Origin of the sequence: Flavobacterium sp. 28YEA47A, from assembly GCF_041262125.1 — a bacterium.
Taxonomy (GTDB): domain Bacteria; phylum Bacteroidota; class Bacteroidia; order Flavobacteriales; family Flavobacteriaceae; genus Flavobacterium.
In genome coordinates this window covers 57,672-173,014 of sequence record NZ_JBGCCI010000009.1, presented here as the reverse complement: position 1 = coordinate 173,014, position 115,343 = coordinate 57,672, and the positions used below count along the sequence as shown (strand labels likewise).

116 protein-coding genes and 1 tRNA gene (2 of these 117 cut by a window edge) are annotated in these 115,343 nt (G+C 35.2%); 75 read left to right on the top strand and 42 right to left on the bottom strand.

The genetic code is table 11. From position 1 onward, the window contains the following. The 4 genes in view from ABH942_RS14050 to ABH942_RS14035 are tightly spaced (at most 43 nt apart) and all read left to right on the top strand, a layout consistent with a single transcriptional unit that may run on beyond the window. On the top strand, nucleotides 1-310 hold the 3' portion of the coding sequence (locus ABH942_RS14050) for a M15 family metallopeptidase (protein ID WP_370033016.1). Its footprint begins 167 nt before the window's first position; the window shows 310 of its 477 coding nt (coding positions 168-477); the start codon falls outside the window, past its left edge; its stop codon occupies nucleotides 308-310. Nucleotides 311-318: 8 nt separating this feature from the next. Further along, on the top strand, nucleotides 319-786 hold the full coding sequence (locus ABH942_RS14045) for a hypothetical protein (RefSeq protein WP_370033014.1): 468 nt from the start codon (nucleotides 319-321) through the stop codon (nucleotides 784-786). A gap of 5 nt (nucleotides 787-791) precedes the next feature. Continuing rightward, the gene (locus ABH942_RS14040) at nucleotides 792-1,112 is read left to right on the top strand and encodes a hypothetical protein (RefSeq protein WP_370033012.1); all 321 of its coding nucleotides are present in this window, start codon (nucleotides 792-794) and stop codon (nucleotides 1,110-1,112) included. Nucleotides 1,113-1,155: 43 nt separating this feature from the next. Then, complete coding sequence (locus ABH942_RS14035; RefSeq protein WP_370033010.1) at nucleotides 1,156-2,193, top strand: patatin-like phospholipase family protein; 1,038 nt, start codon at nucleotides 1,156-1,158, stop codon at nucleotides 2,191-2,193. A gap of 64 nt (nucleotides 2,194-2,257) precedes the next feature. On the opposite strand, the gene ABH942_RS14030 is transcribed toward ABH942_RS14035, so the two are convergent. Further along, entirely contained in the window at nucleotides 2,258-2,518 is a 261-nt protein-coding gene (locus ABH942_RS14030; protein WP_370033008.1) for a hypothetical protein, read from the bottom strand. A 343-nt stretch (nucleotides 2,519-2,861) separates the two neighbouring features. Here ABH942_RS14030 and ABH942_RS14025 point away from each other — a divergent pair, with 343 nt between their 5' ends. From ABH942_RS14025 to ABH942_RS14010, 4 genes are all read left to right on the top strand, one after another. Further along, nucleotides 2,862-3,269: a hypothetical protein gene (locus ABH942_RS14025; protein WP_370033006.1), complete on the top strand. Its 408-nt coding sequence runs from the start codon at nucleotides 2,862-2,864 to the stop codon at nucleotides 3,267-3,269. An 11-nt stretch (nucleotides 3,270-3,280) separates the two neighbouring features. Beyond that, a complete protein-coding gene (gene rnpA / locus ABH942_RS14020) occupies nucleotides 3,281-3,673 on the top strand; it encodes a ribonuclease P protein component (protein ID WP_370033005.1) in 393 nt (130 codons plus the stop codon). Between the two features lie 165 nt (nucleotides 3,674-3,838). Further along, nucleotides 3,839-5,476 (top strand): S41 family peptidase, encoded by a 1,638-nt coding sequence (locus ABH942_RS14015; protein WP_370033003.1) that lies wholly within the window; start codon nucleotides 3,839-3,841, stop codon nucleotides 5,474-5,476. Beyond that, complete coding sequence (locus ABH942_RS14010) at nucleotides 5,476-6,294, top strand: OmpA family protein (RefSeq protein WP_370033001.1); 819 nt, start codon at nucleotides 5,476-5,478, stop codon at nucleotides 6,292-6,294. Before ABH942_RS14015 ends, ABH942_RS14010 begins: the two co-directional genes overlap by 1 nt. Here the strand turns inward: ABH942_RS14010 and ABH942_RS14005 are convergent. The 4 genes from ABH942_RS14005 to pgk all read right to left on the bottom strand — a co-directional run bounded on the left by ABH942_RS14005 (nucleotide 6,291) and on the right by pgk (nucleotide 10,971). Next, the gene (locus tag ABH942_RS14005) at nucleotides 6,291-6,737 is read right to left on the bottom strand and encodes a GNAT family N-acetyltransferase (RefSeq protein WP_370032999.1); all 447 of its coding nucleotides are present in this window, start codon (nucleotides 6,735-6,737) and stop codon (nucleotides 6,291-6,293) included. The two genes, ABH942_RS14010 and ABH942_RS14005, sit on opposite strands and share 4 nt — an antisense overlap. A 10-nt stretch (nucleotides 6,738-6,747) precedes the next feature. Continuing rightward, the gene (locus ABH942_RS14000) at nucleotides 6,748-7,719 is read right to left on the bottom strand and encodes a DUF4837 family protein (protein WP_370032997.1); all 972 of its coding nucleotides are present in this window, start codon (nucleotides 7,717-7,719) and stop codon (nucleotides 6,748-6,750) included. Nucleotides 7,720-7,761: 42 nt separating this feature from the next. Then, nucleotides 7,762-9,681, bottom strand: coding sequence for a LysM peptidoglycan-binding domain-containing protein (locus ABH942_RS13995; RefSeq protein WP_370032995.1), 1,920 nt, complete (start codon nucleotides 9,679-9,681; stop codon nucleotides 7,762-7,764). 102 nt (nucleotides 9,682-9,783) lie between these two features. Then, nucleotides 9,784-10,971, bottom strand: coding sequence for a phosphoglycerate kinase (gene pgk / locus ABH942_RS13990; protein ID WP_370032993.1), 1,188 nt, complete (start codon nucleotides 10,969-10,971; stop codon nucleotides 9,784-9,786). 256 nt (nucleotides 10,972-11,227) lie between these two features. Here pgk and ABH942_RS13985 point away from each other — a divergent pair, with 256 nt between their 5' ends. From ABH942_RS13985 to ABH942_RS13975, 3 genes are all read left to right on the top strand, one after another. Beyond that, nucleotides 11,228-11,998 carry a hypothetical protein gene (locus ABH942_RS13985; protein ID WP_370032991.1) on the top strand — a complete coding sequence of 257 codons (771 nt, stop codon included), beginning with the start codon at nucleotides 11,228-11,230 and terminating at the stop codon, nucleotides 11,996-11,998. A gap of 66 nt (nucleotides 11,999-12,064) precedes the next feature. Next, nucleotides 12,065-13,213, top strand: coding sequence for an ATP-binding protein (locus tag ABH942_RS13980; RefSeq protein WP_370032989.1), 1,149 nt, complete (start codon nucleotides 12,065-12,067; stop codon nucleotides 13,211-13,213). Nucleotides 13,214-13,218: 5 nt separating this feature from the next. Beyond that, entirely contained in the window at nucleotides 13,219-13,602 is a 384-nt protein-coding gene (locus tag ABH942_RS13975; protein ID WP_370032987.1) for a DoxX family protein, read from the top strand. A gap of 1 nt (nucleotide 13,603) precedes the next feature. Here the strand turns inward: ABH942_RS13975 and ABH942_RS13970 are convergent, their stop codons facing one another. From ABH942_RS13970 to ABH942_RS13940, 7 genes are all read right to left on the bottom strand, one after another. After that, entirely contained in the window at nucleotides 13,604-15,871 is a 2,268-nt protein-coding gene (locus tag ABH942_RS13970; protein ID WP_370032985.1) for a helix-turn-helix domain-containing protein, read from the bottom strand. 91 nt (nucleotides 15,872-15,962) lie between these two features. After that, on the bottom strand, nucleotides 15,963-16,541 hold the full coding sequence (locus ABH942_RS13965; RefSeq protein WP_370032983.1) for an OmpH family outer membrane protein: 579 nt from the start codon (nucleotides 16,539-16,541) through the stop codon (nucleotides 15,963-15,965). A gap of 232 nt (nucleotides 16,542-16,773) precedes the next feature. Further along, nucleotides 16,774-17,628: a methyltransferase domain-containing protein gene (locus ABH942_RS13960; RefSeq protein ID WP_370032981.1), complete on the bottom strand. Its 855-nt coding sequence runs from the start codon at nucleotides 17,626-17,628 to the stop codon at nucleotides 16,774-16,776. Next, a complete protein-coding gene (locus ABH942_RS13955; RefSeq protein ID WP_370032979.1) occupies nucleotides 17,625-18,140 on the bottom strand; it encodes a hypothetical protein in 516 nt (171 codons plus the stop codon). Before ABH942_RS13955 ends, ABH942_RS13960 begins: the two co-directional genes overlap by 4 nt. A 10-nt stretch (nucleotides 18,141-18,150) precedes the next feature. Continuing rightward, nucleotides 18,151-20,022, bottom strand: coding sequence for a tRNA uridine-5-carboxymethylaminomethyl(34) synthesis enzyme MnmG (mnmG, locus tag ABH942_RS13950; RefSeq protein WP_370032977.1), 1,872 nt, complete (start codon nucleotides 20,020-20,022; stop codon nucleotides 18,151-18,153). 98 nt (nucleotides 20,023-20,120) lie between these two features. Then, a complete protein-coding gene (gene ybeY / locus ABH942_RS13945; protein WP_370032975.1) occupies nucleotides 20,121-20,540 on the bottom strand; it encodes an rRNA maturation RNase YbeY in 420 nt (139 codons plus the stop codon). Continuing rightward, complete coding sequence (locus tag ABH942_RS13940) at nucleotides 20,533-23,862, bottom strand: hypothetical protein (protein WP_370032973.1); 3,330 nt, start codon at nucleotides 23,860-23,862, stop codon at nucleotides 20,533-20,535. The genes ybeY and ABH942_RS13940 overlap by 8 nt, the downstream gene beginning before the upstream one ends. A 207-nt stretch (nucleotides 23,863-24,069) precedes the next feature. On the opposite strand from ABH942_RS13940, the gene gltX reads away from it, so the two are divergent. After that, on the top strand, nucleotides 24,070-25,584 hold the full coding sequence (gene gltX / locus ABH942_RS13935) for a glutamate--tRNA ligase (RefSeq protein ID WP_370032971.1): 1,515 nt from the start codon (nucleotides 24,070-24,072) through the stop codon (nucleotides 25,582-25,584). A gap of 70 nt (nucleotides 25,585-25,654) precedes the next feature. After that, nucleotides 25,655-26,641 carry an SPFH domain-containing protein gene (locus ABH942_RS13930; RefSeq protein WP_370032969.1) on the top strand — a complete coding sequence of 329 codons (987 nt, stop codon included), beginning with the start codon at nucleotides 25,655-25,657 and terminating at the stop codon, nucleotides 26,639-26,641. A gap of 44 nt (nucleotides 26,642-26,685) precedes the next feature. On the opposite strand, the gene ABH942_RS13925 is transcribed toward ABH942_RS13930, so the two are convergent. The 4 genes from ABH942_RS13925 to ABH942_RS13910 form a co-directional block, all read right to left on the bottom strand. Further along, the gene (locus ABH942_RS13925; RefSeq protein ID WP_370032968.1) at nucleotides 26,686-26,934 is read right to left on the bottom strand and encodes a DUF6327 family protein; all 249 of its coding nucleotides are present in this window, start codon (nucleotides 26,932-26,934) and stop codon (nucleotides 26,686-26,688) included. A 4-nt stretch (nucleotides 26,935-26,938) separates the two neighbouring features. After that, complete coding sequence (locus ABH942_RS13920; protein ID WP_370032966.1) at nucleotides 26,939-27,292, bottom strand: competence protein; 354 nt, start codon at nucleotides 27,290-27,292, stop codon at nucleotides 26,939-26,941. Between the two features lie 11 nt (nucleotides 27,293-27,303). Next, nucleotides 27,304-27,630 (bottom strand): YtxH domain-containing protein, encoded by a 327-nt coding sequence (locus ABH942_RS13915; RefSeq protein ID WP_370032964.1) that lies wholly within the window; start codon nucleotides 27,628-27,630, stop codon nucleotides 27,304-27,306. A 297-nt stretch (nucleotides 27,631-27,927) separates the two neighbouring features. Then, nucleotides 27,928-30,021 (bottom strand): glutamine--tRNA ligase/YqeY domain fusion protein, encoded by a 2,094-nt coding sequence (locus ABH942_RS13910; protein WP_370032962.1) that lies wholly within the window; start codon nucleotides 30,019-30,021, stop codon nucleotides 27,928-27,930. Nucleotides 30,022-30,148: 127 nt separating this feature from the next. Between ABH942_RS13910 and folB the strand changes: the two genes are divergently transcribed. Beyond that, on the top strand, nucleotides 30,149-30,508 hold the full coding sequence (folB, locus tag ABH942_RS13905; protein ID WP_370032960.1) for a dihydroneopterin aldolase: 360 nt from the start codon (nucleotides 30,149-30,151) through the stop codon (nucleotides 30,506-30,508). Between the two features lies 1 nt (nucleotide 30,509). Here folB and ABH942_RS13900 read toward each other — a convergent pair whose 3' ends face one another. Continuing rightward, complete coding sequence (locus ABH942_RS13900; RefSeq protein WP_370032958.1) at nucleotides 30,510-32,450, bottom strand: LTA synthase family protein; 1,941 nt, start codon at nucleotides 32,448-32,450, stop codon at nucleotides 30,510-30,512. Nucleotides 32,451-32,583: 133 nt separating this feature from the next. Here ABH942_RS13900 and ABH942_RS13895 point away from each other — a divergent pair. Continuing rightward, nucleotides 32,584-32,657 (top strand) — tRNA-Cys (locus ABH942_RS13895). 60 nt (nucleotides 32,658-32,717) lie between these two features. Here ABH942_RS13895 and ABH942_RS13890 read toward each other — a convergent pair. The 3 genes from ABH942_RS13890 to rnr all read right to left on the bottom strand — a co-directional run bounded on the left by ABH942_RS13890 (nucleotide 32,718) and on the right by rnr (nucleotide 36,412). Next, entirely contained in the window at nucleotides 32,718-33,401 is a 684-nt protein-coding gene (locus tag ABH942_RS13890) for a LysE family translocator (RefSeq protein ID WP_370032956.1), read from the bottom strand. A 115-nt stretch (nucleotides 33,402-33,516) separates the two neighbouring features. Continuing rightward, nucleotides 33,517-34,197, bottom strand: coding sequence for a head GIN domain-containing protein (locus ABH942_RS13885; RefSeq protein ID WP_370032954.1), 681 nt, complete (start codon nucleotides 34,195-34,197; stop codon nucleotides 33,517-33,519). Nucleotides 34,198-34,225: 28 nt separating this feature from the next. Beyond that, nucleotides 34,226-36,412, bottom strand: a complete 2,187-nt coding sequence (rnr, locus tag ABH942_RS13880; RefSeq protein ID WP_370032952.1) for a ribonuclease R — start codon at nucleotides 36,410-36,412, stop codon at nucleotides 34,226-34,228. A 139-nt stretch (nucleotides 36,413-36,551) separates the two neighbouring features. Here rnr and ABH942_RS13875 point away from each other — a divergent pair, with 139 nt between their 5' ends. From ABH942_RS13875 to ABH942_RS13860, 4 genes are all read left to right on the top strand, one after another. Then, on the top strand, nucleotides 36,552-36,791 hold the full coding sequence (locus ABH942_RS13875; RefSeq protein ID WP_370032950.1) for a putative signal transducing protein: 240 nt from the start codon (nucleotides 36,552-36,554) through the stop codon (nucleotides 36,789-36,791). A 637-nt stretch (nucleotides 36,792-37,428) separates the two neighbouring features. After that, nucleotides 37,429-37,860 (top strand): ribose 5-phosphate isomerase B, encoded by a 432-nt coding sequence (gene rpiB, locus ABH942_RS13870; RefSeq protein ID WP_139998870.1) that lies wholly within the window; start codon nucleotides 37,429-37,431, stop codon nucleotides 37,858-37,860. Between the two features lie 101 nt (nucleotides 37,861-37,961). Further along, on the top strand, nucleotides 37,962-40,115 hold the full coding sequence (locus tag ABH942_RS13865) for a Tex family protein (protein WP_370032948.1): 2,154 nt from the start codon (nucleotides 37,962-37,964) through the stop codon (nucleotides 40,113-40,115). Between the two features lie 112 nt (nucleotides 40,116-40,227). Beyond that, nucleotides 40,228-40,542: a helix-turn-helix domain-containing protein gene (locus tag ABH942_RS13860; protein ID WP_370032946.1), complete on the top strand. Its 315-nt coding sequence runs from the start codon at nucleotides 40,228-40,230 to the stop codon at nucleotides 40,540-40,542. 36 nt (nucleotides 40,543-40,578) lie between these two features. Here the strand turns inward: ABH942_RS13860 and ABH942_RS13855 are convergent, their stop codons facing one another. Together ABH942_RS13855 and ABH942_RS13850 are read right to left on the bottom strand one after the other, a co-directional pair. Then, nucleotides 40,579-40,953 carry a MauE/DoxX family redox-associated membrane protein gene (locus ABH942_RS13855; protein WP_370032944.1) on the bottom strand — a complete coding sequence of 125 codons (375 nt, stop codon included), beginning with the start codon at nucleotides 40,951-40,953 and terminating at the stop codon, nucleotides 40,579-40,581. Nucleotides 40,954-41,125: 172 nt separating this feature from the next. Further along, a complete protein-coding gene (locus ABH942_RS13850; RefSeq protein WP_056067112.1) occupies nucleotides 41,126-41,305 on the bottom strand; it encodes a twin-arginine translocase TatA/TatE family subunit in 180 nt (59 codons plus the stop codon). 235 nt (nucleotides 41,306-41,540) lie between these two features. Here ABH942_RS13850 and ABH942_RS13845 point away from each other — a divergent pair, with 235 nt between their 5' ends. The 16 genes from ABH942_RS13845 (at nucleotide 41,541) to ABH942_RS13770 (ending at nucleotide 59,299) form a co-directional block, all read left to right on the top strand. Then, nucleotides 41,541-42,410, top strand: a complete 870-nt coding sequence (locus ABH942_RS13845) for a M23 family metallopeptidase (RefSeq protein ID WP_370032941.1) — start codon at nucleotides 41,541-41,543, stop codon at nucleotides 42,408-42,410. Between the two features lie 50 nt (nucleotides 42,411-42,460). Then, entirely contained in the window at nucleotides 42,461-43,942 is a 1,482-nt protein-coding gene (locus tag ABH942_RS13840) for a GH3 auxin-responsive promoter family protein (RefSeq protein WP_370032939.1), read from the top strand. 1 nt (nucleotide 43,943) lies between these two features. Continuing rightward, nucleotides 43,944-44,822 (top strand): carboxypeptidase-like regulatory domain-containing protein, encoded by an 879-nt coding sequence (locus ABH942_RS13835; RefSeq protein WP_370032937.1) that lies wholly within the window; start codon nucleotides 43,944-43,946, stop codon nucleotides 44,820-44,822. Nucleotides 44,823-44,885: 63 nt separating this feature from the next. Then, nucleotides 44,886-46,583: a hypothetical protein gene (locus ABH942_RS13830; protein WP_370032935.1), complete on the top strand. Its 1,698-nt coding sequence runs from the start codon at nucleotides 44,886-44,888 to the stop codon at nucleotides 46,581-46,583. A 2-nt stretch (nucleotides 46,584-46,585) separates the two neighbouring features. Beyond that, complete coding sequence (locus ABH942_RS13825) at nucleotides 46,586-47,572, top strand: hypothetical protein (RefSeq protein WP_370032934.1); 987 nt, start codon at nucleotides 46,586-46,588, stop codon at nucleotides 47,570-47,572. A 219-nt stretch (nucleotides 47,573-47,791) separates the two neighbouring features. After that, complete coding sequence (locus ABH942_RS13820) at nucleotides 47,792-48,328, top strand: hypothetical protein (RefSeq protein ID WP_370032932.1); 537 nt, start codon at nucleotides 47,792-47,794, stop codon at nucleotides 48,326-48,328. Nucleotides 48,329-48,423: 95 nt separating this feature from the next. After that, nucleotides 48,424-49,680 (top strand): flippase, encoded by a 1,257-nt coding sequence (locus ABH942_RS13815; RefSeq protein WP_370032930.1) that lies wholly within the window; start codon nucleotides 48,424-48,426, stop codon nucleotides 49,678-49,680. 2 nt (nucleotides 49,681-49,682) lie between these two features. Then, nucleotides 49,683-50,774 (top strand): glycosyltransferase family 2 protein, encoded by a 1,092-nt coding sequence (locus ABH942_RS13810; RefSeq protein WP_370032928.1) that lies wholly within the window; start codon nucleotides 49,683-49,685, stop codon nucleotides 50,772-50,774. 409 nt (nucleotides 50,775-51,183) lie between these two features. Then, nucleotides 51,184-52,128: an O-antigen ligase family protein gene (locus tag ABH942_RS13805; RefSeq protein WP_370032926.1), complete on the top strand. Its 945-nt coding sequence runs from the start codon at nucleotides 51,184-51,186 to the stop codon at nucleotides 52,126-52,128. Next, nucleotides 52,121-52,933: a glycosyltransferase gene (locus tag ABH942_RS13800; RefSeq protein ID WP_370032924.1), complete on the top strand. Its 813-nt coding sequence runs from the start codon at nucleotides 52,121-52,123 to the stop codon at nucleotides 52,931-52,933. Before ABH942_RS13805 ends, ABH942_RS13800 begins: the two co-directional genes overlap by 8 nt. Then, nucleotides 52,917-53,639 (top strand): class I SAM-dependent methyltransferase, encoded by a 723-nt coding sequence (locus tag ABH942_RS13795; RefSeq protein ID WP_370032922.1) that lies wholly within the window; start codon nucleotides 52,917-52,919, stop codon nucleotides 53,637-53,639. Before ABH942_RS13800 ends, ABH942_RS13795 begins: the two co-directional genes overlap by 17 nt. A gap of 34 nt (nucleotides 53,640-53,673) precedes the next feature. Next, nucleotides 53,674-54,861: an O-antigen ligase family protein gene (locus ABH942_RS13790; protein ID WP_370032920.1), complete on the top strand. Its 1,188-nt coding sequence runs from the start codon at nucleotides 53,674-53,676 to the stop codon at nucleotides 54,859-54,861. Beyond that, nucleotides 54,858-55,982 carry a glycosyltransferase gene (locus ABH942_RS13785; protein ID WP_370032918.1) on the top strand — a complete coding sequence of 375 codons (1,125 nt, stop codon included), beginning with the start codon at nucleotides 54,858-54,860 and terminating at the stop codon, nucleotides 55,980-55,982. Before ABH942_RS13790 ends, ABH942_RS13785 begins: the two co-directional genes overlap by 4 nt. Nucleotides 55,983-56,183: 201 nt before the next feature. Next, nucleotides 56,184-57,167, top strand: a complete 984-nt coding sequence (locus ABH942_RS13780) for a UDP-glucuronic acid decarboxylase family protein (RefSeq protein ID WP_370032916.1) — start codon at nucleotides 56,184-56,186, stop codon at nucleotides 57,165-57,167. Then, nucleotides 57,168-58,520 (top strand): exopolysaccharide biosynthesis polyprenyl glycosylphosphotransferase, encoded by a 1,353-nt coding sequence (locus tag ABH942_RS13775; protein WP_370032914.1) that lies wholly within the window; start codon nucleotides 57,168-57,170, stop codon nucleotides 58,518-58,520. A 2-nt stretch (nucleotides 58,521-58,522) separates the two neighbouring features. Next, nucleotides 58,523-59,299 carry a glycosyltransferase family 2 protein gene (locus tag ABH942_RS13770; RefSeq protein ID WP_370032912.1) on the top strand — a complete coding sequence of 259 codons (777 nt, stop codon included), beginning with the start codon at nucleotides 58,523-58,525 and terminating at the stop codon, nucleotides 59,297-59,299. On the opposite strand, the gene ABH942_RS13765 is transcribed toward ABH942_RS13770, so the two are convergent. Then, entirely contained in the window at nucleotides 59,285-60,601 is a 1,317-nt protein-coding gene (locus ABH942_RS13765) for a phenylacetate--CoA ligase family protein (RefSeq protein WP_370032910.1), read from the bottom strand. The genes ABH942_RS13770 and ABH942_RS13765 overlap by 15 nt on opposite strands. Nucleotides 60,602-60,691: 90 nt before the next feature. Here ABH942_RS13765 and purD point away from each other — a divergent pair, with 90 nt between their 5' ends. Then, nucleotides 60,692-61,963 (top strand): phosphoribosylamine--glycine ligase, encoded by a 1,272-nt coding sequence (gene purD, locus ABH942_RS13760; RefSeq protein ID WP_370032908.1) that lies wholly within the window; start codon nucleotides 60,692-60,694, stop codon nucleotides 61,961-61,963. 55 nt (nucleotides 61,964-62,018) lie between these two features. Here the strand turns inward: purD and ABH942_RS13755 are convergent, their stop codons facing one another. Continuing rightward, nucleotides 62,019-62,249, bottom strand: a complete 231-nt coding sequence (locus tag ABH942_RS13755; RefSeq protein WP_370032906.1) for a uracil phosphoribosyltransferase — start codon at nucleotides 62,247-62,249, stop codon at nucleotides 62,019-62,021. Nucleotides 62,250-62,364: 115 nt separating this feature from the next. Between ABH942_RS13755 and ABH942_RS13750 the strand changes: the two genes are divergently transcribed. Further along, the gene (locus ABH942_RS13750; RefSeq protein WP_370032904.1) at nucleotides 62,365-63,294 is read left to right on the top strand and encodes a DUF6427 family protein; all 930 of its coding nucleotides are present in this window, start codon (nucleotides 62,365-62,367) and stop codon (nucleotides 63,292-63,294) included. Here ABH942_RS13750 and upp read toward each other — a convergent pair. Beyond that, on the bottom strand, nucleotides 63,289-63,942 hold the full coding sequence (gene upp, locus ABH942_RS13745) for a uracil phosphoribosyltransferase (RefSeq protein WP_370032902.1): 654 nt from the start codon (nucleotides 63,940-63,942) through the stop codon (nucleotides 63,289-63,291). The genes ABH942_RS13750 and upp overlap by 6 nt on opposite strands. Nucleotides 63,943-64,150: 208 nt before the next feature. Here upp and ABH942_RS13740 point away from each other — a divergent pair, with 208 nt between their 5' ends. Genes ABH942_RS13740 through ABH942_RS13730 form a run of 3 tightly spaced genes read left to right on the top strand, consistent with a single transcriptional unit; the run spans nucleotide 64,151 to nucleotide 66,062 of the window. After that, nucleotides 64,151-64,756 (top strand): DUF4254 domain-containing protein, encoded by a 606-nt coding sequence (locus ABH942_RS13740; RefSeq protein ID WP_370032900.1) that lies wholly within the window; start codon nucleotides 64,151-64,153, stop codon nucleotides 64,754-64,756. A gap of 6 nt (nucleotides 64,757-64,762) precedes the next feature. After that, on the top strand, nucleotides 64,763-64,966 hold the full coding sequence (locus tag ABH942_RS13735; protein WP_370032898.1) for a hypothetical protein: 204 nt from the start codon (nucleotides 64,763-64,765) through the stop codon (nucleotides 64,964-64,966). 55 nt (nucleotides 64,967-65,021) lie between these two features. Further along, nucleotides 65,022-66,062, top strand: a complete 1,041-nt coding sequence (locus ABH942_RS13730) for a glycosyltransferase family 9 protein (protein WP_370032896.1) — start codon at nucleotides 65,022-65,024, stop codon at nucleotides 66,060-66,062. 15 nt (nucleotides 66,063-66,077) lie between these two features. Here ABH942_RS13730 and ABH942_RS13725 read toward each other — a convergent pair whose 3' ends face one another. Beyond that, nucleotides 66,078-66,977: a DUF4349 domain-containing protein gene (locus ABH942_RS13725; protein WP_370032894.1), complete on the bottom strand. Its 900-nt coding sequence runs from the start codon at nucleotides 66,975-66,977 to the stop codon at nucleotides 66,078-66,080. A gap of 149 nt (nucleotides 66,978-67,126) precedes the next feature. Continuing rightward, nucleotides 67,127-68,179, bottom strand: coding sequence for a 2Fe-2S iron-sulfur cluster-binding protein (locus ABH942_RS13720; RefSeq protein ID WP_370032892.1), 1,053 nt, complete (start codon nucleotides 68,177-68,179; stop codon nucleotides 67,127-67,129). Nucleotides 68,180-68,303: 124 nt separating this feature from the next. On the opposite strand from ABH942_RS13720, the gene ABH942_RS13715 reads away from it, so the two are divergent. The 16 genes from ABH942_RS13715 (at nucleotide 68,304) to ABH942_RS13640 (ending at nucleotide 82,249) form a co-directional block, all read left to right on the top strand. Further along, a complete protein-coding gene (locus ABH942_RS13715; RefSeq protein ID WP_139998947.1) occupies nucleotides 68,304-68,639 on the top strand; it encodes a PadR family transcriptional regulator in 336 nt (111 codons plus the stop codon). 1 nt (nucleotide 68,640) lies between these two features. Continuing rightward, a complete protein-coding gene (locus tag ABH942_RS13710) occupies nucleotides 68,641-69,315 on the top strand; it encodes a hypothetical protein (RefSeq protein WP_370032890.1) in 675 nt (224 codons plus the stop codon). A gap of 43 nt (nucleotides 69,316-69,358) precedes the next feature. Further along, nucleotides 69,359-70,057, top strand: coding sequence for a hypothetical protein (locus tag ABH942_RS13705; RefSeq protein WP_370032888.1), 699 nt, complete (start codon nucleotides 69,359-69,361; stop codon nucleotides 70,055-70,057). A 54-nt stretch (nucleotides 70,058-70,111) separates the two neighbouring features. Beyond that, the gene (locus ABH942_RS13700; protein ID WP_370032886.1) at nucleotides 70,112-71,584 is read left to right on the top strand and encodes a DUF5687 family protein; all 1,473 of its coding nucleotides are present in this window, start codon (nucleotides 70,112-70,114) and stop codon (nucleotides 71,582-71,584) included. Between the two features lie 34 nt (nucleotides 71,585-71,618). Next, entirely contained in the window at nucleotides 71,619-72,314 is a 696-nt protein-coding gene (locus ABH942_RS13695) for an ABC transporter ATP-binding protein (RefSeq protein WP_370032884.1), read from the top strand. 284 nt (nucleotides 72,315-72,598) lie between these two features. After that, nucleotides 72,599-75,160, top strand: coding sequence for a gliding motility protein (locus ABH942_RS13690; RefSeq protein ID WP_370032882.1), 2,562 nt, complete (start codon nucleotides 72,599-72,601; stop codon nucleotides 75,158-75,160). 3 nt (nucleotides 75,161-75,163) lie between these two features. Further along, complete coding sequence (locus ABH942_RS13685) at nucleotides 75,164-75,574, top strand: polymer-forming cytoskeletal protein (RefSeq protein ID WP_056067197.1); 411 nt, start codon at nucleotides 75,164-75,166, stop codon at nucleotides 75,572-75,574. Beyond that, nucleotides 75,540-75,767 carry an AtpZ/AtpI family protein gene (locus tag ABH942_RS13680; protein WP_370032880.1) on the top strand — a complete coding sequence of 76 codons (228 nt, stop codon included), beginning with the start codon at nucleotides 75,540-75,542 and terminating at the stop codon, nucleotides 75,765-75,767. Before ABH942_RS13685 ends, ABH942_RS13680 begins: the two co-directional genes overlap by 35 nt. Further along, the gene (locus ABH942_RS13675; RefSeq protein ID WP_370032878.1) at nucleotides 75,767-76,150 is read left to right on the top strand and encodes a hypothetical protein; all 384 of its coding nucleotides are present in this window, start codon (nucleotides 75,767-75,769) and stop codon (nucleotides 76,148-76,150) included. Before ABH942_RS13680 ends, ABH942_RS13675 begins: the two co-directional genes overlap by 1 nt. Before the next feature lie 134 nt (nucleotides 76,151-76,284). Next, nucleotides 76,285-77,430 carry a F0F1 ATP synthase subunit A gene (atpB, locus tag ABH942_RS13670; RefSeq protein WP_370032877.1) on the top strand — a complete coding sequence of 382 codons (1,146 nt, stop codon included), beginning with the start codon at nucleotides 76,285-76,287 and terminating at the stop codon, nucleotides 77,428-77,430. A 40-nt stretch (nucleotides 77,431-77,470) separates the two neighbouring features. Further along, nucleotides 77,471-77,671: an ATP synthase F0 subunit C gene (atpE, locus tag ABH942_RS13665; RefSeq protein WP_044401428.1), complete on the top strand. Its 201-nt coding sequence runs from the start codon at nucleotides 77,471-77,473 to the stop codon at nucleotides 77,669-77,671. An 86-nt stretch (nucleotides 77,672-77,757) separates the two neighbouring features. Beyond that, nucleotides 77,758-78,249 (top strand): F0F1 ATP synthase subunit B, encoded by a 492-nt coding sequence (locus ABH942_RS13660; RefSeq protein ID WP_370032875.1) that lies wholly within the window; start codon nucleotides 77,758-77,760, stop codon nucleotides 78,247-78,249. 1 nt (nucleotide 78,250) lies between these two features. After that, entirely contained in the window at nucleotides 78,251-78,784 is a 534-nt protein-coding gene (atpH, locus tag ABH942_RS13655) for an ATP synthase F1 subunit delta (RefSeq protein ID WP_370032873.1), read from the top strand. A 37-nt stretch (nucleotides 78,785-78,821) separates the two neighbouring features. Further along, nucleotides 78,822-80,399, top strand: a complete 1,578-nt coding sequence (atpA, locus tag ABH942_RS13650; protein ID WP_370032871.1) for a F0F1 ATP synthase subunit alpha — start codon at nucleotides 78,822-78,824, stop codon at nucleotides 80,397-80,399. Between the two features lie 103 nt (nucleotides 80,400-80,502). Further along, nucleotides 80,503-81,360: an ATP synthase F1 subunit gamma gene (gene atpG / locus ABH942_RS13645; RefSeq protein ID WP_370032869.1), complete on the top strand. Its 858-nt coding sequence runs from the start codon at nucleotides 80,503-80,505 to the stop codon at nucleotides 81,358-81,360. Nucleotides 81,361-81,436: 76 nt separating this feature from the next. After that, entirely contained in the window at nucleotides 81,437-82,249 is an 813-nt protein-coding gene (locus ABH942_RS13640; protein WP_370032867.1) for a T9SS type A sorting domain-containing protein, read from the top strand. 71 nt (nucleotides 82,250-82,320) lie between these two features. Here the strand turns inward: ABH942_RS13640 and ABH942_RS13635 are convergent, their stop codons facing one another. After that, on the bottom strand, nucleotides 82,321-84,399 hold the full coding sequence (locus ABH942_RS13635) for a prolyl oligopeptidase family serine peptidase (RefSeq protein WP_370032865.1): 2,079 nt from the start codon (nucleotides 84,397-84,399) through the stop codon (nucleotides 82,321-82,323). Between the two features lie 167 nt (nucleotides 84,400-84,566). Here ABH942_RS13635 and ABH942_RS13630 point away from each other — a divergent pair, with 167 nt between their 5' ends. From ABH942_RS13630 to ABH942_RS13605, 6 genes are read left to right on the top strand one after another with little or no spacing between them, the layout of a single operon-like run. Beyond that, a complete protein-coding gene (locus tag ABH942_RS13630) occupies nucleotides 84,567-86,030 on the top strand; it encodes a lipopolysaccharide biosynthesis protein (RefSeq protein ID WP_370032863.1) in 1,464 nt (487 codons plus the stop codon). 26 nt (nucleotides 86,031-86,056) lie between these two features. Next, the gene (dut, locus tag ABH942_RS13625; RefSeq protein WP_370032861.1) at nucleotides 86,057-86,491 is read left to right on the top strand and encodes a dUTP diphosphatase; all 435 of its coding nucleotides are present in this window, start codon (nucleotides 86,057-86,059) and stop codon (nucleotides 86,489-86,491) included. 52 nt (nucleotides 86,492-86,543) lie between these two features. Next, entirely contained in the window at nucleotides 86,544-87,554 is a 1,011-nt protein-coding gene (locus ABH942_RS13620) for a sugar phosphate nucleotidyltransferase (RefSeq protein WP_370032859.1), read from the top strand. 19 nt (nucleotides 87,555-87,573) lie between these two features. Beyond that, the gene (locus ABH942_RS13615; RefSeq protein ID WP_370032858.1) at nucleotides 87,574-88,926 is read left to right on the top strand and encodes a tetratricopeptide repeat protein; all 1,353 of its coding nucleotides are present in this window, start codon (nucleotides 87,574-87,576) and stop codon (nucleotides 88,924-88,926) included. Beyond that, nucleotides 88,926-89,696 (top strand): DUF4292 domain-containing protein, encoded by a 771-nt coding sequence (locus ABH942_RS13610; RefSeq protein WP_370032856.1) that lies wholly within the window; start codon nucleotides 88,926-88,928, stop codon nucleotides 89,694-89,696. Before ABH942_RS13615 ends, ABH942_RS13610 begins: the two co-directional genes overlap by 1 nt. A gap of 23 nt (nucleotides 89,697-89,719) precedes the next feature. Beyond that, nucleotides 89,720-90,976, top strand: a complete 1,257-nt coding sequence (locus tag ABH942_RS13605) for a murein hydrolase activator EnvC (RefSeq protein ID WP_370032854.1) — start codon at nucleotides 89,720-89,722, stop codon at nucleotides 90,974-90,976. A 31-nt stretch (nucleotides 90,977-91,007) separates the two neighbouring features. On the opposite strand, the gene ABH942_RS13600 is transcribed toward ABH942_RS13605, so the two are convergent. Both ABH942_RS13600 and ABH942_RS13595 read right to left on the bottom strand, forming a co-directional pair. Then, entirely contained in the window at nucleotides 91,008-91,520 is a 513-nt protein-coding gene (locus ABH942_RS13600; RefSeq protein WP_370032852.1) for an acyl-CoA thioesterase, read from the bottom strand. Between the two features lie 107 nt (nucleotides 91,521-91,627). Next, the gene (locus ABH942_RS13595; RefSeq protein WP_370032850.1) at nucleotides 91,628-92,563 is read right to left on the bottom strand and encodes an SPOR domain-containing protein; all 936 of its coding nucleotides are present in this window, start codon (nucleotides 92,561-92,563) and stop codon (nucleotides 91,628-91,630) included. A 103-nt stretch (nucleotides 92,564-92,666) separates the two neighbouring features. Here ABH942_RS13595 and dprA point away from each other — a divergent pair, with 103 nt between their 5' ends. Next, nucleotides 92,667-93,767, top strand: a complete 1,101-nt coding sequence (gene dprA / locus ABH942_RS13590) for a DNA-processing protein DprA (protein ID WP_370032848.1) — start codon at nucleotides 92,667-92,669, stop codon at nucleotides 93,765-93,767. 32 nt (nucleotides 93,768-93,799) lie between these two features. Here the strand turns inward: dprA and trpS are convergent, their stop codons facing one another. After that, on the bottom strand, nucleotides 93,800-94,774 hold the full coding sequence (trpS, locus tag ABH942_RS13585) for a tryptophan--tRNA ligase (protein WP_370032847.1): 975 nt from the start codon (nucleotides 94,772-94,774) through the stop codon (nucleotides 93,800-93,802). A 124-nt stretch (nucleotides 94,775-94,898) separates the two neighbouring features. Between trpS and ABH942_RS13580 the strand changes: the two genes are divergently transcribed. Beyond that, entirely contained in the window at nucleotides 94,899-95,657 is a 759-nt protein-coding gene (locus tag ABH942_RS13580; RefSeq protein ID WP_370032845.1) for a lysophospholipid acyltransferase family protein, read from the top strand. A gap of 67 nt (nucleotides 95,658-95,724) precedes the next feature. Here the strand turns inward: ABH942_RS13580 and ABH942_RS13575 are convergent, their stop codons facing one another. From ABH942_RS13575 to recA, 4 genes are all read right to left on the bottom strand, one after another. Continuing rightward, nucleotides 95,725-97,437: a hypothetical protein gene (locus ABH942_RS13575; RefSeq protein WP_370032843.1), complete on the bottom strand. Its 1,713-nt coding sequence runs from the start codon at nucleotides 97,435-97,437 to the stop codon at nucleotides 95,725-95,727. Then, a complete protein-coding gene (locus tag ABH942_RS13570) occupies nucleotides 97,434-97,979 on the bottom strand; it encodes an RNA polymerase sigma factor (RefSeq protein WP_139999002.1) in 546 nt (181 codons plus the stop codon). Before ABH942_RS13570 ends, ABH942_RS13575 begins: the two co-directional genes overlap by 4 nt. 23 nt (nucleotides 97,980-98,002) lie before the next feature. Continuing rightward, on the bottom strand, nucleotides 98,003-98,431 hold the full coding sequence (locus ABH942_RS13565) for a hypothetical protein (RefSeq protein WP_370032841.1): 429 nt from the start codon (nucleotides 98,429-98,431) through the stop codon (nucleotides 98,003-98,005). Nucleotides 98,432-98,528: 97 nt separating this feature from the next. After that, entirely contained in the window at nucleotides 98,529-99,533 is a 1,005-nt protein-coding gene (gene recA / locus ABH942_RS13560; protein ID WP_139999006.1) for a recombinase RecA, read from the bottom strand. Nucleotides 99,534-99,683: 150 nt separating this feature from the next. On the opposite strand from recA, the gene ABH942_RS13555 reads away from it, so the two are divergent. Genes ABH942_RS13555 through ABH942_RS13545 form a run of 3 tightly spaced genes read left to right on the top strand, consistent with a single transcriptional unit; the run spans nucleotide 99,684 to nucleotide 102,116 of the window. After that, nucleotides 99,684-100,418 carry a lysophospholipid acyltransferase family protein gene (locus ABH942_RS13555; protein WP_370032839.1) on the top strand — a complete coding sequence of 245 codons (735 nt, stop codon included), beginning with the start codon at nucleotides 99,684-99,686 and terminating at the stop codon, nucleotides 100,416-100,418. A gap of 3 nt (nucleotides 100,419-100,421) precedes the next feature. After that, nucleotides 100,422-101,417, top strand: a complete 996-nt coding sequence (locus ABH942_RS13550) for an acyl-ACP desaturase (protein ID WP_370032837.1) — start codon at nucleotides 100,422-100,424, stop codon at nucleotides 101,415-101,417. Between the two features lie 48 nt (nucleotides 101,418-101,465). Then, complete coding sequence (locus ABH942_RS13545) at nucleotides 101,466-102,116, top strand: HD domain-containing protein (protein ID WP_370032835.1); 651 nt, start codon at nucleotides 101,466-101,468, stop codon at nucleotides 102,114-102,116. A 39-nt stretch (nucleotides 102,117-102,155) separates the two neighbouring features. Here the strand turns inward: ABH942_RS13545 and ABH942_RS13540 are convergent, their stop codons facing one another. Further along, nucleotides 102,156-102,674, bottom strand: coding sequence for a hypothetical protein (locus ABH942_RS13540; protein WP_370032833.1), 519 nt, complete (start codon nucleotides 102,672-102,674; stop codon nucleotides 102,156-102,158). Between the two features lie 48 nt (nucleotides 102,675-102,722). Then, the gene (locus tag ABH942_RS13535; RefSeq protein WP_370032831.1) at nucleotides 102,723-104,273 is read right to left on the bottom strand and encodes a hypothetical protein; all 1,551 of its coding nucleotides are present in this window, start codon (nucleotides 104,271-104,273) and stop codon (nucleotides 102,723-102,725) included. A 249-nt stretch (nucleotides 104,274-104,522) separates the two neighbouring features. On the opposite strand from ABH942_RS13535, the gene ABH942_RS13530 reads away from it, so the two are divergent. Further along, nucleotides 104,523-104,720 (top strand): helix-turn-helix domain-containing protein, encoded by a 198-nt coding sequence (locus ABH942_RS13530; protein ID WP_370032829.1) that lies wholly within the window; start codon nucleotides 104,523-104,525, stop codon nucleotides 104,718-104,720. Between the two features lie 33 nt (nucleotides 104,721-104,753). Here ABH942_RS13530 and ABH942_RS13525 read toward each other — a convergent pair whose 3' ends face one another. The 5 genes from ABH942_RS13525 to ABH942_RS13505 are packed head-to-tail and all read right to left on the bottom strand — an operon-like array spanning nucleotide 104,754 to nucleotide 109,583. Next, nucleotides 104,754-105,536, bottom strand: coding sequence for an enoyl-CoA hydratase/isomerase family protein (locus ABH942_RS13525; RefSeq protein WP_370032827.1), 783 nt, complete (start codon nucleotides 105,534-105,536; stop codon nucleotides 104,754-104,756). Between the two features lie 41 nt (nucleotides 105,537-105,577). After that, complete coding sequence (locus ABH942_RS13520) at nucleotides 105,578-106,993, bottom strand: PAS domain-containing sensor histidine kinase (protein WP_370033077.1); 1,416 nt, start codon at nucleotides 106,991-106,993, stop codon at nucleotides 105,578-105,580. A 56-nt stretch (nucleotides 106,994-107,049) separates the two neighbouring features. Continuing rightward, nucleotides 107,050-107,607, bottom strand: a complete 558-nt coding sequence (locus ABH942_RS13515) for a CopD family protein (protein ID WP_370032826.1) — start codon at nucleotides 107,605-107,607, stop codon at nucleotides 107,050-107,052. Between the two features lie 25 nt (nucleotides 107,608-107,632). Next, entirely contained in the window at nucleotides 107,633-108,670 is a 1,038-nt protein-coding gene (hemH, locus tag ABH942_RS13510) for a ferrochelatase (protein WP_370032824.1), read from the bottom strand. Nucleotides 108,671-108,710: 40 nt separating this feature from the next. Further along, nucleotides 108,711-109,583, bottom strand: a complete 873-nt coding sequence (locus tag ABH942_RS13505) for a helix-turn-helix transcriptional regulator (protein WP_370032822.1) — start codon at nucleotides 109,581-109,583, stop codon at nucleotides 108,711-108,713. Nucleotides 109,584-109,844: 261 nt separating this feature from the next. Between ABH942_RS13505 and hemA the strand changes: the two genes are divergently transcribed. The 7 genes from hemA to hemB form a co-directional block, all read left to right on the top strand. After that, nucleotides 109,845-111,101, top strand: a complete 1,257-nt coding sequence (hemA, locus tag ABH942_RS13500; RefSeq protein ID WP_370032820.1) for a glutamyl-tRNA reductase — start codon at nucleotides 109,845-109,847, stop codon at nucleotides 111,099-111,101. Continuing rightward, complete coding sequence (gene hemC / locus ABH942_RS13495) at nucleotides 111,098-112,015, top strand: hydroxymethylbilane synthase (protein WP_370032818.1); 918 nt, start codon at nucleotides 111,098-111,100, stop codon at nucleotides 112,013-112,015. Before hemA ends, hemC begins: the two co-directional genes overlap by 4 nt. A gap of 12 nt (nucleotides 112,016-112,027) precedes the next feature. Next, nucleotides 112,028-112,702: a uroporphyrinogen-III synthase gene (locus ABH942_RS13490; RefSeq protein ID WP_370032816.1), complete on the top strand. Its 675-nt coding sequence runs from the start codon at nucleotides 112,028-112,030 to the stop codon at nucleotides 112,700-112,702. 74 nt (nucleotides 112,703-112,776) lie between these two features. Continuing rightward, a complete protein-coding gene (gene hemE / locus ABH942_RS13485; RefSeq protein ID WP_370032814.1) occupies nucleotides 112,777-113,799 on the top strand; it encodes a uroporphyrinogen decarboxylase in 1,023 nt (340 codons plus the stop codon). A 90-nt stretch (nucleotides 113,800-113,889) separates the two neighbouring features. Then, the gene (locus tag ABH942_RS13480) at nucleotides 113,890-114,264 is read left to right on the top strand and encodes a hypothetical protein (protein WP_139999031.1); all 375 of its coding nucleotides are present in this window, start codon (nucleotides 113,890-113,892) and stop codon (nucleotides 114,262-114,264) included. Between the two features lie 5 nt (nucleotides 114,265-114,269). Continuing rightward, nucleotides 114,270-115,172 carry an oxygen-dependent coproporphyrinogen oxidase gene (gene hemF, locus ABH942_RS13475; protein ID WP_370032812.1) on the top strand — a complete coding sequence of 301 codons (903 nt, stop codon included), beginning with the start codon at nucleotides 114,270-114,272 and terminating at the stop codon, nucleotides 115,170-115,172. Between the two features lie 58 nt (nucleotides 115,173-115,230). After that, a protein-coding gene (gene hemB / locus ABH942_RS13470) for a porphobilinogen synthase (protein WP_370032810.1) crosses the window boundary here: on the top strand, nucleotides 115,231-115,343 show its 5' end (the start). The gene runs 880 nt beyond the window's last position; 113 of the gene's 993 nt are visible here — the first part of the coding sequence; its start codon is at nucleotides 115,231-115,233; its stop codon lies off the right edge, out of view.

Here is a 115,343-nt window from a genome sequence, read left to right as displayed (position 1 = left end):
AAGAACAAAAGCCGGGAAAAAAGTCACGAATGCCAAAGCGGGCCAATCCATACATAATTATGGTTTTGCTGTTGACATTTGTCTGATAATTGATGGAAAAGACGCTTCCTGGGATACTAAAAAAGACTGGGACAATGACAAAGTTGCTGACTGGTACGAATGTGTGAAAATTTTCGCCAAACACGGCTGGGAATGGGGCGGCAATTGGAAAACATTTAAAGATATGCCCCACTTTGAAAAAAGAAATCTGAGCTGGAGATCATTGTCAAAGCTTAAAAAAGACAAAAACGGATATGTAATTTTAAAATAAAAACAGCTATGAAAACAATCAGAAAAAAAATGATGCTCTTCTTTTTCCTGTCATTTGCAGTAGTCTCGTGCGAATCGACAAGAACGGCAGTTTTTGATCAGTATTCTTATCAGAAAACGACCGAATTGAAAGTAGAAGCGTCAAAATTAATGGACAAGGCTACAACGCCTTACGCAAAAAACCAACAAGAAACAGAAGCCTTCTTTCTTCAGGTTGAAAAGCTTATCGAATACGAAAAAAACAAGCCCGACAATGAAATCACCTTTACCATGTGGAAACTCCTGACAGACGAAGAGAAAAACCTATTAGCAGGGTTCTTCAAGCGATGGAAAGAAAAAGATTCGTTATCACCTGTTTTCCTTCAGGAATCAAAAAAACAGATAATGGAAGCTATGGATATGCTAATCCAATATGAAATCAAAAAAGACAAGACATCAAAAGACGGTCTTTTAGGCCTTATCAACAGCAATAAATAGAAATCATGGATATCGAAAAATTATTAAAAGAGCTGAAACAGCAACTGGTTACGCTCTTAGGCGATAAATACAAAGAATTCAAGCCGGAAATCCAAAAAGACATTACTGCTTTTCTGGAAAGCTCAAAGGAAAAATTAGAGCGCTGGACTTTGCTTCTGGCATCGTCCTCATTGACAGAAGAAGAATTTTCATGGCTGTTGAAAAGCCAACAGGATCTTATCGCCCTAAAAGCACTGCAAGGAGCAGGTTTATCCAAAATAAGAATTAATAATATCAAAAACACGATCATACAAACTGTTATCAAAACAGTTATACTAAGCATCTAAATAAAAATAAAAATGAGCACCCAAATCTCAAATCATAAAAGCCATGTCAAAAAAAATCAAAATCTTAAGCCTGGATGGAGGCGGAATCCGAGGGATCATAACCTGCGTCATTTTAAAGTATATTGAAGAACAGCTTCAGAAATTAGACAATCCGAATGCAAAAATCGGTGATTATTTCGATCTCATTGCAGGAACCAGCACTGGAGGAATACTTGCGGCTATCCTGCTCTATCCTGATAGCGATAAAAAAGCAAAATATTCAGTAGAAACTGCCTTAGACCTCTATGCCAAACACGGTGAAAGTATTTTCAACGTATCATTTTGGCAACAACTCATCAATCCGTTCGGACTGTTTAATGAGCGGATTTCACAAAAAGCCTTAGAAAGACAGCTTGAAAATGTATTTGGCAATCTTGAAATCAAAGATTTTACAAAACCTTGCCTGATTACATCCTATGACATTTTTCACAGAAAAGCAAAATTTTTCACAAGCCATGAAGCGGGTTCCGATTTAGAGAACTTTTACGCCAAAGACATCTGCAGGGCTACATCTGCAGCACCTACCTATTTTGAGCCAGCAAGGATAAAATCGCTTTACGGACAGGAATTTACACTCATTGATGGTGGTGTATACGCCAACAATCCCGCTTTATGTGCTTATGCAGAAGCCCGAAAAATTGAATTTTCGAAAGTACTGGGCCAACCCGAAAAAAAAGATTTTCCAAAAATCAGCGACATGATTATTGTGTCTATTGGAACAGGTCAGGTATTAAAGCCCTATACCTTCCGCCAGTTTGAAAATGCCGGAAAAGTAAAATGGATTCAGCCACTTATCGACATCCTGCTTTCTTCAGACGTAGAAACGACGGACTATCATTTAAAAAAAATGTATGAAACCTTAGGCACAAGGAACAGGCAAAACTACCATCGGTTAATGCCTTCCCTAAAAAATGCTTCGCCAGAAATGGATGATGTTTCGTCAAAAAACATTTACGAGCTGATACAAGCCGGTCTGAGCTATATTGACCAAAACCGGAAGGAATTAAATGAGATTGCCAAAAAGCTGATTAAAAACAGCTAAACAAAAAAACCTTTGGATGACTCCAAAGGTTTTTAGTTAAATAGTTGGTCGGTTAGGATTTATACTATTCTTGTTTTTTTGCAGTTTTTGCTGCAGGAGCTGCTGGTTGGGCAGCTTCGGTTGTTTTAGTTGTGGCTGTTTCGGCTTTTTTTGCAACGTTAACTTCTTGTTTCGATTCTGTTACTTTAGGAGCTTCAGCTTTCTTTTCGGCTTCGACGGAAGATGCTGCATTTTTCACAACTTCTTTTGTGGCTTTCTTAGGCGTTTCCTGTGCAAATGCTAAAACTCCGGTAAGCATTATTGCGCTTAAAATTAATTTTTTCATAGTAGTTTTTTGTGGTTATAGTGGTTTTCGTGATTTTCATTATATAAGACAATTTCAATGCCATCTTGACGAAATATTTTTATTCCTTGCAGAAATCGGAAAACACAAAACACTATTAAACAGTCACTTACAGTTCTTTTTTAATTGTTTTTTAAAAACTTAAACCGTTCTATTTTCATACTGATTAATTCTAAAAAATGTAGATTTTTGGGGATTATGTAGAAATTTTATGTTAAAATCTTGTGGAAAGAGATGAGTCTCGTTTCTTTTCAATCCGAAGAATCCATCTGAAATAATACAATTCAAATATATTTGTAACTTTACCACCCATATAAATTTCAAGATGAAAGCATTAAAAATATTGGCTGTGCTGTTTTTTATAGTAGTAGGAACACAACAGACTTTTGCCCAGAAATACAGATTTAAGACTTCCAGCTACAGCGTAATGGAAAAAAATGCAAAAGGCCAATGGGGAAAATGGTCGGACTTTAAAGATACCAACCTCATCATTGTTTTGGATGGGGATAAAAATCGTATTGTAATAAACTCAGCACAGACACAGCTGTATAATATTGATGTTTACGGAAAAACCATTGAAAACGAAACAGATAAGACTGTAACTTTTAATTGCATCGACAACAGTGGTGACCGTTGTGTTATTGAAATAATTACCCGAAAAAACCAAGGCAATCGTATTCAGTTTTATATCAATTACCCTGATTTAAAAATCGTCTATAATATTTATCCGTAAGACTGAGGAGAATGAATACCTATCCCAAATCGGAAAAATTAAAAAGCAGGACTACGATTGATGAAATGTTTCGTGAAGGCAAATCGGTTTCAAAATTTCCGTTGCGGCTTGTGTATAAAAAACAGGCTCTCGAAGAAGATCAAAAATTAAAAATCGGAGTTTCGGTTTCAAAAAAATACTTCAAGAAAGCGGTTGACCGAAATTATTTCAAAAGAGTACTTCGTGAAACCTATCGTCTGAACAAGAATCTGTTGCTGGATTCAATGGACGAATCCTATGCTTTCATGCTTTTATACCAAACAAAAGAAAGACTATCCTACGAAGAAATAAACCGGAAAACCATACAGCTGTTTAAAAAATTCCATCTTCAGGTAAAACCAGAGATTGAAAAAAATAACGATTAATACATTTCGATACTAAAAAAGCAGCGATTCCCGTTACTAGCCTATATTCAATGCCATTTGGTTTATTTTGATGGAGATGAAATGTTTAGCCATTTATTATTATTTTAGTGGTCTTGTTTTCCCTAATCTGGAAAAAACGAAGAAGAAAAAGAAAAACTTAAAGTTATGTATGCATTTTTAAAAAAGAAATATATCATTCCGGTCGTAGCTGGAGGCCTTTTGTATGTTGGAGCGAGTTTCAGAAATGATTTCTTTGAAATTGCAAAACAGATTGAAATTTTTACGACCATGTTCAAAACCGTGAACATGAATTATGTAGATGAAACCAATCCTGGTGAGCTGATGGATAAGGCTATCAAGAATATGCTTATGGAACTGGACCCGTATACGGTTTATTTCAACGAACAGGATGTTGTAAAATTCAAGATCAATAACACTGGCGAATATACCGGAATCGGAGCGTTGATTACAAGAAAAGAAGGAAAATTGATTATCAAAGAACCTTACAAAAACTATCCTGCTGATAAGGCTGGCCTAAAAGCCGGTGATGAAATTATCCAGATTGGTGATGTAAGTCTATCTGATTTTAAAGACGATGCTTCGCAACTCCTGAAAGGAAGCAAAAATGCCAAGATTGACATAAAATACCTCCGTCAGGGCAAAACAAACAATACAGTGTTAACCTTAGAAGAAGTAGACCTGAAAGCGGTTCCATTTTTCTCAAAAATAGACGACAAAACCGGCTATATTGTTCTTTCTCAATTTAATGCCAAGGCGTCGCAAGAAACCAAACAAGCATTGGAAAAGTTGAAAGCAGATGGTGCGCAAAAAATAATACTGGATTTGAGAGGAAATCCAGGTGGATTATTGGGCGAGGCAGTCAATATCTGCAACCTGTTTGTGCCAAGCGGTGAGACAATCGTAACTACAAAATCGCATATCGAAAAACACAATAATACTTACAGAACATCGAGAACTCCTGTTGATACTGAAATCCCTTTGGTAATTTTAGTGGATGGAAAAAGCGCATCGGCATCAGAAATTGTAGCGGGTGCATTGCAAGATCTGGACAGAGCCGTAATCGTTGGTGCAAGAAGTTTTGGAAAAGGTTTAGTACAAAGACCTATCGATTTGACTTATGGAACTCAGGTAAAAGTAACTATTTCACGTTATTACACGCCATCGGGAAGATGTATCCAGGCTTTAGACTATGCACACAAGGATAAAGACGGAAAAGCGATACGTACTGATGAAAAAAATTACACCGCATTTAAAACCCGTAAAGGAAGAACCGTATATGACGGAGGTGGAATCCAACCTGATGTAGAATTGTCTGAAACAAAACTAAGCGCTATTACGGAAGCATTGGTTAAAAATGATGGTATTTTTAATTATGTAACGCGATACTATTATAAAAATCCAGCTCTGGGTGACAAAATCCCAACAATTACAGATGCGGATTATACCGATTTTAAAAAATTCCTGAAAGATCAGAAATTTGCTTTTGATACGGAAACCGAACAATCGATGAAAAGAACGCTTGAGGCAGCCAAAAAAGAAAAAATAGATGATGACATCAAGGCAGAAGTCCAACAACTGCTTACGGCCCTGCAAAAAAGCGACGAGACGCAATTGAACAAGCATCAGGCGGAAATAAAAGAACTTATTTTGGATGAAATCATCAAAAGATATCAGTACAAAGAAGGCTTGTATCAATATTACACCAAAAATAATTCTGAAATCAAAAAGGCCACTGCCTTGCTAAATAATTCGGCAGAATACAACAAAATACTACTCAAATAATGCTTCGCATCCTTAAACTTCTCCCCCTGTTTATTTTTGGATTTGTCTCTGCACAAGAAGAGGTAGTCCATTCTGTTTATTTCGATACGAATAAATACAATCTGACGGAAAATCAAGTAGACGATGTTCTCAAATTCATACGGTCTACAGATTCTGTCAGGATTGAATCCATAAGCATTTATGGGTATTGCGATGACCGGGGCAAAGACGAATACAATTTCAAGCTTTCTAACAATCGTGCCAATGCTATTAAAGAAAAGTTGGTTGAAAACGGTGTCAGAAGCAAGATTATCGTTACGATTGAAGGAAGAGGAAGGGTATTGATTGAAGACGATATTGATAATATTTCTGAAGTACGTTCAAAAAACCGACGTGTAGACGTAGTGATGAACTTCAAAGAAATTCCAATCGAAAAGCTTGAAATTCCTGGTGTTTACAGCGAAATTCATAAAAATCACGTTGTTGGCGACCGTATTTATCTGGAGAAATTGTTGTTCGAAAAAGGAAGCAGCAAGCTCACGATGAAATCAAAAAATGAACTGGACAGAATGGCGCGCCAACTCCTGAAATACAAAAACCTGGAATTTGAAATTCAGGGGCATGTCTGTTGTACGCCGCCTTTTCACAAAGAAGCCATAGATAAACACACCAAAAAGCGGAAACTTTCTGTGAATAGAGCCGAAGCCGTATACAAATATTTGGTTTTCAAAAAAGTGCCAAAAACCCGAATGACATTTAAGGGTTACGGAAATACCCAACCGCTTGGTAAAGGCTCTGATTTGGATCGCCGGGTAGAATTGGTTATAACCAAAGTTTAAGACCTTTTCATTTCTATGTGAGGAATCCCGTCTTCAAGATATTCTTCGCTTGTTTGGGAAAATCCATGGTTTTCGTAAAATTTTTTGAGATAGAGTTGTGCTGAAATTGTAATTCTATCATCGCCAAAATCACTCTTAATTGCCTTAATCGCCTCACGGATAAGATCATGTCCCCATTTTCTATCACGATACTTTTCTTTGACGATAACTCTTCCAATTGAGGATTCGTCAAAATAATCACCCGCTTTGAAAAGTCTGCAATAGGCTACTGTTTCGCCTTCAAATTCACCAATTAAATGAATTGCCTTTCTATCTTTTCCATCGATATCCTGATATACGCAGTTTTGCTCCACTATAAAGACCTCGCTGCGCAATTCCAGTAAATTATACAGTTCGTCAAGAGAAAGCGCCTTAAAAGGCTTTATTTTCCAAATTAGAGACATCCGGTTCTTTTTATAAAAATGAAATACTTTTAATTATCGACTCCAATTCGTGTATCAAATCTCTTTGCGGAGTTGATGGAGCATAGCAAAATCCTTCAATAACCAGAATTCTGTTGTTTTTAGGATCAATAATGCTGTAATTGATAAAAGGCCCGGACATCGTATCGTTTCTCAGTTCCCAATTTCCTTTGGTTTGATAGGCTTTTAGGCCTCCTATGGTTGTATTCAACAAATAGGGCGAATAGGAATCTTCCGTTACCATTTGTGAGTTTTCGGTCGTGCCGTGGATATAAAGTCCTCCAATAGAATCGCGTGCCCTAACAATGCTGTTAATTGCCTCGTCGCTTTTTCTTATGGAATGCAAAGGCACCTGGTATATCAAAATGCTAGAGTTTCCACTTTGGATTTCTTTTTTCAGCCATAGAAACTTTTCTTTCTCCAATACAGCCTTATAGGTTTTTGGAACCTCAAGCGAAATATTAAATTTATTCTTGAATTTCTTGCCATCCATTAGCGCCTTTTGGGTCTCTTTTTGGGTTACCTCAATTTCCGTTTTCTGCATTTTTGCAATTATTTCCGCAGCATTTTTCTCCAGTCGGTCAATAATTGAAGCTGTCGAATTGCCAGAAATACGGATGAGGTTTTGAGGCAGGGCATATTGATTCTCAGAAATATCAAAATCATTTCTGGCCTCTTTTTTTATGTAAAGGATGTTTCTGTTTTTAGCCAGTGAGCCTTCAAAGGCATGCAATGGATACTGATTTATCGTAAAAAGTGGTTCTTCTTGAGGAAGTCCATCAACGGGTGCGGCAAATTTTTTTCGAATGGTATCCCCTATTTCACCAATCCAGAGCTTGTCATCAATAAAAACAGCAAGAGAATTCGTATTTCCGATGGATTGTTTATCGGAATTTTTTACTTCTTTTTGGGTGCAGGAAAAGGAAAAGGCCGCTAAAATTACGAGCAGCAGTAGCTTTTTCATTATGTTGCTTTTTGCAAGAGAAAAGCTAAAATCCAAGAATTGTTATCCTTGGATTTTAAGCTTCATTCCAGGTTTGATGTTTTCGCTGCTAATATCATTCCATTTTTTGATATTTTCAACTGTAACTCCCGGATATTTTTTAGCAATGCTGAAAAGTGAGTCACCTTTTTGAACAAGGTATTGGTGTACTTTTGCTGAAGAGGCAATCTGTTGTTGTGCTTTTTCAGCTTTAGTTTCGATAATTGGAGCATTTTCGTTTGGAATCAGTTTTAGCTTGCTTCCTGAAAGTACATTAGTATCTTCAAGATTATTCCATTCTCTAATTTCTGCAACAGTTACGCCATATTTTCTGGCAATCGAATTAAGATTGTCGCCTTTTTGCACTACATAGAATTCTGATTTCTCATCTTCTTTGTTTTCAATATCGTCTGTGGCAACTTCTTTAGTTTTTGCTTCTTGTTTTTCAACAGCAGCAATAGCTGTTTCGGTAGTATCTTTGGTTTTAACAGCTGGCTTTGGCGTTTTCTTAACTACTGTAGTAGCCACTCTTTCATTAGTCTGAATTTTCAGCTTGGCGCCTAGCATCACATTATTGTTTTTCAAACGGTTCCATTTTTTAATTTCTGAAACTGTAACGCCATATTTCTGAGAAATCTCACCAATATTGTCGCCTTTTTTAACCGTATGATATTTTGTCTTAGTAACTATTTTGCTGCCTTTTACGATTTCCGGTTCTTCCGAATAATCTACATAAGGACTTCTTCCGTCAGTAGAAGCAATTGCCGTTTCAGTCGTATTGCCCGTTGGCGATGTTGTTTTTCTTGAAAAATAAGGTTTTTCTCTCTTGTCTTCTTCGATTTGTGCATAAGCATAAATCTTATCTTCATTCGAAGTGAATACTGCAATCTTTGGAACCGGCAGTCTCAGATAATGGTTTTTTCCTTTAACAGAGGGAACTACATCTAATTTATAACCTGGGTTCAAAAGTTTGATTTGCGATTCCGGAATATCCAACAAGTCAGAAATCTGCTTGAAAGACATTTCGCGTTTTACCATAACCGTATCTGTTGCAAAATAGCTAATGGCTGCTCTTTTTGGCTCAATTCCATGTTCTTTATGATATTCATAAATATACATCGTAGCTAAGAAAGCCGGAACGTAACCTTGAGTTTCTTTTGGAAGATTTTTTCTGATATTCCAGTAGTTTTGCTGTCCGCCAGAACGTCTGATTGCTTTTGAAACATTTCCTGGACCGGCATTGTATGATGCTAGAACCAAATCCCAATCTCCAAATATTTTGTACATATTGGATAAGTATTGGCAGGCTGCTTCAGTAGCTTTCAAAGGGTCGCTTCTTTCATCAATGTAGGAAGAAACATCCAGATTGTATTGTTTTCCTGTGGCGAACATAAATTGCCAAAGTCCTGTGGCTCCTACTCTTGATTTTGCGTGTGGATTCAAAGCTGATTCTACAACGGCCAAATATTTGATTTCTAACGGAACGTCATATTTGGCAAGAGCTGCCTCAAACATAGGGAAGTAATATTCTGATATCGCCATCAATCTTTCATACGATTTCTTTCTGTTTTTCAAGAACGATTTGATGATATTTTCCAATCCTTGATTGTACTCTATGTTGAAAGGTGACTTGGCGTCCATTTCTTTCAAACGAGCTTTTAACAAATCAGTAGATAAATCATAATCTACTTTTTCGTCAGGATTTATATGAGCAATATCAAATTCCATTTCTTTGAAAAGATCCTGATTGGTCAATTCATCCATCCATTCCTTATCGACACATGAAGCAACTTCATGGTCAACAAATGTGCTTTTTATAGAGTCTAAAACAGATAATTTAGGAGTCGTAATTTGTGGAGCTATTTCTTGAGAAACGGCATCCTGAGCGAGAATATTTAAGGAAAAAAAGGGTACTAAAAAAAGTGCTATTTTGGTTTTATTCATAACTGAAAATTATAACTTATTATATTTCAAATAATTATGCATATTGCAAACTTAACTTTTTATAACTAACTTTTAAAACGTTTAGTATAAAAATTTTGTTTTTTAACTTATTATGGCATCAATTCCAGGTAGTGATTTTCCTTCCAGCATTTCCAGCATTGCCCCGCCCCCAGTAGAAACATAGCTCATTTTTGGCTCCAAACCAAACTGTTTAACGGCTGCAACAGAATCGCCACCTCCAACAAGAGAAAAAGCGCCTTTTTCGGTAGCTTCTGCAATAAATTCTCCTAGAGCGATCGTTCCTTTTGAAAATTTTTCCATTTCAAAAACACCTAGCGGACCATTCCATAAAATAGTTTTGGAATTTAAAATGACCTTTTTGAAAATCTCCAACGATTCCGGCCCGGCATCAAGTCCTTGCCATCCGTCAGGAATATCTTTCACATCTGTTACTTTTGTTTCTGCATCATTTGAAAATGCATTGGCAGCGATAACATCAACAGGTAAATGGATTTCGACATTTTTCTCTTTTGCCTTTTTCAAAATTTCCAATGCCAGCTCCATTTTGTCATCTTCGCAGATCGAATCTCCAATTTTTCCACCCAAAGCCTTGATGAAGGTAAAAGTCATTCCTCCTCCAATAATCATATGGTCGATTTTATCGAGTATGTTTTCAATAACAGTAATCTTTGAAGAAACTTTTGAGCCACCCAAAACAGCCGTTACAGGTTTTTCAGAATGCTTAAGTACTTTGTTCAGGCTTTCTATTTCTTTAGCCAATAAAATTCCGAAACATTTGTCGTTTGGAAAGAATTGGGCAATAATGGTCGTTGAAGCATGTGCTCTGTGTGCTGTTCCAAAAGCGTCGTTTACATAAACATCGCCAAGTGAAGCCAATTTCTTTGAAAACTCAACATCTCCGGCTTCTTCTTCAGGATAATAGCGAAGGTTTTCCAAAAGCAGGATTTCACCAGGCTTCAGGTTTTTTGCTGCTTCTTCAGCCACCGGGCCAATACAGTCATTTGCGAATTTTACTTCTTTGCCTAAAACTTCCGAAGTTTTTTCAAGGATATGCTCCAGAGAATATTTTGGTTCTTTTGCTTTTGGCCTTCCTAAGTGTGACATCAGGATTACGCTTCCGCCATCAGCAAGAATTTTATCAATTGTTGGCTTTGCTGCTTCAATTCGGGTTGCATCTACTACTTTAAAATTCTCGTCTAAAGGAACGTTGAAATCTACCCTGATTAGTGCTTTTTTGTTTTTGAAATTGAAGTCGTTCAAAGTTTTCATTAGTGGTATATTTTATTTGTTTTTTATTGGATTCACAAATATATGATTTTTAACGAACTAAAAAATATGAAAACATTTAAAATAACCTTAATTCATTAGCGAAAACGTTATAATTGGCTAGAATGCACTTAAAGAAAATCCGATTTGAAAAATTTTGTACATTTATTTCTTGTTAAAAATTTCACAGCCATTTCTATATAAGAAGAAAGCCTTTTATTCCTCATTATCAAAAAAATAATCAATTCTTTGGAAACCTATGAAACATTCTTTCTTATTTGATTTAGATGCAAAATATATTGTGATCTTCTTATTTTTTGCCATGTTACTGGCGATTAACATCGGATATCGATTTGGAATAAAAAAAACAAAAACAGATTCTGACAATTCCGGTATCTTATCTTCTTTATTGGGATTGCTGGCATTGATCCTGGCATTTACTTTTGGAATGGCCGGTTCCAGATACGAAAATCGAAAAACAAGCCTTATTGATGAAGCGAATTCAATAGGAACCGTCATACTCCGAACTGATACGTACCCGGATAGTTTGAAAAATGCGTTCAAAAAAGATTTGGCAATCTATCTTAATTCCCGGATTGCTTATTTTGAATCCGATAGGGATGAAGAAAAAATCAATCAAGCTATAGGGCAATCTGGAAAAGCAAGCGAGTCTTTATGGAACAGAGCTTCTATATGTTCTAAAGACAAAGATTTATTTTTGCCTTCCAACATGATGATTCCGGCCTTAAACAGCATGTTTGATGATGCTACCACAGCAAACATGGCGTATAACTCAAATGTTCCGGAACCAATCGTTTATCTGTTATTGTTTTTCTCTATTATCATTTCCTTCTACATAGGCTACAGTTCTGGCTTTAAGAAAAAAATAGACCGGTTTTATATTTTAGGATTCTGCCTTTTGACTTCGGTAGTGATCTATATAACTTTAGATTTAGACAGGCCAAGGCGCGGTTCCATAAATACGGAAAACGAAATGCTTTTGTTTAATGATTTGAAAAGCAGTTTATAAGTTTTTTGGTGGTTCATTTTTTTGAAGCTTGCTAACTCTTCATCGTTTTTCCCCTATATTTGTTCCATGCTATTTTCAGAAATCCTCGGACAAGAACATATCAAAAGCCACCTTACAAAAAGTGCTGATGCCGGACGAATTCCGCATGCTCAATTGTTTGTTGGCCCTGAAGGTTGCGGTACGCTACCAATGGCTTTGGCCTATGCACAATATGTGTTGTGTCAGAATTCAGGCGGTGAAAATCATGGAAAAAATGAGGCCTGCAATTTGAAATTCAATAATATTTCACATCCCGATCTGCATTTTATCTATCCTACCGTTTCAACCGATGATGTGAAGTCAAAGCCAAAAAGTCTTGATTTTATTGCCGACTGGCGTTCCTTTTTACTTGAAAACCCGTATGGAGGACTGTTTGACTGGTATAAATATCTTGGTGTTCAGAACAAGCAGGGACTGATTCGTGTGGAAGATGCGCAGGAAGTACTTAAATCGCTTTCGTTGAAATCATTTGAAGGCGGCTATAAAATCATGATCGTGTGGATGGCTGACAAGATGAATGTCGAAGCGTCAAACAAGCTCTTGAAAATCCTGGAAGAACCGCCGGAAAAAACGCTTTTTATTTTGATTTCCGAAGATGAAGAATCAATTATACAGACAATACGTTCGCGATGTCAGGTATTGCATTTCAACGGAATCCATGAAAATATAATTGCCGATATATTGGTTTCACGTGAAAACATAGACTCTCGCGAAGCCAAGAAAATTGCACACCAGGCACAAGGAAATTTTAGCAAGGCATTGCATTTATTAAGAGAAGACAGTGAAGAACAGCCTTTTGAGCAATGGTTTGTTTTATGGGTCCGAGCCGCATTTCGGGCTAAAGGAAATGCATCTGCTATTAACGACCTGATTGCCTGGAGCGAACAAATTGCCGGTTTGGGGCGTGAAGCGCAAAAGAAATTTTTGCATTTTTGTATCGAAATGTTCCGACAGGCGTTGTTGCTGAACTATCAGGCTTCCGGCTTGGTTTATATGGAACCGAAAGTTGAAAAATTCAAGCTGGAAAACTTTGCCCCTTTTGTTAATGGCAACAATATCAATGACATATTTAAAGAACTTTCCGATGCCGTTTACCATATTGAACGGAACGGAAATGCCAAAATTATCCTTACCGATCTATCTATCAAACTAACCCGATTAATCCACAAAAAATAGTAATCATGAACAACACTGCTTCCATATTGATTTTAGTATTTTTGGCCGTAACATTTTTACAATCAGGCTATGACAAAGTAATAGACTGGCAAGGAAATGTAGGCTGGCTTAAAGGTCATTTTGAAAAAACATTCATCAAAAATAGCGTACCACAATCCCTGATGCTTATCCTTGTTTTGGAAATAGCAGCCGGAATTCTTTGTGTTGCGGGTATCATACAGATGCTGATGAATGGAGAAACTACGTTTGGCTTTTATGGTTCTGTTGTTTCTGCTGTTACGCTTGTTTTCTTGCTTTTCGGTCAGCGAATCGCTAAAGATTATGATGGAGCCAGAACGATTGCTATCTATTTTGTTCCGGCTGTTCTAGGCGTATTTTTTATGCAATAATTTACTGTGAAGCCCTATATAACTTCAATTCATCCCAGGTAAATTTATTCCCGTATTTTTCTTTCAATCCGTTGAGAGATTCTTCGTTGTAGCCTTCAAAAGCTTCGGCTAAATCTTGTATTATACCTTCCGGAAGAACGTCAGATAATGCGACTTTTCCGGACTGTATCAATTTGACGAAGTGGGTCACTATGGTCTGTTGCGTGAGTTTTCGCAGGCTTGCGATTTCGGCCATGGAATTGTTTTGTTGCCAAAGCTCATAGGTTTCCTCAACTGTTGATTTTTTAGGAAGCTTTTTCTCTTTTTTCTTTGGCATATAGCGGTTTTCATCATAATCATCTTCCACTAGTGTAGCATGTGTATTCTTGAATTCTTCACGAATAGCCTCTAATTTTTTCGATTTATACGATCGTATTTCCTGCGAATCCAAATTTTCTTTACAGATTTCCTGGCCTGATGCTACAATTTCTATGAGCCTTTTGGCTTTCATCAGGCGCAACACAGCCTTAGTTTGCAGTTCTTCCAAAGCATATAACTCCTGAAAAAAAGTTTTTGCTTTTTTAGCCCGTTTTACTTCTTCCAATTTCCATAGGATTTCATGTACCAACTGGTCCATTGGCTTTAGAAAATAGTCGTGGGCAGCCTGAATTCGTTCCAAAACAAACTGAATATCATGTGTTTCATCAAAAAAGAGCTTATCCAGCTGACGCATGAATTTTATAGCCGGCTCGGTTAGCGTTCCAATGGATTCTGCCTGCCGTTTTGCCCATTGCATGTGCTTTGATTTTTCAGATTTTTCAGCATCCTCGTTGTAGCTGTATTGGTGGTTTCTCCATTCCTGAGCAAGTTCCTTCCAATCAAAGCTGTTTTTGAGATAGTTATGTATAAAATTTTGTGTTTCTTTTTCCAACGAAGATTGTAACAGTTCTTCCGAAGCTTTGTTATTGGAATACTGCATGACATCATAATCATTCGAAATGCCATTCATTTGCAGCGGAGAAAGCAAAATAAGCCCTTCTAACGAACGAAGTCGCGACAAGGCGACATATGCCTGTCCGGGAAGGAAAACTTTCGATACATCAAGCACAGCTTTATCAAAGGTCAATCCCTGGCTTTTGTGCACTGTTATCGCCCATGCTAATTTTATCGGATAATGAGTAAAAGTCCCTAAAACATCCTCAACAATTTCCTTCGTATCGGGATCAACAGAATACCGAATGTTTTGCCATTCGTATCTTTCTACTTCGATTGTTTTGTTTTCATCTGGAAAATGAACCAGAATTTCCTGTTCTGACAAGGCTTTTATGATGCCCATTTTTCCGTTGAAATAATTTTTTTCGGGTGAAAGGTCATTCTTCACAAACATGATCTGGGCGCCCATTTTTAGGTTCAGTCTTTCATCAACAGGATATATCTTTTCAGGGAAATCGCCTACAATCTCAGGTAAAAATGTCAGTTGTTTTTCCTGCAAATCAAGCAATGATTGTTCATTTAGGGCATCCGCTTTTGCATTATGTGTAGTCAAGGTTATATATCCCTTGTTTTGTTTTAGGTCAAAATCCTGCTTTACGTAATGGTTTAAGTTTTTGATATCTTCCGCATCTACCTGATTATTACGGAGATTGTTCAATATCGATATGAATTTATCATCGGTCTGGCGGAAAATCTTTGAAAGCTCGATGTATAAGGGCGGATATTGCTGCATTACGTGAGAATGGAAAAAGAATTTTCCATGGTAATAGTTTTTCAGGACTTCCCATTCTTCATTTTTAACAACGGGCGGAAGCTGCAACAAATCGCCAATAAATAATACTTGCACACCGCCAAAAGGAAGTTCTTTTCTTCGTATACTCCTCATTGTAAAGTCAATAGCATCCAGTAAATCAGCACGAAGCATACTGACTTCATCAATAATCAGCAATTCCATATTCAAAATCACGGATTTTTTTGTGCCATTCATCTTAAAATGGCGCTTTAGCGTGTCTTTGGTTTCGAACTTTATGGTATCGGAAAAATGCGGTGTCTTGTTGTATTCCGGTATAAATCCTGCAAACGGAAGCTGAAACATGGAATGAATCGTAACACCGCCCGCATTCAGGGCAGCTATGCCCGTTGGAGCTACTACTACCGTATTCTTGTGGGTCGATTGTATGATTTCTCTTAAAAGGGTGGTTTTTCCGGTTCCGGCTTTGCCGGTTAGAAAAAGAGAACGCTGCGTCTGATTGATGAATTTCAGCGTATACGATGCTGCTTCAGATATTGGTTGCATTGGCTTGTAGTTTTCGAAATGGAAAAATAGTCAATTTTTCGAAATGATTTCCAAAAAAAATGCCTTCACTTAGGAAGGCATTTTTTAGAATTTATTTTTTCTCTTCAGCTTTTGCAGTATCCTTTGTTTCTGTTTTTTCTGGAGTTTTATAATTGTCATTCAATTCTTTAACGATTTTCTCAGTAATATCATATCCGTCTTTAGCATAAAGAACCGTTGCAGCATCACCTGTTCCGTAGATATAAGAATAGCCGTTCTTTTTACCGTAATCTTTTATGTATTTTCTTACTTTACTAACTACAGAATCTCTTTCAACAGCTGCTTCTTTTTGTAGTTGTTGGCTCATAGCTTGCTGAGCATAAGTAAGTTGCTGTTCTTTTTTCTGTAACTCTGCTCCTTTTTTCTGTGCCCACTCAGGACCATTTGCTTGTGCATTTCTACGGAAATTATCGGCCTCTTCCTGAAATTTTTTAATTTCAAGTTCAAGTTCTCTACCCATAACTTTCGATTTTTCTTCAAATTTAGCCTGAAGGTCTTTCGATTCAGTATATTCATCCATCAGTTTTACAGTATCGATATATGCTGTTTTTTCTGATGTTGTTTTTTCTTCAGCTTTGTTGCAAGAAAATAATGAGATTGCTATTGCAATGGCTACTATTGATTTTTTCATTCTGAGTTCTTTATTTTTTAATTGGGTCAAAAATAGAAAAAAAAAGTTACAAATACCCAAAGTGTTAATTTTCGGGCTTTTTCTTTATGATAAGATTATTTTATAGTTTAAAAAACAGGCATAAATTCTGACTATCAAAAACGGATTAAAATAAAGCGATTTAAGACACTTTCAAAAAAAGGCGATGTCTTTTCATGTTGCTGCTAAAAACTCTTCAAGATTCGCTTTTATTTTAATTTTTAGCGTTTTTTAGCACATAAATATGCGAAGAATATTCAAATTTTTGTTTTGCTTTCCAATTTGACTTCAATCCAATAAAAAATGCTTTAATAAAATTTATTTTTCCGGTTTTGTATTTTTCGGATAAGAGACTTACATAAAACGAATCAAATTTCATTGGCAAGATTTTTATGAGCTCGATATTTTCGTTTTGAAATAATTTTTTGATTGCTGTTTTTGAAAAATGCCAAAGGTGTCTTGGTGTATCATAAGCAGCCCAAAATTCGCCGTAGTATTTTGCATCGTATGATTTAAAATTAGGTACCGCAATAATAATTGCGCCATTGGGCTTTAGCAATCTTTTTAATTCTTTTATCTGGTTTTGCAAATCGGGCACGTGTTCTAAAACGTGCCACATAGTAATAACATCAAAAGAGTGGTCTGCAAAATCAATGGCCTGTTGTTTTAGTTCCACTCCTTTTTGGCTTGCGACAGATCTGGCTTTTTCGCTAGGCTCTACACCTACCACATTCCAGCCATCATTTTTAGCTACCAAAAGAAAATCTCCTGTTCCGGCTCCAATATCTAAAAGTGTTCCTTTTTTATCTTGTAAGCCGTTAATCAGATTCAATTTATTTTTTAAAGCGATATTTTTTATAAAATGGTAGGCTTTTTCAAAAAGTGAACGTTTTCCGTCTGTGTGCGATATATAATCATCACTTTCATAATATTTAGAAAGTGCTGCTCCTTCCGGTTGAGGTGAAGTAATCAGCATGTCCAAATCTTCATCGTATAGCAGCTCAAAAATTTCTTTTGAAACAGAATTATCTTTTACGGTTTGGTAATGCTTATGATTTGCTGAGGTCATTGTTTAAATTGGATGTATTCGTCTTTAAGATTTTTAAGATAGGCCGTTGCTTTATTTTGAAACATGGATTTATTGGAGAGACAATCTTCATTAAATTCATTAATCATTGAGATGGCAATAAATTTTGGCTGGCCTCCTACAACGTTGGCAATATTTTCTTGATTTTGTACCGCAAAATTTGAAAACCCAAAATATTTATCAAATTCTGAATTTTCATAGACAATGAGCTTATACTTATCGCCATCAATCGTAATCCAAAATTCTCTCGTTAGGTAGTTATTCAATTTGTATTTGATAGCGAGAAATTGTTCAAATGGAAGATTCTTTAGATTGTTTTCAAAAATAAAAGCATTAAGTGGCTTAGTGCCCAAAACTTCTTTTCCGTTTTCAGAAATATAATAATCGTCAATTAGAAAAGCTGGCTTTGTTCCAATGCAGCTTTGTAAAACAAAAATTATCAAAAGAATTGAGACAATTCCTTTGATAATGCGGTTTTGAGTACTTCGTTCCACGTGAAACATATTATCTTCCCATGTGAATTAGTAATACAGAAATATCGCTTGGAGAAACTCCGCTAATACGAGATGCCTGCGATAAAGTCATCGGACGTATCTTTTTAAACTTTTCACGAGCTTCATGCGACAATGATTTTATCTTATCATAATCGAACGATTCAGGAATCTTTACATCTTCCAAGCGCGTTAGCTTATCGGCATTGTTTTTTTCTTTTTCGATATAGCCAGAATATTTAACCTGTATCTCTGCTTGTTCCAATACTTCTTTATCAAGATTGTTGTCTTGTACATATTGAGCCACCTTTTCAAATTTCAGGATATCTTCCAAATCTATCTGCGGACGCGAAAAGACTTTAAACATTTTATCTGGTTGTGAAATCAATGCAGAACCTTTTTCTTCAAGAATAGGATTTGTTTCTGCAACGGTTACACTAGTTTCTTTAAAGAAAGAAACCATCGCTTCTGATTCGTTCAGCTTCTTCTCCATTCTACGCATACGAGATTCTGAAGCCAAGCCAATTTCAAAGGATTTTGGTGTTAATCGGAAATCTGCATTATCCTGGCGTAATAACGTTCTGTATTCTGCTCTTGAAGTAAACATTCGATATGGCTCTTCTGTTCCTTTTGTGATCAGATCATCGATAAGAACTCCGATATAGGCTTCATCTCTTCTCAAAATTAAAGGATCTTTTTCATGCACTTTTAAATGCGCATTGATACCGGCCATTAATCCTTGCGATGCAGCTTCTTCATAACCTGTAGTACCGTTTATCTGTCCTGCGAAATACAAACCTTCAACCAATTTCGTTTCCAGTGTATGTTTTAATTGCGTAGGTGGAAAATAATCGTATTCAATAGCATAACCCGGACGGAAGAATTTCACGTTCTCAAAACCTACAACAGAACGAAGTGCTTTAAACTGTACTTCTTCCGGAAGCGATGTCGAAAAACCATTTACATATACTTCAACTGTATTCCATCCTTCGGGTTCCACAAACAATTGGTGTCTTTCTTTATCCGCAAAACGGTTTATCTTATCTTCAATCGACGGACAATATCTTGGCCCAAGGCTTTTGATTCTTCCATTAAACATTGGAGAACGATCAAATCCTTCACGCAGCAAATCATGTACCTGTAACGAAGTATAGGTCATGAAACATGATTTTTGATGTACCAACGGCTTTGTTTCGTCAGAATAGGAGAACTTGTCCGGATTTACATCTCCAGGTTGTTCTTCCATTTTAGAATAATCCAACGAACGACCATCAACACGTGGTGGTGTTCCTGTTTTCATTCTTCCGGAAGTAAATCCGGCACGAACCAAATCTTCTGTGATTCCGTAGGCGGCTCCTTCACCTGCTCTACCACCGCCAAATTGTTTCTCTCCTATATGAATCAATCCATTCAGGAAAGTTCCATTTGTCAAGACAACAGACTTGGCTTTTATTTCAATTCCGAGCGAGGTCTTGATTCCTTTTATCTTACCATCTTCAATAATCAAACCTTTCACCATTTCCTGATAGAAATCAAGATTTGGAGTTCTTTCCAACATCAATCTCCATTCTTCAGCAAAACGCATTCTGTCGCTTTGAACTCTTGGCGACCACATCGCAGGACCTTTTGATTTATTGAGCATCTTGAACTGTATGGCCGTTTTGTCTGAAACAATTCCAGAGTATCCACCCAAAGCATCAATTTCTCTTACAATCTGTCCCTTTGCTATCCCTCCCATTGCTGGATTACATGACATCTGGGCTATGTTCTGCAAACTCATTGTAACCAATAAAGTTTTCGAACCCAAATTGGCCGCTGCCGCGGCCGCTTCTGAACCAGCGTGCCCGGCTCCAACAACAATCACATCGTAGGTTTCTTGAAACATTTTTTTATCCTCTCTTTACGATTTTGGAAAACCAAAATCTTATTGTGTTCCACGTGGAACGTTTATAAAATTTTATTCTTTTGGAAGAGATGTTTAAGCTATTGTTTCACGTGGAACATCGCAATTTTTTCATCTTCTTTTGAGCGCATCAACAGCTCATCTGTTTCCGACTTATCCTTGTAACCTGCAAAGTGCAATATACCATGCACCAATACTCTTTTAAGTTCTTCATCAAAACTCACATTAAAATCTTTTGCATTATCCGCCACTCTTTCAACAGACACAAAGATATCACCGTGTAATTCATTCCCTATGGAATAATCAAAACTAATGATATCAGTTAAAGTATCATGGTCAAGATATTTGACATTGATTTCGTGCAAGTATTCATCATCACAAAAGATATAATTTATCTCTCCTTCTTTCTTAAATTCTGAAACAATAATATCTGAAAGCCACTTTTCAATTTCATTTTCATTTGGCAATTCAAACTCGGTTTCGTAATTAAAACTAATCATCTTTCCTAAAATATTCTTGAACCTTCTGGTTAAAATTTGGCCGCAAAGGTAGTGTTTGTCTGTTTAATATTTCAATACTATTTAAATATTGCTTTAAGGCAGGAGAAATAGCATTCGTTTGGTTATTGTAATCTTTTGTGTTGGTTTGCGACTGCCGTTTCTTTTCCTCTCCTTGCTGTTGTATAGCATTATCCAACTTCAACAATTCGTGTTTTAGATTCAGCATCTTTTGAAGTGTCTCATTCTTGAAACCTTTGTTCAGCAAATCCTTTTCAATCTGCTTCATTTGGTTGAGAGCATTTTGTCCGTTACCACCCATACCTTCTTTCTCTAATGCTTTTTGTAGTGCTTCACGCAAGCGTTGCTGCTCTTTATAAATCTCTAATATTTCACCCGCATTTCCTTCTCCATCTTCACCTCCTTCACCTTCTTTGTTTCCACTTTTTGCATTCTTCCCTTTTCCTTCTTTACCAGGTTTCCCATCTTTGCCTTCATTACCTTCACCTGGTTTTTCTCCTTTCTTCATTCCATCTTTCATCTTTTCTCCAAGACCTTGTTGCTTCTGAATAATATCCGGAAGCTGCATTCCCTGACCTTGTCCTTGTTTAGGTTTGCCAGCACCAGAACCAGACATTTGCATCTGCATTTGCATATTGGTTAAGATCTCGCTTAAGAAATCAGCTAGCTTGTTGGATGATGACACTGCATATTGTTGGTGTGAAACTCCTTTCTGAATTTGGGCATCGGATAAAGTTTCGAGAGCCTTATCAACATTGTAATGTACGTTACCAATTTCAGTCGTGATGTTCTCTCCTATTTTTGGATTCCTCAACGACATAGCAAACAAACTATCATCAACATGCTTGAATTGCTGTTTTAAATCTTGTTGGATTTTTAGGTTTTTATTAAACGAAAGCGAACCCTTTTTAAGTCCTTTGAAGTTCTTCATCAGGTCTTCTTGTGAGAATGAATAGGCCAACAAATTGTCCAGTATCTGACGTAGCATTTTCACATCTTCTTCTAATTGTTCCATTTCACCACCGGCCATACTTTCCATCATAGCACCACTCATTTGCTTCATCTTTTGGGCAGCACTTTTCTGTTTTGGTTTGGCTTTGCCTTTCTGATCTTTTTTTAATTCATCAGAGGCTTTCTTTAAATCCTCATTAATACTCTTTTCGGTTTGCTCATCTTTTGGCAAGTCAATCGGTTTTTTTAATTGCTCATTATCCTTTTCAAGCTGGTCTAATTCCTTTTGAATCTTATCAAATTCTTTATTAATTTCTTCCTGATTTTCGACAGAATTTTCTTTATCTTTATTTGATAAAGCATCTTGTTTCTCGGAAAGTTTATCTAATTTTTCAGCTAACTGTTCTGCCTTTTTTTCTACATAATATTTTTTAGTAAGCTCAACCAATTGCTCTAAATTCTTGGTCTGGTTTTTTGAGCTTTGTTTGAATTTATCAATTTTTTCAAACAGTTCTTCTTCTCGTAGTTTCTCAGATAATTTTTGCAATTCATCTAATAACTTTTCATTCTTTTCGATTTCTTTTTCAGCCTTATCAAGACGTTCTTTTAGTTCTTCTTTGAACTCATCTTTCTTATCTGTCTTAAACTTATCGAGGTTGTCTTCCATCTTTTTGGAAAACTCTTTCATCATTTGCTCCTGCTGTTTTTGGCGTTGGATAAAGTCATTTACCTTTTGCTGATCTTTAAATTCAAGATTGGTTTTTTCCTTACCTAACTTTTGCAGTTTATCTATTTCAGATAATTGCTTATCCTGGTTTTTAATCGACTTTTGTAAGCTGTTGATATTGTCATTTTGCTGTTGCAAATTCTGTTCTTCTTTTTCTTCTATTGTAGCTAGCCTATCTGAGAAAACAGAAGATTTAGTAGATTTGAAACCATGCAATGCATCGTTATCAAAAACTTCAAAATAGTATTCATAAGCAACACCTTCTTCAACTGGAAGCTGACCCGGGAAAGAAAAAATGAACTGATCGAAAACATCTTTTTTAACCGGTAAGGCCATCTTCTTAGCTTCATTGGTTTTATTCTTTGGATAGAAAACAATTTGTAATTTGGATAATCCGTTGTCGTCAGAAACCTGCCCTACTATCACATTCTGATTTAGCTTAAGGCTATCCGGCGCATTGTTCACCGCTATAGTCGGAAACTGATCTTTGATAACAGAAATTTGATAATTTAACTTTTCATAGTGTTTTACTTTAGCATTTGAAGTCAAGATTTGATAATCTGTATTCTGAAGAATGCTTTTTGTAATCTGAAATGTGTTTTCGTTAGAAGAAAATGGCGTAATTGTTTTTAAATCAGACCATTCCACAGATTTTGTTGCTAAAGTAGCCACCTTCCAGGTCACTTTTGTCCCTTCAGGAACAATTGCATTCCCAGAACCTTGAATTGTTTCAGATTTTTTATTCAGATAGGATGGAAAATTCAAAACCATTTCAAAATTCGCAATCGTTGGAACAGCTACAACAGCCAGTTCATAATCTTTAGTCGTTACCTTATTGGCTTCGATATGAAACTTTATGTTTTTAGATGGTCTGGTAAACTTATATTCAAAAACTCCCGGCTTAAGGCTTTGCATAAAATAGCTTTCTCCATCAATGAAAATCATCGCATTTTCAGGAACCACTTTTCCTTCTGATTTTACCTGGAGTACAAAGTCATTTCCTTGTTCTGTCTGCAATGAAGGATTTACAATCTGGAAAGCAAACGGAGCTGGAGGTGAAAAACGTTCATTATAACGCACTACTCTATTGAAGCTTTGCGTAATCATATCGCTATTACCGGATATCATAAAGAAAGTAAAAAACAGAATCGGAATAACAGCCCAAGGAAGGTATTTAACGTTGCCTTTGAAATTGATGGCATTTCCAAAAGGAATCGGGTTTAAAGTCATTGCCTTTTGGTCAATGGAAGCCAACAGCAATTCGGACTGATTATTGTCATTTGACAATTGAAGGAAATTTTTCAGTTTGTCATCGACTTCAGAAAAATGACTGCCAATGATTGCCGATGCTTCTTCATAGTTAATTCCCTTTTGAAGTTTAAACAGCTTGAAAATTGGAAACAAGATAAACCGCAATAAGAGGAAAAGTTCCACGGCAACAAATGCCCAAAACAGAAACGTTCTGCCCATAGGTTTTAGCCAAAGGAAATATTCGACAAAAAGCGTAAACAGCAAATACAATAATCCTAGCCCAATAAAGAAAATCAATCCTTTAAGGAGTTCGTTCGCATAATACTTCTTGATGAATGCTTCTAATTTGTCGTATATCAGTGTTTTATTTTCCAAAATTGTCAGTCGTTTCTTTATAACCGATAAAAATAGTAATTTATATTAATATGAAAGGTTAAAATTGAGAGAGGCAATTTGAGATTTGGGATTGAAGATTTAGGATTTTAGATTACGGATTTCTTAGGAGTTATTGTCTGAAAACTGCTTTCCGTGAACTGATAACATTTAACTAAAATCGTATCTTTGCACCAAAATTTATTCAAAATGTCTAGACCTATTCGCGTTCGTTTTGCCCCAAGCCCAACAGGGCCTTTACACATTGGAGGCGTGAGAACTGCCCTTTTCAATTATCTGTTTGCTAAAAAACATGGCGGCGTGTTTTACCTTCGTGTAGAAGACACCGACCAAAACCGTTTTGTACCTGGAGCCGAGGCTTATATTCTGGAAGCATTAGAATGGCTTGGAATTGCTCCTGATGAGACAGTTGGAAAAAATGAAAAATTTGGACCCTATCGCCAAAGCGAAAGAAAACATCTGTATAAAGAATATGCCGATCAACTTATACAATCTGGATGGGCTTATTATGCATTTGACTCCGCAGAAGATTTGGACCAATTGCGTAAAAATGAAGAAGAACAAGGAAAAACATTTATTTACAATCACGGAAATCGTGAGCAATTGGATAATTCCTTGACCAATTCTGCTGAAAAAACAGCACAGAGAATTGCAAATGGTGAAGAATATGTTATTCGTTTCAAAACTCCGATTAATGAAATTTTGCATTTGAACGATATGATTCGTGGTGAAGTAAAATTCGACACCAATCTTTTAGATGATAAGGTTTTGTTCAAAAGCGACGGAATGCCAACCTATCACTTGGCCAACATTGTAGACGACCATTTGATGGAAACCTCACATGTTATCCGTGGTGAAGAATGGCTTCCATCTATGCCTTTGCATGTTTTGTTGTACAGAGCTTTTAATTGGGAAGCTCCGGAATTTGCACATCTTCCATTGATTCTAAAACCGGTAGGAAATGGCAAACTTTCAAAAAGAGACGGAGATAAACTTGGTTTCCCTGTTTTCCCTCTGGAATGGAAAGATCCAAGCTCAGGCGAAATATCTTCAGGTTATCGAGAAAAAGGATTCCTTCCTGAAGCAGTAATTAACTTCCTTGCTTTATTAGGCTGGAGTTCTGGAACCGATCAGGAATTATTTACGTTAGATGAACTGGTAGCTGCTTTCGATTTGGGGAGAGTTCATAAGGCTGGCGCAAAGTTTGATCCAGAGAAAAACAAATGGTTCAATCATCAGTATTTCCAAAGAGCTGATAATACTGTTTTAGCACATAAACTTTCGCATGTATTAGTAGAAAAGGGAATTAACAAACCAATAGAGTTTGTAACCGAAGTTGTTCGTTTGGTAAAAGAGCGCGCTACTTTTGCTTCAGAACTTTGGGATCTGTCTGAATTCTTTTTCTTAGCTCCTGCATCTTATGATGAAAAAGCTGCAAAAAACTGGAAACCGGAAACAGCAGAGTTGATGGAAAAATTGATTGTCATTTTAGAAAATACTTTGGATTTTTCAACCGAAAATGTTGAAAACACAGTCAAAGCCTGGATGACAGAAAATGAAATAGGAATGGGTAAAATTATGCAACCATTGCGAATGAGCCTGGTTGGATCTTTAAAAGGCCCTCACCTATTTGATATTATCAGCATGATTGGAAAAGAAGAAACAATTTCCAGAATTCAGAAAGCGGTTGCTTCTTTGAAATAAATTAAAGAGCCTTTCAGAAATGAGAGGCTTTTTTTGTACCTTAAACCCGATAAACTTTAAACACTCTATTATGGACTTAAACATTCCTTTGTATGTATTTTTATTCTTCGCCTTATTTATTTTCTTTTCATCGTTCTTTACAGTTAAGCAACAAACTGCTGCTATTATAGAACGTTTTGGAAGATACCAAAGCATCCGTCACTCTGGATTACAACTTAAAATTCCGATAGTAGATAAAATTGCGGGCAAGATTAATTTGAAAATCCAACAGCTTGACGTTATCATCGAAACAAAAACGAAAGAAAACGTATTTGTGAAAATGAAAGTTTCCGTACAGTTTAAAGTAATCCAAGATAAAGTGTACGAAGCGTTTTACAAGCTGGAATATCCACATGACCAAATTACTTCTTATGTATTCGACGTAGTTCGTGCTGAAGTTCCTAAGTTGAAGCTGGATGATGTTTTTGAAAGAAAAGATGATATTGCTATTGCTGTAAAACGTGAATTGAACGAGGCTATGACTACTTATGGTTATGATATTATCAATACGCTGATTACTGATATCGATCCGGACATTCAGGTAAAAAATGCCATGAACAGAATCAACGCAGCTGATAGAGAAAAATCAGCAGCAGAATATGAAGCGGAAGCAGGAAGAATCAGAATCGTTGCCAAAGCCAAAGCGGAAGCAGAAAGTAAAAGGTTACAAGGACAGGGTATTGCCGACCAGAGACGCGAAATTGCGCGTGGTTTGGTAGAAAGTGTAGATGTATTGAATAAGGTAGGTATCAATTCTCAGGAAGCCTCAGCTTTGATTGTTGTGACACAACATTATGATACGTTGCAAGCTATTGGTGCAGATGCTAACTCTAACCTGATATTACTTCCTAATTCGCCACAGGCCGGAAGTGATATGCTCAACAATATGGTAGCTTCTTTTACAGCTTCCAACCAGGTTGGTGAAGCGATGAAACGAGCTAAAGTATCTGAAAAGAAATCTACTCCAAAACCACCAATGTTCCCTGAATCGCATGAAAGTGATCATGGTGAAGTATAATCACATTGAAATAAAAAAAGAGGCTTATAGAGCCTCTTTTTTGTTTATAGACGGAAAATCTTTTTCGTCAGATACGCTATCCCGACATTCTTAAGTGGTCCGGATAAACTTCCTATTATGTTTAATGCTATCCCTGGGACTGTTCCTAGTATATTTTTTGCTGTAAAGCTATCTTTGGTGTCATGAAAACTTTTATTCATTTTTTCATAGGCCAAATCCTTCTCTACTTTCAAAATCTGAAGTTCTCTATTTATCTCTTCATACGAAGAATAACTCTTTACTTGCATAGACATTCGTTTAATATTTTTTGAAAAATAATCTTGAAAATGTTCTCAGAATCGGACCTTCAACAATCTTATCTTGAATATAATATACCAATATGGCAAGTACAAGATAAATCGCTCCGACAATTAAGAATCCATAAGCAAAATTATCCAGTCCATATCCAATCGCTAACGCTAATGCAATTGAAAAAAACAGGGTTACAATCACCAACATAATACTCAGCATGAATAATTTGAGCATTAATGTGGTCGATTTCATTGCAATCTTAAATCCCCAAAGTTTATAGTAGGCAATATTAGCGTCTAAAAATTCTTTGGCTCGGTCTTGCAGATCGTCTGTATTTTCTTTTATTTTTTCAAATGCCATAAAGCAGTTTTTTATTTTTTACTAGCTGCTGCAGCTTGTGACTTTAAATCAGCCAACTTTTTTTCTAAAGCAGCAATTACATCTTCTTTGGTATCTTGAGCATTGGCTACCAGTTCGTCAAAACTCGATTCCAAATCTACTTTCGCTCTTGAAAACTTGCTTTTTACCTGATCTGATAAATGATTGAATTTGTTTTGCAATTCATCTTTTTGGTGGTCGAATCCATCTTTAATTTTTCTTCTTGTTTTCTGACCTTTGTCTGGTGCGAATAAAATTCCAACTGCTGCACCAATTGCAGCTCCTGCTAATATTCCGATTACTGTGTTTGATCTTGACATAACTTTTCTTTTTTTATAGGTTAATAATCTAAAGTTACATTAAATTTTAACATTTCGATGTTAATAAGCAGTTAAAGTATAAGTAAGTTTAGCAAAACCCTCATATTTATCGTTTAATCAAAGATCAAAGACGTGACTATATCTTTACATTAACAATTTTTAAAAATGGCTTAAAACCCATTTATGAAAGTCGTTTTTAATTACAAAAAATTATGTGATTTTAATTTTCAATAGAAAAACCAAATAATAGAAAAAGCTCCTGAATTCAGGAGCTTCTCATATATAAAATTTATAGTTCTAATTTTCGGAAAGCAAATTTAAAACTTCTTCATTCTTTTCGGAATTTTTCAATTCGGCAAGCTGTGAGGAAAACTCTGAACGATTTGCTTCATCATTTTTTAAATTCTTAATAACTTCCATTCGAACAAAAGGCGATTCGCTTTTTAGTGACATGGAATATAACTTATGAATAGTTTCCGTTTCAACATCTGAAGGCTTCAGTGACGAATATTTCAGAAGATAATTTGAAAACAGCAAAGAACTCTTGTTATTGTTAATATTCTTCTTTAAAGTATTCTGCAGCAAGCTGAAATTGTTCACATTTTTCAGTTCCCCTCCTATTGTTTTTTCAACTGTGTTTCGTTCTTCTTCAGTGGCTACTTTAAAATATTTATTGATTTCCTTAAGGGAATTATTGATAATATTTTCTTCTTTTTTGCCCTTTTCTTCCCAGGTATCTTTTAAGGAAACAGTTCTGTTGAAAACTAATTTTTGTTCTGTAGAATCCTTATCTACAGTAAAATAGCCTAATCTTTGGAACTGGAATTTGTCTTCATTTTTAGCTTCTTTTAGACTTGGCTCTAAATAGCCAGTAACTACCTGAAGCGAATTCGGATTTACAAATTCCAAGAAATCTTTTCCTTTATGAGTATCCGGAGATTCATCGGTAAATAGTCGGTCATACAAGCGTACTTCAGCTTTAATTGCATGCGCAATAGAAACCCAGTGCAATGTGCCCGAAACTTTTCTTTGGCTTGCTTCCGTGCCACTACCGCTAAGGCTATCCGTATCATACGTCACATGGATTTCTGTAATATTTCCATTAGCATCTTTTACAACACTTTCACCTTTGATGATATAGGCATTTTTCAAACGTACTTCTTTTCCAAGAGTCAATCGGAAAAACTTGCCTGTAGCTTCTTCTAAAAAGTCTTCTCTTTCAATATATAATTCTTTTGAAAAAGGTACTTTTCTGAATCCTGCATTTTCATCTTCCTGATTGTTTTCTGCTTCTAACCACTCTTCTTTTCCTTCCGGATAATTGGTAATAACCAGTTTTACAGGATCTAAAACTGCCATAACACGAGGTGCAGTTTTGTTTAAATCTTCGCGGATACAGAATTCCAAAACAGAAACATCAATCAAATTATCGCGTTTTGCAATACCAATAGTATGGGCAAAATTTCGGATTGAAGCAGGCGTATAACCTCTCCTTCTCAATCCGGAAACGGTTGACATTCTTGGATCGTCCCATCCGTTAACATGCTTATCTTCAACTAATTTTAATAGTTTTCTTTTGCTCACTACCGTATGCGAAAGATTACGTCTTGCAAATTCTCTTTGTTTTGGACGTATGCTTTTGTCATCATAAATCTGATCCAGGAACCAGTCATATAATTCTCTGTGAGGCAAGAATTCAAGCGTACAGAAAGAGTGTGAAATCTGCTCCAGATAATCGCTTTCACCATGAGCCCAGTCATACATTGGATATATTTTCCACGTATCTCCTGTTCTGTGGTGGTGTTTATGTAATATACGATACATGATAGGATCACGCATCAGCATATTGGTCGATTTCATGTCTATTTTTGCTCTTAAAATGTGCGTTCCTTCCGGAAATTCTCCATTTTTCATTCTTTCGAACAAATCAAGATTTTCGGCAACTGAACGATTTCTGTATGGACTATCAACTCCCGGAGTAGAAGGCGTGCCTTTTTGCTGCGCCATTTCTTCTGAAGTCTGGCTATCAACATAAGCCTTACCGTTCTTAATAAACACAACTGCCCAATCATATAATTGCTGGAAATAATCAGAAGCATAACATTCATGTTCCCATTGGTATCCTAGCCATTGTACATCTCTTTTGATCGCATCCACAAATTCCTGCTCTTCTTTTGCAGGATTGGTGTCGTCAAAACGAAGATTAACAGGTGCTTGATAATCAATGCCTAAACCAAAATTTAAAGCAATCGAGCTTGCATGTCCGATATGCAAATAACCGTTGGGTTCAGGCGGGAAACGAAAACGTAATTTCTGTTGAGACAAACCATTTTTAATATCTTCTTCAATGATTTGTTCAATAAAATTCAGTGATTTTTCTTCTGATGCCATATTCATAAATTAAGACAGCAAAGTTATTCATTTTGCCAAGAAAATGCTTAATTTTTATTCTTTAATACCTAATTTTGAATAACGAAATTATAGAACGAATATCTCCAATCAAAAAACACATATTGTCATGGGAATTATCAAGCTAAAAAACATCAGAACCTACTCATTTCACGGATGTTTAGTAGAAGAAAGCAAAATCGGTTCTGATTATTCCGTAGATCTGGAAATCAAAACCGATATGCGTAAATCAATGGAAACAGATGAACTGCATGACACAGTAGATTATGTCCATCTTAATAAAATTGTAATGGAAGAAATGGCTATCCGTTCTAAACTTTTAGAGCATGTAGCCCATAGAATCGTAGAGCGGATTTTTAGAGAAATAGCTTCTGTTTCCAGAATAATTGTTTCCGTTTCAAAAATAAATCCTCCAATTGGTGGTGACGTTGAAGCTGTTACCATCCAATTGGAGGAATATAGAAACTAGTCTATTTCTTCTTCATTTTATATTTTTTCTCTTTGTATAAATCAGAAGCTGCAGTAACGTGAGCTAAAGCATCTTTTGCCAGCTCTTCATCTAATTTTACCGGTGTCAGGATAGTATCGTTTTCAATTTTGAACTGCAATGCTTTTTTATTTGGCTGCATGATAACGACCTGATCTTCTACACGGAAAGCATTGATATCGTGAAACTGCATGATAGATCTTCCTTTGGTTTCCGGCTTAAGATCATGAATATTTCTTCCTGGCATTGGCGTTTGCACTTTCATTCCAAGCATACTTAATAAGGTTGGCGGAATATCAATCTGGCTGCTCAATTTGTCAAATTTTTCGCCTTTTGGAACTTGTGGACCAATGATTAGAGCTGGAATCCTGAATTTTTTGATCGGTACCAAATGCTTTCCATAGGTTCTTGTATTGTGGTCTGCAATCACTATAAAAATTGTATTCTTAAAATAGTCTTCTTTTTTAGCCATTTCAAAGAATTTGCCGATAGAAAAATCAGCATATTTCATAGCATTGTTGACTGTGTTTTTATTTTTATCAAACAATTGAATCCTTCCATCAGGAAATTCAAACGGTTCGTGATTAGATGTTGAAAACATCAGGGAAAAGAAAGGTTTGCCTTTTTGAGATTTGAAATATTCATTTGCCTTTGTAACCAAATCTTCATCAGAATAGCCCCATGTTCCTTTGAAGGCGTATTTCTTTCCATCGCTGTCAAAATCAGCTTCATCAATAATATTATCAAAGCCATTTCCATTAAAGAAAGAGGCCATATCATCAAAATTAGCACTTCCTCCATAGATAAAACTTGTATCAAACCCTTTGCTTTTTAAAAGTGCCGCCAGTGTAAAAAAGTCGGATTGCGATTTACTTAATTTGACAACACTTTCTGATGGCGATGGCAAAAATCCGGTAACTACAGCTTCAATACCTCTTACACTTCTGGTTCCGGTACAATACAGGTTTGTAAATAATAAACCTTCTTTAGACAATGCATCTAAATTAGGTGTTAATGGCTTCCCTCCCAGACATCCTACATATTCTGCCCCAAGACTTTCTTGTAGAAAAATAACCAGGTTATATGGTTTTTCTCTTAATGAATCAGGATTTTGATTGTGCAATAATGGCAATTCAGGATCTATAAAATCTTCAGGTAGAGCAGTCATGTATTTTTTAACTCGGGCATAGGCTTCATTGCTATCCATTTTTCCATACATTTTTGCCGAATTGCCTTCGTTTTTCAAGGAATAAGCTGCATAAGCAACCGTATAAAAAGAATTCAAACCAATGCAATTAGTCAACTGGTCTGTTGAGAAAACAGCATTACTTGCGTTTATAGGACGTTTTGACGTTAAACTGGAGCGAGCCCCGAAAAACAATAAAAAAGCCACCAGAGGAAACAAAATCAGCTTTGTTTTATAATTCTGGAAGGACGGGTAAAACAATTTTTTCCCTTTTTTGTAACCAAAATAAACTGCTGCACTTAAAAACACTACTGCAAATATCATAGAAGGCAGGTAGCTTTTTAATAAAGTTCCCAAGACTTCTTTTGGATAAATCAAGTAATCCAGGAAAAGCCTATTGGGTCTTGTATCGTATTGAGCTATAAAATCCGGAGTCGAAACTTCCATTAAAAGGAACAGAAACAGGAAAAATAAAAAATAGATATGGAAAAACTTTTTAATTTTTTGTAGAAAACTGTCTGGTAAAAGACAAATCAGAACTGCGGGAAGAAAGGAAATGTAACACAAAATAATCAGGTCAAAGCGTAATCCAATTGGAAAAATACGCCAATAATTTTCCGTTTCGTCTATCCTATCCCTATACAAGAAAAAAAGCAATATCCTGCTTAATGTCATAATTATCAATCCGATAGAAATAAAATTAAATAATGGCTTTAGAAAATGGAGCTTTTTCAACATGTGTTTATTGATTTTGTTTGAGTCAAAAGTAAAATTTATTATTATCAAATGGTTAAAATTAAAAATTAATATTTGCTAAAGATTTTCTTGCGTTACAGCAAATAATATGTAAATTTGCCATCCAAACAGTTATGGCGTCGTGGCCGAGTGGCTAGGCTGGGCTCTGCAAAAGCTCCTACAGCGGTTCGAATCCGCTCGATGCCTCCAAAAGAAAAAGAGATACTTTACAGTATCTCTTTTTTTATTTTTGGTATTGAATATATTCCTTTATTTTCTTTTTTCTATTTTCTCAAGAGCTGATTTTACAAGCTTCTGGTCACTTGGAAACCATCCTTGCAGCATAATCGAGAATCCGAAAATGATTAAAAGTATGCTTGTTATCTTTTTAATTTTTAAGATATTAGAAGATGTCATTTTGTTTTTAAGTCTTTTGGCTAAAAACATTTTTGCCAAATCGACCATAAGGTAGGTACCTATAACTGAAGCGAAAAAAACAATCAGGCGGGAAGTTTTCAAATCGAGCTGAGGTCCAAAGGTAATGATAATCAAAAGCCAAAAGCCTAATACTCCAACATTGATAAAATTGAGAAGAAATCCTTTTATAAAAAGACTTCCGTAATTCTTTTTGATAAGTTCAACTTCAGCTTCATCAGATATATTTTTACTTGCTTTGTTGAGTTTTAGATAGGAAATTATACCATAAGTAAGCATAATCAGTCCTCCAAAAATAAAAAGAGCCGGTTCGTCTTTCAAGCTATTGATAAGTCGGTAGCTGCTGAAATAAGCAATGCAGATGAAAAGAACATCTGCTACTATGACTCCAAAATCGAAAACTAATGCAGCTCGAATGCCTTTGACAGCGGCAGTTTCTAGCAGTATAAAAAAAACAGGCCCGATCATAAAGCATAGGAATAAACCTAGAGGAATGCCTGTTAAGATGTCTTGAATCATTAAAAAAGGATTGTAATTTTTGAAAGTTTCTTCAGATCCATATTCAATCAGCAATTTATGCAAATTAAAAATAGTAACACAAAGATAATTTAAAAATTACAATCCTTAGCAGTCTTTATCGCTTGGATTCTGTAATATTTCCTCCAGCGAAAGTCTTTTTGTTTATTTTTTTAGGACTTCCATAAATAGTTATGTCTCCTCCTGCCCTTGTTTTTGCATCTACAAGTTCCGAAGCTCTTACATCTGCTTCGCCACCAGCATTTACCGCAACCGAAGTCTGGGAAGTTTCTAAATCTTTAGCATCAACTATACCTCCAGAATTAATGACAATATCCTGACTATTAGCATTTCCTTTCAATCTTACAATACCGCCCGATGTAGCTTTTACGTCTAATTTCTTCACATCAAGGTTGATTTTAATTTCTGCACCTTCTTTTGAATTGACATGAAAATCAATGGCTTTGAACGTTTTTTCGCTTGAAACATAAGAACCTTCACTTGCTTCAATAGTTTCAATTTCGTTTTTGAAATAAATAATTGCAGTGATATCTTCTCCTTTCAATAGCTTTTTAAGCTTCATTCTTACTTTCAGCTCTCCATTCTTGTTGACAATTTCTACATCATCTCTCCTGTTTCCAGTAATTTCTATTTTGTTTTCGTTTGCAGGAACAAGCTGAACTGAAATTCTGTCAAAAACCTTTACCTGATCAAAGTCTCCTAAATTTTTAGTGAGCTTTTCTTGTGCAAAATTCACTTGCGATAGCATTAAAAATGCTACTAAAATTATCTTCTTCATCTGTCTTATAATTTGGTTAGTATCTTACTTATTCATTCTTTCTCAGAAAAGTAAAGTCCAATTGTTTTTTAACCAGATCGGCACTTTTTACTTTAACATAAACTTCGTCTCCCAATTGTAGAATATTCTTTGAAATTTCTCCAACCAAAGCATATTGCTTTTCATCAAATGTATAATAATCATCACGTATTTCACGAATCCTACACATTCCTTCACATTTATTGGAAACAATTTCTACATAAATTCCCCATTCCGTTACTCCTGAAATCACTCCTAAAAACTCTTCATCCTGATGATCCTGCATGTACTTGACCTGCATGTATTTAATGCTGTCACGTTCTGCATTGGTTGCCAAAACTTCCATGTTAGACGAGTGTTGACATTTCTCTTCATAGGATTCTTCATCAGCAGATTTTCCTCCATCGAGATAATGCTGTAACAAACGATGTGCCATTACATCAGGATAACGCCTGATTGGTGACGTAAAATGCGAATAATAGTCAAATGCCAAACCATAATGTCCAATATTCTCTGTTGAATATTTTGCTTTACTCATGGATCGGATGGTCAATGTATCGACCATATTCTGTTCTTTTTTTCCGTTGACATCTTCAAGCAATTGGTTAAGCGATTTGGAAATATCTTTTTTAGATTTAAAATTGATACTGTATCCAAATTTTGAAATAACGGTTTGCAAATTGATCAGTTTATTTTCATCCGGTTCGTCGTGGATTCGATAAACAAATGTTTTTTTAGGTCTTTGTTTTCCAATGAATTCGGCTACTTTCCTATTGGCTAAAAGCATAAATTCTTCAATCAGATGATTGGCATCTTTTGAAACTTTAAAATAAACTCCAACAGGTTCTGCAGCTTCATTAAGATTGAATTTTACTTCAACTTTATCAAATGAAATCGCCCCATCACGCATTCTCTTTTTACGTAATATCTTAGCCAACTCGTCCATTTTTAAAGTCGCTTTCTGAATGGCTTCCGGAACAATGTATTCACTTCCGGTTAAAGAAATCTCTGCGGGAATGCTATTTCCTTTAGTCTCAATAATATGTTGTGCTTCTTCATAAGCAAAACGCTGATCTGAATAGATTACTGTTCTACCAAACCATTGGTTAACAATCTCGGCATTTTCCTTTAATTCAAAAATGGCAGAAAAAGTATATTTTTCCTCATGCGGTCTTAGCGAACAGGCAAAATTTGATAATACTTCCGGAAGCATCGGCACTACTCTATCTACCAGATATACCGAAGTAGCTCTTTGATAGGCTTCATTATCCAAAATAGTTCCTTCTTCCAGATAATAGGAAACATCGGCAATATGGACACCTATTTCATAATTTCCATTTTCTAATACCTGGAAAGACAAAGCGTCATCAAAATCTTTAGCATCTTTTGGATCGATTGTGAATGTCAACACATCGCGCATATCACGTCGTTTGGCTATTTCGCTTTCCTGGATAGATGTATCTAGTTTTTGAGCATAGGCTTCAACTTCGACAGGAAAATCGTATGGTAAGCCGTATTCTGCTAAAATGGCATGGATTTCTGTATTGTGCTCTCCTGGTTTTCCAAGAACTTTGATAACCGCTCCAAACGGGCTGTCTGCTTTTTTTGGCCAATCTTCAATATGAACCAAAACAACATCACCATTCTGCGCCTCGCCTATCTTCTCTTTTGGAATAAAAATATCGGTATACATTTTGGGATTGGCTGTAGAAACAAAGGCAAAGTTTTTTTGGATATCAATGACTCCTACAAAATCGGTCTTTTTTCTTTCAATAATTTCAATGACCTCACCTTCCGGCTTTTTACCTCTTCTTCTGTTATAGACATAGATCTTTACCTTGTCACCATCTAAGGCTTTGTTCAGGTTATTTGTAGGTATAAAAATATCGTCTTCAAATTCTTCCGAAACAAAATAAGCAGTCTTTCTGCTTGTCATGTCGATAACACCTTCGTAGTAATCCTGGCTGGTAGCTATTACCATATATTTGCCCGGTTCTATCTCAACAATTTTTTTCTGTGAAGCTAAAAGTTTAAGGTCTTTTATAATTTCATTTCTGCTTTTTGTATCGTCTACTTCAAGCTTTGCTCCTATTTGTTTATAATTGAATGTTTTATTGGCGTCTTGCGATAAAATCTTTAAAATTTTTGCTGTAAAATCTTTTGTTTTATTTACAGGCTTTCGTGGTTTCTTACTCATATTCTTTTCTAATAATGCTGAAAATTACGAAATTGTAGGCAGTTTCTTCTCAAATGTTAATTTTTTTAAACAAAATATAACTTTTGGTCTATTCATGAGTAAAAGCATTTCTTGCTATCTTTATGAAAACCAAATTCAAATGGAAAATTTCATTACCATCGCAATCTTCAATTATCCTCATGAAATCACTATCCTAAAGCATAGGCTCGATTTAGAGGACATCCGATATTTTTTCGAAAATGAGACAATGATGAACATCGTTCCAATGTATTCACAGGCATTGGGAGGAATCAAACTTAAAGTCCATCCGGAAGATGCAGAAGAAACAAAAGAAATTCTTGACGAACTTAACCGTAACCAAAATCTGAAAATCGTTTAAATCTTTCGAAGTTGTCAACATTCATTAAAATCAAAAAAAGAAAAAGGAAATTTTAAATTAATTTTTTGATGGTTATTATAGCTTGTTGATAGATGGAATAATTTAATTTTTTAGGCATAGGATTTTAAGATAGTATTTGTTATACCGACTTATCAACAATTAGAATTTAATATAAAGACTTCATTTTTAAGTGTTTTTAATACTTTGTTAACATCCGTTGATAATCGTTTTTACTTCTAAATTGTAAATAACTTTACTTGTTAATTTGTGTTAACAAACTAATTTTTGTTGCTGATAACTTTTCCAAAAAATCGCCAAACTAAATTTGCTTTTCTAAATGCAATTTTGGATTAGTCATTTTAATCGAACAAACAAGAAATACTTCTAAAATTCTATCCGAAGTTATGAACAATCCATGTTAATTTATAATTAACTAAAAGTCAGTAGATTGTAAATTCCTATTAACATTGCAATAAATTAACATTTACGTTACAATTTATATAATGATTATCAACCTTTTACAAAACCATAAAAACGTAAAGGATTGATAATCAAAAGAAGCAACTTCAATAGGATTTAGTTTGGTAAATGTAAACCGTTACGGTAAATTTGCAGTACACAACTAATAAATAGAATTATGAAAATTTCAATAGGAAATGACCACGCCGGACCGGAATATAAAATGGCGATTGTAGAAATGCTAAAAGCGAAAGGTTATGAGGTAACTAATTATGGTACCGATACAACTGATAGTGTGGATTATCCTGATTTTGGACATCCTGTAGCCCTGGATGTTGAAAACGGTAAAGCAGATTTCGGAATCGTAATCTGTGGCAGCGGCAACGGAATCAATATGACTGTTAATAAGCACCAGGGAATTCGCAGTGCCTTATGCTGGACTAAAGAAATCGCAGCATTGGCAAGACAGCATAACAATGCCAATATTATCAGCATTCCGGCACGTTTTACAGCCATACACCAGGCTGTGGAAATGGTAGAGACTTTTTTAAATACCGATTTCGAAGGTGGGAGACACCAGAATCGCGTGAATAAGATAGCCTGTAGCTAAACATCTTTTCGAAATATAATTTAAAAGCATCTTTGAAAACACGGGTTTTTGAGATGCTTTTTTTAAATTGCCTCCTCTTAAAATTATTATCAAGACTTCATATGACCAATTTAGAATTCATTTCCAAACAAGTTACAGCACCAGTAAAAAATATAGAAAATACATTGCAGCTTTTAAACGAAGATTGCACTATACCTTTTATTTCAAGATATAGGAAAGACAAAACAGGCAACCTTGATGAGGTTATAATCGAACAGATTGCCAAATTGAATAAAGAATTCGAAACCATTGTTAAAAGAAAAGAAGCTATTCTTAAATCGATAGAAGAACAGAATTCGTTAACTCCGGAATTGGAAAAAAAGATCAGACAGAGTTTTGATTTAAACGATCTGGAAGATTTGTATCTGCCTTTTAAGAAAAAGAAAAAAACAAGAGCCGATGTTGCCCGTGAAAAAGGATTGGAACCTTTAGCCAAGATTATCATGGCACAAAATAATGATGATATTGATTTTGTAGCTTCGAAATATATCAACGACAAGGTTGAAAACGAAGATGAAGCGCTTCAGGGAGCAAGAGATATTATAGCCGAGTGGATTAATGAAAACATTTACATCAGGAAAAATCTCCGACGTATTTACCAACGAAAATCAGCAATCGTAACCAAAGCCGTCAAGCTGAAATTTGAAAATGAATCCAGCCCGGAAGCAGAACAGGTTAAACAAAAGGCTAAAAAATTTGAACAATATTTCGATTGGTCGGAAAATTTGATAAAAGCACCTTCTCATCGTCTTTTAGCAATGCTTCGTGCAGAAAACGAAGGATTTATAAAGCTAAAGATTGAAATTGAAAATGAGGAAGCCATCGAAATGATGGAAGAGTCTATTATCAAAAACAAAAAAGAAACGGCTATTCATCTTAAGAAAGCAATTGAAGATAGCTACAAGCGATTGTTAACTCCTGCAATTTCAAATGAAACATTACAGGAAGCAAAAGCAAAAGCAGATATTACGGCAATTCAGGTTTTTGCAGGTAATTTGGGACAGCTGCTATTGGCGCCACCTTTAGGCGAAAAAAGAATTCTGGCTATTGATCCGGGTTTTAGAAGCGGTTGCAAAATCGTATGTCTTGACGAAAAAGGCGATCTGCTATACAATGAAACGATTTTTCCGCATGCGCCACAAAATGAAACAGCAATTGCCATGAAAAAAATCCGATCTATGGTGAATGCTTATAAAATCGATGCCATTTCTATTGGAAACGGAACTGCTTCGCGGGAAACGGAGTTTTTTATTAAAAAGATAGCTTTTGACAAGCCAATACAAGTATTTGTAGTAAGTGAAGCAGGAGCTTCGGTATATTCAGCATCAAAAATTGCCCGAGACGAATTTCCAAATTATGATGTGACGGTTCGTGGTGCCGTTTCGATTGGAAGAAGATTATCAGATCCTTTGGCTGAACTTGTAAAAATTGAACCAAAATCAATAGGAGTAGGGCAATATCAACATGATGTTGACCAATCTCAATTGAAAGAAGAATTGGATACAGTAGTCATGCGTTGCGTGAATTCTGTAGGTATCAATATCAATACGGCGAGCAAATCATTATTGAGCTATGTTTCCGGAATAGGGGAAAAGATGGCCGAAAATATTGTGGCATATCGTTCAGAAAATGGTGCTTTTGAAGAAAGAAAGCAATTAAAAAAGGTACCGCGATTGGGAGAAAAAGCGTATCAGCAGGCAGCAGCGTTCGTTAGAATTTCAAACGCAAAAAACCCGTTGGATAATTCTGCTGTGCACCCGGAGGCTTATGGCATAGTCGAAAAAATGGCAAAAGACCTGAAAATATCACTAAATGAGCTGATTGCCAACAAGGAGAAAATAAGCCAGATACCATTAGAAAAATATGTTACAGAAGATGTAGGGTTATTGGGTTTGAAAGATATTCTCAAAGAATTAGAAAAACCAGGCTTGGATCCGAGAAAAGCAGCCAAGGTTTTTGAATTCGACCCGAATGTAAAAACAATGAATAACCTGAGAACAGGAATGGTATTGCCAGGAATAGTAAACAACATCACTAATTTTGGATGTTTTGTTGATATCGGAATCAAGGAAAGTGGGCTAGTCCATATTTCGCAATTAAAAGAAGGTTATGTTTCTGATGTAAATGAAGTAGTCAAATTACACCAACAGGTCCAGGTAAAAGTAGTTGAGGTAGATGAAAGCAGAAAAAGAATACAATTAACAATGATTTTATAAAAATTGTAAATCGAATACAAAATTTTTTATATTTGAAAACTCCCTGAAAATTAAAGCAGTAAACTAAATTGTAAGCCAAATGATAAAACTAAATTTAAAGCCGATTTTTAAGATGAAAGGGATTACTAAACCAGTAAAATATCTTATTGAAAAAGGCCATTCCGGAAGTTATGCCAATGGAGCAGTAAACGATAAGTTACTGTCAATTCCATTTAGAAAATTAGAAAAATTCTGTATAGATTTTAACTGCACACCAAACGATCTGTTTGATTTTATCCCAGAGAATCATCAACAACTTCCCCATGACCACGCGCTTTATTCCATTTCGAAAGGTGATACTATAGGAGAAATCCATAAGTTGTTAAATGAATTGCCAGTTTCTAAAATTAAAGAACTATATGAAGTTTTAAAAAGCAGTCAGGAATAAAAAAAGCCTCCAGGATAATCTGGAGGCTTTTTTTATTTATTCGGTGAACATAGGTTTGTATTTGTCCCAATTGTCAGCAATCATCCAGATATTGATAAGGAAGAGTACTCCGGCTATGGAAAGTCCGGAAGGCATGAATACCGCATTATGTAATATAATTCCAACAATTACCGGAAGAATAACGATAGCACCAAGAGCCCTCGTTTTAGGGAAAATAAATAATAATCCTCCCAGCAATTCAATTGTAGCAACCAAAGGCATCAGCCATACAAGGGTTCCTATAGCTTCGTAAAGTTTCAATTGTTCTGGCGTTGCCTCGGGCATAGGCATATAATGAAAAAATTTATCCAGGCCGGCATTGATAAACATCAGCCCAAAAAGAACACAAAGAATGGTTTTGATTATTTTCATGTTTTATTATTTTTTAAGTTATTTTGTTATAGCTAAATTAAAAAATTAAGCGTTTAAATTTTAAAATAATAAAAAATTAAGTAAAAATATAGCTTGTTGATTAAAAAATAAAAGCCTCAAGGATTTCATAATCCTTGAGGCTTCAATAAAACAGCTTGTTTAAAAAGCGGTCTTAAATTTTTGTATCTTCTTCTTTTTTAGATGCGGCCGGTTGATCATCCTTAGCAGCATTTTTGAATTCTTTTATACCCGAACCCAATCCTTTCATCAATTCTGGAATTTTTTTACCTCCAAAAAGCAGTAAGATAATCGCAACGATTACAAGAATTTCCGTTAAACCTAATTTTCCCATGATTAAAAAGTTTATGCTTTGGCAAGCATTTGTAAATATTATGCAAATGTAAAAAGAAAAATCATACCACTTTCTTTATATAACAAATAATTATAAGTTAAAAAAGCCTTTTTAACTTGGAAAGCCTTCCTAATCAATAAGCTCGTCTTTTTAGAACTGATTTAACAGCTTAGTAATTGCAGAAAAACATTGGCAAGACTTCCAAATTATTATATTTGTAAAATACAAAAATGAAATGTCAGGTAAGAGGCTCAAAAGACAGATTTTAAAGAAAAAACTCTTCACAAAAAACCGACTGGTTATTTTGAATGAAGAAACTTTTGAAGAAATTTTCTCCTTGAAACTGAATCTCATGAATGTATTTGTAGTGCTGACAGGTGGAGCTATTTTCCTGATTGCAATTACTACTTATATCATAGCATTTACTCCATTGCGGGAATATATTCCGGGTTATGCTTCCACCAAATTAAAAAGGGAAGCCACGGAGCTGGCTTTGAAATCTGATTCTTTGGAAAAAGCTATCAAAATGAATAATGCTTATATTGAATCAATTAAAAAAGTGCTTGCTGGTGATGTTGAAGTAGCCAAACTGAACAAAGATTCTATTATGGCAGCAGAACAGACCGACGTTTCGGAGATTAATTTCAAGCCATCAAAACAAGATTCTATCTTAAGAGAAAAAGTGGCCCAGGAAGACAAATACAATCTTTTTGACAAGGCCCAGACTAAAGTAAATCTGGTACTTTTTCCACCGGTGACAGGACACATAACAGATAAGTATGATCCTAAAAACAAACATTTTGCGGTTGATATTGCCGTTCCGAAAAACACACCTATAAAATCAGTGGCGAATGGAACTGTAATTTTTGCTGATTGGACTCCGAGTACGGGTTATGTAATAATTATCAGACATGGAGATGGAATTATGTCGGTTTATAAACACGCGGCATCGCTTACCAAAGCACAAGGAGATGTTGTCAGAACAGGTGAAGTAATAGCTATGGCAGGATCGACAGGTCAGGAATCGACAGGTGTTCACTTGCATTTTGAATTATGGAAAGATGGATTTGCCATTGATCCGACGAACTTTATAGAATTTGAATAACTAGAAATTATTATTCCCTAAGTTATTACTAAAAAATAGAAATTTTAAAAATGTCAATAAAAGCCTTTTTTGCTAAAAAATTTGCCAAAAAAATTTATGACAAAACTCAAAAATGGGCCAATAATCCTGTTGAAACCCAGGAACGGGTTTTCAAAGATTTGATTCAACAGGCAAAAGACACCCAATTTGGTCAAGATCATAATTTTAGTGAGATAAAGTCATTTTCAGATTTTGCAAAAAATGTCCCGATACGTGACTATGAAGGGTTAAAATCCTATGTTGAAAAAGTAAAAAAGGGAGAAGAAAATGTTTTATGGAAAGGGAAACCGATTTATTTTGCAAAAACTTCGGGAACAACTTCTGGTGCTAAATATATACCGCTGACAAAAGAGTCCATGCCGTTTCATATCCAGGCGGCACGAAACGCCATCCTGCACTATATCCACGAAACCGGAAATGCTTCATTTGTTTCCGGAAAAATGATTTTTTTGCAGGGAAGCCCGATTTTAGAAGAAAAAAACGGAATCAAATTAGGACGTTTGTCAGGAATTGTAGCTCATTTTGTTCCAAAATACCTTCAAAAAAACAGAATGCCAAGTTGGGAAACCAACTGTATAGAAGATTGGGAAACCAAAGTCGATGCCATTGTTGAAGAAACATTTGATAAGGATATGACGGTAATTTCCGGGATTCCGTCATGGGTGCAGATGTATTTTGAAAAGCTAAAGCAAAAAGGAGACAGGCCTGTTGGTGAAATCTTTAAGAATTTTAATCTTTTTATATACGGCGGAGTCAATTATGAGCCCTACCGTGCCAAGTTTGAAAACCTGATTGGAAGAAAAGTGGATAGCATTGAACTTTTTCCTGCTTCTGAAGGTTTTTTCGCGTATCAGGATTCTCAAAAAGAAAAGGGAATGTTATTGCTTTTGGATGCCGGAATTTTTTATGAGTTTGTAAAAGCAGACGAATTTTTTACAGAAAATCCTAAAAGATATACCATTGGAGAAGTGGAAATGGGAGTCAATTATGTGTTGATTATTTCTACAAATGCAGGACTTTGGAGTTATAATATTGGCGATACGGTTCAGTTTACTTCATTAAAGCCCTATCGTATTATCGTTTCTGGAAGAATCAAGCATTATATTTCTGCTTTTGGGGAACACGTCATAGGAAAAGAGGTAGAAGAAGCGCTCAAGGAAGCGATGGAAAATACGACGATACGCGTGAATGAATTTACTGTAGCGCCTCAGATTACGCCAAAAGAAGGATTGCCTTATCATGAATGGTTTATTGAGTTCGAAAATGAACCGGAAAACTTGGCCGCTTTTTCACTTCGGATAGACGATGCCATGAGAAAACAGAATGTGTATTATGACGATCTGATTGCAGGCAACGTATTGCGAAAGCTGGTCGTAACTAAAATTTCAAAAAACGGTTTTCAGGAATACATGAAATCCATAGGAAAACTGGGCGGACAGAATAAAATTCCGAGGTTGAGCAATGACAGAACCATTGCCGATAAGTTAAAATAGTATGATGAAAAAACTGGCGATATTCTTTTTGTTTTTTGCAGTAAATGCTGCGGCACAAACCAAAGGCGTTGTAAAGGATAGCCTGACCGGAAGTCCTATTGCTTATGTAAGTATTTGGGTTGAAAATGAAAATATCGGAACCACTTCCGAAGAAAATGGAGAGTTTCATATTGCAACAAACGACAAGAATAAAAACCTGATTTTTTCTGCCTTGGGCTATAAAAAGAAAATAAGCAAGGTTTCTGAATCGCAATTGGTCAATCTCTCGCCTTTGGCTTATGATTTGGATGAAATTACCATCAACAATAAAAAAGAAAAAAGACAGCTTGAAATAGGGAAGACCAAAAATGCAATTGCCGAAGCTTTTGACAACGGGCCAAGGATGGACGCCAAATTTTTCCCCTATTATCCGGAATATAAAAAAACACGCTGGATTCAAAAGGCAATCATTTTGACGGATAGCAAGATTGATGATGCTACAATCAAACTGCATCTTTATGATGTTGACGAAAATGGTTTTCCAGGTAATGAATTGTTGACAAAAGATTATATCGTTACGATCAAAAAAGGCGTTACCAGAAGTGAAATCGACCTATCAGATTTTAATTTAGAAATGCCAAAAAAAGGGATTTTTGTGGTTTTTGAAAAATTGCTAATCAAAAAAAATAAAGTAGAAAAAACAATTACAGATTTTAATACGAACATTACGAAAATCCAGACGACTTATGCACCTCTGGTACTTTATAATGCAGTAGAAAGAGATTTTTTGTTTAGCTTTTCTGGCGGAAGATGGCTAAAACGCACAAAAGAAGAAATAAATCCGTTTTCGGGTTCTAAAACAGTTTACGAACCATCGGTAACACTAATACTTACCAATTGACAAAAGCAAGTTTACCAATAAAAAATAAAAAACCTACATTTGCAGGTTAGAAAATAAATAGAAATGAAAGAAACTAAAAATATATCACGATCAAGAGCCCAGGAGTCTTCTGCGGCTATTGAAAAGCTGTACATCACTATGCGCCATTTGTTTAATAGAGGATTCTATAAGCCAATGGGTGTTTCGGGTGATACGTTAAGAGAAGCATTGTTGCAATTAAGACCGGAAATCTACGGAACAATTGCAGAAGAAAAAGTAGAATTGAGCGGACTTTTGTACGTAATTGAAAGACTTCCCGTAGGAATTGAAGAATGCCGTTTTATCAACCTTACTTCGGATGAAGGCTATTCAAAATCGCATTTCAAGGCGATTGTTCCACCAAAAAGAAAGAGAAATTGCTATAGAATTGATAGCGAACAAATGAATGTTGAAATCACAAGAGGACGTTCTGATATTTATGATATCCTGACGCATCTTACCTTTATTTTTATCGAATCGCATAAAATCAAGGATAGGGTCCTATTGGATGAAAACACCAAGGAAATGACCCGTGATTGGGAAAAACTAGAACAGATTGTTGTCCAGAATAAAAAACTCACCCTGATTGAAAAGGAAATAGCGATATCACATGCTTCTATTATTCTGGGTCGTTCTTTTGAGGAAATACTTGATATTTATGAAGCCTTTGGAACGGAAGAAAAACCGGACCGTTTCCTTCATGTAATTTACTGGTTAGGAAAACTGGCTATTGAAGAGGTAATATTCAACAATAAGAGAACCATAACTTTCAGTCCGATACTTAGAGAGCGTTTAGGACACCATATCCACGGAGAAATTTGGGCCAATAATATAAAAGAAGTTCTGAAGCAAAATGAATTGTTGGACAGACCTATTCATATTATCAGTGCGAATATGCATAGCGTTATGAATTCTATTTTTGCAACACATACGCTTAAGACAAAATTTAAAGATAAAACAGATTTCTTCGTATATGAAGAACTAAGTAAACCAGGTGCAAACGACCTGCGAAACAAAGTTGAAGAATTTGCGTTAAAATACGGCATGATTTCATTGCCGGATACTTCAGGTACCAATATCGATGTGCAGATTTTTGATACGGCTAAAATCGAGTGGGCAAAATCAGCTTTCCCAAAAGCGAAAATTGGAGAACATGCACCGGTTATTATCGTAATGGATTATGCTTTTGGTGAGCAAGCCTATGAAACGATAGATGAGCTTTTAAAACCGTACAAAGACGGCAAAAACAAATATTTCCTGAATGTAGAATCAGTTTCTATTATGGGGAAAGCCGGAATTTTGGAAGGTGGAAAAGGAGATATCATGATTCCATCTGCCCATATCAACGAAGGAACGGGTGATAACTATCCTTTTGAAAACCAATTGACAGCTGAAATGTTTGAAGGAAATGGAATTCCGGTATATGCAGGACCTATGGTTTCTGTTTTGGGAACTTCGCTACAAAATAAAGACTTATTAAAGTTTTTCCACGAATCAACATGGGGCGTAATTGGTCTGGAAATGGAAGGAGCTTACTATCAGAAAGCTATACAGTCGGCTTCAAAAATCAGAAAAAGTATCAACCCTGACGTTCAGGTCAGATATGCATACTATGCGTCTGATAACCCTTTAGAAACGGGTAGTACATTAGCTTCCGGAGGTCTGGGAACTACAGGAGTAAAACCAACATATCTTATCACGATTAAAATACTAGAACAAATTTTTAACATAAAAACAAACTAACCATGAGTTCAAACTCACCAACCAATCCGGACAATCAAGAAATTGACTTGGCACAAGTTTCTAGAAAATTAAGCCATGCATACGAGAATTTTTTAAGTTGGATATTTAGAGGACTTCTATTTTTAAAAAGAAATATAGTTATCCTGATTGTTCTCTTTATTTTAGGGGTTGGCTTAGGATTTTATTTAGACAGAAACACAACTGTCTACAACCATGAAGTAATTGTTAAGCCAAATTTTGGTAGTACTGATTATACATATGCTAAAGTAAATTTAATTAACTCAAAAATAAAAGAAGGAGATTTTGAATTTCTAAATCAAATCGGCATTAAAAAGTCGGCAATGTTATCAAAAATTGAAATAGAACCTATATCAGATATATATGAATTTGTTAATTCGAAAGAACAAAACCTCGAATTAGTAAGGCTTATGGCTGAAAGTAGTGATTTAAACAAGATTATGAATGATGAAACAACAAGTAAAAATTATGCTAATCATAAAATCATATTAACAACCAATAAGGAAATTAGCCGTAGTGAGATTATAGAACCGATACTTGATTATTTGAATAAGAGTGAATTATATACAAAAATTCAAACCACTATTCTAGAAAACATTCGATCAAAGATAGAATCGAATAAAGTAACAATAAATCAAATAGATAATTTGTTGGCAGATTTTTCAACAGCTTCAAAAGGAAATTCAAAAAGTGGTAATTTAGTTTATTATAATGAAAACACACAATTAAATGATGTTTTAAAGACTAAAAATGAGCTTGTTCTTGATCAAGGAAATAGAATGCTAGAGTTAGTCTTTTCTGATAAAATTGTAAAAGAAAGCAGTGAGGTTATAAACATTAAAAACAACCAATCTCTTAATGGAAAACTGAAATTTATTTTTCCAATTGTGTTTTTATCTATTTTCTTTGGAATCGTATTAATAAGAGGATTTTATAAATCTCAAATGGCAAAAATGAAAGATACTATTTAGTTCGAGGTAGCATAATTATATTTTTGGAAATAACTTAAAAGGAAAGAGAGATTTTACATTATTAAAAATATGAATACTAAGAGACTGCATTAGTGATATGCCGAAAAGGTATTTTTAATATGTTTGATTAAATAATGACAAAAACATCTGAAAATAATTTATTTAAACTATTTAAATTAATAAATATATATATATTTTTGCGCTTTAAAAAATATACAAATGAAAACAAAAATCATTATCGCTAGTTTATTTTTAGCACTATTTGCTTCATGTAAAAATGAAGAAAAGAAACCTGTTGTAGTTGAAGAACCAAAAGTTGAGACATTTGATGTTGCTATTGACTTAATTATTAAAGCAGATGATGAAATGATTTTGCTTTATAAAGATGGTACTAATCAATGGTTCGATGAAGATCATGCAGTTTGGTTAGGTGTAAAGGGAAGTGATTCTGTACAAACCGCCACATTCAATTTACCTGAAGGAGTTATTGGTACAGATTTAAGATTTGATATCGGACGTAATGATTTTAAAGGTTTAGCACCGATAGAAATAAAGAAAATAACTATTTCATACAAAGGTAAAAAGTTTATAATTGACCAAGATAAAGTAAATGATTATTTCGCAACTAACGAATTTATCGTTTATGATCCGGCTACAAAACAATATTCATTTAAGAAAAATGATAAAGGAGAATATGATCCTTACTTTCAATCTAAGGAGCCTTTGTTAGCTGAATTAATAAAGGTGGCTCAATAGCACATTATTTTATTGTAAACATAAAAAGGTTATTCGAGTGGATAGCCTTTTTATGTTTATGGGGATAAAGTTTTGGAAACGTTAAATTAAATTAAATGATGTTTAAATCCCAAAAAGTAAAAACTCTTTTTTCAAATTTTATATCATTATCTGTTTTACAGGGACTGAATTTAATTTTACCGTTATTAACTATTCCTTATTTATTAAAAGTTATTGGAGTAGAAAAATATGGAATTTTAGCCTTTATCAATGCTGTTGTATTATACTTTCAAATTGTAACAGAGTATGGCTTTAATTCGACGGCAACTCGGGATATTTCTGTTGCTTCATATGATAAAAAAAAGGTAGAACAACTATTTAATGAGGTGCTATCGGCAAAGTTCTTCCTTCTAGGAATAGGAATTATTGTTTTGAGTATACTTGTTTTTTCCTTTCCAATTTTACGAAAACATTTTGATTTATATTTTTATAGTTATGGTGTAGTTGTAGGGATGGCCATTTCTCCAATATGGTTATTTCAAGGGCTACAGCAAATGAAATACATAACTTATATTAATGTAATATTTAAAACTCTTTTTACTTTAGCGATTTTTGTTTTTGTAAAACATGAAAACCAATATTGGTTAGTCCCTGTATTTACTTCTTGTGGCTTTATTTTTTCAGGTATTTTATCTTTAATAATAGTAGCCAAAAAATTCCATATAAGATTTATATTTCAAAGCTTTGACAAGATTAACAATCAATTGAAAAATGGGAAGCATATTTTTTTGTCAGAATTGCAAATGACATTACTGTCTAATACAAACCTTTTAATTATTGGATTTATTGCGGGAAATAGCTCTGTTGGATATTATTCTTCAATTGAAAAAGTTATCAGAGCTATTAGTAATCTAAATGCTCCGGTTATCAATACACTCTATCCTTTTATCTCAAAGGAAATGGTCAATGATAAAATAAATGCGATGAAAATAATTAACAAAGTTGTTAATATAGGAAGCAGTCTTATTTTCTTTTTTATCATCTTGTGTTTTCTTTTTTCAGACTATATTATTAATTTGATTTACGCAGAGAACTTTAATGAAAATGCCGTTTTAATTTTTAGAATAATGATTTTATTTCCTTTATTATCCTTTTTAGATCAGGTTTTTGGGAAGCTGGTTTTGTTAAATAATGGAAAAGACAAAGAATTTCTTAAAGTATTTTTTTATTCTGGTTGTATTAGCTTATTATTGACATGTATTTTGACGTTTTATTTTGACTTCATAGGTACAGCAATAGCTTCAACATTTGCACAGATTTTAGTAGCTTCCGGAATGTTTTATTATTCTATGAAAATTATTAGGACGAAGTAATTATGGAATTAAAATTAAGTATTATAATCCCTGTATATAATGGGGAAAAATATATTGAAGAATGTATTAAGTCGCTTACCAAGCAAACTCTCACTAACTGTGAGTTTATTTTTGTAAATGACGGTTCTAATGATAAAAGCGTTGAATTAATTCAAAAATATCAGACGGAAGATGAAAGAATTATTCTTATAAATCAAAAAAACAGCGGTGTTAGTGTTGCAAGAAATACAGGAATAGAAGCAGCAAAAGGAAAATATATTGGCTTTATTGATTCTGATGACTTCGTATCAGATGATATGTTTGAAGTCCTATATAACGGAGCAATAAAGAAAAATGCAGATGTAGTTGTTGTGGATTATTATTTAGGGAGAGATGGTAAGTATGTAAAGAAAAAAACTCTTTTTGAGTATGACTTCTTGTACGATAATGTATTAATCAATAAAAATATTATTCCGAGCTTAATCACAAATGAGGATATAGTATTGCCTGCGGTTTGGAATAAGATTTATCGAAGAAAATTTCTACAAGAAAACAATTTCCTTTTTTTGAAGAAATTTTCTCTTGAGGAAGACATTTTATTTAATATCCAGGTAATTAGTCAAGCAAAGTCACTTTTTTTTGTAGATTATTGTGGTTATTTTTACAGAGAAACTGTTGGTAGTGCATCTAGAAAAATAGCCGAAAATTCTTTTTTTGAAAAAATAATTGAAAACTATAATCTTGATATTAAGAGTCTTACAAATATTACGATGCCTTATCAAGAAGTAAAGAAATTTCAAGCAATTAAACTTGTAAATCTATCTTTATATTATTTATTTAAAAGTGCAGTAGACGATCAGATCACTAATAAAGAGAGAAATCTTCTGTATAAAAGAATTATTTTAAATAACGATGTGGTTTTTTCTTCAAAAGAATATAAACAAGAACTCTTAAAAAATAAGGGGTTATTAGAAATCATAATGATGTTTATAATAAGAAATAAATTAATTACGACAGCTTATATTTTAGGTTTCCTGTTAAATAAGATATATACTCCTAAACTCTCTGAAATATTCAGATCTTTAAATCAAAAAGTAAATGTTTTCATTAAATAAACCGTACCATCTTCTTTTTTTTCTCGGCCTATTTTTTTTCCCATTTAACTCTTTTGAAGGGATTAAAGCATTAGGTGAATTCAAAAATGAATCTGGAGCTTATTTTTTTCTATTAGGTTTTATTTTACTTTTCTTTCAAAAAAAAATATCATTACCCTTATACAACTCCGTTTTTAAAATAATCTTGGTCTTTTTAGGCTGGTGTTTTCTTTCAACATTACTAAATTTTCAAAATGTTGAAAACAGTTATTTTAAGCATACGACAGGAATTAATAGATTTATACGCCAATACGTATCATTACTGCTATCTGGTATTGTTTTTTTTCTTTTTTATTATAACGTTTTAATAAAAATGGAAATAAAAGAAATACTTTATAAAATAAGAACCGTTTTTTTATACTCCTTATGCATGGCTTCAATAGTTGGCTTTTTTGAAATATTAGCCGGCTATTATGGTGTTTCATTAGCTCGTTATGCTTTTTATGTCTTGGATTATTTTCCTTTTTTTGAAAAAAGACTTATAGGAGACAGGATTTCCTCAATTGCCGATGAGCCTCCATTTTTTGCAGTTTATTTAATAACCATATCAGGTTGGATGTTCAGCTACATGTTAACTAATAAAGGCATTTTGAAATACCTCCCTACAATACTTATACTCGTTCTTACTTTTTATTCCGGTTCAAGGACAGCATTGATTGTGATATTTATACAGGTTATTATTTTTTTCTTGACAACAGTATCAAAAGAAAAAATAATTAAGAATACTATCAGAGCGACTATTGCTTTTTCGTTTTTAGTGGTATGTGTTTTTATATTTAATGGGAATAAGATAATTAATGCTTTTGAAGAAAAGATAGATTCACTTGATTTTAAAAGCAACCTGACAAAAAGCATATCGAATCAATCCCGTTTTGGAATGCAATATGCAGCACTTCAGGTTTTCTTAGAACACCCAATTATTGGAGTAGGTTATGGCCAGCAAACATATTACAGTCGCTTTCATTATCCGGCATGGGCGGTGAAGAATAATTATGAATTTGATGAGGCCTATAAAAATCCTGCTGTCAAAGCTTTTCCACCTAGTTACAATATGTATACCCGGATTTTATCTGAATTAGGATTGGTTGGTATTTCAATTTTTATATTTCTGATTTATTTCAGTATTAAAAAAATCAGATTCCTTATAAAAAATAAGAGCGATGAAAAACAGGTGCTGGCAATAATTTTATTAGTTGGATTATCTGGCCTGTTTATAAATTTACTTCAAATAGACACTTTCAGATTGTATGGACTTTGGTTATATTTGGCAATCTTAACAGTCTTGACAAATAAGCAGCAAAATGCGTATGAATAAAGTTGCACTATTAATCCCTCATTATAATAATTTTAGAGGATTAGTGACTTCCATAAATTCAATTGATTCTTCGGAATTTATAGATATTGTTATTGTGGATGATGGAAGCATTATAGAAAAAATAGATGAAGATGTTTTAATCAAAGCATTTAAAGCAAACGGTACAATAAAATTTCTCTATTTGCCAGAGAATAAAGGCATAGAACACGCTTTAAATCATGGTTTAGATTATATTCTGAAGAATAATTATCAATTTACGGCAAGGCTGGATGTTGGTGATGTTTGTGTAGGAAAAAGATTTGAAATACAACATAAATTCTTAGAAGATAATAAGAGTATAAAGTTTATAGGAGCAAATGCTAATGCTTTTGATATGGAAGGGAATTTTTTATTCAGATATAATTTCCCATTAAAACATTCCGAGATAAAAAAACGCATATATTTGAATGCTGTATTTGTTCATCCGACATTTATGTTTGATAATGAAATTATAAAAACGGTAGGATATTACCCTACAAATTATAAATCAGCTGAAGATTTTGCATTTGCAATGAAAGTGGTCAAACACTTTATTACAGAAAATCTGGAAGAATGTTTGGTAAATGTTGAAATTAATCCCAACGGTATTTCATTATCTAAGAGGAATCAACAAATTAGAAGCCGATTAAATGTAATAAAAGATAATTTTTATTTTGGTTACTATCCTTTATATGGGCTCTTTAGAAATATCATTATATGTATTGCCCCTAATAAATGGATTGCAGCAATGAAAAAAGTAAAAAAACGAAATGATAGACTTCATTAAAAAAAGTATACAAAAGGAAAAATTTGAACCTAAATTTTTAGGCTTTTGTATAAACAATAACTATTTAATAAGAAAGGAATTAAATAGTCAGATAAAGAAAAATGCTCTAAATGCTAAGGGAATATTATTAGATTTTGGGTGCGGAACAAAGCCTTATCAAAAATATTTTGCTAACGTTTCAAGATACATAGGAATTGATTTAAAAATTGAAGGATGGGAACATCGTCAAAATACGGTAGATTTCTTTTATGATGGAAAAAAGATACCTTTTGAGGATAATTACTTTGATACCATGCTTTGTACTGAGGTTTTAGAACATGTTTTTAATATAGAAGAATTACTATCTGAGTTTCAAAGAGTTATAAAACAAAATGGAACAGCATTAATTACCACACCCTTTATGTGGGAAGAACATGAAATGCCACATGATTTTGGTCGTTACACAACACCGGCTTTGGTATATTTATATGAAAAATATGGCTTTGAAATAGTTTCTCATCATAAAACAGGAAATAATATAAAAGTTATAGCACAGTTTAGCATTAACTATGTAAAAACATTATTACCTGCTAATAAAATTTTAAAACAAATATTGCTAATTCCTTTCATAATTTACTTCAATATATTTGGTTCAATTTTTGGATTTTTACTTCCTGGAGACAAAAGTGTTTATTTTAATAATGTTTTTGTTATCAGGAAGAAGTAATTGTACAAAATGGATAAAAATTTATAATTAAAAAATGAAGAAGATTATTGAAAATAGCTATGATTATTTATTTATAGGCATGCTGCTTCTTTTGCCTTTTTCATTAGCCTTTCCAAGTATTGTTTTAGGATTACTGGTTTTTTCTTTTATCATCGATATAAAAAAAATTAATTTTGACAGACTAAAGACGGGTCCCTTTTATATTCTTTATTTTATATTCTTTTTTATTTTTGTTAAGGCGCTTATAAACAACAGTTTAATAATTGACCAAAAGATTCTTAGCAGATATCTATTTGTTCTGGTAATCCCCATACTTTTTTTAAAAATTAAGGACTTAGAGAAAATTAAAACGGCTCTTATAATTAGCATACAGTTAATGATAGTAGTTTCAATTTTCAAAATAACGAAGCACTATATTATTTTTAATAATTTCCCACTCGGAGATGGACTGCTTGTAAATGAACTTTTAGTTCTGGAAAGGCCTTATGCCGGTTTTATGTCTTTAATGGGATTAATACTTTCATTAGAGAAAATAAGAAATAACGACAAGAATAAAGGCCTGTTTATATTCTTTAGTATAATGTCTATTTTTTTTATAATACTAATAGCGGCGAGAAACTCTTTTATAACCCTGTTATTTTTATTCTTTCTCTATATTTTTTTCTATTTAAAAATTTCTAAACTCTATAAATTAACATTTATAGGTTCTTGCTTTTTAATAATACTAACCATTGTATCCCTTAATAAAAACATCTTAGAGCGATTTCATATAAACAAAGACATAGAAGGCACACTTTCAAAAATTGCGATTTTCGAACCTAGATATGTAATTTGGCCATGTGCCTATGATTTAACCAAGCAGGAAGGATTTAATCCTATAGTGGGATTTAAAAGCGAAAATGAAATTAGTGCCGGATTAATTAATTGCTATTCTCAAAAAATAAGCAATGAATCAAGGAAGGGATGGTTTTTAGAAAGAAAATTTAATACGCACAATCAATTTATAGCTTTTTTCCTTAGTTCGGGGATAATTGGTTTTTTAGCATTAGTATCATTTTACTTTTTGTCTATCTACTTACATAGACATAACTTTTTTGCTGCAGCGATATTAATAAGCTTCTTATTTTTCTTTCTCTTTGAAAATGTTCTTTCCAGACAATTTGGATGTTACATCTTTGCTATCTTTGCCGCTCTTTTTTTATTAAAAAAACAAAGTAAATGAAAAGGAATAAAATAGTTCATGTATTACATTCAGTTGGAGGAGTTGATGTCTCTTTACGTCTCATTCTATCTAATATTGATAATACAGAATTTGAAAATGTAATTATCCATGGACAAAAAGATACTGACAATATATTTCTCGATAAAAATAATCAAAAATTAAAGAGCTATAGACTACCAATCAATAGAGATATATCTTTTGTAAATGATTTAAAATCAATTATACAAGCCTATAAGATTATAAAAAAAGAAAAGCCGGACCTCATACATTCTCATAGTGCAAAAGGAGGTATAGTAGGGCGAATGGTAGGCAGATTGTTGGGGATTAAAGTTTTACATACGCCTCAGGCCTATTCCTATTTAAGTACAGAAAACTTCTTGAAAAGAAGAGTTTATATTGCAATTGAAAAATTATTTGCAAATGGAAATTCTATATTATTAGCATCTTCGAACTCTGAAAAGGACAGAGCTATCAAAGAGGTAGGATATGTAGAAAAAAAAACAATTTTATTTAATAATTCTATTCTACCAATAGATCAATTATCAGAGCTTACAATTGAAAAAACTTGGCCAGACGATTATATATGTACTGTAGGTAGGCCTTCATTTCAAAAAAATATAGAACTGATGATTCAAATTATTTTTGAGATTAAGAAACACCAAAAGAACATCCATTTGGTTTTAATGGGTGTAGGATATCATTCACCTCAATTAGATTCAATAAATGATTTAATAATTAAGCTAGATTTAAAATCAAACATTACTTTGTTAGATTGGACAGACCGACAAGATATTTTTAGAATAATAAATGATTCTAAATTATATATCTCTACAGCACGTTATGAAGGTTTGCCTTATTCTATCATTGAAAGTTTAGCATTATCCAAACCCTGTGTTGTTAGTGATTGTGATGGAAACAGAGATTTAATCATAAATGGCTTTAATGGATTTGTGATTAAAGACAGTCATGCAGAAAGTTTTTCCAGAAAAATTATTGAAACTTTAAATAATGGGGAACTGTATTTAAAATTTTCTCAAAATGCTAAAAAATATTTTACTGAAAATTTCAATATTCTTAATAATATAAAAAAACTAGAAAACATCTATAAATCAAATATATAACTGTTTTTTAGATATAAAAAGTGTCAAAATAAACTTACTTTCCAAGTTTTTGTTTTTTATCGAATAAATTATTTTTTTTTAAATATTAACGATTATAGTTTTTTGTTGTAAATGATAATCCTATTTTTGGGAACATTTATTTTTGTGGTTAAATCAAGCAGTTTTTCCATGAAAATTTCACAATTAAAAGATTAATCTGACATGAAAAGAGTATTAATAACCGGAGCGGCAGGGTTCTTAGGGTCCCATTTATGCGATCGTTTCTTAAAAGAAGGTTATTTTGTAATTGGAATGGACAATCTTATTACGGGTGATTTAAAGAATATTGAACATTTATTCAAACTTGAAAACTTCGAATTTTATCATCATGATATAACCAAATTTGTCCATATACCAGGCAAATTAGACTATATATTACATTTTGCATCTCCTGCAAGTCCAATTGACTATCTCAAAATTCCTATTCAGACATTAAAGGTAGGATCTTTAGGAACTCACAATCTTCTAGGATTGGCAAGAGTAAAAAAATCAAGAATTTTAATTGCATCGACGTCTGAAGTCTATGGAGATCCATTGGTTCATCCACAGACCGAAGAATATTATGGCAACGTAAATACGATAGGGCCAAGAGGTGTTTATGATGAGGCAAAACGCTTTCAGGAATCCATTACTATGGCATATCATACGTTTCATGGTGTTGAAACCCGAATCGTTAGGATTTTCAATACCTATGGACCAAGAATGCGACTAAATGATGGTAGGGTAATTCCGGCGTTTATTGGCCAGGCACTCCGAGGTGAAGATTTGACTATATTTGGCGATGGAATGCAAACTAGATCTTTCTGTTATGTAGATGATCAGGTTGAAGGAATTTACAGATTGCTTCATTCCGATTATATATATCCTGTGAATATTGGAAATCCGGATGAAATAACGATTAAGGACTTTGCCGAAGAAATTATCAGTTTAACCGGAACAAATCAAAAGGTAGTATACCGTCCTTTGCCTATAAATGATCCGTTACAGAGACAGCCGGATATTACAAAAGCAAAAGAACTTTTGGGTTGGGAGCCTAAAGTATCCAGATCGGAAGGAATGAGAATAACCTATGAATATTTTAAATCTTTATCATCAGAAGAATTGTTGAAGGAAGAGCATAAGGATTTTTCAAAATATATTTTTTAAGTGCGCAAAAAAACGGGAAGATACTCTGGCTATATACGGCCATTTTCATATGTGCTGGATTTGATAATCATCAATATCTTAGCTAACTTTCTATTACCTGAAACGTTAAACCTAATAGGATATCATTTTTTTATCTCTATTTCCTGGCTTATTATTGCTTGGAATATTGGTTTTTATGAAGTATATCGTTACACGAAAGTTATTGAGATTTTCAGCAATATTCTCAAGCAGTATTTATTCTTCCTTTTAATCAATTTTGCATTTATTGGGTTTTACCTCAAATTTTCGGAACCCTCGAAAATGATTGAATTTGTTACTTTCTCTCTTATTTTAGTGAGTCTTGCCAAATTTTTCATTTATTTTTCATTGCGAAGATTTAGAGTTGTTTTTGGCGGTAATTTCAGAAGAGTAGTTATTGTTGGAAACGGAAAAAGTGTAACCCAATTAGGAGAGTTCTTTAATGAAAATCCAGACTATGGATATAAACTGGAAAAAGTATTTACATTATTTCCAAACAAAAAAGAACAAATAGACGAATGTTTTGATTTTGTCTTAGAAAATAAGATTGATGAAATCTACTGCTCACTGTCAGATTTATCAAACAGTGACGTAAATAAATTCATTGACTTTACTGATAATAATCTAAAAATATTAAAATTCCTTCCAGATAATAAAGAAATCCTAGCCAGAAATCTGATTTTTGACTATTATGACTATATTCCGATAATCTCTTTGAGGAATATTCCACTGGATGAAATGGCCAATAAAATAATAAAACGAATATTTGATATAGTTTTTTCATTGATAATTATCATCGGAATTCTTTCTTGGCTGATTCCAATACTTACAGTACTCATAAAGATGGAATCTAAAGGAAGCGTTTTCTTCAAGCAGAAAAGAAATGGATTGAATTATAAAGAATTCTATTGCTATAAATTCCGTTCGATGCGATTGAATGAAATAGCAGATTTATATCAGGTTTCCAAGAATGACCCTAGAATTACAAAGGTTGGTAAATTCATAAGAAAAACAAGTATTGACGAATTACCTCAATTCTTCAACGTGCTATTAGGAGATATGTCTGTTGTAGGACCAAGACCACACATGGTGAGCCATACAGAAATGTATGCCAGAAGGATTGATAAGTTTATGGTGCGCCATTTTATTAAGCCGGGCATTACCGGTTTGGCACAAACTAAAGGATTTCGAGGCGAAGTTGAAAGTGATAAGGACATTATCTATCGTGTAAAATTTGACATTTTTTATCTTGAGAACTGGTCGCTGTTGTTAGACATCAAAATCATTTTCCTCACGGTAATCAACGCTATCAAGGGAGAAGAAAAAGCCTACTAGCAATGGAAGCGCATCTGGTTTCCATTATTACACCTTCTTTCAATTCAGAAAAATTTATTTCAGATACAATACAATCGGTTAAAAACCAAACCTATCAGAACTGGGAAATGATCATCGTTGATGACGGTTCTACAGACAAGACGATTTCCATAATACAAGAATTTCTTCACGACAACCGAATCCAATTACATCAATTGGATCAGAATTCAGGAACAGGTATTGCCAGAAATAAGGCAATTTCTCTTGCAAAAGGCAGGTACATTGCTTTTCTGGATTCGGATGATTTATGGAAACCAGAAAAACTTCAAAAACAAGTAGAGTTTATGGTTTCTAAAAACCAGCCTTTTACTTTTTCTTATTATGAATGTATTGATGAAGAAGGGAAAGCCTTGGGGAAAATTATCCAGGCTCCTAAAACACTTACCTATCAACAGTTGTTTTGGAGCAATTGGGTGGGAAATCTGACAGGAATTTATGATGCTAATTTTTTTGGAAAAATAGCCATTTCTTCAGCACGAAAACGCCAGGATTGGATGATGTGGCTCATGATACTCAAAAAAATAAAAACGGCAGAACCTATTCTGGAAAGCCTGGCAATTTACAGAGTTCGTGAAAATTCCATCTCAGCGTCCAAAACAGAGCTTTTAAGGCATAATTATAAGGTTTATAGAGATTTCCATCACAAGAGTATTATTGGGGCAATAACATGCATGATTGGGTTTTTATTTACCCATTTTTTCATCAAGCCCAAATATGTGAAAAAATCAAGAACTGATTAAGGATTGGAATTGTTTCAATTTACCACGGTTAGTACGGGCTAAAGAAGTTTTTCGGATGAATTTGAATTTTAAGTTTGGTTCTAAATACAGCGAAATAGCATCTTCAATTTTAGCAATCTGTTCTAACGTCAGTTCAACTTCACTTACATATTCTATTTCGAAAGAATCGATTTTGGTCTGCCTTATTATAAACTCCTTCACGTTTCCATCGTCTTCAATAATGCTTTTTGTAACATAATAAAAAGTCAGTCCCGGTGATTTTTTACCGCTTGGTAGCACGGCTACATCGTTCGTTCTTCCGGTTAATTGCTTTAAGATGGGTTTTTTGAATGTGCTTTTTGGATCAAGTATTCCCATATCGCCAATGTCATACCGAATAAAAGGATGTGCTTTGTTGTAGAGCGAAGTAATCACAACCCGACCTTGCGTACCATACGGAACGGGCTGTCCGGCATCGTCCAAAATTTCAACAAATAGAGTTTCCGAATTGACCTGCCATTCTCCTTTTTGATTTTCAAAAGCAATCAGATCCAATTCTGAAGCGCCATACTCATTAACAACAGGCACTCCAAACTGTTTTTCCATTAAGATCTTGTCTTTTTCAAAAAGCATTTCCGATGTGACAAGACAAACTTTTAGCGTAGGACAGATGTTTTTTAGGACTATATTTTTCCGCTCCAGATATTTGGCAAATAAGACAATAGAGCTGGTGTAACCGTTGATATAATCAAATTTTTTGCGTTTAAAATGGTCTAAGAATTTTTCCAGAATCGGATCGGATAAATCAAAAATCGGGAAACGGAACCGATGGCTTAGAAAATCTTTCAGGCGTTCTTTTTTATTTCCAATAAAATCCAACGGAATGCCGTAGAATCGCGCCTGATAAGAGCTGTTAAAATCAATTCCATACCATCCGAAACGGTACATATTAGAAGCCCAGGTCATGGCATGGGAATAATTGTCTTTTGCAAAAATAAACGGGTCGCCGCTGGAACCGGAAGTCTTGTTTACAAATACATTTTTAGCTGTAAAACCTTGAGAAAGTCTCAAATTTAAAGGCTGTTGCAGTTCCTTTTTAGTCAGGACAGGCAAAGTATCCCATTGGTCAGAAGTCTTTCCAGAGGCCAATTGGCTGTAAAAAGGATTGTTTTTCAAATGAAAATCAACAATCTGTTTTCTTTTTCCAAGGATGTAACTTTCATAACTTGCTTCTGGAATTTCAAGGATATTGTCAAATTCCAGTCGGGCTTCATCTATAGGAAAGCCGCTAATTTTTAAGGAAAAGTCAAAAAGTTTAAACACAGCCTGAAAGTTGATAGTTTTTAGTAAATTAATTATTTTTTATCTTCAAAAGCAATTAATTTTGGCACTTAATTAAACAACAACACAACAATGACAATTTTATTATTAGGTTCTGGCGGAAGAGAACATGCTTTGGCCTGGAAAATATTGCAGAGCAAAAAATGCTCACAACTATTTGTAGCGCCGGGAAATGCTGGTACAGAAACAATTGCAAAAAACATCAATATCAGTCCAACCGATTTTGAAGCCATAAAAAATTTCGCCATCCAGGAAAAAATTGAAATGGTTGTCGTTGGACCAGAAGATCCGTTGGTTGCTGGAATTTATGATTTCTTCAAAAATGATGAAAACCTCAAACATATCCCAGTAATTGGTCCGTCAAAAATCGGAGCACAACTAGAAGGAAGTAAGGAATTTGCAAAAGAATTTCTTGTAAAGAACAACATACCAACAGCAGCTTACGGGAGCTTTACCAAAGAGACTTTAAAAAAAGGACAGGAATTTCTAGAAACACTTGCTTCGCCATATGTTTTGAAAGCAGATGGATTGGCAGCCGGTAAAGGTGTCTTGATTATTCAGGATTTAGAAGAAGCCAAAACAGAATTAGCTAATATGCTTGTTGGAGAAAAATTTGGACAGGCAAGCTCTAAAGTTGTAATCGAAGAATTTTTAGACGGAATCGAATTGAGCTGTTTTGTCTTGACCGATGGGAAAAATTACAAAATACTTCCAACAGCAAAAGATTATAAAAGAATTGGAGAAGGCGATACCGGACTGAATACAGGAGGAATGGGAGCTGTTTCGCCAGTTCCTTTTGCAGATAACATATTGCTGGAAAAAATCGAAAGCAGAATCGTAAAACCAACGATAGCCGGATTGCATAGAGACGGAATTGAATACAAAGGTTTTGTATTCATTGGTTTGATTAATGTGAAGAACGAGCCAATGGTCATTGAATATAATGTCAGAATGGGCGATCCGGAAACCGAAGTCGTTATACCAAGACTGAAATCAGATTTAGTAGAATTGTTTTTAGCCGTTGCTGAAGAAAAATTAGATCAGGTTGCCTTAGAAATAGATCCTCGAAGTGCAACGACCATTATGGTAGTCTCGGGAGGTTATCCGGAAGACTATGAAAAAGGAAAAGTTATTTCGGGAATTGAAACGGTTTCTGATTCGATTGTGTTCCATGCCGGAACTAAGATGGCAGATGGCCAGATAGTAACTAATGGAGGAAGAGTGTTGGCTGTAACATCCTATGGAGATAATTTTCAGGAAGCAATCCAAAAATCATATCAGAATATCGGAAAACTGAAATTTGATAAAATGTATTTCAGAAAAGATATCGGGTTTGATCTATAACCAATAAAAAAACCGAGAAGCATTGCTTCTCGGTTTTTTGTTTTATTAGTATAGCTTACTCTAAGAAAGAATGAGCTGTAGTATCTTGAAACTCGTCGTTATTGGCTTTATGCAATTTTAACTGCTTGATCCAATAAACAATTGCCACTGCACAGATGATCATAAAAATCCAGTTTAGCGTGTTGGCAGCCCACCAGTTTTTCAGTTCTAATTCTCTGAAAAAATCAAGCGGTTTGAATAAAATGTTTACAAATAAATATTGTATTCCTTCAAAAAATGATTTCATATCGTTTGTTATGTTTTATTTTATGAACTTCTAAAATTTCTGTAGAGATCAACTTTATCATAGTTCATTTTAGAACAAGTAGTATCTTTACACTGCAAAAGTATAAAATATCCTCATGATTACAAGCATTTTTAGCAAATCTAGGCCGTTAAATTATATAATTATTTCAACGCTACTGGTCGTATGCTATTTCTTATACCTACAAAAGTCTCCGGAGCGGGTTGATTCTGTTGAAGGCATCTTATCTAGTATAGGACTTTTGTTACTGTTGATAGGCTCGCTTTTTATTGTAAATTTTGTGACTAAAAAGAACGGATTAAGTAAAGATAACAGCTATACGTTTCTTTTTTTCTTTTCGTTTTTGGTTTTATTTCCAACGACTTTAGTCAACGTAAACCTGATTATTTCCAATTTTTTTATACTTCTGGCACTGCGTAGGCTTATTTCATTACAATCATTGCTCACACCAAAGGAAAAAATATTCGATGCTTCGCTTTGGATTTTTATAGCTGCTATTTTCCATTTCTGGAGCATTTTATTTATTCTGATTGTTTTCGTATCGATTCTTTTCCATGTTTCGAGAGATTATAGAAACTGGATATTGCCATTTATCTCCTTTTTTGCCGTAGGAATCATCACGCTCATGTATGCCTTGATTTTTGACAGAAGTTTGATTGAAACTGTTGTTGATAGTGCCTTGATAGATTTTAATTTTAATTATTTTACGAACAACTATCAAAATTTTGCGCTTTCGCTTTATGTGGTTACTGCAGCGTTCTTTTTCATTACGCAGGCATTGACATTGCCAAACAAGCCGCTAAACATGCAGTCGTCGTATAAAAAGATAATTGTTGCGTTTTGTATTGGCGTCGTTGTTTTTCTAATTTCTTCCAATAAAAACAATAGCCTGTTAATGTATACTTTTGCTCCGGTAGCCATCATGGCCACCAATTACATTGAGTCGATGCAAATCAATTGGCTAAAAGAAACTTTTGTGTACGTAATCGTAGGTTGTAGTTTATTGACGTTTTTCTCGCAATTATAATTTATTGCCATACGCCAAATCGCCAGCATCTCCTAAGCCGGGAACAATATAATTTTTCTCGTTCAATCTTTCATCAAGAGTGGCTACCCAAAGATGGCAGTAGTCGGGAAGATGTTTTTGCAGGTAAGAAATCCCTTCCGGCACGGCAATTACAACAGCAATATGAACTTCTTTTGGAGTTCCTTTTTCCATCAACTTATTAAAAACAGCTACCATAGACTGGCCTGTGGCAAGCATTGGATCTATAAGCAAAAGGTTTTTGTTTTCAATACTTGGAACGGCTTGATATTCTACCTTGATTTCAAAAGCATCATCATTGTTATAATGATGGCGATAGGCCGAAACAAACCCATTTTCAGCACTGTCAAAATAATTCAGAAAGCCTAAATGTAGAGGTAATCCGGCACGCAATATGGAACATAAAACCAAATCATCCTGAATTTCCGTTGTTTTTTTAATACCAAGCGGCGTTTGAATTTCTACATCCTTATAATGAAGATTTTTACTTAGTTCATAAGACATTATTTCACCAATACGTTCAATGTTCCTCCGGAAACGCATGCTGTCTTTCTGTACGTTTACGTTGCGGATTTGTCCTAAGAAATGGTTTAACACGCTGTTGGCTTCTGATAAATAATGTATTTGCATATTTTTTTAAGTTTCTAAGTTTCTGAGGTACTAAGTTTCTGAGTTCAGCGATCTGGTCTAAAATCCAAAATCCAAAATCCAAAATCTGAAATCTGAAATCTGAAATCTGAAATCTGAAATCTGAAATCTGAAATCTGAAATCTGAAATCTGAAATTTTTCCCAGCCATAAAGGTATAAAAAGTATATTTGTATTTTAATTGTAAAAATATGTTTTCAAAATTAGCGTATTCCGTATTCGAGCAGAGCATTAAAGATTATCACAAGTATGATAATGTGGACCAGCCGATCAGCAACCCGTATTCAAATGATACATTTGAGCATTTATTATATCTGAAAAACTGGATTGATACTGTGCAATGGCATTTGGAAGATATAATCCGTGACCCGAATATTGATCCTGTGGCTGCTTTGAAACTGAAACGAAGAATTGATGCTTCAAATCAGGAAAGAACAGATATGGTTGAATATATCGACAGTTTTTTCTTGAAAAAATATAGCGGTGTTAAAGTAAAAGACAATGCTAAGATAAACTCTGAAAGTCCGGCATGGGCATTTGATAGGTTGTCAATCTTGGCCTTGAAAATCTATCACATGAACGAAGAAGCTACGCGTGAAGATGCAACTCAAGACCATAGAAATGCATGCCAAACCAAACTAAACATTCTTTTGGAGCAGCGTTCGGATTTGTCAACAGCTATTGATGATTTGCTTACCGATATTGAAAATGGCGACAAGTTTATGAAAGTCTACAAGCAGATGAAGATGTATAATGATGATGAATTGAATCCTGTTTTGTATCAAAACAAAAAATAAGTACTAATGGCGGATAAGAATTTTATTAGTTCGGAACCGTTATTTTTCAAGATTGTTTACGGATTGACTTTTTTAGCATTTCTCTATGTTTTGTATGAAATGCTTTTCCTGGAAGCCGAACAGCAATCCCAACCATTAAAATTAATTGTTCTCGCGTTGTTTGGTGTCTTCTTTATCCGAAAAGGCCTGAGCGGAATGAGACAGAAATAATAACGAAAGACTTTTTTGATGAAATTTCATAAAAGTCTTTTTTATTTTAAAACTAATGCCAAAAATCAAACACATTTTAGTTTTTAGACTTTCAGCGATGGGAGATGTTGCAATGACTGTTCCTGTATTGAGAGCCTTTGCCGCACAATATCCGGATGTAATGCTTACGGTGGTTTCCAGACCTTTTTTTAAACCTTTTTTTGATGGCATTCCTAATCTTGACTTTTTTGCCATCGACTTGAAAGAAAGACATAAGGGATTTTTTGGCCTGGTTCGTTTGTACAAAGACCTAAAGAAGCTCGGCATTGATGCTGTAGCCGATTTACATAATGTGCTGCGTTCCAAAATAGTACGTACTCTTTTTGCATTAGGTGGTAAAAAAACAGCAGCTGTAGATAAAGGAAGGGACGGAAAAAAAGCTTTAACACGAGCAGAAAATAAAGTTTTCAAACCACTAAAATCAATGTTTGAAAGACATAAAGAAGTTTTTCGACAACTAGGTTTTGAAATTAATCTTAAAAATCCCGTTTTTCCTGAAAAGGCAAGCCTAACTCCAGAGATTTTAAACATAACCGGAATAAAAGACAAAAAATGGATTGGTGTTGCGCCTTTTGCACAATATGACGCTAAGGTTTATCCACAAGACATGATACAGCAGGTTATTGATAGGCTTTCTGAAAACAAAGAATATGCTGTCTTTTTATTTGGAGGAGGAAATAAGGAAATAGAAATCTTGAATCAGCTGGCCCAAGGAAAAGAAAACGTAATTACAGTGGCCGGAAAGTTAAAACTCGAAGAAGAAATAAAACTGATTTCCAATCTCGATCTTATGCTATCAATGGACTCAGGCAATTCGCATATTGCTGCCATGCTCGGTATAAAAGTAATTACGCTATGGGGCGCTACACATCCTTATGCCGGGTTTTTACCTTTTAATCAGGAGTTAAGCACGGCACTTGTTTCAGATAGGGAAAAATATCCATTACTGCCTACATCAGTTTACGGCAATAAAAAAGTAGAAGGCTATGAGGATGCCATGCGAAGCATTCCGGTAGAAAAAGTTGTTGCCGTAATCCAGGATGAGTTAAAAGGATAAGACGTTCCTCAAATATTAAGGATTTGTCTTTTTCTTTCTTCTTCTAATTAGTATCCAGATAATAATCCCTGCAACGATAATCGTCCAGATATTGACGAAAAAGATAATTATCTCTTCCAGAATATGCCATCCCGTTTTTAGGCCGTCCATAATTCTGACACCCATGCTCGTTCTGTATTCCTCATTATCAGGATTAGCAATTACCTCTTTTTTGAACTCTTCCCTTTGGTAAAGAGATAAGCTAAGGGTACTGAAATTTACCTGATCTTTTAGAGAAAGATTTGATAATTTGGCCTCGTCGGATTGCGTTTGGCTGTCGTGCAACCTGTCTTCAGCATCAAGTGTCTCGCCTAATTTTTTGCCACGATTCGTTATTGCATCCTCAACTCGTTTTTGATTGTCCTGGTTTCTTTTTTGTGAAAGATCATTTGACAACAATTGTAAGGAAACATCATCTGCTTTTATAACTCTAAAGTCCAAATAGTCTATTTGTCGGGCGATGGTTTTTAAAGTAGTATCCAATAGTGTATTTGGAACACGAATAATCATATTGTTCTCCACAACAAAACGAGTAGTCTCGACCAGAGAGTCGTTGCTTATTTTTGCTGTTGAGGTATTGACAATATTACTTCTCAATTCTGTTGAAGTTACAAAACCGCCAAATTTTGCAACCGTATTTTCAATAGCATAAGTCGATTTTGCCACGTTTTTGACTTTGAATCTCAAATCAGCCGTACGGATAAATTTCCGAGTTGAATTCTTATCCACGACAGCTGCTGATGATGAAACCATCGCCGCATCTGCTGAGGCAGTAGTTTCAGCTTTGGCATCTTCGGAATAGGCTTCCGGCATTTCTCTTTGTTTACAAGAAAAAAAACAAACAGATACAAGGAGAAGATATATGGCTCTTTTCATTTTTCAAATATTTGATAATCAAATGTAATTAAAAAAGAATTTTTCTGACAAAATATTTTATCGTATTTCCTTGACACATTACTTTTTATAAATCCAAGCAATAAAAAAAGAGGCTTTAAGCCTCTTTTTATTTTTTATAAGTACAGATTTTAAACATCGTCAAAATCAATATAAATTTCTGCGGATGTTGGATGTGCCTGACAAGTTAATGTCAATCCTTCCGCGATTTCTCTGTCGGTCAGGATTGAATTCTTTTTCATTTCTGCACTACCGGAAACAATTCTTGCAATACAGCTGCTACAGATACCACCCTGACAAGAATATGGTGCATCGATTCCTTGCTTTAATGCAGCATCAAGAAGCGTCATTTTTTGTGACATGTCAAAAGTAGTTTCTTCATCATCAACCAGAACCGTAACTTTGGTATGGCCTTCCAATGATTCTGAAATCTTATTTTCTTTAGTAGAAGCTGAAAACAATTCAAACTTGATATCCTTTTCCTTGATATTGTTTTCTTTCAGGACATTGTTTACCGTGTTAATCATTTCTTCCGGGCCGCACAAATAAAATTTGTCAAACTCAACAGAAGCGTGCTTGTTTTTCAGGATAAAATTCACCGCAGATTTTTCAATTCTGCCAAACAATGCATTTTCAGCTTTGGCCTGGCTAAATACATAATACACAAAAAATCGTCCGGTGTATTGGAGTTGCAGGTTATGTAATTCTTCATGAAAAATAGTTTCTTCAGGAGACTTGTTGCCATAAACCAATACAAAAGTACTTTGAGGCTCTTTTTCTAAAACGCTCTTTAGGATTGACATTACCGGAGTTATTCCGCTTCCGGCAACAAAAGCCCCATAATTTTTAATTCTGTTGGCATCCGGTTCAAAAACAAATTTTCCTTCCGGTGATCCTACTTCAATCGTATCTCCTGCTTTTAACTGCTTGTTAGAAAACTGAGAGAAAGCACCATTAGAAACGGCCTTGATTGCAATTCGCAACTCGCCGCTGTCTGGAGACGAACAGATGGAATAAGCACGACGGATTTCATTTCCGTCTAATGTTAGTTTCAGGTTTATGTATTGACCTGCTATGAAATTATAATTTGGTTTCAGTTCTAGAGGAACGTTGAAAAGTACAGAAACAGCATCTTTTGTTTCTCTTCTGACTTCTTTTATCGTTAGTTTATAAAATGTAGACATTCTGTATATTTTATGCAAAAATAAGCATTCCCTAAGCTTTTTTAAATAAGAAAAGCTTAAAAATTAATACCTAAAAATGTTATGCATAAGAAATTTATGTATATTTGAGAACTAATTTTGAAAGATGAAAAACTCCCAATTGTATAAAGGAAGCCTTAATACTATAATAATGAAGTTATTAGGTGAAAACGGACGTATGTATGGTTATGAAATCACGCAAAAAGTGAAAGAGATAACCAAAGGCGAGCTGAATATTACAGAGGGCGCGCTTTATCCGGCATTGCATAAACTGGAAGCTGAAGGCCTGCTGGATGTTGAAATTGAAAAAGTAGACAACCGTCTCCGGAAATATTATAAGCTGACAGAAAACGGACAAACTGAAACGGTAAACCGCCTGGCCGAATTAGAAGAATTTATAAAAAATATGCAAAGCATTGTCAACCCTAAATTAAGTTATTAAAATGAAATTAGATACAAATCAGATACACATAATTGATACGGTTTTAGAAAAATTGGGAGTCACTTATATTGATTATAAATATGAAATCCTTGACCATATTGCTACGGAGATAGAAGAAAAAATGATAATTCACAACATTGGTTTTGAAGAGGCTTTTCCGGCAGTATTAAAAAAATGGCAGCCAAAATTCAAGAAGTCGTCCAGCGTGTTATTTGGTTTTTTTTGGAAGATGCCGGAGGTATTGCTTAATAAATGTATCAGGATGTATAGAAAAAAACTACTTCTGGTATTAACGGCTGCAATGGTTTTAACTTCAGGATTTCTTTTGTTTTCTTCTTTTTTGAGAAACCACCTGGCCGATTTCTTCGGCATTGCAACAATTTTGTATAGTATGGCTTTCTTGCTGTCAGCCATAGGGTATGTCAAAATCCGATTGTCAAAAAGTAAAACATCGTATGGTTTTTTATATAAGCAGCAATTTATAGCCTGCTCGTTAGTAGCTTCGCAACAGCTTTATTATATGAATAGCGGCTTTGAAAGCAAGGGTTTCCCATCACTTTTTAGCTATTTTATAATTTTTACCTTGTCAATATACTTTATCTTTTCTGTTTTTAACCTTATCTATTACAGAGCACATTTTTATGAGTTAAAAAGAATGAGATTTTTAGAAGCCTAATACGCTTGTTATCTATAGTAAAGACAGAAATAATCCCTTTTCTATGAAATTAAATGAACAGCAGATAAGCCAATTATATCAATTCACACGTCAGCATTTTGTAGAATGGTATGACCTGCAATCGGAGTTGGTAGATCATTTAGCAAATTCCATTGAAGACCGATGGGAAGAAAATCCTAAATTATCTTTTGAAGAAGCATTGCAGCTGGAATTCAAGAAATTCGGAATCTTTGGATTTATGGATGTAATCGATGAACGCAGCCGTTTTTTATCAAAAAAATATAGCAGGATGATTTGGAAATATTATAAAGAATTTTTCAAGCTGCCCAAAATTATCCTGACCGGTTCAGCAATATATCTTTTGTATTTTCTTTCAGAAAAATTGCAAGAAACACAATTGTTATATCTTATTATTTTGGTAGCCATTGCTATTGTTTTCGGTATCGAAAATTGGAAGATCCATAAAGCTCAAAAGCTGAAAGAAAAAGAAACAGGAAAAAAATGGCTTTTTGAACAGGCGGTTACTGTTTTTGATGTCTATCCATTTACATTTTTGCCACTTCAACTCATTAATTTATCAGCGGGTGTCGGTGAGGTAACATGGAGCAAAGGGATAGCCATTTTAGGTGCCATAATATTGGTACTATTTGCGTTATTGCAATATGTACATTGGAAAATCGTATATCCTAAGATCACGCAAGAAATGGGCCGTATCTATCCGGAGTACGAAATATCAAGATAAGCTGTAACATTTGTAATGATTGCACTACTAATTCTCAAAACCCAACCATAAACTATGTTTAAAAATTTTCTTATGTTGGAATGGAAGGCTTTTCTCCGTTCCGCCTCATTCAAAAGTAATCTCGCCTTAAAAATAGTGATGATTTTTGTGGCTATTTATTTCACGGTGATATTTCTTTCCTTTGGAATCTTCGCATTTTTCATTATCAAAGAAGAGATGGATCTGGATCCGCTGATTACTGTCAACCGATTTTTGATTTATTATTTTCTTTTTGATATGATGATGCGGCTTTTTTTGCAGAAGATTCCTGTAATGAATATTCGCTCATTGTTGACGTTGCCAATTAAGAAATCAACGATTGTAAATTTTGCCTTAGGCAAAACGATGCTGTCGTTTTTTAATATTGTGCACTGTTTTTTCTTTGTGCCGTTTTCAATCGTTCTTATTATCCAGGGATATGATGTTACAAGTGTTATCCTTTGGCATATTGGGATGTTGGCTATGGTCTACGCCAATAACTTCTTTAATATATTGCTGAACAATAAAGATTACCTGTTTATCATCTTTATAGGGCTTGTGCTTGGTTTAGGAGCCATGCAGTATTATGGTCTGTTTGATATAACGGACTATACTTCGATTTTCTATCAAGGTTTATTTGATACTAAATATCTATTCCTGGTGCCGGTAGTTGTATTCATTGCCTTGTATGGGATTACCTACAATTACTTTAAGAAAAACCTGCATCTCGATACTGGACTTTCATCAAAACATAGCGTTGCCAAAACAGAAGAGTTTACCTGGCTTGATCAATTCGGAACCATTGGTACATTCCTTAAAAATGACATACGACTGATCAAACGTAACAAACGTTCTAAGACCACAATCTTTATGAGCGTACTGTTTCTTTTCTATGGACTGCTTTTCTTTGCGAGCGGAATAGAATCGTATGACAACCCAATGATGCATATGTTTGCGGGGATTTTTGTGACAGGTGGCTTTTTATTCACTTTTGGACAATTCGTGCCGAGTTGGGACAGTGCTTACTATCCGTTGATGATGACCCAAAACGTCCCATATAAAGGATACCTCAATTCAAAATGGTGGCTAATTGTTATTGCAACGGCAGTTTCAACTGTTATCGCTTCTTTCTATCTTTATTTTGGACTGGAAAAATATCTGATTATTGTTGTAGGTGCGGTTTACAATATTGGCGTAAACTCTCACTTGGTATTACTTGGTGGTGCTTATACAAAAACACCAGTTGACTTGAATTCCAGTAAGGGAGCTTTTGGTGACAAAAAAGCATTTAATGTAAAAACAATGCTTATCTCTTTGCCAAAACTGCTATTACCTATGATTATTTATGGATTAGGGTATTACCTGATCAACCCGATGACCGGATTGGCTCTTGTTGCCCTTACAGGAGTTCTTGGCTTTGCTCTGAGAAATAAAGTTTTTACCTGGATTGAAAAAGTCTATAAAACAGAAAAATATAAAACGCTGGATGCTTACAAGCAAAAAGGATAATCAAAATAAAGTCTAACGATATAAAAATCGAAAAATGATACAAGCAAAAAATCTTTCAAAAACATATAACGGAACAACCGTACTTAAAATAGATAATCTTGAAATCCAAAAAGGAGAAAGTTTCGGATTGGTAGGAAACAATGGTGCCGGAAAAACTACTTTTTTCAGCTTGCTGTTGGATCTGATTCAGCCTTCAACGGGAGAGATAATCAATAACGGCTTTAGGGTAGACCAAAGCGAAAGCTGGAAATCCCTTACAGCTTCTTTTTTAGATGAAAGCTTCCTGATTGGCTATTTGACTCCGGAAGAATATTTCTATTTTATTGGTGATTTACGTGGGCAAAACAAAGCAGATGTTGACGCCTTATTGCAGAAATATCAAGAGTTCTTTAACGGAGAAATCCTGAACAGCAAAAAATACATTCGCGATTTCTCAAAAGGAAACCAGAAAAAAGTTGGAATCATCGCTACTTTAATTGGAAATCCAAAAGTTATCATCCTGGATGAGCCGTTTGCAAATCTTGACCCAACAACACAATTCAGGCTTAAAAAGATAATTAAGGAATTGGCAGACAACCCAGAAATTACGGTTTTGGTTTCAAGCCATGACCTACTTCACACGGTTGAGGTATCCAACAGGATTGTTGCTTTGCAAAAAGGAGAAATAGTAAAAGACATACAGACATCGTCCGAAACATTGGAAGAATTGGAGCGATTCTTTGCTGTCTAATTTATGATATGGAGGCCTCGATTTTCGAGGCTTTTTTTTTGAACTATATTAAGATGTTCTATAGATAGCATCTGTCCGGATCAGCAAAAAATCACCTATTTTTTTCCCTATATCAAAAAGAAACGTATTTTTACCAGTCATTATACTAAAATCGATTTTTAAAAGTTAAGGAATAAAACGCTTTTACATTGAAAACCAACATACTTAAATACGTCATTCTGTTTTGCTTTTTTGCATTTTTGGTAGCTTGCTCTACCAAGAAAAATAACTTCGTTAACAGAAACATGCACGCCCTCAGCACAGAATACAACATTTTGTATAATGGCAACATTGCTCTTCAGGCCGGAATCAACGAACTGAAAGCGCAATACAAAGATAATTTCTGGGAAATACTTCCGGTAGAAAGGATGCAGGCAACTCAGGAAAAAATGCTTCCTGGCGATAAAAAAAATCCAAATTTCGAACGTGCGGAAACCAAAGCCAACAAAGCCATCCAGAAACACTCAATGTACATTGAAGGAGGAGAAAAAAATCCACAAATTGATGAAGCACACCTTTTGTTAGGAAAGGCACGTTATTACGACCAGCGATTTGTACCGGCTTTAGAAGCATTCAATTATATCTTATACAAGTATCCGAACAGCGATAAAATCTATGAGGCAAAAATATGGAGAGAAAAAACCAATATGCGTATGGAAAATGACGCATTGGCGGTAAAAAACCTTCGTAAACTTTTGCAGGAAATAAAATTCAAAGACCAGATTTTTGCTGATGCTAATGCGACCCTGGCACAAGCTTACCTTAATATTGAACAAAAAGACAGTGCTATATCAAAGCTAAAGCTGGCTATAGAATATACTCGAGAAAACGAAGAAAAAGCAAGATATCATTTTATCCTAGGACAGTTATACGATAGTGAGAATAAGAAAGACAGCGCAATGATAGCCTATCAATCTGTGATTGATATGAAAAGAAGAGCACCTCGCCGCTATGTGATCCAGGCCCATGCCAAGCAAGCACGCTATTTTGATTTCAAATCTGGAGATACTTTGGCCTTTGTCGAAAAATACAAAGACCTGCTAAAAGACCGTGAAAACAGACCTTATTTGGATGTAATTAATCATCAGGTAGGATTGTTTTATGACAATCTTGAAAAAGATAATCTTGCCAAAAAATATTACAATAAATCATTGAAATCCAATTCTCAGGACAATTACCAAATTGCTTCAAATTACAGGAATCTGGCAGAGATCCATTTCAATGATGCCAAATATTCTGTAGCGGGCCAATATTATGACAGTACGTTGGTTCGTATGGACAACAGAACAAGAGAGTATAAGGCAATCAAAAAGAAAAGAGAAAATCTGGTTGATGTTATTAAGTACGAAGCTATAGCTAAAACAAACGATAGCATACTTCACATTGTTTCCTTATCTGATGATGGCAAAAAAAGCTTTTTTGAAGATGTGATAGCACGCCTGAAAAAAGAAGACGAAGAAAAAGCCAAGAAAGCTTTGGTGGTAAATAATAACCAGCCAGGAACAGCTATTTCTACGAAAGAATCAGGAGGAAGTGATGAAGAGATGTCAAAGAGATCGGCGAAATTTGCCAACAAACAGGCGGCCGCGGCCGAAGAAATAAATAATATGGCACCTCCGGGAGTGGGAAGTCCTATGGCTGCCTCTAATTTCTATTACTATAATCCGACTACAGTAGCCTACGGGAAAAATGAATTCCGTAAAACTTGGGGAAATAGAGCATTAAAAGATAACTGGAGATTGTCTCAGGGGAAAAGCAAAATCGGATTTGGTGATGATGTTACTGATGAAAGCGTAGCCTCAAAAGAAGAAGGTGATACTAAAAAAGAAGACAAAATTGACGTAAGATATACGGTCGATTATTACCTGAAACAATTGCCTGCAGACCAGAAAGTAATTGACAGTCTTGCCAAAGAAAGAAATTTTGCCTACTACCAGTTAGGTCTTATTTATAAAGACAAATTCAAGAGATATGAACTGGCTACAGGCAGGCTTGAAAAATTATTGCAAAATGATCCGGAAGAAAGACTGATTTTGCCGTCAATGTATAATCTTTACAAAATTTACGAAGTAACGGACAAACAAAAAGCAGAAGCAATGAGACAGCGAATTCTTTCGCAATATCCGGATTCCCGCTATGCTACTATTTTAGAAACGTCACCTTCAGACTTGGCTAAAGCCAATGATACTCCAGATGCGGCTTATAATAAGCTGTTTAAGCTCTACGAAGCAGGCCAGTATCAGGCTGTTATGAAAGAAAGCGAGACTCTTATTGAGCTGTATGCCGGAGAAGATATCATACCAAAAATAGAATTGCTTAAAGCCAATACGACCGGAAAACTAAAAGGTCTTGAAGAATATAAAGGCGCATTAAACTATGTGGCTTTGAATTATCCAAACAGCAAAGAAGGTAAAGAAGCAGAAAGCCTTTTAGCGACTAATATTCCGCAACTGGAAGCCATCGCTTTTGACAAAGAAATTCCGATAAGCTGGAAAATACTATATAAAGTAGGGTCAAATCCGGAAGAAAAAAACACAAAAATACTTCAGGATAAGATAAAGAAATTTGTTTCTGGAAGAACGGTTGACAAACTTTCCATGTCTTTTGATGTATATACTGCAAATGAAAGTTTTGTGACAATTCACGGAATCAAGACAGAAGAAAATGCAAAAGACATTGCGTCAATATTGAAAGATTACAAAGACTATAAGATTCAGGACAATCCTATAATTATATCAAACGAAAATTATAAAGTTGTTCAGATCAAGAAAAACCTTGCCGATTACTTAACAATCAAAAAACCGTAAAAGATGTTTGATAAGAATCCCAAATCCTACACAGACCTTTTAGGGAAAACCAATAGAATTGTTGAAGGAACCATAATAAAGGGCGACATCATTTCCCAGGCCGATTTCAGGCTTGATGGAGAGCTGATAGGAAATTTTCAGTCAAAAGGGAAAATCGTTATCGGCCCTGCAGGAAAAGTAATTGGTGACATTATATGCAGAAATGCAGATATTGAAGGAAAATTTGACGGTAAAATTGAAGTCATGGAAATCCTGAATGTAAAAGCCAAGGCAAAAATCTACGGAGAAGTTATCGTTGGAAAGCTGTCTGTTGAGCCAGGAGCTGAATTTAGTGCTTCCTGTACGATGAAGGCCAATGTAAAAAACCTAAACCCGGGAGATGGAAAACAACGACCAGAAGAAAAAATCGCTTAGCAAATGGGCGGCATTAATGAATATTCCCTTCCAGATGGGAATCATTATTTTTGCCTTCACTTATCTGGGAATGTGGCTCGACGAAAAATATTCTAATAATTCTTCAATCTGGACAATCGTTCTGTCGCTTTTGTCAGTATTCATTGCACTATATAACGTAATTCGACAGGTAAAAAATCTAAACAAAAAATAATGCACAGGCTTTTCGCTTTTTTAAAGTATTTTATTCCCTTTTCAGTAATCCTTTTTATTGCACAATTTTTTATCACACAAAAGCTATTTCCGGATACGGCATTTTTCTATCAGGTCTGGAGTATCTATACTTTCCATATCATAGCAACGCTTTTGGCTTATCTTTTTCTTCTTTTTGTAAATAAAAACTTTTCAGATAAGACCGGTTTTGCATTCCTTGCCGTGAGCGTTATCAAGATGATGGCGGCTGTAGTTTTTCTTATCCCTTTGATAAAGGCTGACGTAAATGACCCAATAATCGATGTTGCCGCCTTTTTTATCCCGTATTTCCTATTCCTTTTTTTTGAAACTTTTTTTGCAATTCGTTTAATAAACAAACACTAATTGCAGTGAATATTAAAGAATTATTATTCAAATGCCAAATAACTAAAAATTATATTGATATATTTTCAAGTATGAATTAAATATGTACCTTTGCAAAAATTTTTGAAACGTAAAATTAGATACACAATTTAATAATGGTAATTTCAAATAAACCACTCCAATTCATTCTGGCTGCTTTTTTAGCGTGTATTCCCCTGGCGAGCTTCGGCAGTACAACGGTTGACAGTATTTATGTTAAAACTGAAGCGGCAAATCCGGTACACGGAAGCCACAAAGAATTAAATGCCCATGAGGAGAAAGAGTTTAATGCAAGCGACTTGATTAATTCGCACATTGGAGATTCTCATGATTTCCACATTGCAGATTGGAATGGCCATCCAATTTCGTTCAGCCTTCCTGTTATTTTATGGACTAGCAATGGACTGACGATTTTTTCTTCAAAAGAATTTCACCACGATAATACAGGACACCATGTAGTGTCTGCAAACGGTCAAGATTTTGTTCGTTATAATGAAGTAATTTTTTACGCAGATAAATTTGAAAAACTGACACAAGACGAAAAAGGAGCTTTCAATTTTGAAGCAAGACCTTTGGACTTCTCAATCACTAAGAATGTCTTTTCAATGTTAATGTCGGCAATTGTTCTTTTCTTGTTGTTCTCTGCTGTAGCACGTTCGTATAAGAAAAACAAAATGGCGCCTAAAGGATTGGCAGGTTTCTTGGAGCCGCTGGTTACTTTCGTAAGAGACGACATTGCAATTCCAAATATCGGTCACAAAAAATATGCGAAATACATGCCATATCTTTTGACGATATTCTTCTTTATCTGGATCAACAACCTTATTGGTTTGATTCCATTCTTCCCATTCAGCTCTAACTTGACAGGAAACATATTCTTTACTTTCGTAATGGCATTGATTACTTTTATAGTAACTACGCTAAGCGGAAACAAATATTACTGGAAACACATTTTGCTTCCTCCGGTTCCAAAAGCATTATATCCTATTATGGTTCCGATTGAAATCATCGGTATGCTTACAAAACCTTTCGCCTTGATGATTCGTTTATTCGCGAACATTACTGCGGGTCACATTATCATTCTAAGTTTGGTTTCTTTGATATTCATCTTTAAGACAGTTGCGATTTCTCCGGTTTCTGGTGCATTCGTATTGTTCATGAGTGTCTTGGAAATGTTGGTTGCTGCATTGCAGGCTTATGTTTTCACATTATTGTCAGCATTGTTTATTGGTCAGGCTGTAGAAGAGCACGATCATCATTAATTTGAGTTTTATTAATTATTAACTATATAAATTTATTACTATGGTATTAGCTGGAATCGGTGCTGGATTAGCTGCAATTGGTGCAGGTATTGGTATTGGAAAAATTGGTGGATCTGCAATGGATGCTATTGCTCGTCAGCCAGAAGCTACTTCAAAAATTCAAACTGCTATGATTATCGCAGCTGCACTTATCGAAGGTGTTGCTCTTTTCGCAGTAGTAGTTGCATTAATTGCAAAGTAATTTAAAGTAAATAAAGCTTCCTGCAACGGTTGGTTTCAGGGAGCTTTTTTAAAAACGACAAACAAATTAAATAAATATATAAGTTTATGAATTTTACTGCACCAGAGAGTTTAGTTTTTTGGACAACGATTATCTTCGTAATTTTCTTCATTCTTTTAAGAAAATTCGCTTGGAAGCCTATTTTAGGGGCTGTAAAAGGACGTGAGGAATCTATCAACAATGCATTGGCATCTGCTGAAGCAGCGCGTAAGGAAATGCAGAATCTTACTGCAGACAATGAGCGTATCTTGCACGAAGCTCGTATGGAACGTGACGTTCTATTGAAAGAAGCTCGTGAAATGAAAGATAAAATGATTGCAGATTCTAAACACGAAGCACAAATTCAGGGAGAAAGAATGATCGAGCAGGCAAAAGCTGCTATCGAGGCTGAGAAAAATGCAGCAATGGCTGAATTAAAATCTCAAGTTTCATCATTGTCTCTTGACATTGCTGAGAAATTATTGAAAGAGGAATTGTCTAACAAAGAAGCTCAAACTAAATTGGTTGAGAAAATGTTAGGTGACGTAAAATTAAACTAATATGTCAGGAACTAGAGCAGCAATCCGATACGCAAAAGCAATTTTAGATTTGGCGTTAACCAATGGCGCAGCGCAAGATGTCTATAATGATATGACTTCGATTGCATCAACAGTAGCTGATAATGAAGAGTTGAATACTTTTATTCAAAACCCTACTATCGGAGTTGGTGTTAAAGAAGCGGCCCTGACAGAAGTTTTCGCAAATGTAAATGGAGTGACCAAAGGTCTTTTCCACTTGCTGTTTGAAAACAAAAGATTTGAAATCCTTGCAGATATTGCTTCGCAATATAAAATCCAGTTCGATGAAATGAATGGACTTGAAGTAGCAAAAGTTACTACAGCTATTCCAATGGATTCAGCTTTGGAAGCAAAGGTTTCAGAAAAAATCAAAGAATTTTCAGATAAGAAAATCACAATTCAAAATATAGTAGATCCATCTATTATTGGAGGATTTATCTTAAGAATAGGCGACAAGCAATACAATGCTTCAATTGCCAACAGATTACAAGTTTTAAAAAGAGAGTTTAGTAATTAGTTTTACCACACTAAAAGTGTATAAATTATAAAACAAAATGGCGGAAATCAAACCTGCTGAAATTTCAGCAATATTAAAAAAGCAATTATCAGGTTTTGAATCTGGTGCTACGCTGGAAGAAGTTGGAACAGTACTTCAAGTTGGAGATGGTATTGCTCGTGTATACGGGCTTTCAAATGTTCAATACGGTGAGCTTGTAGAATTTGACAACGGTATGGAAGGTATCGTTTTGAACCTGGAAGAAGATAATGTAGGTGTCGTTCTTTTAGGACCATCAACAGGAATCAAAGAAGGTTCTACAGCAAAAAGAACACAACGTATTGCTTCGCTTAAAGTGGGTGAAGAAATGGTAGGACGTGTAGTAAACACTTTAGGTCAGCCAATTGATGGTAAAGGACCTATTGGCGGAACGCTATATGAAATGCCATTGGAAAGAAAAGCTCCTGGAGTTATCTTCCGTCAGCCGGTAACTGAACCTCTACAAACAGGTGTAAAAGCTATCGATGCGATGATCCCGGTTGGACGTGGACAAAGAGAGCTTGTAATTGGTGACCGTCAGACTGGTAAATCTACAGTTTGTATTGATACCATCCTGAACCAAAAAGAATTTTATGATGCAGGTCAGCCTGTATTCTGTATATATGTTGCAATCGGACAAAAAGCTTCGACTGTAGCAGGAATTGCAAAAACATTAGAAGAAAAAGGCGCAATGGCTTATACAATCATTGTAGCTGCTAACGCTTCTGATCCAGCTCCGATGCAAGTTTATGCTCCTTTCGCAGGTGCTGCTATCGGTGAATACTTCAGAGACTCTGGTCGTCCGGCATTGATTGTTTATGATGATTTGTCTAAGCAAGCAGTAGCTTACCGTGAGGTTTCTCTTCTTTTGAGAAGACCACCAGGACGTGAGGCATACCCTGGAGACGTTTTCTACCTTCACTCAAGATTGTTAGAAAGAGCTTGTAAAGTTATCAATAACGATGACATCGCTAAAAACATGAACGATTTGCCAGATTCATTGAAGCCAATCGTAAAAGGTGGTGGTTCATTGACTGCTTTGCCAATCATTGAAACACAAGCGGGTGACGTTTCTGCTTATATCCCAACAAACGTAATTTCGATTACAGATGGACAAATTTTCTTGGAGTCTGACTTGTTCAACTCTGGAGTTCGTCCTGCGATTAACGTAGGTATCTCTGTATCTCGTGTTGGAGGTAATGCACAGATCAAATCAATGAAAAAAGTATCAGGTACTTTGAAACTTGACCAGGCACAATTCCGTGAATTGGAAGCGTTCGCTAAATTTGGTTCTGATTTGGATGCTGTTACATTAAACGTAATTGAAAAAGGTAAGAGAAACGTTGAAATCTTGAAACAAGGTTTGAATGATCCTTACACTGTTGAAGATCAGGTTGCTATTATCTATGCAGGTTCTAAAAACTTATTGAGAAACGTTCCTGTTAATAAAGTAAAAGAATTCGAGAAAGACTTCTTGGAATTCATGAACAACAAACATAGAGATACTCTTGATGCTTTGAAAGCTGGAAAACTTGATGACAAGATTACTGATGTTATTGAGAACGTAGCTAAAGAAGTATCAGCGAAATATAACTAAAATTAGTCAAACGTCTTAAAGACAAAAGTCGAAAACCAAAATCAAATAGGTAATTTCACTAAACTTTTGTCTTTATGACTTGGGACTTTTAGACTAATAAAAAATGGCAAACTTAAAGGAAATCCGTAATAGAATTACTTCCGTTTCATCAACGATGCAGATTACATCGGCGATGAAAATGGTTTCTGCTGCAAAGCTTAAGAAAGCGCAAGATGCCATTACGGCAATGCGCCCTTATGCTGAAAAATTAACCGAATTGCTACAAAATGTAAGCGCTTCGCTTGATGGAGAAAGCGGTGGAAAATATTCTGACCAAAGACCTGTAAATAAAGTTCTTATTGTTGCAATTACTTCAAACAGAGGTTTGTGTGGAGCATTCAATTCTAACGTTGTAAAAGAAACTAAAAACCTTTTACAAAACTATGCAGGAAAGAAGGTTGATTTTGTTACTATCGGTAAAAAAGGTAACGACATTGTCAGAAAGACAAATAACGTAGTTATAAACAATAATGGTGTATTTGATGATTTGACTTTCCATAATGTTGCTGAAATTGCGGAAGAATTGATGAAGCTATATGCTGACGGAAGCTATGATAAGATTGAGCTGGTTTATAACCAATTCAAGAATGCTGCAACTCAGGTTATCATTACTGAGCAATTTTTACCAATTGTTCCGGTAAAGGCAGAAAGCAAAAATCAGGTAGATTACCTTTTTGAACCATCAAAAGAACAAATCGTTGAAGAATTGATTCCACGTTCGTTAAAAACACAGTTGTATAAAGCAGTGAGAGACTCATTTGCTTCTGAGCACGGAGCTCGTATGACAGCGATGCACAAAGCAACTGATAACGCAACAGAATTGAGAAACCAATTGAAGTTGACATACAACAAAGCACGTCAGGCTGCTATTACCAACGAAATCTTAGAGATTGTTGGTGGAGCCGAAGCTTTAAAAGCATAAAAAAGCATTTTTTTAGATAAAAAGCCAGCATTTGCTGGCTTTTTTTTATATTCGTAGTTAATCAAATAATTATATTATGAAAAAAATTACTTTTTTATTAGCCCTTTTTGGGGCTGGAGCGTATGCTCAAACTTTTCCCAACCCCTATTGCGACATAACAGATGTTTTTCTGGTAGAAGAAATAACTTCAGTAAGTTTTGCTGGCGCTTCAATCACGAATAATGATGACGAAACAGTACTTTTAAATCATATTTCTACGATTGCAAACGTTACTCCGGGGCAATCCTATACAATACAAGTGCAAGGGAATTCACATGGAGATTATGACAATGAATATATTGCTTATATTGATTGGAATCAGAATGGTCTTTTAACTGATGCAGGTGAATATTATTATATCGGAAAGCTAACCGATACTAATGGGAATGACGGTGTTATTGCTTCAAAATCGATCCTTGTTCCTACAACTGCAACTACAGGAAATACACGTATCCGTATTATCAAAGTTTTTACAGCAGAACTAGAGGATTTTGTACTATATCCTACACCATGTGCTATTGCTGCTGAAGATCTAGAATTTGAAGAAGTTAGTGATTCATTTGGACAAGCATTAGACTTTACGGTAAATGTAGGAGCATTAAGCGTAAATTCTTTCGATTTGAATTCTTTGGCTGTTTATCCTAATCCGGCAAAAGACGTGTTAAACGTAAAATATAAATCAGACATACAAGATGTTAAGGTTTATAATTTATTAGGACAAGAAGTTTTATCACAAAAAGCAGGACAGTCAGATTTCCAATTGAATACCAGCAAACTTTCTGCAGGAACTTATGTAGTGAAACTATCTGCTGAAGGTGGACAGCACAATTTCAAATTGGTTAAAGAATAACAACTAATAGGATAATACAAAAAAGGCAGGGAAATATTTCCCTGCCTTTTTTGTATTAAATATCTATGCGATTAATTGTTCAGGTGATACAATAAGAAATTGTAAAAAGAAGATTCTTCTTCGGTTTGACCCTGATAAGTAGATTTCCCGGAATGTCCCGAATTTGATAGTGTTTTTAAATAAATTGGATTTTTTTGAGCACTCCTGTTTTGTAATCTGGCAGCAAACTTATACGAATGCAAGGGTGGAACCCGATCATCATTTTCTGAAGTGATAATCAATGTTGTTGGATAATTGACATCTTCTTTTATATTGTGATAAGGAGAATAACTCAGAAGCGAATTAAATTCTGCTTCAATATTAGGATTTCCGTATTCGTCTAAATGTCTTTTCCCAACCGTATACAAATCAAATTTTGCCATATCAAATGCCCCGACTTTTGGGATTGCGACTTTAAATAAATCCGGTCTTTTAGTCATGGCTACACCTACTAGCAAACCTCCCTGAGATCCGCCAGTAATCGCTAATTTACTCGGATTGGTATAGTTTTCCTTAATCAGATATTCGGCAGCATCAATAAAATCATTGAACGTATTGATTTTCTTTAATCCTTTTCCTTCAGTATGCCATTTGATGCCTTTTTCACCACCTCCACGTATTTCAGCATAAGCATAAACGCCTCCCTTTTCTAAAAAATAAAGCAATCCGGTATCATAATGAGGTCCGGAGACAGCTCCAAAACCTCCATAAGCTTCCAATAAAGTTGGATTATTTCCATCAAGTTTAGTTCCTTTTTTATAAATTATTGTAATTGGAACATCCTTATTATCTCTACTTTTATAGATAGTTGCTTTAGTTTCAAAATAATCAAAAGGAAATAAAGAAGGCTTAGGCTGATTGAAATCATTAAAGTAAGGATTGTGTTTGCCGGTTTCAATATTTAGCTTGTAATTATGATTTGAAATGGTATAAGAAAAGAAAGTAACATATATGTTTTTTGTCTCAGCTTCTAAATAATTGATTCTGAAATTCATTCCCATTGGCGCTTCAAACTTCCGGATAAATTTTCCTTCATAATCATAAATCGACATATAGTTTGATCCAACCGTTTTGTATTTTGCAATAATATAATCTTTATAGAAAAAGGTATCGGCCAAAAGATTGGCATAGATCTGAGGAACAATAACCTTTTCATCATTGCCATTTAAATCAAAGGAACGGACTTCGCCCCAATCAAATTTTGAAGTTGAAAAATAAACGCGTCCATTGATATAGTTTAAAAAAACAAAGCTGTCATCGGTATTCTCAAAAATTCTCGTAAATGTTAAGGGCTCGTCACTCAAAGTAGCATAAAAATATTTTACCTGCGTTTCATCTTCATTTTGTTCAATAACAAAAAGTTTATCCTCGGCCGTAAAAAAAGTAAAATAGCTTTTCGTATCACTTGTATCATAAACCAATTTGTCATTTTCTTGCAGAGCTCCAATTTTATGGCAATACAGCTGATAGGTTGTATCAACTGCAAAACGATCAGTGTTTCGGTTTCTCTTGTAAAAAACGCCCTCATCTTTATTCCAGGCAAGGTTAGAATATCTGACATTCGTTAGCTTATCATCCAGATTTTTTCTGTTGTCTAAATTAACAAATCGGATTTCACGCATATCACTTCCATCATTGCTAACAGAAAAGGCAAGTAATTTGGAACTTTTTGAAGGATAATAGCCATTAATGCTAACATTATTGTTATTAAAAATCTTTGACGGATTTATAAGCTCAACAGGATCGTCATTCAGGTTCTTTTTGTAAAAAAGATAAGCCGGTTTGTCTTTATCAATTCTATAGCTTGCAAAAAAATACTTTCCTTTTTTGACTGGAATAGCATAGGTCGACAGGAAATCATATTCTTTGATCTTTGAAAGACTTGAATAGCTTTTCTTGATTTCTTCCAAGTGCGAATCAGTAAGTTCATTTTCTGAATTTACCCAGGTTTTGGTCTCTTTGGAGTCCGTTTTTTCCATCCAGGAATAATCGTCCTGATACGAAAAATGATGTTTTGAAAAAAGAACAGGAATCTTTTTAGCCTCTGGATAGTTCTGAGAAAATGCTTGAACTGTCAGTAGTAAAGTATAAAGCAGTAAATATTTTTTCACGTGAAAAGTCTGATAATTTGGGCAAAGATATCTTTTTTTGGGTCAGGCTTCATGCAGCCTTTTTTATTTAAAGAAAATTCGAATAAAATATGCTTATAAGGGTTTTAAAATGATTCTGAAATCAAAGAATTAGCTATTTTTGTTAAATAAAATTGACGAAACCTATTTTGAGCTTATATAAAAATCTTTTCAAGCAGACAGCGATTTACGGACTTGCTACAGTTGTGCCAAGAATGTTTAGCTTTTTTTTGGTGCCGCTTTATACGGAACTGCTACCAAAAGCAGAATATGGACAGGTCAATATTATTTTTGCATACCTGATTTTTTTTAACGTCATCCTGGCGTATGGAATGGAAACTTCATTTTTCAGGTTCTATAATACGGAAGATGATAAAAAAACAGTTGTTGAAACATCCACTGTTTCTATTTTTTGGACGAGTATTCTTTTCTTGGTTCTTGCTCTTCTTTTCAGGACTTCAGTCTCAGAATTTATTGAAGTTGATGTACAATATGTTACCTATGTCATCTGGATATTGGTACTTGATGCCTTAGTCATCATTCCTTTCTCAAAACTACGGGCTCGACAGAAGCCTATATTTTATGCAGCAGTAAAGATTGGCAACGTGGCCGTAAACTTAGGACTGAATTTGTTTTTCTTGATTTACCTTCCAAAAATAGCCCAACAGAATCCGGATAGTTTTATAAGCTCATTGTATTTTGATGATTTCCAGGTCGGCTATATTTTTGTTTCCAATATTGTGGCGAGCTTGCTGACACTATTAGTCTTTTTGCCTAATTATCTGCATGTCCGTTGGCATTTTGATTTCAAGCTGTGGAAAAAGATGCTGCAATACGGATTTCCAATCATGATTGCCGGGATCGCCTTTGCTATCAATGATCAGTTTGATAAGATATTATTGAAATACTTGCTTCCGCCTGATATCGCTGATGCAGAAGTGGGGATTTATTCGGCTTGTTATAAGCTGGGGCTTTTTATGGTATTGTTCCGTACAGCTTATACTTTGGGAATTGAACCTTTCTTTTTTAGTCATGCATCTAATGAAAATGCAAAACAGACGTATGCGACAATTACTAAATACTTTGTAATATTTGGCTCTTTGATGACATTGGCAGTTATTGTTTTTGCTGATGTACTAAAGATAGTCATGATTCGTGATTCATCGTTCTGGGACGCCATGGGAGTTGTGCCGCTGATTATCCTGGCTAATTTTTTCCTTGGAATATATACCAACCTTTCAGTATGGTACAAGCTAACCAATCAGACACATATAGGAGCTTATATTTCGATTATCGGTGCAATCATAACGTTGGTTCTGAATTATCTGCTCATCCCATCGTTTAGCTATTATGGTTCGGCAATTGCAACCATCGCAGCCTACGGAAGTATGATGTTTATTTCCTATGTCTGGGGAAATAAATACTACCCGATTCCCTATGATAAAAAAGCAATAGGAGCCTATCTCGTAATCTCTATTCTTTTTTCATTCATTTATTTTTACGGATATCGGGAAAATTATTGGGTGGGAATCCCGATGTTGATTGCATTCATGTATTTCATATATTACAACGAAAAAGAAACCATCCTCAGGATTATTAAAAGAAAAGCCTAAGCATATAAATTTTTTACCTTTTATCAATGACAATTAAAATCATAAACAAATCTCAGCACCCATTACCAAATTATGAAACGTTAGCCTCAGCAGGAATGGATCTGAGAGCCAATCTTTCTGAACCAATTACTTTAGGCCCATTAGAAAGAGCCATTGTAAAAACCGGACTTTTTATAGAATTGCCTATTGGTTATGAAGCACAAGTGCGCCCACGAAGCGGATTGGCCGCAAAAAAAGGAATAACCGTACTCAACTCTCCAGGAACAGTTGATGCGGATTATCGTGGTGAGATTGGAGTGATTTTAGTAAATTTATCAAATGAATCTTTTGTAGTCGAAAACGGCGAAAGAATAGCACAATTGATTATTGCCAAACACGAAAGAGCTGTCTGGTTAGAAACAGAAGAACTGTCTGAAACTTCAAGAGGCGAAGGCGGATTTGGAAGCACAGGAGTAAAATAAATAAAACAAATTAGGTTGGATTCCCAACTTCAAAATAAAATACGAAAACTATATGAAGATCATAGTTCCAATGGCCGGAAGAGGCTCACGCTTAAGACCACATACATTGACAGTTCCAAAACCATTGATTCCAATAGCCGGAAAACCTATCGTGCATAGACTGGTTGAAGATATTGCAGGCGTAATCAATCAGGAAATAGAAGAAATAGCTTTTATTATCCACAGAGATTTTGGAAAACAGGTTGAAGTCGAGCTAATTGAAATAGCAGAAAAGCTAGGAGCCAGAGGTACTATTTATTATCAGGAACAGCCTTTAGGAACAGCCCATGCGATCATGAGCGCTAAAGAATCAATGACCGGACCTATAGTTGTAGCCTATGCAGATACGCTTTTCCGTGCCGATTTTACATTGGATACCGAAGCTGATAGTGTGATCTGGGTAAAACAAGTTGACGATCCGAGTGCTTTTGGTGTTGTACAGCTAAATGGGCAAAATCAAATTGTTGATTTTGTAGAAAAACCAAAAGAGTTCGTTTCTGATTTGGCGATTATAGGTATCTATTACTTTAAGTCAGGAGAAACTTTAAGAAATGAATTGCAATATTTATTGGATAATAATGTTGTAAAAGGAGGAGAATATCAACTGACTGACGGTTTGGAAAATATGAAAGAGAAAGGACTGAAGTTCGTTCCTGGAAAAGTTGACGAATGGATGGATTGTGGAAACAAAAATGTTACTGTAGAAACAAACTCCAGAATGTTAGGCTTTTTGCATAATGACGGCGAGCATTTGATTGATTACGATGTCAAAACAGAAAACTCAACGATTATTCCGCCGTGTTATATTGGCAAAGATGTAATCTTGATCAACGCAACAGTAGGACCAAACGTGTCTTTAGGCAGAGGAACTCACGTAATCAACAGTACTATAAAAAACAGTTTGGTACAAACCCATTCGCATATAAAAAATGCCAATTTGGATAATGCCATGATTGGAAATCATGCCAGTTTTGACGGGAATTTTACCAGTATAAGCATAGGCGATTATTCTGTTTTGGAATAAATTTTGATGGAAAACCAATATGAAAATTAAAAAATATCTTTTACAGCTTTTCTTCTTCGGAATGTTATGCGTTCCGGCTAAAGTTTTTGCCCAGACAGAGCCAGATGATATTGCTTTGGCAGAAGATGCTTTTCAAGATAATTTTTATGAATCGCTCAAGCAGAAAGGCATTGAAAATTATGACAAAGCTATTGCCGCTTTGGAAAAATGCCTTAAAATGCAACCTCAAAATGCAGTAGTCTATTATGAATTAGGTAAAAATTACCTGAGCTTAAAAGATTATAAAAAAGCATATGAATCTTTTTCACAGGCTTCATTGATAGACCCAAAGAATAAATGGTTCTATGTTGGGATGTACGATGTTTGTTACCAGACAAAAGATTATGCCCAGGCCATAGTTGTTGTCAATAAATTAGTTGGAATGGATATGAAATATAAAGAAGACCTTACGTCGCTTTATATGTATACAGACCAATATGATAAGGCTTTGGCACTTATAAAAGACTTGGAGGATACAGTGGGTGAAACTCCACAGAGAAATGCCTATAAGCAGCAAATCCTGAAAGATTCAAAATACCGTATCGGAGAAAAAGACCAGCTTTTGGAAGCCATCAAAAAAAATCCAAAAGACGAATCAAAATACATTGCGCTGATATACCTGTACTCTGAAAGCAATCAGGAAGAAAAAGCCTATGAAATTGCAAAAAAACTTGAAAAAGAAATCCCCGATTCTGAATTTGCCCAGGTAGGACTGTTCAAATTCCATCTCAATAATAACGATGGAGGAAAAGCAGTGATAGCTATGAATAAGGTATTGGAAAGCAAGAAGATTGAAGATGAAGTAAAACGCAAAATACTGAAAGAATTTTTGGTTTTTGTAAAAAACAACCCTCAATTCAATACCGATTTAGATAAGGCAGTGGGTTATTTTAGCAATGAAGATCAGGCTACTTTGACCAAAGACGTAGGCAGGATTTTTTATGCAAGGAAAAATTGGGAACGGGCCATCCATTATCTGGAAATCTATTCTAAGAATAATCCACAGGAAGTAGAATCAAATATCTTTTTATTACAAGCCTATACAGAAAACAAGCAATTTGATGTATTGGCAAAAAAGGCTTCTGAACTAATTGATTTCTTTCCAATGCAACCGGATTTTTATTATTACTCCGGATTGGCAAACAACCAGATTAAAAATTATAAAAAAGCCAAAGACTTTTTAGAAATGGGTATGGATTATATCGTTGATAACAGGAATTTGGAAATTAACTTTAATATCCAGTTAGGAGAAGCTTTCAATGGATTGGGAGATGCAAAGAAAAAGGAATATTATTTCCAGAAAGCTGACCAGTTATTAAAACAGAAAAAATAATGAAAAGATATATTATCATAACTTTTGGAGTTCTTTTGCTTTCGTGTAACGCCAAGAAAGCAGTGATTGCAGAAGGAACCGCCAGTGAAATGGTTGCCTCTTCAAAAGTAATAGAAAGCCATTATAAGCTCAAGAGAGATTTTTCGACGGTCTATATCAAGTCCAGTGCAAAGTATAAAGATAATCGTATGTCCCAGGGCGTTTCTGCTGAAATCAGAATCAAGAAAGATGAGCAGATTTTAGTCAGTGTCCGCGTTTTAGGAATTACGATGGCCAAAGCATTAATTACGCCTCAAGAAGTAAAATACTATGAAAAAATGGGAAACACTTTTTTTGAAGGCGATTATTCTACGCTGAGCAAATGGCTGGGAACCGATTTGGATTTCCAAAAAGTACAAAATATGCTTATTGGCGAAGCTATGGACGACTTGACTAAAGGAAAATATACAACAACAATTGATGAAAGTCAGTATAGATTAGAAGATGCCTCAAATAAAAATACGCAAAAAGCTTTTTATTTTGAAGCAGCAAATTACCTGATTAAAAAACAGGAAGTTTCGCAGGCAAAAGAAGACAGGAAATTGGAGATTTCCTATCCAGGGCATAAAGAATATCCGGAAACCGTACTGCCATCACAAATTATAATTGACGCCGTCCAGAATGGCAAAAAGATCAATATCAACATTGATTATAATTCTGCTTCGTTTAATGAGAACCTGACATTTCCATACAGTGTTCCTAAAGGCTACGATAGAATATATATTGATTAGATTTGCACAAACATATCCAAATTATGTCAAAAAACATTTTCACTCTTTTTCTGCTGCTGGCCACTACAATAGTTTGGGGACAAAATGACATGCAGAGAAAATTGGAAGAACGTAAGGCACAGCTTCAAAAAGAGATCAGAGAAGCTGAAAATGCGTTACAGTCAGAAAAGAAAAAAGAAAAATCTGTTGTAACACAGATTAATCAACAGACAGCAAAAATTAAGCTGCAGGAAAAGCTTATTGCTACAACCGAAAAGCAAGCCAAGTTATTGAGTGATGATATTTATACAAATCAGATAAAAATCAATGGCCTTAAAAAAGATCTTGATGAGCTTAAAAAAGATTATGCCAAAATGATTGTCAAGTCTTATAAGAGCCGTTCGGAACAGAGCAGGGCTATGTTTTTGCTTTCTTCTAAAAACTTTCTTCAGGCCTATAAAAGGGCGCAATACATGAAGCAGTATTCCAATTATAGAAAAAACCAGGGAGAAGAAATTAAGGTAAAATCAGATCAGTTGGCAGTCTATAATGAAAAGCTAAACGTACAGAAAAAAGAAAAACAGAAGCTGATCGTCGAAAATGAAAAGGAAAAGCAGAATCTGGAAAAAGATAAGGAAGAGCAGGAAAAAATAATGAAGTCGATTAAAAAAGACGTCAAAAAATATACTGCCGAAATCAAGAAAAAACAACAGGAAACACGTGAAATAGACCGTAAGATTGATAAATTAATTCGTGAAGCAATTGCTGAGGCTAACAGAAAAACAGCAGCGGCAAACAAAAAAGCAAACCCAAAAACAACAGTTGCAGAAACAAAAGCTATTGAGAATTCCTCAAAAATTGTCCTGACTCCAGAAGGAAAAATCATTTCAGATAATTTCAAGGCAAATAAAGGAAAACTATCATGGCCGGTTGCTAAAGGTTTTATATCCCTGAGATATGGTGACCAACCGCACCCATTACAAAAATCGCTTATTGTCCATAGTAGCGGTGTTGAAATCACGACCGATTCGGGCACTTCTGTACGATCTGTTTTTGCAGGCGAAGTAACAAGAGTACAGCTTATTTCTCCAAATAACATGGTGGTGTTTGTCCAGCATGGAGATTTCTATACAGTATATCAAAACCTAAGCTCCGTAAGCGTTTCCAAAGGAAATAAGGTAACAGCTTTGCAAAACATAGGAAAAGTAACCACCAATGCGGCAGGCAAAACAGCATTGAAGTTTGTAATCATGCAAAACTCAACGACATTAAATCCGCAAGCCTGGCTGACTAATATGTAAATAAAAAAAGGAACCTAAGAGGTTCCTTTTTTTATTCTATAAATAATGCTTTCAGTTCTGTAGCTTCATTTGGTTTCATTTTTCCGGCTAGAACAAGGCTAAGCTGTTTTCGTCTTAATGCCGCATCATAGCGTTGTTTTTCCAGTTCGGTTTCCGGAAGTATGGCAGGAACTTCTACCGGACGTCCGGTTTCATCAACAGCAACAAAAGTATAAATGGCTTCGTTTGCTTTGTTTTTTATACCTGATTCACGGTCTTCGATCCATACATCAATATAAATCTCCATCGACGTTTTAAAAGTCCTTGAAACTTTAGCTTCAATAGTTACTACACTACCCAAAGGAATAGCACGGTTAAACGCCACGTGGTTTACAGAAGCCGTAACAGTAATTCGTCTGGAATGTCTTCTTGCTGCAATACTTGCCGCTCTATCCATGCGTGCCAGCAATTCGCCACCAAAAAGATTGTTTAAAGGATTAGTTTCGCCTGGCAAAACCAAATCAGTTAGGATTGCTAAAGATTCAGAAGGAGTTTTCGCTTGCATTGTTTTTTTTGCAAAGGTAACAGATAGCGGTTAAATCCGATAATCAGGCAGTAATAATTTTTTTTCGAACAAAAAACAAAAAATCCCGAACGAATCGGGATTTGGATTTATAATTCTTGAATCAGAAGCCATGCTTCCGGATTTTCTGTTTTTTGAATTTTGGACATCGCTTTTTGGGCTTCTGCATAGTTTGAAAAACTTCCATAAAGCACAGGGTGAAGGCCATGTTTGTTTTTTGCGATCTTTCTTGCCTTATATCCTTTAGCACTCAGCTTCTCGAATATTTTTTGTGCATTTTCTTCATTTCTAAAAGCACCGGCAACAATATGATAGGCTAACTTTTCTTCTTTAATGTTGAGTTTTACGGCAGGAAGTGGACTTTCGATAAAGAAAGTAGCTTCCTGTATTTTGTCCTCTACTTTTTTCTGAACCGTTTGTTGTACGATCAGATTTTCAGAATTAATCTGTTTCTGGTAATAGCTGTTTCCAAAGAAACCTGCTGCTCCAAGACCAAGCACAAAAATGGCCGCATATTTAAGATAAGGCCTGCTGTTTCTTCGTTCCGGAGTAAAGAGTATCGGCGCTTTTTCTTCAAGAGCTTCTACTTCTTCCTTATACACTTCTCTTTGGATTTTTGGAGCAACATACGTACTCAATCCAAAAGAACTTGTAAGATAATTTAAACTATCAGCAGGCTCAAAAACAATATTGTTTTCTGAGTTTAAAGATAGCTGGCCAATGTTTTTCAACACAAGCGACTTCTGCAGCTGCAACGCTAATTTCCATTCTGAAACAGCCGTTTCAATAGAGGTTACCGCATTTTCATAGGATATTTTTTCAGCCTGCGAAATATGGTTTGCCAGCAATCCGTCATTATTCTTTAAATGAAAATTAAAAGAAACCACTTTTCTTGGAGGATAAAATACCATAGTACTTTCATTAAGCCTAGCAGGCTGAATTTCTGTAAGGAATGCGCCAAAGCCAGGAACTGCAACACACTGGTATCTATATAAAAGTTGGGATATGTAAAATTCAATCTTCATAGAAACAAAGTTACTTATTCATTGGTCAGGTCAAAATTTTATCAACAAATTTTATTAACAATCTAAACGAAATGTCTTTATCTTTGAGACTCAATTATTTGCCATGAACCCTGAAGAATTATTTTATTTACTAGCCTTACAAAAAGTAGAATCAGTGGGTGACATCACTGCCAAAAAACTTCTCGTGCACTTTGGAAGCGCCAAAGAAATCTTTCAATCCAAACCTTCAAAACTAGAAAGTATCGAAGGAATCGGGAGTATTTTGATTCGGAATCTAAAAGACCAATCAGTTTTTAAAAAGGCTGAAAAAGAACTTGACTTCATCCAGTCAAATAGTATTGATGTGCTTTTTTACCAAGATGAAAATTATCCGGAAAAGCTCAAGCATTGCATTGATGCTCCCGTCGTATTATTTGCTTCGGGAAATTTCAATTTCAAAAACCGAAAGATTATAAGTATAGTCGGAACCAGACAGGCTACTCCGTATGGTGTAGAATGTTGCAGGAAGCTGATTTCTGACCTGGCACCGCTAAATCCCATAATAGTTAGCGGCTTTGCTTATGGGATAGATATTATCGCACATCAGGCGGCAATGGAACACAACTTGCAGACTATTGGAGTTGTAGCCCACGGACTAAACCAGATTTATCCGAAAGCTCATAAAAAGTATGTAGCCACGATGCAGGAAAATGGCGGTTTTATGACAGACTTTTGGAGTTCTTCCAATCCTGACAGAGAGAATTTTATTCGTAGAAATCGCATTGTTGCCGGAATTTCCGAAGCAACAATCGTTATTGAATCGGCAGAAAAAGGAGGCTCTCTGATTACAGCCAATATGGCCAATGATTACAATCGGGATGTTTTTGCTTTTCCTGGCAAAGCATCCGATAAATACAGCCAGGGATGTAATAACCTGATCAAATGGCAAAAAGCACAACTGCTAACCTCGGCAGCAGATTTGGTTTATATGCTCAATTGGGATTTAGAGACACCAAAAACAAGCGTACAGAAGCGATTGTTTGTAGAATTGGATTCAGAAGAACAGACGGTTTATAATTATCTACAGGCAAAAGAAAAGGAATTGATGGATGTTATTGCCTTGGAATGCAATTTCCCAATTCACAAAATATCTTCCCTTTTATTAAATATGGAATTAAAAGGAGTTGTCCGCCCGTTGCCTGGCAAATTGTTTGAAATTATTTAAAAATAAAGCCCTGACAATACAGGGCTTTGATATTAGTATCCTAATTTTTGTCTGACTCTTTTCAGAACACCGTTGGCAACAATTCTTGCCTTTTCAGCTCCTTGTAGTAAGGCTTTGTCGATTTCTTCCAGATTGCTCATGTAGTAGTTGTATTTTTCTCTTTCTACTTTAAATCTTTCTAAAATAAGTTCGAACAGGGCTTGCTTGGCGTGGCCCCAGCCAAAATCACGATTTACGTTTTTATATTTTTCGGTCATGACAGCCAACTGCTCTTCATTAGCTATCAACTTATAAATAGCGAAAATTTTACAAGTTTCTGTATCCTTCGGATCTTCTAAAGGTGTGCTATCGGTTTCAATAGACATGACCTGTTTGCGCAACGATTTATCATCTAAAAAAATGTTGATGATATTGTTTGCCGATTTGCTCATTTTTCCGCCATTTGTTCCCGGAACGTATTTTGTTTCTTCCTGAAGATACGAATCGGGAAGCACAAAAGTTTCTCCCATCTGATGGTTAAAGCGGGAAGCAACATCACGTGTAATCTCAATATGCTGCAACTGGTCTTTTCCTACCGGAACAAATTCTGCATCGTATAAAAGAATATCAGCAGCCATAAGCATCGGGTAAGTGAATAAGCCAGCATTAACATCATCCAATCGGTCCGCCTTATCTTTAAAAGAATGGGCTAAAGTGAGTCGTTGGTACGGAAAAAAGCAGCTCAAATACCAGGAAAGTTCTGTTGTTTGAGGAACATCAGACTGGCGATAAAAAGTAACTCTGTTTACATCAACTCCACAGGCAAGCCACGTTGCAGCAGTACTGTACGTGTTCTGACGTAATGTTTCTCCATTTTTAATCTGCGTTACTGAATGCAGGTCGGCAATGAAAAGAAAAGTTTCGTTTTCCGGCTTGTTTGATAATTCAATGGCCGGAAGAAGCGCCCCTAGCAAATTTCCTAAATGCGGCGTTCCAGTACTTTGAATTCCTGTGAGTATTTTTGACATAATAACTTAATTTTTGCAAAGGTAAATGTTTTGGCAGAATTGTAAGGTTTGAATTCTTACATTTGGGAGACAAAATTTGAAAACCAGGTTTTGTCTTCACGAATAATTTTTGATACACACCTGCATGCGTATTTTTAAAGTAATTTTTTGGGTTCTTTGGCGGATTTGGTTCTATTTTCTGATGGGACTTCCTATTATTATCATGTTTCCGTTTTTATTCATTTCCATCTTAAAAGAAAAATGGTATCCCTATTTTTTTGTTATGGCGAGAATCTGGGCGAAAATAATCCTTTTTGGCATGGGCTTTCATTACAAAGTTGAACGGGAACAAGAATTGGAAGCAGGGAAAAGCTATATGTTAGTATCAAACCATACTTCAATGATCGATATTATGCTGATGCTTGCTTTGGTACGCAATCCGTTTGTTTTTGTCGGGAAGAAAGAATTGGTTAAGATTCCTTTATTTGGATTTTTTTACAAGAGAACCTGTATTTTGGTTGACAGAAGCAGTTCCAAAAGTAGGATGGAGGTTTTTAATAGAGCCCAAAAACGATTGGCACAAGGTCTTAGTATTTGTATTTTCCCCGAAGGCGGTGTTCCGGACGATGAGTCGGTTCTTTTGGATGAATTCAAAGACGGGGCTTTTCGTCTGGCATTGGAGCATCAAATCCCGATAGTTCCTATGACTTTTCCAGATAATAAAAAGCGATTTTCGTATACTTTTTTAAGCGGAAGCCCGGGAATCATGCGAGCTAAAATCCATCATTTTGTGGAGACGAAAGGTCACAACATAGACAAAAAGGAAATCAAAGAAATTAAAGAACAGATCAGGGATATTATCTACAAACAGCTCTTGAAATTCAACAACAAAAAAAGCGCCTAACCAAGACGCTTTTTTCTGTCATTAACGTATTTAATGACGAACCTAACTAAACTATAAAACCAACTATCTAAAAGTTAAAGCTGACTCCAGAATATAAGCCTATAAAATAAGGTTTAAATCCTCCAGCATTTTCACTAAACGTATTAATTTGGTATTTTAATTTTGGTTCAACATTTGCTTCAAATGATTTCCAAAATTTGTATTTGAATCCTATTCCAATATTAGAGGTAAAAGAAACGTCATTTAAATTCGTCGCTTTTCCAATAGAGGTTGACATTCCTGGAGATACTACCGAAAGGCTGTTTTCATTTAGGAAAAGCGTACTCATACCGCCAATTAATGATATCCCAAATTTATCATCCAATATTTTATATGAAAGTTCTACAGGAACTTCTACATAACCCATAGTCTGATTTAAATGTCCTCCTTTCTTGCCGGGAACATCGTCAAACGATACCGTATTGGCAGCCGTATTGTCCTCAACAATTATGATTGCATTTTTGTTTTCCCTTATAGTGCTTGGCGAAAGTGCTTCTCCACTGGTACTAAAGTTAGATAATCCGGCATAATAGACGATATTATTGGTGTTATAGCCCAGAGTCAGTTTATTAACTCCTCCACGAATAGACCATTTTTTGTTTATCGCATAATTGACACCAAGCCCATAGCTCATGTTTTTCTCGTAACTTTTACCGTTATCTGCGAATTGCTGGTCGATTGGAGAACCTTTGGAAGCAGAGCTAAAATAAATAGGGGCTACGGTTGACGTAATCTGCCACCTATTTACTTTAGGTTCTGTGTCCGCTTGTTGTTTTTTTTCTTTTTCTTTTAGCAATTCTTCCAGCGGATTAGGCCCGGCAGTAGCAACAGCTGCCGAATCTTTCTTTTGCTTCTCGAATGCTTTGGTATCAAAAGCAATTCGGGAATTTTTATCACTATCAGATTGCTTGTTGCGTTCTGAAGTATTGTTGTTGAGCTTGTCATTTTTCTGCAAAAGATCATTTTGTTTTTTCTCAGAAATAGCAAGCTGCTTTTCGTTTTCTTTTCGATTTTCAGGAATTAAATTTTTGTTTGAATCTCGATTTAAACTTGATTTTTCCTGGTTTTTTCCGTTGCTTCCTGAATCTGCTACAGCATTTTCGTTAAAAGAACGCTTCTGGTTTTTTTCGTCGAGCTTGTTTAATTTGGCAGTTACCTGGCCATTATGTTGTTGAGCAGGATCTTGGCTGGCAAGTCCGGATTCTGTTTTCGTTTTTTGATTTTTAATAACAGGAAGATGTTTATTGGCTGTGTTTTTCAGGCGTTCTTGATCAGAATTATCCTGACGGGCAATTGCCGTGTTTTTAGCCTTATTCTTTCCTGAAATAATTGACTTGTTCAGTTGGTCCTGCTCTGGATTTTCAGAATTTTTATATTGTTGTGTTGGATTGTTTTTTTCTAAATCAGTATTTTCATTTTCAGTAACGACCTCATTGCTTTTGATTGGGCTTTGCATAGGTGCCAAATCTTTGGATCGGTCAACATCTGGAGTGTTTTGGTTAACGACTCCGTTATCAGTGTCAGTTTTTATAGGATTATTTATAATTCCGTCGCCTATCATGAATCCGATGAGCAATATGGCAGCAATACCTGAAAGTCGAAGCCATAACGGTATAACTCTTCTCTTTTTCTTTTCTTTGAGCTTAGCCTCGATATTGTCCCAGACTTCGGGAGAAGGCGTTGCTTCAAAGTCTTTGAACTTTTCTTGGAAAAGCCGTTCTATATTTTTTTTCTCATTCATTTTGCTGCTGTATAATTTCCGTTTCCAGCCTGGGCTTCTATTTTTTCTTTTAAAATCATTTTTGCGCGTGCAAGATTAGATTTTGTGGTTCCGGTTGTGATATCAAGCATTTCGGCAATTTCTTTGTGCGAATAACCGTCCATTACATATAGGTTAAAAACCAATCGGTATCTGTCTGGCAGTTCCTGTATGATTTTCATCAAAAATTCGAGTGTCACATTCTCGTCATCAATCTCGACTTCTGCTTCGTCCGGAATAGTATCGTTGACGATTTCAAAAACGGAATTTCCTCTATACTTCTGCAGGACATTATTTACCATTATCCTTTTTGCCCAGCCTTCGAATGATCCTTTAAAATTGAACTGACCTATCTTATTGAAAATAATAAGAAATCCGTCCTGAAGATTATCTTCGGCTTCGGCATAATTCCGCGAATACTTCAAGCAGACACTGAACAATTTAGGTGATAATAACTTATATAATTGTTCTTGAGCTTTGGTATCATGATCTCTGCAACCGTATATGAGTTGTTCTAAACTCAAAGTTTTTCTTTATAAATTAAAAATTATTGTCGAACTACTGGTATTTCATATTCTATAAAAAGATTTTGTCCAGATTGGTCTTTTCCTTTATAAAACTTAAAGATATAGCTGCTTTCGCCTGTTGGCATAAAATCAAATGTAGCTTCTACGGGCTCTTCGTCCAAAGGAGTGCAATTGTTAGCATTGATAACGCCAGTCTGTACTGCTACTGTTCTGACATTTAAATTTTTTTCGTAATAAAATCCTTCAAAAAAATGGCAACTAGTAGGTCTTTTATAATATACTTTTATAGTATAGGTTCTTCCTAATACAAAACTTTCAGGAAATACGGCACTTTCTGTAGGGATCAGTTCAAAATGGTAACTAACAGTATTATCATCGTTTAGCTCACAAGAGCTAAATGCTGTGATAGTAATAACTGCCAAAAATAAAATTGAAATTAATTTTTTCATTTTTTGTATTCTGTTTATGCTTTATTGTTTAGATGTGCGTATTGGATAAAGGTTGCGTCAGGATATAAAAAAACCCGAAAATTTTCGGGTTTTTTAATTAAGCGTTATTTTCTTTAATCAGCGTTTTGATTTTAAGTTCTAATTCTTCCGCTAACTCAGGATTGTCTTTAATCAAGGATTTCACGGCATCCCTACCTTGTCCTAACTTGGTGTCGCCATAGCTAAACCAGGAACCTGACTTTTTCACGACTTCAAATTCTACGGCCAAATCAAGGATTTCTCCTGTTTTTGAAACACCTTCACCATACATGATGTCAAATTCTGCTGTTTTGAATGGAGGAGCAACCTTATTCTTCACAACTTTGACTTTCGTTCTGTTACCGATTACGTTTTCACCTTCTTTGATTTGAGAAGATCTACGGATATCCAATCGAACTGATGCGTAAAATTTAAGTGCGTTACCACCTGTTGTTGTTTCAGGGTTTCCAAACATTACTCCGATTTTTTCACGAAGCTGGTTGATAAAGAAAACAGTACAATTCGTTTTGCTGATTGTTCCGGTTAATTTTCTCAATGCCTGCGACATTAATCGGGCATGAAGTCCCATTTTTGAATCACCCATTTCGCCTTCAATCTCACTTTTTGGAGTTAATGCGGCAACAGAGTCAATTACAACAATATCAATAGCACCTGAACGGATCAGGTTTTCTGCAATTTCTAAAGCCTGCTCACCATTGTCAGGTTGTGAGATAATCAGGTTTTCAATATCAACGCCTAGCTTTTCTGCATAATTTCTGTCAAAAGCATGTTCTGCATCAATAAAGGCAGCAATTCCACCTGCTTTTTGAGCTTCGGCAATAGCATGCAATGTCAAGGTCGTTTTACCTGAAGATTCAGGACCATAAATCTCAATAATTCTTCCCTTAGGATATCCGTTAACTCCAAGAGCTAAGTCCAATCCTAAAGATCCTGAAGGAATCGTTTCTACCTCTTCAACTGCCTGATCACCAAGCTTCATTACGGTTCCTTTTCCGTAAGTTTTATCTAATTTGTCAAGCGTTAGTTGTAACGCTTTTAATTTGGCTTCTTTCTCTGAACTCATTTTTCTTCCATTTATAATTGGCACTTATTTTTCGTAAAAATAGTTCTTTTTTTCTACGTGGCAAGTGTTATTTTTTGTTAGAAATTTGATGTTTTTCAATTAAAATAAACAAAAATATAATTAGTACTTTTGCGGGGAATTATAATAATTATGGAGAAGCTAATTTCGTATCCGATTTCGGTTGTATATTATCTGATTTTTGGACTTATTTTGGTGATTTTTCATCCCATCCAATGGCTGTGTTTTAATCTTTTCGGATATCAGGCGCATAAAAAAAGTGTTGATTATCTGAACTTTTGCCTGCTCAGGTCAACCCATCTTTTAGGTACAACCTATAAAGTGGAAGGAAGGGAATTGGTACCTAAAGGAGTTCCGGTAATTTTCGTTGCCAACCACCAAAGTATGTACGATATAATTGCCATAATCTGGTTTTTCAGAAAATCCCATCCAAAATTTGTAAGCAAGAAAGAATTAGGAAAAGGAATTCCAAGCGTTTCGTATAATCTAAGACACGGAGGTTCTGTCCTGATCGACAGGAAAGATCCAAAACAAGCACTGCCAGCAATCAAAGGATTGGGAGAATATATTGAAAAGAACAAACGAGCTGCTGTAATTTTTCCGGAAGGAACAAGAAGCAAAAACGGAAAACCGAAAGAATTTGCACAGACAGGATTGAAAATCTTATGCAAAAATTCGCCTTCGGCAGTTGTAGTTCCTATAACCATAAACAATTCTTGGAAAATTGTTAAATATGGCTTTTTTCCTGTAGGTTTAGGAAATCGCCTTACCTTTACTGCTCATAAGCCAATGGCTGTGGCAGAAGTTCCTTTTGATGAATTAATGAGAGAGACAGAAAAAGCAGTAGTTGACGGAATAAAAAATTAAAACATGTCTGTAAAAAACATTCGTCTAGAAGTAATGCAGTTTCTAGAGAAAAATATTGATGCATTTGTTGACCAGTATTTGATTCCTGTGGAGAATATATGGCAGCCTTCTGACCTTTTGCCCGATTCCCGAAGCGAAACTTTTTTTGAAGACGTAAAAGAATTAAGAGAAATAGCAAAAGAACTACCGTATGATTTTTGGGTAGTTTTAGTAGGCGATACCATTACTGAAGAAGCACTTCCAACTTATGAATCGTGGTTGATGGATGTGGAAGGTGTGAATCAGATTGATGAAGGCGGCAATGGCTGGTCAAAATGGGTAAGAAGCTGGACCGGTGAAGAAAACCGTCATGGAGATTTGCTAAACAAATACCTTTACCTTTCCGGACGTGTGAATATGCGTGAAATTGAAATGACGACGCAGCATTTGATTAATGACGGATTTGATATCGGCACAGGAAGAGATCCTTATAAAAATTTTGTTTATACCAGCTTTCAGGAATTAGCGACCTATGTTTCGCACAATAGGGTTTCACAAATAGCCAAAAAGTTTGGAGATAAAAAACTTTCCAAATTGTGTAAACTGATAGCAGGTGATGAAATGCGTCACCATCATGCATACTCTGAATTTGTACATAGAATTTTTCAGGTAGATCCAAGTGAAATGATGTTGGCTTTCCAATACATGATGAAACAAAAAATAGTCATGCCGGCTCATTTTTTAAGAGAATCAGGAGAAAAGATAAGTACGGCTTTTGAACTTTTTTCAGATTCGGCACAAAGAATTGGCGTCTATACGGCAACTGATTATATTGACATCATGCAAAAGCTGATTGACAAATGGGATATCAGCAAAATTACAGGATTGACAGATGAAGCAGAAAAAGCCAGAGATTACCTGATGAAACTTCCGGCAAGAATGGCAAAGATTTCAGAACGATTGGTCATTCCTGCAGAATCACATATTTTTAAATGGGTTGAACCTGCAACATTAAGATAATAAACCAAATCCTTTCTTCACAGAGAGGATTTTTTTTCTCACAATACTATGGACAACGTAATAATAGAAAAGACAATTGTTTTTGTAAAAGAAAAGCTTAAGGATGCCGAAGGCGGTCATGATTGGTTCCACATCGAAAGAGTGTATAACAATGCCATGAACATAGCCGAGCATGAAAACTGCAATACCACAATCGTAGCTCTAGGAGCCTTGCTGCACGACATAGCTGACAGTAAATTTCATGGCGGAGATGAAACGATCGGACCTAAATTGGCTTGGGAATTTTTAGAATCTCAGGATGTACCGGAAGAAACAATTATTCATGTAGTAAATATCATTGAGAATATTTCTTTTAAGGGCGGCAATTTCGAGCGCAAATTTTCTTCAACAGAATTAGACGTTGTACAGGATGCAGACCGTTTGGACGCTATTGGAGCTATTGGTATTGCAAGAGCATTTAATTATGGAGGATTTAAAAACAGGGCGTTGTATGATCCAACCATCGCACCAAATATGAATATGAGCAAGGAAGAATATAAAAGTGCCGTTTCGCCTACAATTAACCATTTTTACGAAAAACTACTGTTGCTAAAAGACAGAATGAATACCCAGTCAGGAAAACGAATAGCTGAAGAAAGACATGCCTATATGGAGAAATTCCTCGAGCAGTTTTTTGCGGAATGTGAAGGAAAGAGATAGACTAAAAGTAAACTAGAGTTTGCTTGTAAAGGTTATTTGTTAATTTATCATATCATATTTTATCTCATAGATCTTAGCAGAAAGAGAGTTTGAATTAAAATCAAAATATTTTTTTTCTAAAATAAGTTTGTAACTAGAATCATTTAATTTCGAGAATAAAATAACTTTATTCTCATTGTCAATTATTTGATTTTCCAGCCTTGTTTGTGTTCGATTCATATTTATTGTAAATCCATTCTTTGAGAATTCAACATACCCATTCGGACAGCATAGATAGTCGAAGAAAATATTTTGTTTAGGTAAATAAAAAGAGAGTAGTGATGAATTTTTATTTGTTTTTATTTGCAAATCATAAGTGCTGTTGAAATAATTTAAAAATTCAAGGAACATATTTGTGTTCATTATGTTGTCATTGTTTAAGTCAATTGAGTTTTCAGAAATAATGAATTCAGTTATTCTAAAGTAACTATCTCTTTTTATTTCTCCTTCAATCTTAGAATCATTCTCACATGAAAAAATTACTGTAAAACATAAAAACAGAAACATAATTTTTTTCATAAGTATATAATTTAATGGCAGAGCTCTTTATGCTTTGCCATAGTTGGGTTATTGTACTTTTTTTGGCTCAATACTGAATTTACAATATCCTAAACCTGTAGTATAGTCACGGGTTAACCATATATTCCCCATTAAGGGTAAATTTGCTTGCCCTATAATAATTTTGTCGGCAAAATTTACAATTGCCTCACCAAGAAAATCATTTCCTTGAGTGAATGTTTTTTGGACAGTATGAGTTTGCGTTGTTTCTAAGCTCATACCAAACTTTAAACCTATTTTTGTTTTTACGCCAAAAGCGGCATCAATACCAAAATTAGTTGCAAATTTTACGGTTCTAGTATCTGTTATTACAGAGGTAGTAGTTAAATCTACTTCTTCGATTTCAATCTTTATCGATGAAGCATATTCGTCTAAATCCCAGTTGATTAAAGGAATGTCAGCCAAAATAGTTTGATTGGAAATATTTTTTAGTCTGTAGTAAGTTTTTTCCCAAAACAGAGTTCCTCTAGTGTAGGTATCGTATTCAAGAAAAAACAATTGGTCAGGTGAAACAGTAAAACCATTAATTAATTCGTTACCAACACCATTTTTAGCATTTATTATAGTTCTAACTTTGAATTCATAAAAACCACCGGTCCAATGGCTTGAATTTATTCTGTGGTTATTTCTGTAGGTTGGATCACCAGTCTGATCGGAAATTTTATTATATGCGTTTATAGGATCTCCCGTCATACTAAAACTTCTGAGGTGTTCTTTAAAATCATAAATAAATGGGCCATTCGGAGATGATGGTTGAATTTTATAATAAATAAAATCTCTTTGCCAACCATTTAAATTTGGATTTTGCTGGTCATAAATAGTATAAGCGCTTACTAAGGAGGGATTTAAATTTTTTACTAACCTTGCCGAAACATTTCTTTTATCTTCATTGTCAAAAGAGTTAGCCCAAAACTTTATTATGATTCCATCTTTTTCAAAAACAGTTTTAGTTTTTAAATCTCTTATGTTTGGATTTTCTAAATTAGAAACTACTCTTTCATTGTTTTTGACTACTATAACTGGGAATCCGGGTATAACGTCACTTGGTATCATTTCTAAATCTAGATCAGGAGTGATTAATGGTACTTCATTAGTATAGTTTGTTCTTATAGCAACAGCTGGAATTTCTGATAGAGTATTCCATTTTTTTGCAGAAAATGACTCCAAAGGGAGTTCAGGAACTAATAAGGTTAATGTAGGTTCAACTCGTAATAAATTTGACAATTGGAAATTACTATCCGCATTTTGATTTATTGTTTCCTCCAATGTCATGCCGTTTTCTAACGTATAATCTTTAATAGTATAAACTAAAACCTCATAATCTTTATTGAACATTTTAAGGGCTTCGTTCTTTATTAAACTTCTTAAAGCTGGACTTTCCTTTATACTCTTCATTAAGCTAAGCGCAAATTCCTCTTTCAAAATGCTTTTCTCATCTTTTTTGGAAATTTTATTAAGCTCTTGGACGGTTTTATTTTCTGTAAAATCTTCCTCTGTACTGCAGGAACTTAAAGCAAGTATAGAAAATACAAAAGCTAACTTTTTTGACTCTCTTTTCATCTTTGGCACCAAAGCCTTTGTATCGAATGATGTTAATTTCGGCGACAACAAATTTTTCATGAAATAATTCTAAATGGTTGATATCTAACAAACATAAAGTTTATTTCGTCCTGAAAGTTTTTTTGCAGGTTCTAAATTAGAACTTATGCGAATAGGAAATTATACAAATATTTCTTTTGTTGATGTTGTTATTTTGTATAATATTGATTTATACAACGATACAGATAAATTTATAAGCAGAAACAAAGAATGATAGAGAAAGTATTAAATAGAATCAGGCTCGAAAGATTCAAAAATGGTTTTTCGCAAGAATTTGTAGCCAATGAATTAAAAATTTCTCAGAGTTTTTATTCCAGAGTTGAATCGGGGAAAAACAATTTAACTCTAGAGTTACTATTAAAGCTGGCAGCTTTATTTGGAATTCCGCCAGAAGAATTATTAAAATAAAAAAGCCAGAATTAAATTCTGGCTTTTTTATTTTTATTTTCCTGTAAAAGAAGGTTTCCTTTTTTCTAAGAAAGCACCTGTGCCTTCTTTAAAATCGTCTGTTCCAAAAGCATCACCAAAGTTTTTGATTTCTACAGCGTAGCCATCTACTCCGTCTTTAAAGTTAGCATTGATAGATTCAATTGCTTTTCCGATAGCCACCGGTGAATTTTTCATGATTTTCTGTGCGATGGTATTTGCCAATTCCAGTAATTCGGATTGCGGAACAACATGGTTTACCAATCCGGATGTTTTAGCTTCTTCAGCTGTTAACATTCCGGCAGTCATGATTAATTCCATAGCTTTTCCTTTTCCTACCAATTGAGGTAATCTTTGAGTACCACCATAGCCTGGAATCACACCTAAAGAAACTTCCGGAAGTCCCATCTTAGCATTATCAGATGCAATCCTGAAGTGACATGCCATAGCAAGTTCCAATCCACCGCCAAGAGCAAATCCGTTTATCGCTGCAATAACAGGAGTTTTTAAATTTTCTACAAAATCAAATAAAGTAGCTTGCCCTTTTGCAGCCAGTTCAGCACCTTCTGTAACTGAAAAATTAGCAAATTCAGAAATGTCAGCACCGGCTACGAAAGCCTTGTCACCGCTTCCTGTTAATAGGATTACGCGAATAGAATGGTCTTTGTCGAATGCGTCAAATGCTGAATGAAGTTCTTCAATAGTAGCCTTGTTTAAAGCATTTAATTTTGTCGGTCTGTTAATGGTTATCGTAGCAATACCATTTTCAGAAGCTGCCAGAATATTTTCGTAATTCATGATCTATAAATTTATGGTTGTTTGTTTTGTCTTTGTTGAAATTACATTTTGATTATCGGAAGGAAGACATTAAAAATGGTTCCCTTTCCGGATGCAGTTTCAAAAGTAATAGTTCCGTTATAATTTTCAATAATATTTTTGATGATTCCCAGTCCCAATCCCATGCCGCTGTTTTTTGTAGTAAACTTAGGTTCAAAAATCCGGTTGAGGTTATCTGTTTCTATTCCGGTTCCGTTATCCTGTACGCTAATTAAAACTTGTTCTCCTTCTTTTTTGACAGAAACAATGATTGATTTTTTTGCCTGATGTTCCGGAATAGCCTGAATGGCATTTTTAACCAGGTTTGTTACGATACGGATAAGCTGAGTACGATCCATAATGGTAATGACTTCCTTTTCATCGCTACGGAATTCAATATAATCTTCATTGAAAATATCCAGAGTAAGCTGTACGACATCAACCACATTCAACGTTTCGTTTTGTTGTGCAGGCATAGAGGCAAAATTTGAGAATGCCGAAGCTACGGAACTCATCGTGTCGATTTGCTGAATGAGCGTATTGGAATAATCCGACATTTTCTGTTTTACTTCCGGGTCATTTGGATCAAATTTTCTTTGGAAACTTTGCACGGTCAGGCGCATAGGCGTCAAAGGATTTTTGATTTCATGGGCAACCTGTTTTGCCATTTCACGCCATGCCTGTTCTCTTTCGCTTTGTGCTAATTTAGTGGCACTTTCATCAAGTTCTTCTACCATGGAGTTGTAGGCATGAACCAGCAGGGCAATTTCCTTACTGCTTTCTTCAAGTTCAATCTTTTCGTTTTTCTGATTGAATCGGGTTTCTGTAATCTTATCCGTAATCGACTTTAAAAACTTAGTAATATAACTCGATAGGAAATACGCCAGGATAAAAGCCACAATCAACATGATGGAATACACCTGTCCCAGACTGATAAGGAAATTCCGAAGCTCTCTTTCGTAAAATCCGTCATCCGGAATATAAGGGAGGTTCAAAATTCCAAGAGGCTTGAATTTGGTATCCTTGATTTGCGTGTAGGAAGATCGGAATTTTTTGCCGTCAATACTTTGGACATCTACATATCGTTTGTCCATAGACGACTGTACCAATTTCAAAATGTAGTTTGGAATTGGAGGCAGAATGGTGTCTACTGTAAACGAGGCCTTAGATGATTTGAGAAGTTTTCCGTCCAGGCTGTAAATGTTTATCGCCAAACTATGGATGTCGGCCAGCTTGTATATCTCATCTTTGAAAATAAGCGGCAGGTTTTCCGTAGTCAGCGGATAGGTTGTCGTGTTTAGGATATAATTGATGTGTTCTTTGACTGCTGTTTCCCTACGTTCCAGACGTTCCTCATGATATTCTTTTGCAGCGGTCTTGAATTGGTAAACGGAAAGCGAGGCCATCAAAATTGACGAAATCAGGGTCAGGAAAATCATCGAAAGGAAGATTCTGACACGAAGCGATAGGCGTTTTATTTTGATAGGTTTCAGCATTAAGACTGGTTTCTTTCCCGAATTCTTTTATAAAATTTAAAGCCAAGCATGATTAGTATAGAAAACAGGAAAATCCCGACTACTCCATAAATCCAATTGACGGCATTTTTCAAAATTACCAAAAAAACTACTGCAAAAAGTATGATTGTAGCACCTTCATTCCAAAGACGCATAAAATTGGAAGTATGTTTTACCTCGTCGTTTTGCAGCTGTTTAAATATCTGATGGCATTTCAAATGGTACAAATACAAAGCAAAAACGAAGCCAAGTTTGACATGCATCCAGGATTGTTGCAGCCAAAAATTTCCTTGTGGTGTAAAAAACAACATCCAGAACGCAAAAATACTGGCTAAAACTGCCGATGGCCAGGTGATGATATACCACAGGCGGTAGGTCATAATTTTATACTGTTTTTGCAGAATTTCTTTTTCTGGAGATTCTTTCTGCGAAGCTTCAATTTGGTAAACAAACAAGCGAACGATATAAAATAATCCTGCAAACCAGGTAATCACAAAAATTAGGTGCAGGGATTTTAGGTAGTCGTAATAGTTTTCCATCGATAGTCAAAAATGTAAAAAGTTATCAGACAGCTGCTTTTTCTGAAGCCCACTCTTCAATCCAATTGTTTACGGTTTCTACCCAATTGTCATCATCATTCAGACACGGGATAGCCAAAAATTCTTCTCCGCCATTTTCTAAAAAATCTTCGTTGGCGCGCATAGCAATTTCTTCCAAAGTTTCCAAACAGTCGGTTACAAAGGCAGGCGTTACCACGGCAATTTTTTTGATTCCTTTGGCGGGCATATTGTTGATTTCAACATCGGTATAAGGCTCAAGCCATTTGTCACCGGCTAAACGCGATTGGAAAGTCACACAATATTTGTCTTTTGGAAGATTCAACTGTTCAACGACCAGTCTTGTGGTTTCATAACAATGTGTCCTGTAACAGAATTCGGCAGCAGGAGTTCCAGGTTGGCAGCACATTACATTAGTTGTAAATTTTTTATGTGATCTGGTCTTGTCGGTTTTCCTAACATGTCGTTCCGGGATTCCGTGATACGAAAAGACCAGTTGGTCGTAAGCGCCAAAACCATCCAAAGACTTTTTGATTGAATCTGCCAGGTTTTTGATGTAGTCCGGTTTGTTGTAAAAAGCAGGAACATCAGTGAATTTCATATGTGGAAACTTCTTCTTTCTGATTTCTTCGGCCAATACCAAAATAGTCAGCGTTGAAGCCATTGCATATTGCGGATATAACGGAAAAAGCAAAACTTCGGTAACGCCTTTTTCATGGAGTTCCTGAAGTCCTTTTTCTATTGTCATTTCACCATATCGCATAGCTAAGGCAACCGGAATAGTTGCTTTCGCCTGTACTTTTTTATGCATTCTTTCAGACAAGACCATTAGCGGAGAGCCTTCCTTCCACCAGATTTTTTTATAAGCATGGGCTGACTCTTCTGGACGCTTTCTTAAAATAATACCACGTACTAAGAAAGCTCTTAATAAATAAGGTACATCGATAACATACTTATCCATTAAAAATTCATCGAGATAGGGTTTTACGTCTTTGGGTTCAGGACTTTTTGGAGAGCCAAGGTTTACTAATAATACGCCTTTCATTTGTTTGTTTTTATTCCTTATTAGGGTTACGGATTGCGATTTAGTTAGCTACTGCAATCGACATTAAATATTTTTTTGGAGTGGTTCCGAATTTTTTCTTGAATGCGGCGATAAAGTGGCTCGCTGTACTGTAGCCTATTTTTAGACCGACTTCATTTACATTATAAGAGCCGCTGTCTAATAGTTTTCGGGCAAATTCCATCTTGTAGTCAAAAAGAAAACTGTAGACACTGTCGCCATAAATTTGCTTAAAGCCCATTTTTAGCTTTTTCAGGTTGATTCCCACCTGATCGGCAAGTTCCTGCAATCCTGGTGGTTCAGCCATATTTGCTATGACAATATCCTTGGCTTTTCTGATTTTGAGAACGTTTTCTTCGTCAACCAAAAACGGACACTGTTCTGCATTCGGGTCTTCGTTCCTGTTGAAATAAAGACTCAGCAGTTCATAGGCTTTTCCTTTAAAGTATAGGTTTTTTATCGACGGATGCAGATTGAAATTGAATAGTTGGTTGAGCACAATTGACATTGACGGACTGATAGGCTCGTCTTTATAGTATTTCTTGTCTTTGTTTTCTTCGCTTAAGAAAGGAATGTAATCTGCTTCGGAAGAAAATAAACCATGGAATTTTTTAATTGAAATCAATACGGAAATAGCCCAGGAGTGTGGTGCAATTTCCAAATGCACGGGAAGTTCTTTTTGCGGGTTATAAAGAAATAAAGAAAGGTCTTCTTTAAGATCTAATGCATAGCGTCCCTGATTAAAAATAAACTTCGCCCGGCCTTTGATACCAAAATGAAACTGTATCAGGTCAACATTCACTTCTCGCTCAAAGTGCGAGGTTTCATCACTGTCATTTTGAATCCGGATGATAATAAAATCATCTTCAATTTTGATTTCTTCGGCTGAACTCATAGCGGTATTTTTTATCGTAAGAAATTTGAAATCGGAAAGATTTTTATTTAGAATGGTTCTAAACAAAAAAGCTGTCAAATGCTGATTTCACTGCAAATTTATAGTTTTTCTAATTTATAATCGCCAAAATTATCAAAATATCTCACAGCGATATAAATAGCACTTTTAGCGTTACTTTTATAAAACGTATAGCTATAATTTTGTGGTGTTCGAAATAAAATCCGTTCGAAGGGTTGTTTCGTTATACTTTAAAGTAACACTATGAACAAAAATAACTTGTCAAAGCATCATTACTTCTATGCAGTTGGATTGAGTTACAAGAAAGCTGATGCAGAGATTAGAGGAAAATTCAGTTTAGGGAATGAGGCTAAATCCGAAGTTTTGCAACAGGCAAAAGAAAACGGCATTAGCAGTTTGATAGTTACTTCAACTTGCAACAGGACCGAAATCTACGGTTTTGCAGAACACCCATTTCAACTGATTAAATTACTTTGTGACAACAGCCAGGGAACTGTAGATGAGTTTCAAAAAGTAGGCTTTGTGTATAAAAACCAGGAAGCCATACACCATATTTTTAGAGTTGGAACCGGTTTGGATAGCCAGATTTTGGGAGACTTTGAAATCATCAGCCAGATAAAATCCAGTTTTTCAGAAGCAAAATCGCAAGGTCTTGCTAACGCTTTTATGGAACGATTGGTAAACTCGGTTATTCAAGCCAGCAAAAAAATCAAAAATGAAACCGAATTAAGTTCAGGAGCTACTTCTGTTTCTTTTGCTTCGGTACAATATATAATGAATAACGTTCCTGATGTCAGCAATAAAAACATATTGCTTTTCGGAACAGGAAAAATAGGAAGGAATACGTGTGAAAACTTGGTAAAACATACCAAAAATGACCATATCACATTAATCAACCGTACAAAGGACAAAGCTGAAAAAATAGCTGGGAAATTCAACCTGATTGTAAAAGATTATGATTTATTGCCGTTGGAAATTCCTAAGGCGGATGTACTGGTTGTAGCTACAGGAGCAAGCAACCCGACTATCGATAACGAAATCCTGGCGCTAAACAAACCGCTTTTAATCCTTGATTTGTCAATTCCAAAAAATGTTCATGACAATGTCAAGAATATTCCTGGCGTAACCGTAGTCCATTTGGATGATTTGTCAAAAATAACCGATGTTACGTTAGAAAACAGGAAAAAACACATTCCTCAGGCTGAATCTATTATTGAAACAATGATGGAAGAATTTACGGACTGGGTTAATGACAGAAAATTTGCTCCTACAATTCATGCCCTAAAAGAAAAACTAAACTCTATTAAAGATACCGAACTGAATTTTCAGCGAAAAAAAATCAGTAATTTTGATGAAGAGCAGGCTGAAATTATCAGCAAGAGGATTATCCAGAAAATAACGACTCATTTTGCCAATCATTTGAAAGACAGTGATACCATGGTAGATGAAAGTATTGAATGGATTGAGAAAGTTTTTCAGATTGAACCTTCCAGAAAATGAATAAAATAATCCGAATAGGAACCCGCGACAGCCAATTGGCGCTATGGCAGGCTCACACGGTTGAAAAAAAACTCAATGATTTAGGGTACCAAACAGAAATTGTTGCCGTGAAATCTACAGGCGATGTCATTCTTGATATTCCGCTTTACGAATTCGGAATTACCGGAATCTTCACAAAAACATTGGACATAGCCATGATTAAGAGCGAAGTTGATATTGCGGTGCATTCGATGAAAGATGTCCCAACAGCACTTCCAAAAGGTATTGTACAGACCGCAGTCTTAAAAAGAGCCAATCACGAAGATATTTTAGTGCACAAAGGAAATCTGGATTTCCTGCATTCCAACGGAACGGTAGCTACAGGGAGCTTGCGCCGTCAGGCACAATGGCTACATAGATACCCGAACCATCAAGTTGTTGACTTGCGTGGCAATGTCAATACAAGATTACAGAAATTAAAAGATAATGATTGGAATGGTGCCGTTTTTGCCAAAGCAGGGTTGGAACGAATTGAAATTTTACCGGAAAATCATACTGTCCTGGATTGGATGATTCCGGCTCCGGCACAAGGTGCGATGGTAATTGTTGCAATGGAAAGTGATGATTTCTGCAAAGAAGCAACGGCAAAACTAAACCATTTCGAAAGTGAAATATGTACGCATATTGAGCGCCAGTTTCTAAGAACGCTCGAAGGTGGCTGTACTGCACCTATCGGTGCTTTTGCAGAAGTATTGGGTGATAAAATCCGTTTTGAAGGCGTACTTTTTTCGATTGATGGAAAAGAAAAAATCGAGATAGAAAAGACAGTTGAAGTGACTCATTATAAAAATTTCGGACAGGAAGCCGCATCAGAAATTCTTGCCAATGGCGGACAGGAATTAATGGAAGCTATTAAGAGAGATTTAAAGAAATAAATTTCAAATAAGATGTCTGAACCGATTCGAATTTTGTCCACAAAAAAACTGCTGCCAAACCAGAAGCAGTTTTTGCTGAATGCTGGTTTTTCAGTACTAGAAGCCAATTTTATTCAGGCAACAGGGAAGAAATTTGAGTTAGGAAATGAAGTCGGAAACCTGATTTTTACCAGCCAGAATGCGGTAAAGAGTTTTTTGGAAAACAAGAAATCCGAAAACCTGAAAAGCAAAAAGATTTTCTGTGTAGGTACAAAAACAAAAGCGGTATTAGAACAAAACGGCTACAAGGTTCTTGCTTCAAAAGAATATGCTTCTGAACTGGCAGAAATTATAGTAAGAGATTTTCAAGAAGAAAGTTTTGTGTTTTTTTCAGGAAGCCTGAGACGTGATACATTACCGGAAGCCTTAGAAAAAGCCAATATAAGCCTGAAAGAAATTGAAGTATATGAAACCATCCTCACGCCGCAAAAGATAAATGGCAGAGTAGACGGAATACTTTTTTTCAGTCCGTCAGGCGTGCAAAGCTACCTGAAGGAAAATACGATAGAAAACCAGATTTGTTTTTGTATTGGCACCACCACAGCAGAGCCTTTAGAACAAATAACAGATAAAATAATAATTGCAAAACAGCAGACCGTTGAAAGTGTGATTATCCAAGCAATAAATTATTATAGCAAAAAGCTCTAGGCAACGCCCTAAGCAAATTTAAGTCATAAATGATAGCTTAAAGCCTCGAGGCTTAAAGCCAAAAGCCAAAAAAAATGATAAAAAACGACCTTTTTTTAAGAGCACTCAATAAAGAAACTGTAGAACGTCCGCCAGTTTGGATGATGCGTCAAGCCGGAAGATATTTGCCGGAATTCATCGCCCTGCGTGACAAATATGATTTCTTTACGCGTTGCCAGACTCCTGAATTGGCAGCTGAAATTACAGTACAGCCAATCAGAAGAATTGCTCCTGATGCAGCCATTTTGTTTTCAGACATTCTGGTCGTACCACAGGCTATGGGAATTGAAGTTCTTATGAAAGAAAGTGTCGGACCATTTCTGCCAAATCCAATCAGAACCATTCAGGATGTAGAAAAAGTTGTGGTTCCGGATATTCATGAAACATTAGGCTATGTGATGGATGCCATCAAGCTGACAAAAGAAATGCTGAACGATGAGGTTCCGTTAATCGGGTTTGCCGGTTCTCCGTGGACTATTTTTTGCTACGCCGTAGAAGGAAAAGGTTCAAAAAGTTTTGATACTGCCAAAGGATTCTGCTTTACGCATCCTGAAGCGGCGCACGTATTACTGCAAAAGATTACCGATACGACAATTGCTTACCTAAAAGAAAAAGTAAAAGCCGGCGTAAATGCGGTACAGGTTTTTGACAGCTGGGGCGGAATGCTTTCTCCAACAGACTACCAGGAATTTTCATGGAAATATATCAATCAGATTGTTGAGGCATTAGCTCCCGAAACACACGTTATTGTTTTTGGAAAAGGCTGCTGGTTTGCCTTGAATGAAATGGGTAGAAGTAAGGCTTCGGCTTTGGGAGTAGATTGGACATGTTCGCCAAGAAACGCCAGATACCTGTCAGGTGGAGAAATTACGTTACAAGGAAATTTTGACCCGTCAAGACTGCTTTCGCCAATACCGACAATCAAAAAAATGGTTACGGAAATGATTAACGAATTTGGTAAAGATAAATTCATTGCCAATCTTGGACACGGAATTCTACCAAACATTCCTGTGGACCATGCCAAAGCATTTGTAGATGCAGTAAAAGAATATAGATAGTTGATTTAGGATTTTTGATTTAAGATTTTAGTCTGAAATCCTAAATCTAAAATCCTAAATCTGGAAATCTCAAATCAAAAATAAAAAAAGATGCTAACCAAAGGATTGCGTGACGAAGAAAATGAAAGGATAAACAATATCCTGAAACAGCTGATTTCACTTACCTATATTCCGGAAAACTGGAATTTGGACGAATTGGAAAAACATCTTAATTATTTAGAACTGACCTTGAGAAACCTATTGGATTTTTCGTCAGATGAATTGATTGCCCATCTGGAAAAATTTCACTTTGATTGGGCCAATGCTGAACAGTTCGCAGATTTTATAGTATTGCTTTCTGACCGTAAAGAAGAAGAAAGAACACAATTAAAAGAAAAAGCCGTGGCTATTTACGAATACATCCAAAAAGAAAGTAAAGTATTTTCTTTTGATATTTTCAATAAAATTGCCAAAGCCAAAGCATAACCAAAATGAAAAACAAATTTTACGCATACATACAAAATCTTCAGGATAAAATTACTGCCGAGCTGGAAAGAGTTGACGGACAAGCAACCTTTAGACAGGACATTTGGGAACGTCCCGAAGGCGGAGGCGGAAGAACCCGTGTAATTGAAAATGGAGCCGTTTTTGAAAAAGGTGGTGTTAATATTTCTGCGGTTCACGGTTCATTGCCACAAGCCATGCAGGCTTATTTTAAGGTTGGCGATGTTGATTTTTTCGCTTGCGGATTGAGTCTGGTTATCCATCCTAAAAACCCGATGGTTCCAACGGTTCATGCCAATTGGAGGTATTTTGAAATGTATGACAAAGAGGGAAATATAGTAGACCAATGGTTTGGCGGTGGACAGGATTTGACGCCTTATTATTTGTTTGAAGAAGATGCCAAACATTTTCATCACACCTGTAAGTCTGCCTGTGACAAGCATAATCCGGACTTTTATTCAAAATTTAAAAAGCAATGCGATGCTTATTTTTGGAATGCACACAGAAACGAAGCCAGAGGTTTAGGCGGATTGTTTTTTGACTATTGCAAGGCTTCAGAAGATTTTACACTGGAAAACTGGTATGATTTTGTAACAGAAGTAGGCAACAGCTTTTTGGAAGCGTATGTCCCGATTGTTGAAAAAAGAAAAAATTTAGAATACACACCAGAAAACAGAAACTGGCAGGAAATCCGTAGAGGACGCTATGTAGAGTTTAATCTGGTTCATGATAAAGGCACGCTTTTCGGATTAAAAACCAACGGAAGGATAGAAAGTATACTAATGAGCTTACCGCCGCACGTACAGTGGGTGTATGACCATCATCCGGAAGCCGGAAGCGAAGAAGAAAAATTAATCAAGATATTACAGAATCCGATTGACTGGATTTAAATAAATACCTTTTTAGATGAAAGTCTTGACTGAAATCTAAAATCTAAAATTCAAAATTATGTTTCCACTACAAAGAAATCGCCGTTTAAGAACCAATGATTCCATCCGAAGCCTGGTTCGGGAAACGCATCTGTCTCCTAACGATTTTATGTTTCCAATGTTTGTTGCAGA

What these genes read in the sequence shown, in the direction of transcription:
- ABH942_RS14045 (WP_370033014.1), top strand. Translation starts at nt 319, where the DNA reads ATGAAAACAATCAGAAAAAAAATGATGCTCTTCTTTTTCCTGTCATTT.
- ABH942_RS14040 (WP_370033012.1), top strand. Translation starts at nt 792, where the DNA reads ATGGATATCGAAAAATTATTAAAAGAGCTGAAACAGCAACTGGTTACG.
- ABH942_RS14035 (WP_370033010.1), top strand. Translation starts at nt 1,156, where the DNA reads ATGTCAAAAAAAATCAAAATCTTAAGCCTGGATGGAGGCGGAATCCGA.
- ABH942_RS14030 (WP_370033008.1), bottom strand. Translation starts at nt 2,518, where the DNA reads ATGAAAAAATTAATTTTAAGCGCAATAATGCTTACCGGAGTTTTAGCA.
- ABH942_RS14025 (WP_370033006.1), top strand. Translation starts at nt 2,862, where the DNA reads ATGAAAGCATTAAAAATATTGGCTGTGCTGTTTTTTATAGTAGTAGGA.
- rnpA (WP_370033005.1), top strand. Translation starts at nt 3,281, where the DNA reads ATGAATACCTATCCCAAATCGGAAAAATTAAAAAGCAGGACTACGATT.
- ABH942_RS14015 (WP_370033003.1), top strand. Translation starts at nt 3,839, where the DNA reads ATGTATGCATTTTTAAAAAAGAAATATATCATTCCGGTCGTAGCTGGA.
- ABH942_RS14010 (WP_370033001.1), top strand. Translation starts at nt 5,476, where the DNA reads ATGCTTCGCATCCTTAAACTTCTCCCCCTGTTTATTTTTGGATTTGTC.
- ABH942_RS14005 (WP_370032999.1), bottom strand. Translation starts at nt 6,737, where the DNA reads ATGTCTCTAATTTGGAAAATAAAGCCTTTTAAGGCGCTTTCTCTTGAC.
- ABH942_RS14000 (WP_370032997.1), bottom strand. Translation starts at nt 7,719, where the DNA reads ATGAAAAAGCTACTGCTGCTCGTAATTTTAGCGGCCTTTTCCTTTTCC.
- ABH942_RS13995 (WP_370032995.1), bottom strand. Translation starts at nt 9,681, where the DNA reads ATGAATAAAACCAAAATAGCACTTTTTTTAGTACCCTTTTTTTCCTTA.
- pgk (WP_370032993.1), bottom strand. Translation starts at nt 10,971, where the DNA reads ATGAAAACTTTGAACGACTTCAATTTCAAAAACAAAAAAGCACTAATC.
- ABH942_RS13985 (WP_370032991.1), top strand. Translation starts at nt 11,228, where the DNA reads ATGAAACATTCTTTCTTATTTGATTTAGATGCAAAATATATTGTGATC.
- ABH942_RS13980 (WP_370032989.1), top strand. Translation starts at nt 12,065, where the DNA reads ATGCTATTTTCAGAAATCCTCGGACAAGAACATATCAAAAGCCACCTT.
- ABH942_RS13975 (WP_370032987.1), top strand. Translation starts at nt 13,219, where the DNA reads ATGAACAACACTGCTTCCATATTGATTTTAGTATTTTTGGCCGTAACA.
- ABH942_RS13970 (WP_370032985.1), bottom strand. Translation starts at nt 15,871, where the DNA reads ATGCAACCAATATCTGAAGCAGCATCGTATACGCTGAAATTCATCAAT.
- ABH942_RS13965 (WP_370032983.1), bottom strand. Translation starts at nt 16,541, where the DNA reads ATGAAAAAATCAATAGTAGCCATTGCAATAGCAATCTCATTATTTTCT.
- ABH942_RS13960 (WP_370032981.1), bottom strand. Translation starts at nt 17,628, where the DNA reads ATGACCTCAGCAAATCATAAGCATTACCAAACCGTAAAAGATAATTCT.
- mnmG (WP_370032977.1), bottom strand. Translation starts at nt 20,022, where the DNA reads ATGTTTCAAGAAACCTACGATGTGATTGTTGTTGGAGCCGGGCACGCT.
- ybeY (WP_370032975.1), bottom strand. Translation starts at nt 20,540, where the DNA reads ATGATTAGTTTTAATTACGAAACCGAGTTTGAATTGCCAAATGAAAAT.
- gltX (WP_370032971.1), top strand. Translation starts at nt 24,070, where the DNA reads ATGTCTAGACCTATTCGCGTTCGTTTTGCCCCAAGCCCAACAGGGCCT.
- ABH942_RS13930 (WP_370032969.1), top strand. Translation starts at nt 25,655, where the DNA reads ATGGACTTAAACATTCCTTTGTATGTATTTTTATTCTTCGCCTTATTT.
- ABH942_RS13925 (WP_370032968.1), bottom strand. Translation starts at nt 26,934, where the DNA reads ATGTCTATGCAAGTAAAGAGTTATTCTTCGTATGAAGAGATAAATAGA.
- ABH942_RS13920 (WP_370032966.1), bottom strand. Translation starts at nt 27,292, where the DNA reads ATGGCATTTGAAAAAATAAAAGAAAATACAGACGATCTGCAAGACCGA.
- ABH942_RS13915 (WP_370032964.1), bottom strand. Translation starts at nt 27,630, where the DNA reads ATGTCAAGATCAAACACAGTAATCGGAATATTAGCAGGAGCTGCAATT.
- ABH942_RS13910 (WP_370032962.1), bottom strand. Translation starts at nt 30,021, where the DNA reads ATGGCATCAGAAGAAAAATCACTGAATTTTATTGAACAAATCATTGAA.
- folB (WP_370032960.1), top strand. Translation starts at nt 30,149, where the DNA reads ATGGGAATTATCAAGCTAAAAAACATCAGAACCTACTCATTTCACGGA.
- ABH942_RS13900 (WP_370032958.1), bottom strand. Translation starts at nt 32,450, where the DNA reads ATGTTGAAAAAGCTCCATTTTCTAAAGCCATTATTTAATTTTATTTCT.
- ABH942_RS13890 (WP_370032956.1), bottom strand. Translation starts at nt 33,401, where the DNA reads ATGATTCAAGACATCTTAACAGGCATTCCTCTAGGTTTATTCCTATGC.
- ABH942_RS13885 (WP_370032954.1), bottom strand. Translation starts at nt 34,197, where the DNA reads ATGAAGAAGATAATTTTAGTAGCATTTTTAATGCTATCGCAAGTGAAT.
- rnr (WP_370032952.1), bottom strand. Translation starts at nt 36,412, where the DNA reads ATGAGTAAGAAACCACGAAAGCCTGTAAATAAAACAAAAGATTTTACA.
- ABH942_RS13875 (WP_370032950.1), top strand. Translation starts at nt 36,552, where the DNA reads ATGGAAAATTTCATTACCATCGCAATCTTCAATTATCCTCATGAAATC.
- rpiB (WP_139998870.1), top strand. Translation starts at nt 37,429, where the DNA reads ATGAAAATTTCAATAGGAAATGACCACGCCGGACCGGAATATAAAATG.
- ABH942_RS13865 (WP_370032948.1), top strand. Translation starts at nt 37,962, where the DNA reads ATGACCAATTTAGAATTCATTTCCAAACAAGTTACAGCACCAGTAAAA.
- ABH942_RS13860 (WP_370032946.1), top strand. Translation starts at nt 40,228, where the DNA reads ATGAAAGGGATTACTAAACCAGTAAAATATCTTATTGAAAAAGGCCAT.
- ABH942_RS13855 (WP_370032944.1), bottom strand. Translation starts at nt 40,953, where the DNA reads ATGAAAATAATCAAAACCATTCTTTGTGTTCTTTTTGGGCTGATGTTT.
- ABH942_RS13850 (WP_056067112.1), bottom strand. Translation starts at nt 41,305, where the DNA reads ATGGGAAAATTAGGTTTAACGGAAATTCTTGTAATCGTTGCGATTATC.
- ABH942_RS13845 (WP_370032941.1), top strand. Translation starts at nt 41,541, where the DNA reads ATGTCAGGTAAGAGGCTCAAAAGACAGATTTTAAAGAAAAAACTCTTC.
- ABH942_RS13840 (WP_370032939.1), top strand. Translation starts at nt 42,461, where the DNA reads ATGTCAATAAAAGCCTTTTTTGCTAAAAAATTTGCCAAAAAAATTTAT.
- ABH942_RS13835 (WP_370032937.1), top strand. Translation starts at nt 43,944, where the DNA reads ATGATGAAAAAACTGGCGATATTCTTTTTGTTTTTTGCAGTAAATGCT.
- ABH942_RS13830 (WP_370032935.1), top strand. Translation starts at nt 44,886, where the DNA reads ATGAAAGAAACTAAAAATATATCACGATCAAGAGCCCAGGAGTCTTCT.
- ABH942_RS13825 (WP_370032934.1), top strand. Translation starts at nt 46,586, where the DNA reads ATGAGTTCAAACTCACCAACCAATCCGGACAATCAAGAAATTGACTTG.
- ABH942_RS13820 (WP_370032932.1), top strand. Translation starts at nt 47,792, where the DNA reads ATGAAAACAAAAATCATTATCGCTAGTTTATTTTTAGCACTATTTGCT.
- ABH942_RS13815 (WP_370032930.1), top strand. Translation starts at nt 48,424, where the DNA reads ATGATGTTTAAATCCCAAAAAGTAAAAACTCTTTTTTCAAATTTTATA.
- ABH942_RS13810 (WP_370032928.1), top strand. Translation starts at nt 49,683, where the DNA reads ATGGAATTAAAATTAAGTATTATAATCCCTGTATATAATGGGGAAAAA.
- ABH942_RS13805 (WP_370032926.1), top strand. Translation starts at nt 51,184, where the DNA reads ATGGCTTCAATAGTTGGCTTTTTTGAAATATTAGCCGGCTATTATGGT.
- ABH942_RS13800 (WP_370032924.1), top strand. Translation starts at nt 52,121, where the DNA reads ATGAATAAAGTTGCACTATTAATCCCTCATTATAATAATTTTAGAGGA.
- ABH942_RS13795 (WP_370032922.1), top strand. Translation starts at nt 52,917, where the DNA reads ATGATAGACTTCATTAAAAAAAGTATACAAAAGGAAAAATTTGAACCT.
- ABH942_RS13790 (WP_370032920.1), top strand. Translation starts at nt 53,674, where the DNA reads ATGAAGAAGATTATTGAAAATAGCTATGATTATTTATTTATAGGCATG.
- ABH942_RS13785 (WP_370032918.1), top strand. Translation starts at nt 54,858, where the DNA reads ATGAAAAGGAATAAAATAGTTCATGTATTACATTCAGTTGGAGGAGTT.
- ABH942_RS13780 (WP_370032916.1), top strand. Translation starts at nt 56,184, where the DNA reads ATGAAAAGAGTATTAATAACCGGAGCGGCAGGGTTCTTAGGGTCCCAT.
- ABH942_RS13770 (WP_370032912.1), top strand. Translation starts at nt 58,523, where the DNA reads ATGGAAGCGCATCTGGTTTCCATTATTACACCTTCTTTCAATTCAGAA.
- purD (WP_370032908.1), top strand. Translation starts at nt 60,692, where the DNA reads ATGACAATTTTATTATTAGGTTCTGGCGGAAGAGAACATGCTTTGGCC.
- ABH942_RS13755 (WP_370032906.1), bottom strand. Translation starts at nt 62,249, where the DNA reads ATGAAATCATTTTTTGAAGGAATACAATATTTATTTGTAAACATTTTA.
- ABH942_RS13750 (WP_370032904.1), top strand. Translation starts at nt 62,365, where the DNA reads ATGATTACAAGCATTTTTAGCAAATCTAGGCCGTTAAATTATATAATT.
- upp (WP_370032902.1), bottom strand. Translation starts at nt 63,942, where the DNA reads ATGCAAATACATTATTTATCAGAAGCCAACAGCGTGTTAAACCATTTC.
- ABH942_RS13740 (WP_370032900.1), top strand. Translation starts at nt 64,151, where the DNA reads ATGTTTTCAAAATTAGCGTATTCCGTATTCGAGCAGAGCATTAAAGAT.
- ABH942_RS13735 (WP_370032898.1), top strand. Translation starts at nt 64,763, where the DNA reads ATGGCGGATAAGAATTTTATTAGTTCGGAACCGTTATTTTTCAAGATT.
- ABH942_RS13730 (WP_370032896.1), top strand. Translation starts at nt 65,022, where the DNA reads ATGCCAAAAATCAAACACATTTTAGTTTTTAGACTTTCAGCGATGGGA.
- ABH942_RS13725 (WP_370032894.1), bottom strand. Translation starts at nt 66,977, where the DNA reads ATGAAAAGAGCCATATATCTTCTCCTTGTATCTGTTTGTTTTTTTTCT.
- ABH942_RS13720 (WP_370032892.1), bottom strand. Translation starts at nt 68,179, where the DNA reads ATGTCTACATTTTATAAACTAACGATAAAAGAAGTCAGAAGAGAAACA.
- ABH942_RS13715 (WP_139998947.1), top strand. Translation starts at nt 68,304, where the DNA reads ATGAAAAACTCCCAATTGTATAAAGGAAGCCTTAATACTATAATAATG.
- ABH942_RS13710 (WP_370032890.1), top strand. Translation starts at nt 68,641, where the DNA reads ATGAAATTAGATACAAATCAGATACACATAATTGATACGGTTTTAGAA.
- ABH942_RS13705 (WP_370032888.1), top strand. Translation starts at nt 69,359, where the DNA reads ATGAAATTAAATGAACAGCAGATAAGCCAATTATATCAATTCACACGT.
- ABH942_RS13700 (WP_370032886.1), top strand. Translation starts at nt 70,112, where the DNA reads ATGTTTAAAAATTTTCTTATGTTGGAATGGAAGGCTTTTCTCCGTTCC.
- ABH942_RS13695 (WP_370032884.1), top strand. Translation starts at nt 71,619, where the DNA reads ATGATACAAGCAAAAAATCTTTCAAAAACATATAACGGAACAACCGTA.
- ABH942_RS13690 (WP_370032882.1), top strand. Translation starts at nt 72,599, where the DNA reads ATGCACGCCCTCAGCACAGAATACAACATTTTGTATAATGGCAACATT.
- ABH942_RS13685 (WP_056067197.1), top strand. Translation starts at nt 75,164, where the DNA reads ATGTTTGATAAGAATCCCAAATCCTACACAGACCTTTTAGGGAAAACC.
- ABH942_RS13680 (WP_370032880.1), top strand. Translation starts at nt 75,540, where the DNA reads ATGGAAAACAACGACCAGAAGAAAAAATCGCTTAGCAAATGGGCGGCA.
- ABH942_RS13675 (WP_370032878.1), top strand. Translation starts at nt 75,767, where the DNA reads ATGCACAGGCTTTTCGCTTTTTTAAAGTATTTTATTCCCTTTTCAGTA.
- atpB (WP_370032877.1), top strand. Translation starts at nt 76,285, where the DNA reads ATGGTAATTTCAAATAAACCACTCCAATTCATTCTGGCTGCTTTTTTA.
- atpE (WP_044401428.1), top strand. Translation starts at nt 77,471, where the DNA reads ATGGTATTAGCTGGAATCGGTGCTGGATTAGCTGCAATTGGTGCAGGT.
- ABH942_RS13660 (WP_370032875.1), top strand. Translation starts at nt 77,758, where the DNA reads ATGAATTTTACTGCACCAGAGAGTTTAGTTTTTTGGACAACGATTATC.
- atpH (WP_370032873.1), top strand. Translation starts at nt 78,251, where the DNA reads ATGTCAGGAACTAGAGCAGCAATCCGATACGCAAAAGCAATTTTAGAT.
- atpA (WP_370032871.1), top strand. Translation starts at nt 78,822, where the DNA reads ATGGCGGAAATCAAACCTGCTGAAATTTCAGCAATATTAAAAAAGCAA.
- atpG (WP_370032869.1), top strand. Translation starts at nt 80,503, where the DNA reads ATGGCAAACTTAAAGGAAATCCGTAATAGAATTACTTCCGTTTCATCA.
- ABH942_RS13640 (WP_370032867.1), top strand. Translation starts at nt 81,437, where the DNA reads ATGAAAAAAATTACTTTTTTATTAGCCCTTTTTGGGGCTGGAGCGTAT.
- dut (WP_370032861.1), top strand. Translation starts at nt 86,057, where the DNA reads ATGACAATTAAAATCATAAACAAATCTCAGCACCCATTACCAAATTAT.
- ABH942_RS13620 (WP_370032859.1), top strand. Translation starts at nt 86,544, where the DNA reads ATGAAGATCATAGTTCCAATGGCCGGAAGAGGCTCACGCTTAAGACCA.
- ABH942_RS13615 (WP_370032858.1), top strand. Translation starts at nt 87,574, where the DNA reads ATGAAAATTAAAAAATATCTTTTACAGCTTTTCTTCTTCGGAATGTTA.
- ABH942_RS13610 (WP_370032856.1), top strand. Translation starts at nt 88,926, where the DNA reads ATGAAAAGATATATTATCATAACTTTTGGAGTTCTTTTGCTTTCGTGT.
- ABH942_RS13605 (WP_370032854.1), top strand. Translation starts at nt 89,720, where the DNA reads ATGTCAAAAAACATTTTCACTCTTTTTCTGCTGCTGGCCACTACAATA.
- ABH942_RS13600 (WP_370032852.1), bottom strand. Translation starts at nt 91,520, where the DNA reads ATGCAAGCGAAAACTCCTTCTGAATCTTTAGCAATCCTAACTGATTTG.
- ABH942_RS13595 (WP_370032850.1), bottom strand. Translation starts at nt 92,563, where the DNA reads ATGAAGATTGAATTTTACATATCCCAACTTTTATATAGATACCAGTGT.
- dprA (WP_370032848.1), top strand. Translation starts at nt 92,667, where the DNA reads ATGAACCCTGAAGAATTATTTTATTTACTAGCCTTACAAAAAGTAGAA.
- trpS (WP_370032847.1), bottom strand. Translation starts at nt 94,774, where the DNA reads ATGTCAAAAATACTCACAGGAATTCAAAGTACTGGAACGCCGCATTTA.
- ABH942_RS13580 (WP_370032845.1), top strand. Translation starts at nt 94,899, where the DNA reads ATGCGTATTTTTAAAGTAATTTTTTGGGTTCTTTGGCGGATTTGGTTC.
- ABH942_RS13575 (WP_370032843.1), bottom strand. Translation starts at nt 97,437, where the DNA reads ATGAATGAGAAAAAAAATATAGAACGGCTTTTCCAAGAAAAGTTCAAA.
- ABH942_RS13565 (WP_370032841.1), bottom strand. Translation starts at nt 98,431, where the DNA reads ATGAAAAAATTAATTTCAATTTTATTTTTGGCAGTTATTACTATCACA.
- recA (WP_139999006.1), bottom strand. Translation starts at nt 99,533, where the DNA reads ATGAGTTCAGAGAAAGAAGCCAAATTAAAAGCGTTACAACTAACGCTT.
- ABH942_RS13555 (WP_370032839.1), top strand. Translation starts at nt 99,684, where the DNA reads ATGGAGAAGCTAATTTCGTATCCGATTTCGGTTGTATATTATCTGATT.
- ABH942_RS13550 (WP_370032837.1), top strand. Translation starts at nt 100,422, where the DNA reads ATGTCTGTAAAAAACATTCGTCTAGAAGTAATGCAGTTTCTAGAGAAA.
- ABH942_RS13545 (WP_370032835.1), top strand. Translation starts at nt 101,466, where the DNA reads ATGGACAACGTAATAATAGAAAAGACAATTGTTTTTGTAAAAGAAAAG.
- ABH942_RS13540 (WP_370032833.1), bottom strand. Translation starts at nt 102,674, where the DNA reads ATGAAAAAAATTATGTTTCTGTTTTTATGTTTTACAGTAATTTTTTCA.
- ABH942_RS13535 (WP_370032831.1), bottom strand. Translation starts at nt 104,273, where the DNA reads ATGAAAAGAGAGTCAAAAAAGTTAGCTTTTGTATTTTCTATACTTGCT.
- ABH942_RS13530 (WP_370032829.1), top strand. Translation starts at nt 104,523, where the DNA reads ATGATAGAGAAAGTATTAAATAGAATCAGGCTCGAAAGATTCAAAAAT.
- ABH942_RS13525 (WP_370032827.1), bottom strand. Translation starts at nt 105,536, where the DNA reads ATGAATTACGAAAATATTCTGGCAGCTTCTGAAAATGGTATTGCTACG.
- ABH942_RS13520 (WP_370033077.1), bottom strand. Translation starts at nt 106,993, where the DNA reads ATGATTTTCCTGACCCTGATTTCGTCAATTTTGATGGCCTCGCTTTCC.
- ABH942_RS13515 (WP_370032826.1), bottom strand. Translation starts at nt 107,607, where the DNA reads ATGGAAAACTATTACGACTACCTAAAATCCCTGCACCTAATTTTTGTG.
- hemH (WP_370032824.1), bottom strand. Translation starts at nt 108,670, where the DNA reads ATGAAAGGCGTATTATTAGTAAACCTTGGCTCTCCAAAAAGTCCTGAA.
- ABH942_RS13505 (WP_370032822.1), bottom strand. Translation starts at nt 109,583, where the DNA reads ATGAGTTCAGCCGAAGAAATCAAAATTGAAGATGATTTTATTATCATC.
- hemA (WP_370032820.1), top strand. Translation starts at nt 109,845, where the DNA reads ATGAACAAAAATAACTTGTCAAAGCATCATTACTTCTATGCAGTTGGA.
- hemC (WP_370032818.1), top strand. Translation starts at nt 111,098, where the DNA reads ATGAATAAAATAATCCGAATAGGAACCCGCGACAGCCAATTGGCGCTA.
- ABH942_RS13490 (WP_370032816.1), top strand. Translation starts at nt 112,028, where the DNA reads ATGTCTGAACCGATTCGAATTTTGTCCACAAAAAAACTGCTGCCAAAC.
- hemE (WP_370032814.1), top strand. Translation starts at nt 112,777, where the DNA reads ATGATAAAAAACGACCTTTTTTTAAGAGCACTCAATAAAGAAACTGTA.
- ABH942_RS13480 (WP_139999031.1), top strand. Translation starts at nt 113,890, where the DNA reads ATGCTAACCAAAGGATTGCGTGACGAAGAAAATGAAAGGATAAACAAT.
- hemF (WP_370032812.1), top strand. Translation starts at nt 114,270, where the DNA reads ATGAAAAACAAATTTTACGCATACATACAAAATCTTCAGGATAAAATT.